The organism is Hydrogenoanaerobacterium saccharovorans, from assembly GCF_003814745.1.
GTDB lineage: Bacteria > Bacillota > Clostridia > Oscillospirales > Ruminococcaceae > Hydrogenoanaerobacterium > Hydrogenoanaerobacterium saccharovorans.
The window spans coordinates 57,672-173,014 of sequence record NZ_RKRD01000004.1 but is presented as its reverse complement, the minus strand read 5'-3'; the positions used below and the strand labels follow the sequence as shown (position 1 = coordinate 173,014).

The 115,343-nt window shown below is 40.9% G+C and carries 83 protein-coding genes (2 of these 83 cut by a window edge); 50 read left to right on the top strand and 33 right to left on the bottom strand.

Annotation, left to right across the window (positions count from 1 at the left end; translation table 11 throughout):
- The 10 genes from EDD70_RS14210 to EDD70_RS14165 all read right to left on the bottom strand — a co-directional run.
- Positions 1 to 830, bottom strand: the 5' portion of a protein-coding gene (locus EDD70_RS14210) for a lipopolysaccharide biosynthesis protein (RefSeq protein WP_092756645.1). The gene continues 415 nt to the left of window position 1, outside the view; 830 of the gene's 1,245 nt are visible here — the first part of the coding sequence; the start codon lies at positions 828 to 830; its stop codon lies off the left edge, out of view.
- The gene (locus tag EDD70_RS14205; RefSeq protein ID WP_092756647.1) at positions 830 to 1,177 is read right to left on the bottom strand and encodes a DUF2304 domain-containing protein; all 348 of its coding nucleotides are present in this window, start codon (positions 1,175 to 1,177) and stop codon (positions 830 to 832) included. Before EDD70_RS14205 ends, EDD70_RS14210 begins: the two co-directional genes overlap by 1 nt.
- A complete protein-coding gene (locus EDD70_RS14200) occupies positions 1,174 to 1,908 on the bottom strand; it encodes a glycosyltransferase family 2 protein (RefSeq protein WP_092756649.1) in 735 nt (244 codons plus the stop codon). The genes EDD70_RS14205 and EDD70_RS14200 overlap by 4 nt, the downstream gene beginning before the upstream one ends.
- A gap of 68 nt (positions 1,909 to 1,976) precedes the next feature.
- On the bottom strand, positions 1,977 to 4,487 hold the full coding sequence (locus tag EDD70_RS14195) for a hypothetical protein (protein WP_092756651.1): 2,511 nt from the start codon (positions 4,485 to 4,487) through the stop codon (positions 1,977 to 1,979).
- A gap of 115 nt (positions 4,488 to 4,602) precedes the next feature.
- Positions 4,603 to 5,580 carry a hypothetical protein gene (locus EDD70_RS14190; RefSeq protein WP_092756653.1) on the bottom strand — a complete coding sequence of 326 codons (978 nt, stop codon included), beginning with the start codon at positions 5,578 to 5,580 and terminating at the stop codon, positions 4,603 to 4,605.
- Positions 5,581 to 5,609: 29 nt separating this feature from the next.
- Positions 5,610 to 8,618: a glycosyltransferase gene (locus EDD70_RS14185; protein ID WP_092756655.1), complete on the bottom strand. Its 3,009-nt coding sequence runs from the start codon at positions 8,616 to 8,618 to the stop codon at positions 5,610 to 5,612.
- A gap of 16 nt (positions 8,619 to 8,634) precedes the next feature.
- A complete protein-coding gene (locus tag EDD70_RS14180) occupies positions 8,635 to 9,783 on the bottom strand; it encodes a glycosyltransferase (protein ID WP_092756657.1) in 1,149 nt (382 codons plus the stop codon).
- 25 nt (positions 9,784 to 9,808) lie between these two features.
- Entirely contained in the window at positions 9,809 to 10,528 is a 720-nt protein-coding gene (locus tag EDD70_RS14175) for an ABC transporter ATP-binding protein (RefSeq protein ID WP_092756659.1), read from the bottom strand.
- A gap of 13 nt (positions 10,529 to 10,541) precedes the next feature.
- Positions 10,542 to 11,330 carry an ABC transporter permease gene (locus tag EDD70_RS14170; protein WP_092756661.1) on the bottom strand — a complete coding sequence of 263 codons (789 nt, stop codon included), beginning with the start codon at positions 11,328 to 11,330 and terminating at the stop codon, positions 10,542 to 10,544.
- 14 nt (positions 11,331 to 11,344) lie between these two features.
- Complete coding sequence (locus tag EDD70_RS14165) at positions 11,345 to 12,481, bottom strand: glycosyltransferase family 4 protein (RefSeq protein ID WP_092756663.1); 1,137 nt, start codon at positions 12,479 to 12,481, stop codon at positions 11,345 to 11,347.
- Between the two features lie 321 nt (positions 12,482 to 12,802).
- Here EDD70_RS14165 and EDD70_RS14160 point away from each other — a divergent pair, with 321 nt between their 5' ends.
- The 4 genes from EDD70_RS14160 to EDD70_RS14145 all read left to right on the top strand — a co-directional run bounded on the left by EDD70_RS14160 (position 12,803) and on the right by EDD70_RS14145 (position 17,273).
- Positions 12,803 to 14,197: a sugar transferase gene (locus EDD70_RS14160; protein WP_092756665.1), complete on the top strand. Its 1,395-nt coding sequence runs from the start codon at positions 12,803 to 12,805 to the stop codon at positions 14,195 to 14,197.
- A gap of 375 nt (positions 14,198 to 14,572) precedes the next feature.
- Positions 14,573 to 15,457, top strand: a complete 885-nt coding sequence (locus EDD70_RS14155) for a hypothetical protein (protein ID WP_092756667.1) — start codon at positions 14,573 to 14,575, stop codon at positions 15,455 to 15,457.
- Positions 15,458 to 15,459: 2 nt separating this feature from the next.
- The gene (locus EDD70_RS14150; RefSeq protein WP_092756669.1) at positions 15,460 to 15,957 is read left to right on the top strand and encodes a hypothetical protein; all 498 of its coding nucleotides are present in this window, start codon (positions 15,460 to 15,462) and stop codon (positions 15,955 to 15,957) included.
- A gap of 212 nt (positions 15,958 to 16,169) precedes the next feature.
- On the top strand, positions 16,170 to 17,273 hold the full coding sequence (locus EDD70_RS14145) for a glycerol dehydrogenase (RefSeq protein WP_092756671.1): 1,104 nt from the start codon (positions 16,170 to 16,172) through the stop codon (positions 17,271 to 17,273).
- Between the two features lie 47 nt (positions 17,274 to 17,320).
- On the opposite strand, the gene EDD70_RS14140 is transcribed toward EDD70_RS14145, so the two are convergent.
- The gene (locus EDD70_RS14140) at positions 17,321 to 18,028 is read right to left on the bottom strand and encodes a hypothetical protein (protein ID WP_092756673.1); all 708 of its coding nucleotides are present in this window, start codon (positions 18,026 to 18,028) and stop codon (positions 17,321 to 17,323) included.
- Between the two features lie 641 nt (positions 18,029 to 18,669).
- Here EDD70_RS14140 and EDD70_RS14135 point away from each other — a divergent pair.
- The 3 genes from EDD70_RS14135 (at position 18,670) to EDD70_RS14125 (ending at position 20,896) form a co-directional block, all read left to right on the top strand.
- The gene (locus tag EDD70_RS14135) at positions 18,670 to 18,921 is read left to right on the top strand and encodes a hypothetical protein (RefSeq protein ID WP_123811067.1); all 252 of its coding nucleotides are present in this window, start codon (positions 18,670 to 18,672) and stop codon (positions 18,919 to 18,921) included.
- A gap of 60 nt (positions 18,922 to 18,981) precedes the next feature.
- Positions 18,982 to 20,232 (top strand): dicarboxylate/amino acid:cation symporter, encoded by a 1,251-nt coding sequence (locus EDD70_RS14130; RefSeq protein WP_092756441.1) that lies wholly within the window; start codon positions 18,982 to 18,984, stop codon positions 20,230 to 20,232.
- Between the two features lie 190 nt (positions 20,233 to 20,422).
- Positions 20,423 to 20,896, top strand: a complete 474-nt coding sequence (locus EDD70_RS14125; protein WP_092756439.1) for a pyridoxamine 5'-phosphate oxidase family protein — start codon at positions 20,423 to 20,425, stop codon at positions 20,894 to 20,896.
- 232 nt (positions 20,897 to 21,128) lie between these two features.
- On the opposite strand, the gene EDD70_RS14120 is transcribed toward EDD70_RS14125, so the two are convergent.
- From EDD70_RS14120 to EDD70_RS14110, 3 genes are all read right to left on the bottom strand, one after another.
- Positions 21,129 to 22,907 (bottom strand): Ig-like domain-containing protein, encoded by a 1,779-nt coding sequence (locus EDD70_RS14120; RefSeq protein ID WP_092756437.1) that lies wholly within the window; start codon positions 22,905 to 22,907, stop codon positions 21,129 to 21,131.
- 146 nt (positions 22,908 to 23,053) lie between these two features.
- Positions 23,054 to 23,833, bottom strand: coding sequence for a hypothetical protein (locus tag EDD70_RS14115; RefSeq protein WP_092756435.1), 780 nt, complete (start codon positions 23,831 to 23,833; stop codon positions 23,054 to 23,056).
- Positions 23,834 to 24,655: 822 nt separating this feature from the next.
- Positions 24,656 to 25,237, bottom strand: coding sequence for a cytochrome P450 family protein (locus EDD70_RS14110; RefSeq protein WP_092756431.1), 582 nt, complete (start codon positions 25,235 to 25,237; stop codon positions 24,656 to 24,658).
- A gap of 305 nt (positions 25,238 to 25,542) precedes the next feature.
- Between EDD70_RS14110 and EDD70_RS14105 the strand changes: the two genes are divergently transcribed.
- A complete protein-coding gene (locus EDD70_RS14105; protein WP_092756429.1) occupies positions 25,543 to 26,508 on the top strand; it encodes a hypothetical protein in 966 nt (321 codons plus the stop codon).
- Positions 26,509 to 26,911: 403 nt separating this feature from the next.
- Here EDD70_RS14105 and EDD70_RS14100 read toward each other — a convergent pair whose 3' ends face one another.
- The 4 genes from EDD70_RS14100 to EDD70_RS14085 all read right to left on the bottom strand — a co-directional run bounded on the left by EDD70_RS14100 (position 26,912) and on the right by EDD70_RS14085 (position 31,383).
- Positions 26,912 to 27,286 (bottom strand): hypothetical protein, encoded by a 375-nt coding sequence (locus EDD70_RS14100; RefSeq protein ID WP_092756427.1) that lies wholly within the window; start codon positions 27,284 to 27,286, stop codon positions 26,912 to 26,914.
- A 291-nt stretch (positions 27,287 to 27,577) separates the two neighbouring features.
- On the bottom strand, positions 27,578 to 29,527 hold the full coding sequence (locus tag EDD70_RS14095; protein ID WP_092756425.1) for a DnaB-like helicase C-terminal domain-containing protein: 1,950 nt from the start codon (positions 29,525 to 29,527) through the stop codon (positions 27,578 to 27,580).
- Positions 29,528 to 30,103: 576 nt separating this feature from the next.
- Positions 30,104 to 30,499, bottom strand: coding sequence for a hypothetical protein (locus tag EDD70_RS14090; protein WP_092756423.1), 396 nt, complete (start codon positions 30,497 to 30,499; stop codon positions 30,104 to 30,106).
- A 74-nt stretch (positions 30,500 to 30,573) separates the two neighbouring features.
- The gene (locus EDD70_RS14085) at positions 30,574 to 31,383 is read right to left on the bottom strand and encodes a ParA family protein (protein WP_092756421.1); all 810 of its coding nucleotides are present in this window, start codon (positions 31,381 to 31,383) and stop codon (positions 30,574 to 30,576) included.
- Between the two features lie 1,125 nt (positions 31,384 to 32,508).
- On the opposite strand from EDD70_RS14085, the gene EDD70_RS14080 reads away from it, so the two are divergent.
- The 3 genes from EDD70_RS14080 to EDD70_RS14070 all read left to right on the top strand — a co-directional run bounded on the left by EDD70_RS14080 (position 32,509) and on the right by EDD70_RS14070 (position 33,934).
- Complete coding sequence (locus EDD70_RS14080) at positions 32,509 to 33,081, top strand: RNA polymerase sigma factor (RefSeq protein WP_092756419.1); 573 nt, start codon at positions 32,509 to 32,511, stop codon at positions 33,079 to 33,081.
- Complete coding sequence (locus tag EDD70_RS14075) at positions 33,074 to 33,523, top strand: phage holin family protein (RefSeq protein ID WP_092756417.1); 450 nt, start codon at positions 33,074 to 33,076, stop codon at positions 33,521 to 33,523. Before EDD70_RS14080 ends, EDD70_RS14075 begins: the two co-directional genes overlap by 8 nt.
- A gap of 99 nt (positions 33,524 to 33,622) precedes the next feature.
- Positions 33,623 to 33,934 (top strand): CHAP domain-containing protein, encoded by a 312-nt coding sequence (locus EDD70_RS14070; RefSeq protein WP_162840944.1) that lies wholly within the window; start codon positions 33,623 to 33,625, stop codon positions 33,932 to 33,934.
- 59 nt (positions 33,935 to 33,993) lie between these two features.
- Here EDD70_RS14070 and EDD70_RS14065 read toward each other — a convergent pair whose 3' ends face one another.
- Entirely contained in the window at positions 33,994 to 34,569 is a 576-nt protein-coding gene (locus EDD70_RS14065; protein ID WP_092756413.1) for a DUF6070 family protein, read from the bottom strand.
- Between the two features lie 559 nt (positions 34,570 to 35,128).
- On the opposite strand from EDD70_RS14065, the gene EDD70_RS15075 reads away from it, so the two are divergent.
- Complete coding sequence (locus EDD70_RS15075) at positions 35,129 to 36,055, top strand: peptidoglycan DD-metalloendopeptidase family protein (RefSeq protein ID WP_092756411.1); 927 nt, start codon at positions 35,129 to 35,131, stop codon at positions 36,053 to 36,055.
- A 50-nt stretch (positions 36,056 to 36,105) separates the two neighbouring features.
- Here the strand turns inward: EDD70_RS15075 and EDD70_RS14055 are convergent, their stop codons facing one another.
- The 3 genes from EDD70_RS14055 to EDD70_RS14045 all read right to left on the bottom strand — a co-directional run bounded on the left by EDD70_RS14055 (position 36,106) and on the right by EDD70_RS14045 (position 38,490).
- Entirely contained in the window at positions 36,106 to 36,834 is a 729-nt protein-coding gene (locus EDD70_RS14055) for a hypothetical protein (RefSeq protein WP_092756409.1), read from the bottom strand.
- Positions 36,835 to 36,934: 100 nt separating this feature from the next.
- Positions 36,935 to 37,729, bottom strand: a complete 795-nt coding sequence (locus tag EDD70_RS14050) for a hypothetical protein (protein WP_092756407.1) — start codon at positions 37,727 to 37,729, stop codon at positions 36,935 to 36,937.
- Between the two features lie 56 nt (positions 37,730 to 37,785).
- Entirely contained in the window at positions 37,786 to 38,490 is a 705-nt protein-coding gene (locus EDD70_RS14045; protein WP_092756405.1) for a hypothetical protein, read from the bottom strand.
- Positions 38,491 to 38,534: 44 nt separating this feature from the next.
- Here EDD70_RS14045 and EDD70_RS14040 point away from each other — a divergent pair, with 44 nt between their 5' ends.
- Positions 38,535 to 39,011, top strand: coding sequence for a cysteine peptidase family C39 domain-containing protein (locus EDD70_RS14040; RefSeq protein ID WP_092756403.1), 477 nt, complete (start codon positions 38,535 to 38,537; stop codon positions 39,009 to 39,011).
- A 38-nt stretch (positions 39,012 to 39,049) separates the two neighbouring features.
- On the opposite strand, the gene EDD70_RS14035 is transcribed toward EDD70_RS14040, so the two are convergent.
- Together EDD70_RS14035 and EDD70_RS14030 are read right to left on the bottom strand one after the other, a co-directional pair.
- Complete coding sequence (locus tag EDD70_RS14035) at positions 39,050 to 39,658, bottom strand: hypothetical protein (RefSeq protein ID WP_092756401.1); 609 nt, start codon at positions 39,656 to 39,658, stop codon at positions 39,050 to 39,052.
- Positions 39,659 to 39,764: 106 nt separating this feature from the next.
- Positions 39,765 to 40,367: a hypothetical protein gene (locus tag EDD70_RS14030; RefSeq protein WP_092756399.1), complete on the bottom strand. Its 603-nt coding sequence runs from the start codon at positions 40,365 to 40,367 to the stop codon at positions 39,765 to 39,767.
- A gap of 261 nt (positions 40,368 to 40,628) precedes the next feature.
- Here EDD70_RS14030 and EDD70_RS14025 point away from each other — a divergent pair, with 261 nt between their 5' ends.
- Positions 40,629 to 41,246: a M23 family metallopeptidase gene (locus EDD70_RS14025; RefSeq protein WP_162840943.1), complete on the top strand. Its 618-nt coding sequence runs from the start codon at positions 40,629 to 40,631 to the stop codon at positions 41,244 to 41,246.
- An 86-nt stretch (positions 41,247 to 41,332) separates the two neighbouring features.
- Here EDD70_RS14025 and EDD70_RS14020 read toward each other — a convergent pair whose 3' ends face one another.
- From EDD70_RS14020 to EDD70_RS14010, 3 genes are read right to left on the bottom strand one after another with little or no spacing between them, the layout of a single operon-like run.
- Positions 41,333 to 42,088: a hypothetical protein gene (locus tag EDD70_RS14020; RefSeq protein ID WP_092756395.1), complete on the bottom strand. Its 756-nt coding sequence runs from the start codon at positions 42,086 to 42,088 to the stop codon at positions 41,333 to 41,335.
- 27 nt (positions 42,089 to 42,115) lie between these two features.
- Positions 42,116 to 42,784 (bottom strand): hypothetical protein, encoded by a 669-nt coding sequence (locus EDD70_RS14015; RefSeq protein ID WP_092756393.1) that lies wholly within the window; start codon positions 42,782 to 42,784, stop codon positions 42,116 to 42,118.
- A 37-nt stretch (positions 42,785 to 42,821) separates the two neighbouring features.
- Positions 42,822 to 43,757 (bottom strand): M28 family peptidase, encoded by a 936-nt coding sequence (locus EDD70_RS14010; protein ID WP_162840942.1) that lies wholly within the window; start codon positions 43,755 to 43,757, stop codon positions 42,822 to 42,824.
- A gap of 382 nt (positions 43,758 to 44,139) precedes the next feature.
- Between EDD70_RS14010 and EDD70_RS14005 the strand changes: the two genes are divergently transcribed.
- Complete coding sequence (locus EDD70_RS14005) at positions 44,140 to 44,601, top strand: hypothetical protein (RefSeq protein WP_123811065.1); 462 nt, start codon at positions 44,140 to 44,142, stop codon at positions 44,599 to 44,601.
- Between the two features lie 42 nt (positions 44,602 to 44,643).
- Here EDD70_RS14005 and EDD70_RS14000 read toward each other — a convergent pair whose 3' ends face one another.
- The gene (locus EDD70_RS14000; protein WP_092756387.1) at positions 44,644 to 45,585 is read right to left on the bottom strand and encodes an AEC family transporter; all 942 of its coding nucleotides are present in this window, start codon (positions 45,583 to 45,585) and stop codon (positions 44,644 to 44,646) included.
- Positions 45,586 to 46,020: 435 nt separating this feature from the next.
- Here EDD70_RS14000 and EDD70_RS13995 point away from each other — a divergent pair, with 435 nt between their 5' ends.
- From EDD70_RS13995 to EDD70_RS13950, 10 genes are all read left to right on the top strand, one after another.
- Complete coding sequence (locus EDD70_RS13995; RefSeq protein WP_092756385.1) at positions 46,021 to 46,287, top strand: hypothetical protein; 267 nt, start codon at positions 46,021 to 46,023, stop codon at positions 46,285 to 46,287.
- Positions 46,288 to 46,337: 50 nt separating this feature from the next.
- On the top strand, positions 46,338 to 46,940 hold the full coding sequence (locus EDD70_RS13990) for a hypothetical protein (protein WP_092756383.1): 603 nt from the start codon (positions 46,338 to 46,340) through the stop codon (positions 46,938 to 46,940).
- 106 nt (positions 46,941 to 47,046) lie between these two features.
- Positions 47,047 to 47,985, top strand: coding sequence for a hypothetical protein (locus tag EDD70_RS13985; protein WP_092756381.1), 939 nt, complete (start codon positions 47,047 to 47,049; stop codon positions 47,983 to 47,985).
- Between the two features lie 73 nt (positions 47,986 to 48,058).
- Entirely contained in the window at positions 48,059 to 48,580 is a 522-nt protein-coding gene (locus tag EDD70_RS13980) for a hypothetical protein (protein ID WP_092756379.1), read from the top strand.
- A 75-nt stretch (positions 48,581 to 48,655) separates the two neighbouring features.
- Positions 48,656 to 49,276 (top strand): YhfM domain-containing protein, encoded by a 621-nt coding sequence (locus tag EDD70_RS13975; protein ID WP_092756377.1) that lies wholly within the window; start codon positions 48,656 to 48,658, stop codon positions 49,274 to 49,276.
- Positions 49,277 to 49,710: 434 nt separating this feature from the next.
- A complete protein-coding gene (locus tag EDD70_RS13970; RefSeq protein WP_092756375.1) occupies positions 49,711 to 50,238 on the top strand; it encodes a hypothetical protein in 528 nt (175 codons plus the stop codon).
- Positions 50,239 to 50,310: 72 nt separating this feature from the next.
- Positions 50,311 to 50,751, top strand: coding sequence for a hypothetical protein (locus EDD70_RS13965; RefSeq protein WP_092756373.1), 441 nt, complete (start codon positions 50,311 to 50,313; stop codon positions 50,749 to 50,751).
- 784 nt (positions 50,752 to 51,535) lie between these two features.
- Positions 51,536 to 52,039: a hypothetical protein gene (locus EDD70_RS13960; protein WP_092756371.1), complete on the top strand. Its 504-nt coding sequence runs from the start codon at positions 51,536 to 51,538 to the stop codon at positions 52,037 to 52,039.
- Positions 52,040 to 52,139: 100 nt separating this feature from the next.
- The gene (locus EDD70_RS15370) at positions 52,140 to 52,670 is read left to right on the top strand and encodes a VanZ family protein (protein ID WP_092756369.1); all 531 of its coding nucleotides are present in this window, start codon (positions 52,140 to 52,142) and stop codon (positions 52,668 to 52,670) included.
- A gap of 59 nt (positions 52,671 to 52,729) precedes the next feature.
- Positions 52,730 to 53,578 (top strand): hypothetical protein, encoded by an 849-nt coding sequence (locus EDD70_RS13950; protein WP_092756367.1) that lies wholly within the window; start codon positions 52,730 to 52,732, stop codon positions 53,576 to 53,578.
- Between the two features lie 76 nt (positions 53,579 to 53,654).
- On the opposite strand, the gene EDD70_RS13945 is transcribed toward EDD70_RS13950, so the two are convergent.
- Positions 53,655 to 54,938 carry a hypothetical protein gene (locus tag EDD70_RS13945; protein ID WP_092756365.1) on the bottom strand — a complete coding sequence of 428 codons (1,284 nt, stop codon included), beginning with the start codon at positions 54,936 to 54,938 and terminating at the stop codon, positions 53,655 to 53,657.
- A gap of 287 nt (positions 54,939 to 55,225) precedes the next feature.
- Here EDD70_RS13945 and EDD70_RS13940 point away from each other — a divergent pair, with 287 nt between their 5' ends.
- The 15 genes from EDD70_RS13940 to EDD70_RS13870 all read left to right on the top strand — a co-directional run bounded on the left by EDD70_RS13940 (position 55,226) and on the right by EDD70_RS13870 (position 78,953).
- The gene (locus EDD70_RS13940) at positions 55,226 to 56,422 is read left to right on the top strand and encodes a DegT/DnrJ/EryC1/StrS family aminotransferase (protein ID WP_092756363.1); all 1,197 of its coding nucleotides are present in this window, start codon (positions 55,226 to 55,228) and stop codon (positions 56,420 to 56,422) included.
- Positions 56,423 to 56,427: 5 nt separating this feature from the next.
- Positions 56,428 to 57,114: a sugar transferase gene (locus EDD70_RS13935; RefSeq protein WP_092756361.1), complete on the top strand. Its 687-nt coding sequence runs from the start codon at positions 56,428 to 56,430 to the stop codon at positions 57,112 to 57,114.
- A 13-nt stretch (positions 57,115 to 57,127) separates the two neighbouring features.
- Positions 57,128 to 58,366, top strand: a complete 1,239-nt coding sequence (locus EDD70_RS13930; RefSeq protein ID WP_092756359.1) for a glycosyltransferase family 4 protein — start codon at positions 57,128 to 57,130, stop codon at positions 58,364 to 58,366.
- 43 nt (positions 58,367 to 58,409) lie between these two features.
- On the top strand, positions 58,410 to 59,537 hold the full coding sequence (locus tag EDD70_RS13925) for a DegT/DnrJ/EryC1/StrS family aminotransferase (RefSeq protein ID WP_092756357.1): 1,128 nt from the start codon (positions 58,410 to 58,412) through the stop codon (positions 59,535 to 59,537).
- The gene (locus EDD70_RS13920; RefSeq protein WP_092756355.1) at positions 59,537 to 60,118 is read left to right on the top strand and encodes an acyltransferase; all 582 of its coding nucleotides are present in this window, start codon (positions 59,537 to 59,539) and stop codon (positions 60,116 to 60,118) included. Before EDD70_RS13925 ends, EDD70_RS13920 begins: the two co-directional genes overlap by 1 nt.
- The gene (locus EDD70_RS13915; protein ID WP_341465135.1) at positions 60,115 to 61,434 is read left to right on the top strand and encodes a nucleotide sugar dehydrogenase; all 1,320 of its coding nucleotides are present in this window, start codon (positions 60,115 to 60,117) and stop codon (positions 61,432 to 61,434) included. The genes EDD70_RS13920 and EDD70_RS13915 overlap by 4 nt, the downstream gene beginning before the upstream one ends.
- 33 nt (positions 61,435 to 61,467) lie before the next feature.
- Entirely contained in the window at positions 61,468 to 62,559 is a 1,092-nt protein-coding gene (locus EDD70_RS13910; RefSeq protein ID WP_092756353.1) for a glycosyltransferase family 4 protein, read from the top strand.
- An 18-nt stretch (positions 62,560 to 62,577) separates the two neighbouring features.
- Positions 62,578 to 63,657 (top strand): Gfo/Idh/MocA family protein, encoded by a 1,080-nt coding sequence (locus EDD70_RS13905; protein ID WP_092756351.1) that lies wholly within the window; start codon positions 62,578 to 62,580, stop codon positions 63,655 to 63,657.
- A complete protein-coding gene (locus EDD70_RS13900) occupies positions 63,654 to 65,018 on the top strand; it encodes a hypothetical protein (RefSeq protein WP_092756349.1) in 1,365 nt (454 codons plus the stop codon). The genes EDD70_RS13905 and EDD70_RS13900 overlap by 4 nt, the downstream gene beginning before the upstream one ends.
- The gene (locus EDD70_RS13895; RefSeq protein ID WP_092756347.1) at positions 65,008 to 65,961 is read left to right on the top strand and encodes a hypothetical protein; all 954 of its coding nucleotides are present in this window, start codon (positions 65,008 to 65,010) and stop codon (positions 65,959 to 65,961) included. Before EDD70_RS13900 ends, EDD70_RS13895 begins: the two co-directional genes overlap by 11 nt.
- A gap of 1 nt (position 65,962) precedes the next feature.
- A complete protein-coding gene (locus EDD70_RS13890; protein ID WP_092756345.1) occupies positions 65,963 to 67,177 on the top strand; it encodes a lipopolysaccharide biosynthesis protein in 1,215 nt (404 codons plus the stop codon).
- A gap of 78 nt (positions 67,178 to 67,255) precedes the next feature.
- Positions 67,256 to 69,172 carry a polysaccharide biosynthesis protein gene (locus EDD70_RS13885; protein ID WP_242943188.1) on the top strand — a complete coding sequence of 639 codons (1,917 nt, stop codon included), beginning with the start codon at positions 67,256 to 67,258 and terminating at the stop codon, positions 69,170 to 69,172.
- Positions 69,173 to 69,458: 286 nt separating this feature from the next.
- The gene (locus tag EDD70_RS13880) at positions 69,459 to 73,379 is read left to right on the top strand and encodes a glycoside hydrolase domain-containing protein (RefSeq protein WP_092756343.1); all 3,921 of its coding nucleotides are present in this window, start codon (positions 69,459 to 69,461) and stop codon (positions 73,377 to 73,379) included.
- A 96-nt stretch (positions 73,380 to 73,475) separates the two neighbouring features.
- Positions 73,476 to 73,874, top strand: coding sequence for a hypothetical protein (locus tag EDD70_RS13875; protein ID WP_092756341.1), 399 nt, complete (start codon positions 73,476 to 73,478; stop codon positions 73,872 to 73,874).
- A gap of 843 nt (positions 73,875 to 74,717) precedes the next feature.
- Positions 74,718 to 78,953: an Ig-like domain-containing protein gene (locus EDD70_RS13870; protein ID WP_092756339.1), complete on the top strand. Its 4,236-nt coding sequence runs from the start codon at positions 74,718 to 74,720 to the stop codon at positions 78,951 to 78,953.
- 566 nt (positions 78,954 to 79,519) lie between these two features.
- Here EDD70_RS13870 and EDD70_RS13865 read toward each other — a convergent pair.
- The 3 genes from EDD70_RS13865 to EDD70_RS13855 form a co-directional block, all read right to left on the bottom strand.
- On the bottom strand, positions 79,520 to 80,131 hold the full coding sequence (locus tag EDD70_RS13865; protein WP_242943190.1) for a TMEM198/TM7SF3 family protein: 612 nt from the start codon (positions 80,129 to 80,131) through the stop codon (positions 79,520 to 79,522).
- A gap of 136 nt (positions 80,132 to 80,267) precedes the next feature.
- Entirely contained in the window at positions 80,268 to 81,842 is a 1,575-nt protein-coding gene (locus EDD70_RS13860) for a sensor histidine kinase (protein ID WP_092756335.1), read from the bottom strand.
- Positions 81,826 to 82,530: a response regulator transcription factor gene (locus EDD70_RS13855; RefSeq protein WP_092756333.1), complete on the bottom strand. Its 705-nt coding sequence runs from the start codon at positions 82,528 to 82,530 to the stop codon at positions 81,826 to 81,828. Before EDD70_RS13855 ends, EDD70_RS13860 begins: the two co-directional genes overlap by 17 nt.
- A 242-nt stretch (positions 82,531 to 82,772) precedes the next feature.
- On the opposite strand from EDD70_RS13855, the gene EDD70_RS13850 reads away from it, so the two are divergent.
- The 5 genes from EDD70_RS13850 to EDD70_RS13830 are packed head-to-tail and all read left to right on the top strand — an operon-like array spanning position 82,773 to position 87,087.
- A complete protein-coding gene (locus EDD70_RS13850) occupies positions 82,773 to 83,318 on the top strand; it encodes a C40 family peptidase (RefSeq protein ID WP_092756331.1) in 546 nt (181 codons plus the stop codon).
- Positions 83,319 to 83,328: 10 nt separating this feature from the next.
- On the top strand, positions 83,329 to 84,357 hold the full coding sequence (locus EDD70_RS13845) for an MGDG synthase family glycosyltransferase (protein ID WP_162840941.1): 1,029 nt from the start codon (positions 83,329 to 83,331) through the stop codon (positions 84,355 to 84,357).
- On the top strand, positions 84,335 to 85,042 hold the full coding sequence (locus tag EDD70_RS13840) for a polysaccharide deacetylase family protein (RefSeq protein ID WP_092756328.1): 708 nt from the start codon (positions 84,335 to 84,337) through the stop codon (positions 85,040 to 85,042). Before EDD70_RS13845 ends, EDD70_RS13840 begins: the two co-directional genes overlap by 23 nt.
- Positions 85,017 to 86,090: a lysylphosphatidylglycerol synthase transmembrane domain-containing protein gene (locus tag EDD70_RS13835; RefSeq protein ID WP_092756326.1), complete on the top strand. Its 1,074-nt coding sequence runs from the start codon at positions 85,017 to 85,019 to the stop codon at positions 86,088 to 86,090. The genes EDD70_RS13840 and EDD70_RS13835 overlap by 26 nt, the downstream gene beginning before the upstream one ends.
- Positions 86,074 to 87,087 (top strand): acyltransferase family protein, encoded by a 1,014-nt coding sequence (locus EDD70_RS13830; RefSeq protein WP_341465136.1) that lies wholly within the window; start codon positions 86,074 to 86,076, stop codon positions 87,085 to 87,087. Before EDD70_RS13835 ends, EDD70_RS13830 begins: the two co-directional genes overlap by 17 nt.
- A 343-nt stretch (positions 87,088 to 87,430) precedes the next feature.
- Here EDD70_RS13830 and EDD70_RS13825 read toward each other — a convergent pair whose 3' ends face one another.
- Complete coding sequence (locus EDD70_RS13825; protein WP_092756322.1) at positions 87,431 to 87,775, bottom strand: helix-turn-helix domain-containing protein; 345 nt, start codon at positions 87,773 to 87,775, stop codon at positions 87,431 to 87,433.
- 566 nt (positions 87,776 to 88,341) lie between these two features.
- Here EDD70_RS13825 and EDD70_RS13820 point away from each other — a divergent pair.
- From EDD70_RS13820 to EDD70_RS13805, 5 genes are all read left to right on the top strand, one after another.
- Complete coding sequence (locus EDD70_RS13820; RefSeq protein ID WP_092756318.1) at positions 88,342 to 93,447, top strand: glycosyl hydrolase family 95 catalytic domain-containing protein; 5,106 nt, start codon at positions 88,342 to 88,344, stop codon at positions 93,445 to 93,447.
- A 308-nt stretch (positions 93,448 to 93,755) separates the two neighbouring features.
- Positions 93,756 to 93,920, top strand: coding sequence for a hypothetical protein (locus EDD70_RS15015; protein WP_162840940.1), 165 nt, complete (start codon positions 93,756 to 93,758; stop codon positions 93,918 to 93,920).
- 86 nt (positions 93,921 to 94,006) lie between these two features.
- Positions 94,007 to 101,092, top strand: a complete 7,086-nt coding sequence (locus EDD70_RS15240) for a glycoside hydrolase family 2 TIM barrel-domain containing protein (protein ID WP_123811062.1) — start codon at positions 94,007 to 94,009, stop codon at positions 101,090 to 101,092.
- A gap of 82 nt (positions 101,093 to 101,174) precedes the next feature.
- Complete coding sequence (locus tag EDD70_RS13810; protein ID WP_092756679.1) at positions 101,175 to 107,975, top strand: glycoside hydrolase family 2 TIM barrel-domain containing protein; 6,801 nt, start codon at positions 101,175 to 101,177, stop codon at positions 107,973 to 107,975.
- Between the two features lie 687 nt (positions 107,976 to 108,662).
- Positions 108,663 to 115,343: the 5' portion of an NPCBM/NEW2 domain-containing protein gene (locus tag EDD70_RS13805; RefSeq protein WP_092756677.1), read on the top strand. It continues 756 nt past the right edge of the window; only the first 6,681 of its 7,437 coding nucleotides appear in the window; the start codon lies at positions 108,663 to 108,665; the stop codon falls past the right edge of the window.

Here is a 115,343-nt window from a genome sequence, read left to right as displayed (position 1 = left end):
TTATCCGGTTTCTTAAAAGTATTTGCAAAGATGGGAATCAGAGGTGTAAATATTAGAAGAGAAAGCATTTGCACAAAGTAGGTAGGGTTTGCAACCGAAGAGTAAATTCCTAATTGTTCAGGCCCAAAATTTTTTTCTAAAAAATATCTTGGAATGAAACTGAGAAGTGTAATTAATAATTGGAAACTAAGAAGAGGTAAACACTCTTGTAAAAGTAACCAGGTTTGCTTTAAATAAATTTGAGGATGACTTTCGTCAATTCTTTTGGCCATAGGAATATCATAGCATAGTATAACTGCAAAAGCAGATATAGCCATTCCTAAAACGGCTATGTTTAAAGAATTAGTAAACCATAAACATAAGCAAAACACTAACAATGTAAAAACGCCGCGGGCGATATAGGATTTTCCTGCGATATCCAGTCTCCATTTTTTTTGAACGATTCCGTGATATACATCCACCAATGCTTCAGACAATTTAAATATCATATAAGTAATAATACATAAAAGCTGTGTTCCACGATATCCTACTAAAAAGCAAAATAATATGCAAAATAATTGAGCACAAAAGCAGGTGAAACAGCGGGTCGATATATAGATGCCACTGCAATATCTTTCGTTGATATCAGATATTTGAAAATTTCTAATACCATAAAGAGCGAATATATAGAATATATTGGTTACAGCCATTGCCAAAGACAGCATACCTGCAGCGGAATAACCAGAAATACGTACTACAGCAACCGTAGTTGCCCACTGACAAATATAATAAAAGAGTGACCCAACTGAGTTCCAAAGAATATTCTTTCCCACTTTTGTACTATTTTTCATTACAAACCTTCATTTCGCTTTTCATAGTCTTCTAAAGCAAACTTTTGCGTTAATTGTTTTAGTTTATTATCTAAAACAGATAATTTAATTGTCATTGAAAAAATTTTAAGAAGCAGTATAAAAATCATAAATAGAAAAACGAAATTAACAGTAGATATAATCCCTAGAACATGTGTAAATATATCTGCAATTTGAGGAAATACACTAACTCCAATTAGGGCTAAGCATGCCAAAATCCAAAACACTGTATCCTCTATCTGTACTTTTGACTGCCGAATCCTTCTTAAGAAATAACAAGTGGTGCATGTAGACCCAATTATTAAAGCAACTCTTAACATAATACTCATTTGACAACAGCTTCTTTCTGTAATGGATTATTTGTTCTTACAATAGGGTTACGCTTTCTAACCCATTGTACTAACAAGATCGAGATTCCCATTTTAAGCATATACTTAATAGAGTTAATTGTATTTAAATAACTTTCCCCCTCAATACGCTCATCCATTTTCGCTTGTATTTCTGCAATTTTGGCTCCTTGACGCATTAAATAAGATATGGTATCAGGTTCTGGTCCATAATTCAAATTATTTGCAAATTCTTCTATCATTCCACGATTATATATTCTCATTCCAGAGGTAGGATCTTTAATTTTCTTCCCTGTTGTCAAAAGTATTGCAAATGATATAAGATGGCTTCCCATCATCCGAAAAGAAAGTTTCTTCTTTTCTATTACAAAACGAGAACCAATGACAATATCATATCCATTTTTAATTTCATCCAAAATATCTTCTATGTATTCAGCCCTATGCTGGCCATCAGCATCATATTGAATTGCATAGTCATAATCATGAATATACGCATATTTCATTCCAGTTTGGAATGCACCTGATAATCCTAAATTAATAGGTAAATTAATATAGTTATAATTTTCATTTTGGCATATTTTTAAGGTATTATCTTTAGAACCATCATTGATAACTATATAGTCATATTGTGGGTAATTATGTATTAAACTGTCTACAACACGTTTAATATTTCCCTGCTCATTATAAGCAGGAATAATAATCAATAATTTCATTTTTCTACTCCTCAATCTGAATTGTGGCGAGATTAACACTACTAACCATATCATCCAATTATTGGCCATTATCCTCTAGAAGACGTCATTATTGCGTGAAGCATCAGCATTATAACACTAAAGGGGAAGAACCACAAATACTGATATATTTGCCACCCCATCACCAAAACAAGTGTAATCAGAGTTATAAGTGCCGGCATAGATATAAGTAATGTTTTGTATTGCTTCCTACTGATTGAAAAGAGCAAAGTTAGGAAATACAGAGCAATATATATACCATTACGCCAAATCAATACTTCAAAAATCCCTTTACTACTAAGTGCTAGAACTAAGTTCAAAGGTTTGGTTAAGAAATTGTCATGATAGTACCACTCATAGGTATTTTCACCCTGCCGATCCTCAGCACGCAACAATTCTGGCAACGCATCTGCAGCTCCCGCCGGAGGATGCATTCCTACAGCATAAGTTCCATACCAATTATCACGAGGTCTGCTAACATTCCAAATCAAATCAATATGATCTAATCTGTCCTTAATAATAATTTCCGGATGAGAAAACAACATTTTTATGTAAATAGAAAAAGCCTCTTCTGTGGACACTGTCTGGAAATTTGGTCTAGGCTGAGACCAATGAAATAAATCAAGATTATATTTATCATAAGTATCAACCCACTGCTCCAAGGGTGAGACTTTTTCCATAGTTGATATAATATCATCCGGCAAAGAAATTTTATATTTTAATGCAGCGCCAAGCGGTGAAAGAAACGAACTGCTCGCCACAAAAGTACTCTTTCCCACGGATAATGTCGTTGCCACAGGCCCTTTTACTACTTGCAATACAGCTACCACGCCAATTATTACTATGAACACCAACCCTTTAATTTGCTTCCTATATTTGATACCAACAAAGACCAGCATAATTAAGGTAGAATATACTGCCAAAAATCCATTATGCCTCAATAAGTCGATTAAGGAAATGCTCAAAATCATTTGTATGTAGTTACTAGGCTTATGAAAAAACTGATGGGGATTTTCAAACAAACGAATCATAAGAATCATAAGCCACCAAATAGCAAGCGCAAAGGGTATGTTTTTAGATATTAATGTAACCATCAGTAAATTGTTCGGCAGAAACGACAATAGAGCTGAAATAACAAAAATAACATGCTTGTTTAGTCCATGTTCATACAATATTGTCAAAAAACTTGATAAAATACCTGCAAATGCTGCAATTTGCAAAATCACTACGAGAAATGGATTATCCCATACCGTACTACACACTCGAAGCAAGAATGTATGGACAAAAGGGTGCGCGTTGCTCAACTGCCACAACCCCTTTGCTTGCAACCATTGATCAATTCCATCTGAGGTTATGTTGGCCGGGTAACAGGATAGGGCAGTAAAAACCAATATGGAAAAAGAGATAGCAAAAGATATTAGCCTTACATAGCATCTTTGTTTTTGGGCAAACAAAATATTCTGCGAGCAAAAATATTTATTTGCCTTTTCAAATAAATATAATATGTTGCAAATAAACGGAAAAATAAATAGTGACACCAGCATAAATTTTGCAGCATCCACAAGCGTGAATATCATTAAATCGCCAGCCATAAATAGCTGATGCCCTACAAATGCAAAAGTCGAATATAAGGTTACTAAAATTAGCATAACTTTATAAAGCTTGCTCTGTTTCTTATCTTCCTGCATCATTTTAAGGTAATACGATAAAGTTATCCCGCAAGCTATTGTTAATAAAAGCAATACGATACGCGTTAATGTTGAAATTTCGAACAATGAGCTTATAATGAAGTACAAAATTAGCAAGGTGACCACTATACTCAGTGGACTTTTAGTTTGCACCACCCAGACTATAAGGAAAAAAGTTGTTGTGCATATCAGTAGAAAACATGAAAAAATTATTATTGCACCTTGAATATCTATTTTTTTCGGAACTCCGGGAAGCTTTAAAGTATACTGTTCACCAGCACTCGAAGAATAGAGATCAATTTTTTGCTCTTGTATCCCATTATTAATAACCACTTCGCCACTCCACGGATGGGATATAAAGGATATTTCCGTCCTTTCCCCAGGTGGCAGTTGGAATTTTAGTGTATTGGGTTGGTTTTGATAAGAAAGTAATACTCCTTCCCGATACTCCCAACCTTCGGTCAGTGGTACCTGAGATAAATCATATGTTTTACCTTTTACAAGAATTTGATTGATCCAAACTTCCGTACCCTTCTGTTCTTCATGGGTTTTCCCTGCTTGTCCTAATGCTGTGACCGATATGTTCATTGGCTGATACCTGCCGATAAACATTTCAAATCCACCTGTTAAAGTGACTACAGCTACTATAATTGACAATAGCACTTTAAAGGTTTTATTTCGAAAAGTCATTTTAGGCAGCTTGAAACATCTAAACCAGAATACCGCTAGCAGCCCGAGTATAATCAAAAAATAGATGAATACAAATATTCTTTGAAGTAGTGTTTCTAATGTAGTTTTATCAATATACCAAGTTAAATAATAAGAACCACAAAGACAGAAAAGACCTGTCCAAATGCATTTAAAACGTTCCAATCTTCCATCCCCCAAAAATTAGACCTATGATTTATAGAAAATACTCTCTTTTCTTATTTCCCTAGTCAATAAGTGTCATTAATACAGATAACCACAACATAAGTAATTCTCCTGTTTATAGGATTCTCTCAAAAATATAAAAATCTGAGGCTGAAGTAACTTCTTCCCGCCCAATTACATAAGGATATTTATTAGGTATAAACTGTTTTAATATCCACCCTTTTATATTTTCTTGTATATACCTCATAAATTTCCTATGGCGATATTCTGGCCATTTAGTATATTCTTCATGGTTACTTGAGTAAATAATAACATATCTTTTTGAAACACTAAAAAGATCGTTCATATAATTTGAAAAAACATCCTCTTCTAGTAAATGAAAAATAACATCCATAGAAATGGATAAATCATATTTTTGATTTATATATTTATCTCTTTCTGTAAATGTACAATAAAAAGTTTTTTTCCTATCATTTATGAATTTTATTTTGTTTTTTTCTATTATATTAGAGGATACATCAACACCTACATAATTCGGATAATTAATTAATGATAGCTGACTACCATCCCCACAGCCAAACTCAATTGTGGTCAAAACACCCTGTTCCTTCAAGAAAGTGTTGACGACCTCCGCTTTAAATTTCGCCAAACGATTATAAGAACCAGTTCCCGAATTCCCCCCATTTGCATATATCTCTTCCCAAAATGCCGATGAACTGCCTATTTTATGAAAATTATTATGGACATCAAGCTGTTTTTTTAAAAGTACGTTAACTCTTTGTATTTCTTTTTTTTCAGAGCTTAACGCACGTATTTCGTCCTGGAGGGTTGCATTCTTTTCGGTAAGTAAATAGTTATTCGTATATGATTCTGTAAGCTCTTGCCGCATTAAATCATTGTATGTATTTAAACTGCGATTCTCGAAATTTGATTTCTGCAGTTGTAACAACCGAGCGTTCAGCTCTTCGTTCATACAATCAAGTCGCTCTTGGAGTTGCGTCACTTCGGAATACAAACAATCCAGCCTTGAGATAAAGCAGTTGAATGGCCAAATATGCGCAAGAATTGCCCTTAGGTCTTTTCTATAATTCATTTAGAAATTCCTCTGTTCATTTAGAAATTCTACCTATGGATATATCGAGTGAGAACTTGATATATTCTAGTTGGTAATATTCTTTGGATTACAGCTTTCAAGAGTTGTCGCATCACTATTTTAATACCATAAGTATCGATGGTTTTATCCACCATCTGATAAGGAGGCAGAACCGCAGCATGTACATCTACTATATTAGATTGGTTGGCATGCATTAAGGGATAGGTAAAATAATGCTTCATAACTTCATATTTAAAACTTTTATTATCCCGTTTATTATGCAACCAAGAGGCGTTATATAAATGTTCGGCTATACATTCACCATCGCTAAAATCAACTGTAAGTATATTAGCAGGAAATATAGCAATGTTGTGTTTAATTATTTGAAGTTTACCATTTTGATATAGCCCATAGCTCAGCAATGATTCAGTTATTCTATGGCATACTGTTAAGTGTTTTTCTACATTAAAATATTGCTCCTTCCTGTATCCCTCAAGAATAGATTGAATAATAGGTCGTTTGGGTTTAGCTCCAATAATCCCTCCATGAACATACATATATGTCTCAAAAGCAAAGAAAGCATCATAAAAAAGCATAGAATCTAAAGTTGAATAAACCATCACATCAGTGTCTAAATAAATACCACCATATTCATATAGTGCTTTAAAACGGAAATAATCTGATACATAAGCCCACTTCTTTTGTTGATATGCTTCTGCTACATAGGGAGTTTCTTGAATGTCACAATTGCTCTCGTTCCATTCAACAATTTCATAGTCTGATAATATTTTTTTCCAGCTTTCAATACAATCAAGAACCACCTTTCCTTTTTCACCTTTGCCAAACCAACAATAATGAATTTTTTTAGGAATTTTTTCTTTACTAAAAAGACGTGGATGTATACCATTTTCAATAGCCCATTCTACGTGGGGATTTCCTTCGAAGCAACAAATATTCTGTTCAATAAAGGTTAATATTTGAGCCCTATACACTGGGAAAGAAGCATACATACGAGCGGAATGGTCATAAATAGCATAATTAGCTTCTAAGGCAAATTCCGGATTGCATGTATTCAAAACTCGTTGTTGTGAATTGAGTATTTCTAAAGTTTTGGGAGACGATTTTTGGCTTTGTATAGAGCCAACTCGATTCCAACGATAGTAGTAATGAGGCTCTCTTAAGTAATAAATTCGCTCAATATAAGAAAATATAGTTGTCATAATTGCTAAATCTTCATACCATCCCAAAGGAAACTGAAAGCGCTTAAAGATATCTTGTTTAAATAGTTTAGTACAAGCAGAAACCGCTACAGGGCGAGTAGAAAGTAGTACTGCTTGTTTTCGGTCTAGAATTCCTTCCTTATCAAAAGGTGCACGCTCAACAATAGTGTGGTTTGTTTGATCATCTACCCCATAAATATCACATAGAACAATGGAGGCGTTATTTTCCACCCCTTTTTGGTACATATGTTGCATCATCTCAGGAGTTACCCAATCATCACTATCAATAAAAGAAACGTATCGACCTTTCGCATATTGAAGGCCATAGTTTCTCGCATCTCCCAAGCCACCATTTTTTTTTGAAAATCCTCTAACTTTATTGGGATACAACTTCTGATAATAATCAATAATCTTTTGAGAACTGTCAGTAGAGCCATCATTTACAACAATAATTTCCATTTCATCTATCGTTTGTGCTATTAATGAATCCAGACATTTTTCCAAGTACTTTTCAACATTATAAACAGGAACAATTATAGAAACTTTCATATTTTCCTCCACTACCCCATTATAATAGCCATTCTGATAATGCATTATGATATCTAATTCTTTTTGAATACTTTCATTATCATATTGATAATCTTTTAGCTTTTGCCGGATCTGTGCAATTTTTTGTGGATTGCGCAATAAATCAGAAAGCCCCAAGTAAATGCTCTCAGTATCATTTTCTACTATATAACCCCATCCACCTTCAAGTTGCTCCTTTATCCCGCTGATACCAGTCGCAATAACTGGAGTACCTATAATCAGGGACTCAAAAATGGTGTTTGGAATACCCTCATAATAAGAAAACAATGCAAACAAATCAGCTTGCTTTATATATGCAAATGGATTATCAGTGTGTCCTATCCAAAACACACATGACTCCAACTTTAAATCGGAAGCGTATCTCTTTAACATTTTCTCGTCAGGTCCATCACCAATAATTAACCATTCAAAGGCAAATCCCTCATCTAACAATCGTTTTGCTACATTAAGAGTACGTTTAATACCCTTCTGTATATCTTCCAACCTAGCCACTGTTACTAATCGATTAATCTTTCCTCCTTTTTTACTATCTAATTTAGGAATAGGTTGATTAGCTAGCATTTTAATGCGATTTATATCCATTAAATTATAGCAAACAGCACATTTATTCTGGAGATCTGGAAAAAGGGACAAAAAACCTCTTCTTGCCGCAAAAGATACAAAGACTATTTGATTAAATTGTTGATATCTGATGTAATCATCCTTTGAAATTAATTTTGTGGCAGCATTTGTGTTTTTCCATGTAATGTAATCAATATGAATCCATTGTATTTTTCGATTGCATTTTGATTCTGCAATTAGGTCTCTAAAACAAGAGTTTTCAAAAGGAACACAAACAATATCATACATACCAATCAAGGATAATACTTCTTGCTTGCATTTAGCAGTAGAAATCAAATTGGAAGAAGTTTTGTTATGATCATATAATTTAGAGTAAATTGACGTTATGAATTTTTTTAGTCTCTTTTTGATAGTGAAAGTGGGATTTGAGAATATTTGTTGGAACTTTAAAAATAGTAACTGAATCTCATTTTTGCTTTCAAAATCTTTTACATGAAAAAATTGAATTTCAGGGAATTTTTTTTTTAAGAGTTCGGATGGGGACGATGCCGATGCAATAGAAATTTGATACTTTCTTGTAGATAAAAGATATTCTATTTGATTATAAGTGGCAATATGTGCACCACCCATATAATTCAAATCATCAATAAAATAAAGAAGTTTTTTCATATATACCACCTTAAAATTAATTCCTTTTGAAAACAAAATTTTCAAATTCTAGTAAAACTGCCTGCTTAGTTGTAAACCCCTGAACATTACTATGTATTTTGCTCTTAAATTCTGAGTGCATTAAGAATACCTTTATCTTTTTTGAAATATCCTCGACGGAAAAATTACACAGGACTCCTGTTCGCCCATTCTCCAATTGTTCCACAGCACCAGAGGTTTTTGTTGCTATTACGGGAATGCCTAGTATTTTTGCTTCCGTTATTACAATTGACCAAGATTCGAAATCTGAAAGTACGCAAACGGCATCACTATGCACCATATATTTATATGGATTGGATTGAGCTCCTAAAAACAAAAATCTATTTTCAAGCTTATATGTTTTTATAAGATTATCTATCCTGTGTTTTAGAAAGGGATTGGCAGCGCATCCAATATTTAACCAAATAAAATCTATACCCTGCTCTTTCAGAAGTTTCATCGCTTCAATTTGACGAATATGATTTTTCTCAGGTCTTACATTTGCAACGGTAAGTAAAACAGGAATATTGGGTTCTATTTTAAAATTCAAAGATTCTCTAGACTTTTCTATTATTTTTAAATCATCACACATATTATGAATTACGTGAGATCGATTATATAGAAACGGATATTTATTAATTGCACTCTTTTTTGACAAATTAGATACAAAAATGTATCCTTTAAAATGTTTATCCCATCCAAACAATATTTTATCATCTACAAATTGCGCTTTATCAATATCGGTATGTATCCATACAGCTTTATAATCAGCGTTTACTTTCGTAGCAACAAATTCCGGAGACATCCATTCTCCATATGAAAAAGCATAATCATAATGTTCTTTATTCACAAAGTTATAGGCATTTTTTCTATAAAGCTGTCTTTTGGTTAGTTTACGATATATTTTAGTTATTGCTTTTTTTAGATAAGCAGTATTCCCCTCATTTTGCGCAGCATTGCATACATTTATCCACTTGGGAAGTTGAGGTATTAGAGAAACTGCAGATTTTATTTCAATTTGGTCAAATATTAGAAAATCAACTTCATAGCAATCGGGCGAAAGCGATTTAAATAAATTTAATAGTGCTATCTCTGCTCCACCTTTATAGAATTGAGTAATTACAAACAATAACTTCAATTTTTCCATATTATCTCCTCAATTACCATTATGTTTATATTCTTGAATATGCTTCACACACTGTTTTAGAATCTCCTAACATTTTTATTTGACCTTTTTCTAACCAAAGTGCTTTATTGCATAATTTTTGTACCTGATCTATTGAATGGGAGACAAAAAGAACAGTAGCACCTTTATCTATGATTTCTTTTGTTCTTGCAAAACTTTTTTCTTGAAATTTATAATCTCCTACTGCCAATACTTCATCTAAAATTAGAATATCGGGTTGGTTCATTGTTGCAATGGCAAATCCAAGACGAGCGGTCATCCCTGAAGAATAGTTTTTTATTGGTATATCTATAAAGTTTTCTAATTCTGCAAATTTAATTATGCTATCGAACCTTTTTTCCATATAATCATGTGAATACCCTAGAATTGCACCATTCAAAAAGATATTTTCCCTAGCAGATAGATCAGCATCAAAACCAGCCCCCAGTTCAATAAGAGGAGCAATATTTCCATATATTGCTATAGAGCCTTTAGTTGGCTTTAAAACTCCAGCTATTAATTTTAACAGTGTACTCTTTCCGGAACCATTTAGCCCAACAATTCCCAATGCATCTCCTTTATCTAAATGAAAAGATATATTTTGCAATGCCCAAAATTGCTGAAAATGTAAATTACCTTTGAATAAACGAACAACATATTCTTTTATATTATCCACACGTTCTGTGCTCATATTAAATAGCATAGAAATATTGTCGACCCTAATCATAACATTACGCTCCCTAAATATATAAGACAAAATTATCTTGTTTTTTATAAAATACTATTACACCAACAATAAATGTAATAAGGGAAATAACAATGCAATAAAAATTTGTTCTCATGCCAGGAACTATACCATAAAGAATTAAATCTCTAAAGTATCCTACATAATGGTACATCGGATTTAACTTCATAAGTGTTAATACTGTAGGAGGCAAAATTTCAACAGGATAGAATATTGGAGTGAGATAAGTCCAAGCTAAAATAAATACTCCATAAAAATGGCAAATGTCCCTAAAATAAACTGCAAAAGCACCCAAAAAAAGTCCCAAACCTGTGGAAAAAATAAAAGTATAGACAATAGGAATGGGTAGCAGGAGTAGTGTTGGATAAAAAGGTGCATTAGTAATAATCATTACAAAAACCATAGCTATAAAAGAAAAACCCAAATTAACCAAACCCGATACTGTCTTAGATAACGGGAATAGATATTTGGGAATATAAACTTTTTTTATAAGCGATGCATTACCAATAATAGCATACATTGCATTACTGGTAGATTCTGAGTTAAAAGAAAAAATTAACGAGCCGCTCAAATAATATATGGGGAAATTGGGTATGTTTTGTTTAAAAATAGTAGAAAAAACTATTGTGATAACTACCATCATTAATAAAGGATTTAGAACTGTCCATAACAGCCCCAATACTGATTTTCTGTAACGAACTTTAATGTCTCTAATTACTAATTCTTTTAATAATGTACTGTATTTTAAAAAAACTTTTATATTTTCTTCAATTCTTTTAACCAAGTCTTTTTCCACCTTTAAATTAATAGATCCATAAATTTGCGTAAATTCTTCAAGCTACTATCGTAAGAATATTTTTTATTCACAAATTCTCGTGCAGCCTTAGAAATTTCTATACAATTATCAGTCTTTAGAATTGATTTTAAAGACTGAGCAATGCCTTCTGGTGACGAATCTTCTAATTTCCAACCAGTTTTTTCATCTATTATTACATCTTCAATTCCACCTACTATTGAAGATAATGAAGGAGTTCCACAACACATACTTTCAATTAAAGAATTAGGCAGACCTTCATAGTTTGTTGGATTCAGAAGTAATCTCCATTCGTTAAAATAAATTGGTAAGTTTTGATTTTCAATCCAACCAAGTAAATCTATTCGATCCGACTCACCAAGTACTTTTATTAATTCTTGACATTCATTAAACAATGGACCATTACCAGCTATTTGTAAGCGCATCTCAGGAAAATCATCTTTTAATAAATGAAAAGCACAAATCGATTCAAGTACTTTTTTACTCGGTACTAATCTACAACACATTCCAATTATCATTTTTCTTTCGATATAGGGTTTCATTTCTTTAAAACGTGTTGTATCTACAAACAAATGGATTTCATTCATTTGTTTCTTATCAAAATCAATATTCCAATGTCTGGCCACTCCCCTTGATTCGACACAAATATAGTCTGAATTAAGAGCTATAAATTTCATTAACGCCGCTTTTAAGTAATTAAATAAATTTTTGTGATCTGATTTATAGCGACTGTTTCCATATAAAAATCCTATTATAGGAAGTCTCTTCAGCTTACAATATAGAAACGGAATAATCATAGGTCCTGAAAGCCAAAACATGATATAACTATTATCACTTAAACTTTTTTTTACAATTTTTGGAATTTGAATTTGCATAATAATATAATTCAATATTGTTTTCAAAATATTATTGGAATTGAAATTGAGATTAATATTTTTGAGTTTAATTTTATCTGAATGTAATTCTTTAATTTCTTCTGGCGGATAATTTGAAGTAATAAACGTAACTTTGTCGAATACATAACTACATAGTTGAACCATTTTTTTATTTACAGATACAGGAGAACGATTATGCCCAGGTACGAAACTAGATATTATAATAATTTCCTTCAGTTTTTGCACCTCCTTACACTTTAATCCATTCTAATCTAAAAATATTATGCAATACAATTCGCACTATTATTTCGTTGGAGTTTTGTTTATAATTCAACAATTCTTTTCCATTATATAGAATATATAATGATATTGCAACAAAATGTCTGAAATAAAAGAATCATCACACTCAAAGTTTTTTATATTTGTTACCCTATTGTGAAGCAATGCTAAATCTCGTAAGATATCTTAATAACGGACTCTTTGTTTGACATTCTTTGCAGTATTATATAAAATGATAGAATCATCAATTGTCTAAAATAGGAAGTTAAATATTTAGGAGCAACTGACATGAATAGTAAAAAACAATATAAGCGCCTCATTATGCTCTTCACTTCTTTTACAATACTTGCCATTATTACAGCGCTTTGGGGTTTTATTTGGTATACATACTACGATGACGCTATATGGTTTCCCTTCTTTCGCAAGGGCAACTGGCTTGTTATTGCTGTTTATTCGCTGTTATCTTTTACGTTTACCAATATCTACGGCGGCTATAAAATCGGATTTCTCAAACGCGGGGATGTTATTTACTCATCTATATTATCGGCACTTTTCGTTAACGGTGTAACCTATCTTCAAATTAGTTTGATGGGAAGGCATTTCTTATCGGTATTTCCGATGATTATCCTCACAGTTGCCGATATTGTGTGCATTTTGATTTGGGCCGTCTCAGCGCACAATTTGTATCAAAAACTCTATCCCCCGCATAAAATGCTTGTAATTTTCGGCAAAGGCTCGGCTGAAAGTCTGATAAATAAAATGAACACGCGTACAGATAAGTATGAAATAGCCGAAATGGTTAACATTGAAGATGGTATTGATAATGTGTTTGAACGCATAGTCGATTACGATTCGGTCATTATCTGCGATGTCAAAGCAGAAGCGCGCAACCGCATTTTGAAGTACTGTTTTGATAATTCTATCCGTACGTATTTGACCCCTAAAATTTCGGATACCATTGTACGGGGAGCTACGGAGAATCATTTGTTTGACACTCCCCTCCTGCTCTGCCGTAATTTGGGATTGACTTTTGAGCAGCAACTTATAAAACGGCTCTTTGATTTGCTTTTCGCATCCATCGCCCTTCTTTTGTGTTTCCCGTTTATGGTTTTAACTGCAATTGCAATCAAACTGTATGACCGTGGACCTGTTTTTTATAAACAGCTGCGCTTTACAAAAGACGGTAGAGTTTTTCCGTTATACAAATTTCGTAGCATGATTGTTGATGCTGAAAATCAAAGCGGTGCCTGCCTGGCTAGTAAAAACGATGTAAGAATTACCCCGATTGGGCGCTTTATCCGCAAACTTCGTATTGATGAGCTGCCGCAGTTTATCAACATTTTAAAAGGTGATATGTCTGTGGTAGGGCCACGCCCCGAACGGCCTGAAATCGCGCAGCAATACGAAGAAACAATCCCTGAGTTTCGCTTCCGGTTAAAGGTGCAAGCAGGGCTTACCGGTTATGCCCAAGTATTGGGCAAATATAATACTACACCATACGACAAATTAAAGCTAGACCTGATGTACATTGAGCGTTATTCTATTCTGCTAGATATCAAGTTGATTTTGATGACAATTAAGATTCTGTTTATGCCGAGCAGCACGGAAGGCGTGGATGAAGTTCCAAGTGATGAATGTAAACAAGGTGAGTTGGATGTTCAGGAAAGCCTTATAGAAAAATAAGGCAGAGTCCACTTTATTGATTTTAGACAAAGCTCTTTTTACGTTCAGACTAATATTGATTGTTTGCCATTAATAACACCTGTGTATAGTTGGTTTTACTAAACTATACACAGGTGTTATTAATTATGTCTCACCATATCTTACGAATATATCATCAAGCTAAACTTATACCCACATTTGATGCAATTAATTTGCACAATATAATCAGCTTTTTTTATGCAAAAGAATGAATTTTTATATTTATTTGTAAATATTGTAATAATTCCCATAATTCATTGGTTCCCTATATGAAAGACATTTAAGGGGGAGATTCCAATGGGTTATTAAATTTAAAAGGAACTGATTCAAAGGCCAAAATAAGAAAGGATGAAAAATATGTTGAAAAAAGTTATCAGTTTGGTTTTGGTATTTGCAATGGTGTTTACGTTTTCCGTTCCTGCCAGCGCTGCTGGGTTCACTGGCAGTAGAGATACAGGTACTTTAATAGAAATGAAAGATGATTCGGGCGGTGTTGTACGAGTAGATTATGAAACAAAAGCAAATGGCGATCAAGTATTTACACAGTATTTAAACAATGTAATGACAGACCGCAATGTAATTAAAGCTGTAACCCCTGATATCGTCTATAAAACCGTATATAATGAAACTGCCTCTTCTTCTGCTTTGAATGCGCCCAAAGCAAAAGAGACACAGCTAAACATAAAAGATTATATCTCGGTGCAAAATAATCCTTCACGAGCCTTTTCGGCTTATTCCGGCAGTACCACTTTAGGAACCATCAACTACAGAACTCTTGTTTATGAAGGTACATTAAGATATGGTTTAAGAGTATCTTATACCGAAAACACATCCGGTCCTACTACCTACACGATTAAATCTTTTGCAGGCAAATTGGTTGATCTCATATCAATTGTTGTAGGTGCTATTAATCTTCCCAAAGCTCTTACTGCTACTTTTTTAAAACGCTTACTGGTAAGTGCAGGTATTACAGTAGCAGGCGGCTTTTTATCAAATGCGCTTTCCACTACAGTGGCTTGCGATAAAACCACATACAACATGAAACTTGTTGATACCACATACTCGGGGCACACCAAAACCGTTTACGGGTATAAATATTATGTTACCGACACTGACTACTACACGGGTGAAACATATTATGAAGGATATGTACCCCAAGATTGGGGAACCCAGGCTTTAGGCGTATGGTTACATAATGAGATGTTCGCATATTCTACTTTTGATATTGTAAGCTGGAGCTAATTTTGAACTGGTTAAAAAACGTATTAATCAGAAAGAAATATTTGATTCTTATACTGGTACTTGCTATTCTTGGCTATGCATTGTGGGGGGCTGCAATGTACCCCTACAACAGTTCTCAAAAAGAACAGAGCGTCAAACAATATCTAACCAAAAAGTACGAATTGCAGCCACAACCCTATAAAATCATACACTCAATAGACGAAAGCCACTCATCTATCTATTTAACACAGATGAACCAACAAACTTATATAACTGTTTTAAAAAAACATTTTATCTTCCCACGATACAAAGTATTAAAATCTTATCAGGCTGGTTTAAATGATGAGGTTATTGGAGTAAATGATGGATGGAACAGCTATGCTTTGAAATATAACGTTAATACCATTTCTATTCATGATAAGATACTTTCTGTCTACGATTCTTTATTTCAAGGTATAGCGTTGTTTGCTGCAAGCTGCTTATTGGTGGTTGTATTTAAAGCAAGCAAAGCAGGTACGTAGATATTTGCATCAGCCCATGAACCCCCCGCCTAAAATTAGGCGGGGGGTTTTATGTGCACTTTCCACCAGAATGCGCAACTAGATATATATGAGATACATGCTATGCAAAAACAATATATCAAGCCTCGCCATTTTTCTCTCTGTTAGATTGACAATAATTTATCAAGGCTGTACAATAAAACAGATCTTTCAAACCAAAGGAGAAAAATAAAATGGCAAGAATTAAACTTATGCGTGCACCGCTTAAATATGTACAGGGAGAAAACGCTCTCTACCAGTTTTATGCTGAAACAAAGGATTTGGGCAAACGCTTTTTGTTCATCTGCTCGAACAGCGGACACAAAAGCTGCCATGCAAAAATTGAAAAGAGCTTTGAAAATACAGATTGCAGCCGTATCTACGAGGTGTTCGGCGGCGTCAGCTCAGTAGGCGAAATTGAAAAGATGCGCAGCATCGTAAAACAAAACAACATCGAAGTGGTTGTCGGCGTAGGTGGCGGTTCTGCCATCGATACCGCAAAAGCAACCGCTTTTTACGAGCATGTCCCCGTTGTGATTGTACCCACCGTATGCGCCACCGATGCCCCCTGCACCGGTCTATCGGTTATTTACAACGACGATGGCACATTTAACAGCTACCTGTTCTACCCCAGAAACCCCGAGGCAGTTATTGTAGACAGCAAAGTGATTGCAAATGCCCCTGCTAAATTTTTGGTTGCAGGTATGGGCGACGCATTGGCTACCTATTTTGAGGCGCGCGCTTGTGTAAGAACCGATGCACCGAGCCTCGAAAACGGCGGCGTTTCGCGCTCTGCAACCGCGTTGTGCAAGCTTTGCTACGAAACTCTGCTGGAATACGGTGCTCAGGCAAAAATTGCGTGCGAGCAAAAGCTGCTCACCCCTGCTTTGGAGGCAGTTATTGAGGCAAACACCTATTTGAGCGGTGTTGGTGCAGATAACGGCGGACTGGCTGTGGCACACTCGGTGTACAACGGCTTTACCGCCCTGCAGGAGTGCGATGCCACGATGCATGGAAGCATTGTTGCGTTCGGCACGATTACCCAGTTGATTTTAGAGGCAGCACCGAAGCACGAGATCAACGAAGTGATGGATTTCTGCCATTCGGTTGGTCTGCCCCTCACGCTCAAAGAGCTTGGCGTTACCGACAACTCCAGAGTGATGATAGCCGCAGAAAAAGCCTGCGCCTCAGGCGAAACCATCCACAACATGGTGGGCGATGTAACACCTGAACAGCTTTACAGCGCTTTGCTCACCGCAGATATGCTCGGCAAAGAATACTTAAAACAACACAACTAGTTGATATAAAAGAGGGAGCGACTTAAAAGTCACTCCCCTTTTTGCGTTTATTCGGGCTTTTGCAGTGTGGATTCGAGCGAAAATGTTACGCCTTCTTCCCTTGCGTTTTCGTTTTTTGTGCGGCGGGGTTTTTTATTTGTTTCTACAATGGCTTTGAACCTGTACGGCTTGCCGTCTTGCGTGGTTACTTTTACTTTGCCGCTGGCTACCGCATTTTCTACCGCACGTTTGAGCGCTTTATTATCTCCGCCAAACTTTTCATCCACCAGCATCTTGCGCTTTAAGATGTATTTCGCGCCATCAATACAGTATTGTTCGAATTCGCTTTGTGTCATGCCCGACGCCTTTCGCATCTCATCGAACGGCTCTTGTAACTTTTTGCGGTAAGCAATCTCGCTATCGTTCTGCATGGCAATCGCCTGCTCGTAAGACTCTTCAAATTCGGCAAAGGAGTTATCACAATACGCCTCATCCTGCGCAGAAAGTTGAATGTCGTATTCATCAAATAATTGATAGAGCACCCTTTGCGTTACCAAAGCATTGAGTGTATCTGCTTTATTGGTGTATTTGGTCATACCCATATGGTCTTTGAAATAAACAGTCATATTGTTTATTTCCTCTACCTGCTGGGGGGTTATGGCGTATTCGCCGACAAGAACAGTGGGGATTTCGTCTTTGTTTGCTGATACCAACTGTAAACTCAATGCGGATAAAAACAGAATGCAGATGAGAACAAATGCCGTTTTCTTCTTCATGCCATCGATCTCCTTTATAATGATATCAACTTTATAAAAGCGAGCATCTACCTATTTATATTATACCACAATTAGATTATTATTCCATATTCTGGTTGTATTCCTGTTAGGGGTACGGCGCATTGTTTTTTGTACGGTTGCGCATAAAACAAAAACCCCGCCATACAACACGTACAGCGGGGTTTAATCGTTCCTCGACGGAGTAAGCAAGATGGAGGGGTGACGGAACTACTTGGAGTGTGGTTTGGTTGGGAGTTGTAGCCCCCCCATCGCTTATCCGCGAGGCAACAAAAAAGTGCTGTATGGAGTTTACCCATACAACACCAGTAATCAAGTGCAAATTTGCAAATACGCTTTACAAAACGGGTTTGTTCGACGTATAATAGATATGCAAACGTGCGGCTTTTATGCCGTTGTGTATGGAGCTCTCATCTCCGTATACAGGGTGCAGGGTGTTCGTACCACCCTGTGCCTGCTTTGCACTTTATGTGCCTCTGAAACCATTATATGGCGAATGATGGAAAAAAGCAAGCTTAATTACAATTTTTTGTGGATATTTGTAAAACACAGTAAGCAAACAGCACTTTGAACCACGCCCTGTTAAATAGACAGGGCGCAGTTTACAATGGTGGTTGCTTTTTTTGTTGTGGAATTGCAGTGGTGCAAACGTTTTTTGTACGTGGCACGGCTACCGCAGCGGTTGCATCCCGTGCGTAAAAGCAGATTATCGATATTGTGAAATTTGGCAGGCGTTGTGCAGTACCACACCACCGCTTGCCAAATTATTTTTGCGTGTGCGGTTTTATCAATTATCCGCAGTGCAAGGACGTAAAACCACACTGCGTCCTGCTAGAAAGAACAGTGTGGGTATTGTTTTAAAATATGATTTATGATACATTGTTATAAAGCGACCATTATTTCTAAATTATTACATTTGGCAAAGGAGTAATATTATGAAAAGCAACACTGTGGAACAAAGCGAAAAGAAGAAATTTCGACTGGGATTAGTGTCGAAACTCTTAATCGGTATCCTGTTGGGTATTCTCATCGGCAGCTTTTTACCGGAGGGACTTATCCGCGTAGTTATCACGTTTTCTACGTTGTTCAGCTCGTTTTTGAAATTTGTAATTCCACTAATGATTTTAGCTTTTGTTACAATGGGCATTGCAGACTTAAGCCAAGGTGCAGGCAAGCTGTTGGGCATCACCGCAAGCATCTCGTATGCCTCTACTTTACTATCGGGCAGTATCGCCTTTTTTGTAGCGATTAATCTATTCCCCAAATTCATCAGTGCCGACGTAATCAACTCGATTGGCGACCCCGAGGCGGGAATGCTTGCACCCTATTTTTCGGTGCCGATTGCACCCATTATGGAGGTAACCGCCGCAGTGGTTCTTGCATTCTTGCTGGGGCTTTGCATCAGCTCTATGCGAGGCAAAGAGATTGGCGACACGACATACAACTTCATGAATGAGTTCTCGAAGATTATCAACAGAGTGCTCAACACCGCTATTATCCCGTTGCTGCCGTTTTACATCATGGGCACATTCGCAAATATGACCGTAAGCGGACAAACCTTTACCATTTTGTCTGTTCTTTGGAAGGTATTCTTAGTCGTTATCTCTTTGCATCTGCTCTACTTGCTGTTTTTGTTCGTTGTATCGGGCACTACCTGCAAAAAGAATGTAATCCAAATGCTGAAAAATCAAGTTCCCGGCTACTTGGCAGCCATCGGCACACAATCCTCGGCAGCGTCTATCCCTGTTAACCTTACCTGTGCAGAAAACAATGGCGTTAGCAAAGAGATTCGCAACTTTGTCATTCCTTTGTGCGCCAACATCCATATGGCAGGCAGTATGATTACCATTACCTGCTGTGTCACCAGTGTTTTGTTGATGAGCAATATGCCGATCAATCTTGGCATTATTGTGCCGTTTATTATGACACTTGGCATCGCTATGGTTGCTTCTCCCGGCGCACCCGGCGGTTCGATTATGTCGGCATTGCCGTTCCTGCCGATGGTTGGTATCGGCTCAGACAGCGCACTTGCAAGCCTGCTGATTGCACTTTACATCACACAAGATAGTTTTGGCACAGCATGCAATGTTTCGGGCGATAACGCCATTGCAGTAATCATCGATACCATTTATAACAAGTACATTAAAAAGTCTGAACCTGCTAAAAACGCTGAAGCTGTAAAATAGCCTCTGTCAAACGCATATTTAATATCAGACGTATAGCATTTAATTGATTAGCAAGCTATCTTTTATTGTTAAAGATAGCTTGCTAATGTTATTTTCACCTAAAAAGATTTGCTTTACCTCCGTATTGTAAATGATGTATAATTGTATCCAACTATATACCAACCAGATAGATAATGAACGGAGAAAAAATATGCAGCATAGAATGAAAACCCACCAGTTGACCCAAGAACAGATAGACAATTTGCTATCCCAAACACAAACAGGTTGCCTTGCAACACTAAACGCCAATGGATCACCTTATGTTACACCCATTCATTTTCTGTATCATGATAATGCAATTTATATTCACGGATTGCCAAAAGGGCAAAAGATTGATAACATCAAAGCAAACCCCAACGTGAGTATGACCGTATATGAAATGGATGGTTTGTTGCTTGACCCAGATGGCAAGCCCTGCGATACCAACACGAAATATCAAAGTGTTATTATGATGGGAACGGCGGTTTTGCTTGAAGATTTAGAGCAAAAAAAGAGAGTTCTTCATGGAATTGTTGAAAAATACACGCCGCAACTTGCCGACAAGCCCTTGCCTGAAAATATGGTAAAGGGCACTGCTGTTATCAAAATAGACATCGTTGAAATTACCGGAAAATACTATGATTGAGTATAAATCATACAAGCAATAAAGCTATCAGTCATGGTGCTTCTTCTAATATAGATAATAATCAGTACTTAACCTATTCTTCTTTCTACCATAGATTGTAAAGTAGGCTCCCCTCTGTCTCTTTAACAGCCCAATCTGCGAGATAAAGCATGGTAGGCTAATCAAAGTTTACTTTTTAATATAAACAGCCCCGCCGTACAACAACGTACAGCGGGGCTTTTGATTTGACGTATTATTTTTTTGGTGCAGGTTTGGCTGCTGTTTTTTTGACGGGTTTGGGCACAGGTTTGGGTACAATTACCGCGCCTTTTATGGCTGTTGGACTGATGATATAGTCCGCACCCTCTGTAATGGTAAATGCCATGACACCGCTTGCATTCACATTTACATTGGCTTGCACCAGTTCCAAGCGCGCTTTAGCAGCATTGTATTGGTAAACGAACATTTTTTTGTTGGCGTATTTATCAATATCAACGGTGATTTTTGTTTTACCCGCCAGTTTGCCTTGGTGAGCAAAGTGCAAAACAGTGGTATCGTTTTTGCCTGTCAGCTTGCTGATTTGCGCATGATTGGGCGTCACCGTGCTGATGGTGGTGTCAAACCAAACCACCTCGGGCATGGTGTTTTCGATGCTCGTGCCGTAAAAATCCCAGTTATACCAGTCACATTTCAGCGTCACTGATTTTTGTTTATGTGCCATCAATTCACTTAAAAAAGCCGTATTCAGTTTATCATCGGCGTTGATGGTAACGTTGATGCCGTACTTCGATTTTGTCAGGCTGTTGTTGATATCCCAGACTGTACCGGTTTGAGGCTGCACATAGTTTCCCCCGTCACTTGAGCCTCCGCCCGAACCACCGGAACCGCCGGATGAACCGCGTCTTCTACTGGAACCACCTCCGCCGGATCCACCACCGTTTGAGGGTTTGCTCGCATTTGGGTCTTCTTCTAGCGAATCGATTGTATCTCTTAGCGCCCACTCAGCATCAATAACTTGCTCAGAGTCTGCTTTTTCGTTATCAAATACGACTTGTGCAGTTTTGATTGCTTCGTTTAGTTTCTTAAGGCTTTCTTGCGTATACTTGCCGCAAGCAGTTTTTTCGCGTGCAATTTTTAAAAGATTATTTAATCCATATTTGCCCGGATATCCTGTTGGTCGCACCGGTTCTAATTTTTTAACATCTGCTGTAAGAGATTTATAAGTATCTTGAACTTGTTCCAGCCATTGATTATAAACAAGCATTTTAGATTCATCATCATTTTCATCGTCATATTCGGGTTCTGTTTTTGTTAGTTTTTCTAATTCTAATTGATACTTATTTATTTCCCCTGCTAAACGGTCTCTGCTTTCTTGGGTAAACATCGCTATTTCTATCAGATTGGGTAAATGCTTAACCCAGTGTTCAATGTCATCCAAATCTGCATACTCTGGGCTAGTAAAATACCAAACTTTATCAGGCATATCTTCTGCTATTTTTGATAAAGTACGATTTACAGTAATATAGTCTCGCGAAGTGGGATTTTTAGTATCCAAAACGGCTTCCGCTTTTAAAATCTCTTTTATCAGATGCTCTTTATACTCTGTTCTTAGTGGAATACATTTTAATGAGGTGTAAGCGTTATCTAAGGAATTGATTAAATCGTCCCTAAAGGAATGTCCAAGGTCATCACAAACAGTTATTTTAATTTTGGCTGTAAGATGCTCAGGGTTAATAATACCTTGCTCCATTACCAAATTACCCGTTAGTAAATAATCTTCCGGAATACTATTATCATAATTAGAGGTATCCCACGCAACACCAAGCTGTTTTTGGCTGTTATCACTTAGCGTAACAGCGACTTCTTTTGGCAGGTTCAATCCGTTTGCGTTTATGTAATTTTTCACGCTTTGCGATGGCATATCAGCCACTTTAATAATTTTTCTGTCGGCTTGCTGAGCTTCTTCTATCGTCAGTGATACCACATCACTCTTAATTGTTGCTTTTTGCAAATATTTAAGGTCTGTAACCACACAGCGCAACTGCTCACCATTATGTTCTGAAGTCGTATTTTTTATATCATAAAAATTTTGAGTTGCACCCTCAATATTTTTCCATTCACCGCATTCATCAAGCTTTTGCCATTGATATGAATGTTTGTCTGAAGCTCGATGACCTTTTACTTGATCTTGAAAATGGCATCTTCTCCTCGTGTTACGGTTTGGGAAACAGGCTGCTCCACAATGGTTACTATATTTCGAAATTCCACCTTAACTATAACCGCTCTATCCGGCATTTCAAACTGAAATCTTTTTGTATCGTTAGGTACTCCTTTTGTAATTTCCCCAACTTGGTAGCGCCTAATACTACCGCTTATCGAGTGAACCATAACATACATATACTTATTATTCTCAGTTGTAAAATCCGTGATATTTATTGTCACTTCTTCGCCTTGTTTTTTTATTTTGTCGACATGTACAGTTGCTTCTCCGCCAATCACCTGTGTGGTTATGGGATAAGTGTTTGCGGGAACAGCTGCTAAGCTTTGATTTTCGGCTTCGACGGTTTTCGCCTCGGCTAATTCGGGTACAGGCTGTGCAGGAGCTTTTTCTATGTTCTCCCCGCCTTCTGCTTCGGCAGAGGGTGCAGGGTTTTCTTTGTTTTCCTCTTCTGCGGTTTGGGCAGAAGGTGTTGCAGGTTCTGGTTGGGGCTCTGCATCCGTTAAATCAGCCATTAGCAGTGCAGGCTCGGAGTTTACGTTCTCTGCATCCGCTAAATCTGCCGTTGGCAATGTAGACTCAGGGTTTGTGTTCTCTCCTTCGGTCAATTCGGTGATGGGCAGTATAGGTAGTGTTTCTGCCTTATCCCCATCCGCAATTGCAAAGACAGGCGTAGCTGTTTGTGCAGCAAGCACCAGTGCAAGAAAAACATTGACAAAGCGCAGATAGAATTTTTTCATGTCCTGATTCCCTTCGATGTAAAATGTTTTCAGTTAAAAAATAGCTTGGATACGAATTTTTCGCAAGAAATTTGTATATCATAAACACAAAGTGTTTTGATATCATTGGCGATGTGCGGTTTTGCCGATAGGCAAACTTCGCACCGCATGTCAGAATAATTATAATAACCGCACGTAACGCAGCAGTTATCTATTTTAATAAAAAGCTTTCATCTTTTGTACTCTGCGGTTATTATATCACAAATTGGTAATCTATGCTTATAAATTTTTGTAATAATTACAAATTTATCTATTTTTGTGCAACACTTTACTTTGTATGGAAAACCTGCCGTTACAACCAAAAACCCCACCGTACAACAACGTACAGCGGGGCTTAATCGTTCCTCGACGGAGTAAGCAAGATGGGGGGTGACGGAAATATTCTGCTTGGAGGGGCAGGCTATTAACCCCCATCGCTTATCCGCGAGGCAACAAAAAAGTGCTGCATGGAGTTTACCCATACAACACCAGAATTCAAGTGCAATTTGCATATTACGCTTTACAAAACGGGTTCGTTCGGCGTATAATAGATATGCAAAGTGCGGCTTTTATGCCGTTGTTTATGGAGCTACTACTCCGTATACAGGGTACAGGGTGTTGCCGCACCTTGTACCTGCTTTGCACTAATTGTGCCTCTAAATACTATTATATGGCTAATGTTGGAAAAAAGCAAGCCTCTAGTTCGATTTTAGGCAAGTTCTATAAAACGCACAAAGCAACCCCCGTTCTTTTTGAATTGGGGTTGCTTTTTTGTTATATTGCAATGACTGAGCCTGCCGCACTTTAATGAGTGCAAACGGTATTTATGTACTCGGCTCGGGCGCCGCAGTAGTTGCATTCCCACGCGTAAAAATACACATCATCTTTGTTATCCCGTTCGGCAGGCGTTCTGTTGCACGACCGTTTACCAATGTATTTGCCGGCATACAACTTCATCGGTTTGCCGCAGTGCGTGGTGCTGCCGTCATTGCCGCCGCTGCCCAGCCCAAACAGATTCTCGTTTTGCAAAAGAAGTTCATCGATTGATTTTTGAATGGCGTCTTCTTCCTCCATTTTGATGTTGAAATAGCGCGTAAATTCAATCGAACTGTTGTTTTTGAAAGTCTCGTTGCTGGATGCAATTTGCTTATCAATTTGCGACATCATTTCAGTTATATTTTTATCGATTTCCTCCTGCTCGGCGATGTACCTCTGTTTAAAGCTTGAGAAACCGGGTGCATCCCCTGTTTTAACATTGTCGATGCTGGACTGCAGCTGCTCTAATTCGCGCTGCAAATCGGCAACGGTATTGGCGATGGCAAATGCAGGGACGATTAGAGTTGCCAGAATGACAGAACTTAGTAACAGGCAGAAAAACTTCTTCATACTCTACACTCCTACATCAATACTAATATATAATATGGTAACATAAAATCCTTTATTTGTAAAGATTTCAAATATTATGCTACTTTTAAGTATTGGTTGTCTAAAATGCAGACGCCATATTGTAACTAAAAAGTATCAGATGAACCAAACTTGCATTGTTATATATTTACATATTTTACAATTTTCGATTTATATGATACGCTATATACTTAAATTAAAAAGAAACCCGAGTTCAGCTTTCTTCTTTACTCGGGTTTCTTTTTTAGTATGCCTATGCATATTCCTAATAAGGAGAAGGGGTTAAAATGAAAAAAGTGGCATATCTACTGCTTTTCTTTTTCTCTATCTGCTTTATAAGCGGATGCAATAATGCTTTGAGTGAACAAGATTTAGAACAATTATCGAAAGAAATTACACAAAATTATACTTTGCCATATATGGCATCGGGTGGTGTTGGGTTAAGCTTACACAACAACGATGGTATCATTGAAGAGACTATGTCATTTGAGCTGAAACCAGGAGAAAGATTTGAAAAGATAATTTCACTTGGGAATATGATTGACAATGATAGAAAGTACAAACTAATGCTGTTTATCGACTATAAGCAGACTGCTTTTATTGTGAATGAAAGCACGGTTACAGAATATGATTTTAGTGCAAAGAGTAACGAGAATGTTTTAATTCCATTTAAAATCGAAAATTTACAGCAAGGATTTCATGATGTGTTTTTTGTCATTGCAAAATACCCTGACATTCACTCTTTAGATTGTGAATACAGAAAAAGTACGGACATGAATCACTTGTTATTTCTTAGATTTAATATTTTAGTAGGTAATTCAAAAGTACCCGATGTAACTTATACACAGTTGGAGAATTCAAATGAAGCTGTGTTTGATGGAATTTTAATCAGCAATAAGCAAGATCTTTTGAAAAGGTGGTTAACTGAAAACAAACATGGTGATGATGATTTGAAATTCTTTATCCATGCAGGAAACCAATCGTATGGTAAAAAACAGAATTTTGCAGTGATAACACTTTTAAATTGGAAACAAGTTGAATTTAACAATAACCAAGATGTTATATTTTTCTCTTTAGAAAATGGCACTCAGACATCCATCCCTGCAATCGTATCACTTCCTCATCAAGAGGGTGTTTACGACTTAGTAACCATATTAGTCCATAATCCATATGTACCATTAAACATATATAATAGAATGATTGAAACTGGTATAAGAGTTGGTGTTGATGTTCAGAACTCTACCGAAGTTTGAGGCTCTTCGGTGGCGTTCTTTGACGGATACCAAAAAAGCACTGCGCTTTTCAGTCAGCGGTGTCAATTAATATTTAGTGGGGTTTATAATTATCTCTTGTGTTGAGATTTTTTCTAAACCACAGCAAGTATGATGTAATATCTTTTGTGTGGTACGTTTCACTGTGAGAAATACAACATTTATCTATAAAACAGCGATAATACGTTTGTATTACCTCTTGGTGAATTGTAATATCTCTTAAACGCTTTGCTTTAAGAGGTTTCGCAGCGTATTATAATACGCCTTATCCTGCCATTTTTAAATTTTTTAAGAAACGTGAAAAATCAAGAGAGAATTGTGCATATGATTTTTTAGATAAAGAGAGCCCATTTTTGTAATAGAATATCCGATGAAAGGATACTTTTTACCACAAGATATCGTCCAGCCTCAACGGTCGGTTTTTCTGTTTCAAGAAGCTCTTTGCCTTCTCTTGATACTCATGAAAATCCGCCATAGAGATGTCAAGACTGTTTCCTAAAATCATATTTTGAACCGCGCATTGAATGGCGAGTTCGCTCAGCACCTCATTTGTTTTTTTGTTGATTTTCGTTTCCAACTGTGCCATCATCAACTTGTTTTGGTCATTTAAGAAATTTGCCTTTTCTTTGCTGGTACAGTAGGCGCAGTAAAACTGAATGGCATCTTGAATCACTTGATTCTCACTTTTCTTTTGCTTTTTGGCAAGACTTTTCACCTCATCGGCAAGTTCATCTTCGTAACGCAGCAATTTTTCTGCCATTCCGTTTCCCTCCTGTTTTCATTTCTATCCGCTGCTTTAAAAAACCATGCTACAGGATAAAGGAGTATGGCAAAAATGCCACCTCACAGCACCTCAGCCCGCAGTGCAGGCTGATTTATCGGGTGGCACATGTGCCACCTTCTTCACTTATCTCAAGCAGTGAATGATATCACTTTTTAACAAAACAACGTAATTATCCTAATAATCATGATATCATCGCATGATAAAAATGCCACCGTATTCGCTGTTTTCCGCATAGGTATGCCGTTTTTACGGGTGGCACGAACGCAGTTACTTACGCGCACTGCCTGCCTCGCTGAACAAGCTGAATTTTGCATAATAATCGAATTTTAATTTGGCGTAGGGGATGCCGTTGCGGTTTTTGAGCATTACAAGCTCCACCTGACGCGGTTCTTTCCCCTTCGCGGCGTTCACATCAAAACCACTCTCCCCTGCCCCCGCAAGCTGCATACCAAAGAGGACGTCGCTGCTGTATTCCACCGCACCACTCTCTTTGAATGCTTCCATTGATACCGCACTGCGGTAATTATCCCGATTAAAACTAGAGATAGCGATAACGGGTACGTCAAAATCGCGGCTGATGCGCTTGAGTTCCACCACCGCGCGGTCGGTATTTTGCTTGTCGGTTGCACGGATATCAAACGGTTTTAAAATCTGCAGATAATCCACCACCACTACGGGGGCTGCCCCCCTCATGGCGATGTGTTGGCGCACTGCCTCGCGGATTTCCTGCGCGCCGATGTCCGCGATCCCTTCGCGCAAAAACATCCCTTGCGCCGCTTGCGCGTAGGTGCGTTTGGTCGTTTCCAAAAGAGTCTGTACCATTTCGTTTGCGGGTTGGTCCCCGCGTAGCAGTTCCCGCGCGGTAAAGGCACAGCGTCGTAGTTTCGTATCCAGCAGAGCACTGGTTCGGCTGAGCGATTTTGCAATCAATTCAAAGCGGCTTTGCTCCAACGAGAAAAAGAGCACATCTGCACTGTGCTCGGCTATGTAGTCCGCAACCTGTAAAACAAAACTGGTTTTTCCAAGGCTCGAAATTGCTCCGATTACATACAATCCACTGTAAATTCCTCCATCAAGAATGTCGTCCAGCGAATCAAATCCGGTGGAAATCCCCTTCCTTTTTGCTCGGCGCTCCCCTTCTGCAAAAAAAGCATCCAGGCTTGCCCCTGCCGCATCGGCAAGGTAATTTGCTATGTCGCGGCTGTGTTCGCCCTCTACCGCCTGCACATAGGAACGCAAACGTTCACGGTCGCGCAGGTAAAGGTCGTTGATGTCTCCATCACCGTCCCCCAATGCAAGCACCGTACAGCTGAGCCCGCGCTCTTTCATGCCATCTAGTAAAGCACGGTTCATGCTCTCCCCTGCCCTGTCGTTGTCGCCGCATGCCACAAAACGCAAACGGTTCACCGCAGCGGCATTTTGCTCGCACAGTGTCAGCAGCTTTTGTACATTCTGGCTGCCGCACAGGGCAACCGCTTTACAGCCCATCTGCTCTAGGGTAAGGGCGTTGATGATACCCTCTGTGATGTAAATATTTTCCCCGTTTGTCGATGAAGATAACACACTCTCACCGCTTTGGGTGTTAAAACTAGTTGTAAAAAGATCGCTGTTCCAGACGCCCATTCCGCCGGTGGAGTTTTTGTAGCGTGGCTTAACCCCATCACTCTTTGCTCTTGCGCACCATCCCGTGCATACCCCGCCCTCAAACAGCGGCATATAAGCGCGCTCATCATCTTCAAATAAGCCGTACTTTTTGCAAAGCTCATCGCCAATACCACGAGACTGAAAGTACTCGTTGTTTTGTTTTGCACGGTGCATCAGGGCCCGTAGCTCCGTCTCTTTGTCGCGTACCAGGCTGTTTCCGTGTTTTTCCGCCGTTTCAGCTGAATATCGTCTGCTCCGGAGTTCTTTTTTCTCTTTTTTCTTCTGACCACTGTCATCCTGACTTAATGGTATTTCACCGTAAAACATTTCATAAACTTTTCGATATTGTTCTGGAAAATAGGTAAGACCGTAATCAATGCCGATTAAATCGAATATATCGTAGGTAACTCCGCAGGAAAAACAGTGAACCGTGTGGTTTTTGCGGTTACACCGCATCGAAGGGTGCTTGTCGTCATGTGCGGGATTGAGACAGCAAAAGGCTTTGAGTATATTGACGCCCTTTTGCCGAAGGTAATCCTCCAAGTACGGTTTGAGTTCATTACGCTTGTCCATCTGCTGCCCCTCCTTCAACCGTTAAATACAGTGTATCATAGTTTCTAAGGGGGCGCACTCACCGAAATTGTATACCGTACTAGCCGAAACTGTATACTGAACTAGCCATATTTGTATACTGTACTAGCCGAAACTGTATACTATGAATAAATAGCGATAGACCGGAATAACCTAGTAAGTAAAGGCTTTTCCAGTCTATTTTGGGGCTTTTTTTCACACCTGTAAGTACTGTATGTAACGGAAGTACTGTTACACCAATTTCCCTTTAAAGATAATTTAAGCATCTATACCCATCCAAAGAAGGTATACAGTTTTGGATAGTCCTTGCTTTTCATCATTTTTGCCGTTTTTTTCATTTGATGGTATACACTTTCGGCTAGTGAGTATAATGTCTTTTAAAGTGTATACCTAAAAAGCTTTACATTGGACAGGTTTCATAGAATTATTTACTATAATTTGGATAATCTACTGATTTTTACAGCTATTTTTTAAGTATATGCAACCTTTCTGAATGGTATACAGTTTCGGGTAGTGCTTTCACTGTTACCGTTTTTTGCAGATGGTATACACTTTCGGCTAGTCGTTTTTTACTCCTAAAACTTTGCGTAAAATATCATTGACAAGCTTACTGTCGGTAATTCTCTGTTTTTTTGCGGCAAAACGGATTGCTTCAATCACCGCTTGGTCGAGATAGAACGTTTTATTTTTAGCAACACGTTCTGTTTCTTTGATAATATAGGCATCTAAGTTTACCTCCGGTGCCATAACAATGGCCGGGTGGCTCGCTTTTGTTTTTTCGGTTTCTTTAGGTGTTTGATGCAATACGACCGGTTCAGGTTGTACTTTTGGTTCGGCTACTGCGGCGGTTTCGGTCGGCTCCGGTGCGGCTGCCTTTTTCTTTTTAGTTCGTTTTTCTTCCTGCGCTTCTTTATATTGACGTTCTAATATGCTTTGCGTAAACTTATTTGCCATGAGAGAGCCTCCTATTCGTAAATGTATTAACTAATATATTCACTCAACTATTCGTTAATCTATTCAATAAGATATTAGAGAATCTTTTTGGCTGCCAGTTCGTCCACCAACGATGCAATGGCTTCGCAGCCTTTGGAGCGGATATCGTATTGACTGATGGGCACTGCTGCCAGCTCACTTTCGGTAATGCGCACGTTGCGCGGGATAATGGTATCGAACATCAAAGCGCGAATGTCGGCGGTATCGGGTGATGTTTTGATAAACTCCAAAAAATCGGCAGATAAACGATTTCGGCTGTCGAAATCGTTTATGATAAACCCGCGAATGTTATCGGGAGCACGCAGGCGTTTGCGTGCTTCTTCCCACAGCGCAATAAACAGTTGGGCTCCCTCTAGCGCATTCATTGAAACGTCGGATACCAACAGCACCGCGTCACTTGCAAGAAATGCGTTTTGATTTACAATGCTCATGCTCGGGTTGGTATCCAATAAAATATAATCGTAACGACTAAAAAATTCGCTGTGATCTTCAAAATAATTCTTTAAAATCTGTTCTCTGCCTGCTACGGTTGCCATCTTCAGTTCTGCTTTATGCAAAAAAATAGAACCGGCAATCATATCAAGGTTGGGGATTTTTTTATTTGGAGTATGCAGAACCAACTGCTCAGGTGTAGGCTGCGGTTCATCAATGTTGAATATATCGTAGGTTGTTTTTAAGTCGGGGTCGGTACGGTCAATGCCCATATTGTTCGTAAGGTTGCCCTGCAGGTCAGAATCCACAATCAAAACTTTATTGTCAAGCTGAGCAAGGATGCCCCCGATATTAAAACAGAGCATGGTTTTGCCCACCCCGCCTTTGAGCGTGCCAAAAGTAAGTACCTTCATAGACAATCCCTCCGATAAATTAGTATAGCATTCACAGAACGATTAATTTGACGAATCAATGCACGAATATAACTGCGATTAAAATCGCTTATATATGTGTGATTCTATCTTGCACTGTATGAGCTAATATAGTGGTTTATATAATACTAACTGTATTATAACATATATTGTTAGATACATTCAAGTACATATAAACCAATATGTACTTGAATGTATTGGTTAGTTTATTAATTTATATAATATTTATTTTATTCGTAAATGCATTGGTTAATATATATAATAATGTATTAGCTAATATATTCACTGAACTTTTCGTTAATGTATTCAATAAGATATTAGAGAATCTTTTTTGCTGCCAGTTCGTCAACCGCTCATGCTATGATATAATTGCCTGTTCAATTTTTCTGCATAAAGCAGAACTGAAAATAACAACCGTAGCGAAATCCGCTCCAAAGGTTGCGAAGATGCCATTAATTAGATGAACGAGGTTAAACACTAACAGATTTCAAATTGGCAAGAAGATATTATAATGTGTTATCTTTCCTATGAATCGTGCTCATTTAAGGTGATGAAACTGGGATTATAGAAAAGGCTAGTATTTTAAGATGTATTAACGAATATATTAGCTAATATATTCGTTAATGTAAGAGTTTACAGCAATTTGATTGATTGGAACTGTCAAAAATTATATTTTTTATCATTTTTCTAGATTTTTAATTTTACTGTTGAGTGCGTGCTTGCGGTATTAATTTTCGGATACAGCTGCTTAATCTTTAAGTATCTTTTTGTTCAATACAAAAGAAATTATTAGTACATGTAAAATAGTGTAATATTTCACATGTAATTCTAGTTACCTTTGTGGAGCCATTCGATCAGAAGGGGAGGGGGCTTTCAAAAAGAGTGGTTTGCATGTTGTTCATCTTTACAGTATCAGTTCTATGCTTGGGACTGGGGATTAAAATTTCATAAAAAACAGGAAAAGCAGGAACTGTACAGAAGCTCTGTATTGATTCCTGCTTTTTTATATTTATTTATACCGCAGAAGAACTTTTATTGATTTTCACAGGTGCACCTTAATCATTTTACTTTTTTTCTCTCTTTAACAGGAAAAGGTAGGTGATAGCAATGCAATCCCTGTATCAAGAAATATTAGAAGCTCAACGCGGAAATGACGAAAAGATGCTCCAACTGCTCAGACAGTTTCAGCCTTTGCTTGCGAAAAATGCGCGAAGGCTGGGGTACGAAGATGCCTTTGATGACCTCCAAGTTAAATTAATTGAAGTCATCAAATACATCAAGCTTGGGCAGTTAAAAAATACGGAAAATCCGTATTTACTCAATTATTTGAAAAGGTGCATCGAAAATCACGGTATAAAACTGTCGCAAAAGCAGCAAGCCGACAAATCCGTACCGATATCTTCGCTGCTGGAGAATCTCGGTGAGGATGGGTACGCCTATTTCTGGGACAAGCTTTTGTCTTGCACGGATGAATATCCCCAAATTCAAAACGACGCTTTTGCCAAAACTTTAACGCCGTACGAAAGTAACGTAATCCGATATTTTTATGTTCAATCTTACACGGTGAAAGAGATTGCACAGTACTACCATGTATCTGCCCCTGCTATCAGCCAGGTGAAGACAAATGCGCTGAAAAAGCTGAGAAAACAAGTAGATAAGGAGATGAAGCGTTGTGGATAACCATCATTTTGTATTATCGTTGTGTTCTGTTATGACAGGATTTGCAGTATCGTTTTTCAACCGGTTTGGGGTGCTTTCTTTGTTGGTATGCGGGGTTGTTGTTTTAGACATTTTTACAGGTATTTTAAAAGCTAAAATATCGCGCCACGTTAACAGTAACGCGGGGTACAAAGGGTTTTGGAAAAAGCTTTCTCTCTTTGCAGGGTTGTTCTTTGGGTACTTTCTCGATTTTTTTGAATTGTATCTACTTTCTGTTGGCAATTTGTTATCTTTTTCTTTTCAAATCCCGTTTGGAACCATCATTGGAGTGTATATCATCCTCAATGAAAGTATCTCTGTTTTTGAAAACCTCTATGCATGTGGGGTAAAGCTGCCAACATGCATTTGTAAGGCATTAAAAATCGCCAACGAACAATTTGAAAAAGACCGCATAAAAAAATAATTTAAAAACCGACCTTAATTATTTCAGCTTTTTTGCTCTTTAACTATTAGACTGGCCGGTCAGAGAGAATAAAATAAATTTATGAAAAGGAGAATTTTTATGCAGTGTGTAAGGTATGTAAATAAGTATTTTGGCTCGAACGTTATAGGAAACGGGTGTGATTGGTACAACAGTTCAGCTACTACACAAGTTTCACTTCAGAGTGGTTGTGTGGCTTGTTGGAGTGGTGGAGTGCAAGGCTATGGACATGTAGGTGTCGTTGAAAGTTGGGATGGCTCTAAAATGACTTATTCTGACGCAAATTACAGAGGTGATGGGGAAGTTATTACACGGAAGAATATTACTGAAGATGAGATGCTAGACTTGTTTGGTTCTAGTTACGAATTTCAGGGCTATGTTATTCCAGATTAATCTTTTGCAACAAAACAATCTGCTCCTGTTTTTACAGGAGCAGATTGTTTTACTCATTTTTAATTTATTTCATTAGATGTATTTGATAGATATTTGTAATTTTCTCCATCGAATTTGATTACCAAGGTTCCTTTGCGAATAACGGTGGTATCATCGGCAGGGCTATAATACTCATACTGCAAAGTTAGTGTGTCATTTTTAATTTTGGCATCGGTTACGGCAAAAGAGGCACTGCTGCCTAAATAACCAATGGTATAGCTATTAGTGGAAGGGCTAAAAGTATCAGATGTTTTGAGATGTTCTGACGTTACATCAAAGTAATTCTGAATATAAGATTCATAGTCTTTTTGAGCAATAACATCCGATTTATCTTGACTTCTTTCTTTAGGCAGTACCTTGAACGCATAAAAACTATCAAAATATTCAGCCGGTATGTCATTTGCATTTGTCCAGTTTTCTGCTCCAATTGTAGAAAGTACGATTGGAGCGATAAATTCTGTTTTTAGTTGTTCGAAATCAGTTAAATCAATATTGGGCTGATTTTGGGATTCTTCCAGTTTATTAGCGTTATTGGTACAGGCAACGGCGAATAATGCAATAAAGCAAATTACAAAAAATAGTACATTTTTCTTCATGGTTTCCTCTCCTTATTATTGTTTTGGTTTGTTATGTCAGGGCACCTCATCAAAAGATGAATTGTTTCCACCTATCATCTTCTTTTGCCATATTAAAGTCGAAAACAGTATCCTTTTTTGTCCGCGATTATAAACAGTAACCGTAATTGTCTCTTAGTTTTCTGTTTTTGATTTGACCGTTGGATTTCTAATTTTTTCAAATGGAGGAGCGCCCACCCAATGAGCCATATATTTAATGCGCAGACAACGCATTAAATATGTTTAAGGGCAATATCTCTACATTTGAATTGGAATAATTACCTTATATGGAAATTAATGCATCGCCATGAGTATATGATTTTCCCGTATATCTGTCAAGCAGATGTATTTGCTAACTTGTACTTATGAGGGAAACCCAGCCTGTATGGATTCGAAAGGCGTCGAAAGTGGAGAATGGCAGAATGAAAAACGAAAGTTTAAAAAATAATTTAAAACGACCTTAATTATTTCAAGTTTTTTGCTCTTTAACTATTAGACTGGCCGGTCAGAAAGAATAAAATTAATAAAGGAGATTTTTATTATGGCAAAACCTATTTTAGGTAATACTTATCGATTTAACAATGTTGGTGCTCCATCACGAAGACTAAATCTATATTCGTCTGGATCGGCTTCAAACGGAATGAACGTTGTACTGTATACAGAAGACAATACTAATGAACAGCAATGGGTTTACAGAAATAATCGCTTGCTTATTAATACCAATACCTCATTTTGTTTGGACAGATACAACCTTTCTGGTAATGCAAATCATAATAATGCAGATATTTGGGCAGTATCATCCTCAGAAGATGACAACCAAAAAATTGTGTTTGAAGACAACGGCAACTATGTAAAAATTAAACTTGCAAGCACCTCTCTGTATCTGACAGCTTACAGCAATGCAAATGGGACAAGTAGTGGCAAAACAAAAACCTCCGCTGGTAATGTTTATTGGGCAGCTTCCAGTTCAAGTAACTATCAGCGTTGGACTTTTACTGGAATTACTCCACCTAGCGGAAATTATAGATGGCCGACTGAGTCCAAAAAAATAAATCAAAAATATGGCAATACACATGATGGTGTAGATATTGCGCCTAAAGCTCTAGGTGTAGAAGGAGACAAAATATTTGCTTATATGGATGGTGTTGTCTCAATGAAGAATACAAGCATATCTACAAATCCAAATGAAGGGTATACCGTACGTATTCATCATAATAATCCTGTAAGAAATGGCTATTCACAATTGCGTACACAATATATGCATTTAAAGCAACCTGCGTTGGTAAATGTCGGTGATTCAGTGTATGCTGGCCAACTAATTGGATACATGGGCAACACTGGAAACTCTACAGGAGTTCATTTGCATTTTGAGACTAGAGTATCAAATTCCGAATTTCCACTGGGGGGAACCAGCGTATATAAAGCTGGTAACCTTGTTGACCCAAGTGCTTATTTAAATTTAACCTAAATTGTTTGATGTTTTTAAGTGCAGTTGAAATTTATCAACTGCACTTAGCTCTAATCTGTGCCTTTGTTTAACAGCATACCTTCTTTTACCTGAAGGTAGTAATCGTCTTTTTTATCATCATATTTTATATAAAAGGTATACTCAAATTGAGCAATAGGATTTGTTTGATAAATATCCTCAACTTCATAAAAATCTACTACGTAGGAAAGAACATCATTTTCGATCTTTTTAGGGGGATTCACTTTGAAATTTAAAATCATAAACCCGTGTGCAGGATAATAGCGGTAATACTGTTTATCCGCATCAATGTAATCCTCCGTATAGATAAAATCTTTTAGGCCAAAAAGTTTTTCTACTGTTTTTGTTACATTTTTGACAGGTACAAGATAATAACCGTCATTATCTGTTTGAATCTCACTTTGGTTTTCTTTGGTTTGCTCATAAATTCTATCAAGGCAAAAATACAGAATGGCTAGGTTGTCTAATTGGTCGGCGCTGGTAAATTCTGCATCAGAGTATTCTCTGTTTGGCCCAAAAGAATAAATAAATTTCTCAACATAGTCTGTAAGAGCTTCAATTTGCTCATTACTTATATTTTCAATACTTGAAATGTTAGAAGTTGATGAAGAGTTTTTGCTAATTATATCATTTGATTCTTGCGTTTGTGGTGGCATTAAAGAGTTTGTTTTAGCATCGGGTGTATTTTCAGCCGATTTGCAAGCGGTAAGCGAGCCAAGCACGAAAAGAACTGTTAAACATCCAATAATTAGTTTTCTCATAGTATCTCCTTTAAAAATTATATCGATAAACACACAATATGGAAAGTATAGTGTATTTTTCTCTTGTAGTCAATAAAACGAGGTGTGGGTGATATTTTGTTTATTTTTCATTATTAGCTGGCATTTCATCTACCTCTGCTGTCTGTTTGTTATGATTAACTTTATAACTTTGAAATAAAGGTTTACCATTATTAATTCTAAGAAACAAAGAGGCTTGAGCATATGTTTTATTATCAAATTCATAGGTTGCGTTAATGGTCGCTGTTTCATCTTTATTATCGATTTTATCGTTAATATCGACATTAATAGGACCCGCCATAGGGCTGAAAACGCTTAAATGGAACTCTTGTTTGTTTGCATCATACTTGTCTTTAAACCGCTCTATTTTTTCAGGAACAAATGTAAACTCCTCAAAATAAGTATTAAAAAAACGATTGATTTTTTCAATAGATATAATATACTGGTTTGATGTTTTGTCGTAATAATCTTTTTCATTCGCGGCAAGAAGAAAAAAAATCAAAAGACCATTTGAATCTATTTCAGTAGGGGAGTTGAAGCCTTGATATTCATCAAATGGAACGCCCAATCCCATTGCAGCAGCATAACGAAATAAATTGCATAATTCTTCATTATTTGTTTGTTCGAAAAACTCCAGTACGTTACTTAATCCAGATCTTTCTTTTGATGTTGCAGATATATCGCTTCTATCTGATTTAGGCTCAGTATATGTTTGCTCTTTTTCGATTGTATTTGGCACTTCATCTTGCGCTACTTCAAAGGATTCAGTTGCAATATTGGGTGTCGATTTAGATGTTGTGCAGGCGGTGAGGATTCCAACAGCCAAAAAAATAGATATGCACACAAGGAAAATCATAACTAATTTTTTACCAAACAAGGTAGTACCTCCTAATGAATCAACAACCTCACTTAAAAGTAGCATCATCACTATGCTTATGGGTTCTGTTCTTTGAAGTTATTCCTTTCATAGGAAATGAACTTGTAATTATTGTACTCTGTCAACTGTACAACAATTGTTCCATCCCAACTTGCGTTATAGTCTGTACTTTCAATTCTAGCTTCAAATTCAATCGTTCGCAAATCTCCATTTTGTTCCGTGTCTACAACATAAATGTCCACTGTAGTGCCAATTCCGCCCGTCCAGTAAGTGTTGTTTTCAGCATCGTAATACTGTGATTTTCGTATATGCTCGGCGGATACATCAAAGTGTTTCTGTACCCCTTTTTCTAGCACATCGGCGGGAATTAAGGGGTTGTTAAATTCCTTATCTTTTGGATAAGCGGATGAAAAAGTAACTTCATCGGTTGATCCGAGGTAAATATAATATTCAGCCAAGGCATCAGGCTCAATTTCTTCTGCATCATCCCAAGATTTCTGACCTATGGAGTAGGAAAATGGTTCCACGTGTTTTTCAAAGTCTTTATAATTTTTTGCTAAATTTTCACTTTCCATCTGATTTGTGTTTGTATCTTGAATACCTGAACTTTCTTCTATTGATGAATCATCCTGCGACAGCGCTGATGATCTTTCTATAGTATCGGACGTAAATTTTGATGTAGCGCATGCGGTAAGTAATCTAAGCACCAAAAGAATAGATATACACACAAGGGGAACGATAAGTAATTTTTTACGAAACACGATAATACCTCCTAAAATTATAAATATGAAAAGGAGAAATTATTATGAAATGTCCACTTTATTTGCAAAGAGACTTATCCGAAGACTATGGAGAAAAATACGGTAAGAATGTCTGCGCTTTATGTTCATTAGCAGCAGCATCTTGCATTGAACTTAATGATTTTAGTATTACACCCGAACAAGCTATTGAGGACGGCGCAGCAACAAAAACTTCACCTTTTATTAATAATTGGAGTGTTTATTGTAATATTTCGCAAACTAAAAAAGTTAGTGAGAAAACAGGATTTAAAAAATTATACGAAGAAATTGAAGAAAATAAACATCCAGTCATTGTTCAACTTAAGACAAGTTTTGGTTATCATTATGTGGTTGCGTACCATGTATTGAATAACTTTGATACAGCAGAAGATGTCTATGTAATGGACCCATGGCAGGGCTATGTAACACTTCAAGAAGCTTATGATAATAATGATTTTAGCTGTACATGGAGCGGTTATAGAACCGTACGCGAACGCGAATAGTTTGTTGCACCGTGACTTTTTAGTCACGGTGCAGTTTTTTAAAAAGGGTAAGATTCAACGACCCACTTTCCATTTTCTAAAATTAACGTTGCTTTCACCAATCTCCTCATATTTTTACCGCGAAACGGTGGCATATCATCAATTAGTTCGATTTCTATTTTCTGATCAGTCGAACTAATTATTTGCATAGAATTTGTAAGTAATCGAGAAAAACCACCCATCCCGCCAACAGCTGTATTTTCATAAAGAGTACCATTTATCTCTTTAAATTTGGGGTTATCAGTGTTGATGGTAATATCAAACATTTCTTTACAAAAACGTTTACAAAAAACATCTGAAGCTAACCCTTTAAGTTCTTTCATAGTCGCACAATCTTTTGATGTCTCCCATATTGTAACCCCATTATCAAATGTTATTTGGGTTGTGTTTTCAAAGGTAAGCTCTAGTCCGTTCGCTTCATAAAATAAATAAAAAATACGGTCCGCTTTAAAAATCAAGTCGTTTGCAAGACATCGTATCTCATAATTAGACATTTGCTGCGGTGATTCGCTGTTTCTAGACGCAAGCCCTTGCAGATTGTTTGCCGTGCAGGCTGAAAAGATGAGCATACACACAAAGGGAATCATAACTAATTTTTTACGAAACACGATAGTACCTCCTAAAGACTTTATTGTTTTTTATAGTTAACTAATAACTGATTAAGTGATTGTTTTTAATAATTAGCAGCCATTTAAAGCAATTTCCATCAACGAACTAGCCTACAACCTCTTTCGATTTATTGCTTAAATATTGAAAATCTGCGTTGTCTGTTTGTACCGTCAACGTACCGGTTCTAATTACGGTGACTTCATCTGCCGGGGAGTAGTATTCGTATGTAATTGTAACGATGTTATCTTTTTTATCTACGTCAACAGCCTTTACGCTGGCAGCCCCACTGGAATGCATAGGAATGGAATAGTCATTCGATTGCGCATTGTAGTACTCTGATTGTTTTAAATAATCGCTTTCCACGTCAAAGTGCTGCTGTATGTAACGTTCTACAATTGATGCGGGAATAGTTATCATGGTTGCATCGGTAGAAAGTATGGCGAGATTGGTTTTAACTGAAAAAAAGTGTATCAATCTATCCTGTGGAATTTCCGAAGGGTTATTCCAGTTGAGCGCTGTTATACTGGTCTCACTTGCAAATCGTAAATACTTATAATAAGCGCTGATATTGTTGGTAATCTGTTCTTCTGAGATAGCAACCTCAGGTTGTTGCTCGCTTGAGACGGGGGTTTGCGGATTGTCTGCTGTGCAGGCTGAAAAAATGAGCATGCATATAAGCGGAATAATAACTAATCCTTTACGAAACACGATAGTACCTCCTAATAAATATTTAATATAAATTTTGGTGTGCAAATTTGAGTTAGGTCTGCAATGTTCCCAAATGGACAAACATCAGAGAATTTCTTTTACCAGTACAGCAATTAGAATGGTTTGGTTTACTCATAAGGGGCTTTTTTTTCTCTTTTAATTTGCATTGTCAGTGCTGATACAGAAACAAATACAATCGGTTTTGAATAGTATTAATCATGACAGGGATTCGCAAAAAATATGTATAAGGGAGATTACGTGATGGCGCAATATTTAGCATTGCCCCTTAACAACTGTACTGTTACTTGCTGTTATAAAAAAGAAGCGCCGAATTATTACCTGCTTAGGGCAGGTTCGGTTCACTATGGAGTAGATCTTATTGGATATTCCAGTACAAAAAACGAACGAGAGTTTTTTGCCAGTGGTAATGGCGTTGTTCTTGGCATTGGCACCAATTCCAAAGAAACGGTAGGCAAATGGGTTGCTGTAAAATATACTAACGTATGTGGTTACGGCGATTTAATTGTACGGTATTTTCACTTGGAAAAAATAAATGTTGCAAAAGGGCAGGCGGTTAACATTCATACTAAAATCGGTCGGTACGGTGATACCGGGCCGTATGTGAAACCGGGGAGTTATCATCTGCATGTAGAAGTTGACACGGATGTTCAATACTGGAATTATACCCCTACCATTGCATCTGCTTCCGGCGGTTTGAGGGCAGGGACAAGAGATACCACTAAATCTTCGGATCGAACAACACGAAACCCCTTGGATGTTTTGAGACGTAAGATTTCAGACCCTGAAAAACAATCTTGTACAATTCAATACAATGCAAATTACTGTAAACGGATTGCCTTGCCTCTAACTTTTCAGTAATGATAAAGGGTATCCTACTATTACTTATGGTGGGGTACCCTTTTGTGTGATTCCTCTTGCGAAATGCACTGTATTCAGCAATCGTTCTAATACGCCAGTGTCATTTTTGCTATTCTCCAACCGCTTGGTGTGTTTTCTAAAATGATGAGGCAGCGTTTAATGCTTTCGGGCTCGGCACCATCTGTCCCAACATCGTCAGGCGAGAGATAGTATGTAACTAAATTGAGCTCGATTCTTTGGTCGTTTGCTTGTACCAGCTCATAGCGGTCCAGATTGGATTGGTAGGTGGGATTTGCGCCTCGATCTCCACTTCTATAGTATAAGTCCCCATTAAAACTGATATAGGTATCTGCTTTGCCAAATTGCCCATAGTCTTTTGAATTCAGCTGTTTAAAATATTCTTCGGTGAATACAGTGAGCATATCGTTGTAAAAATCGTCCCACCCTTTGTATCGTTTCCCAGTATACTTATGGTAGATTAAACCATTGATTTCCTTTTGCGGAGGGTTTGCTCCTTCCTGAAAGTCATCATCACAAAAATATCCGGAACTGAGTTCGAATGGCTGGATATACTCCGTCCCTTTCTCTAACAGTGCCCAATGTTCGGGGGATAGAAAATCCACCTCTGTTTTGGTAACGCCAATCATTTGCGGGGGAGAATACTCTGACAGTATCTCATTACTTGTGCAGCTTTCTTCTGCAGAATTAGAGATAATGGGGATATCATCTTTAAATAAATATAGCGAAACAGATGTACCAAGGTTTTGTGCATAATCAGTTTGACAGATGTTCAACAATAACAGCGCAAATAACATGATTGTTAGAACTTTATTCTTTTTCAATAATATTACCTCTTTCGATAATACGTATTAATCGGTACACTCATCATGATTTGTTGTTTTGAGTGATAAATACTGAACCGGATTACCTGGTTTCACTGTTAGTGCTTTCGTTTCTGGATGAGGTGCACCCTCAATTGTGAGATTGAAATGAATTGTTATAAGGTGGCTTTCTTCCACTTCGGTAATCTCTATCTGTTTTTCTGGTAAATTGCCTATTGCAGTAGGCGTAATGTATACTTGCCCCTGCAGATTGTAAATTGTTTTATCTGTTTGCAGTTGTTCCGGTTTTATGCCGAAATACTGCTCTGTCGTGTATTCGAGCTCCTCCTGCGGAAAGCGAAAGCCCTCTTTGCCATCTACAGCATATCGCGACAGATATAATTCTTCCTCGGGATGCTGTTCTTTTAGATGTTCTGCATACCACATTACGATATCTGTGGAAGTTAATATTTTAGGTGTATCCCAATTTTGAGCCAGAAGTGAGCCGAGCGATTGCACAATTGCTTTAGAATTGGAAATCTCCTCATTCGTTTGGGGTTGACCTTTAGATGCAGACGTATCATTATTTTTATTCGAATCGGGACGTTCAATTTGCAGTGATTCACCAAATTCAGCAACAATGTCTGGTGTGCTGCATGCGGTAAAAAGGGTAAGTGCCAAAAGGATGGATAAAAAAGAAAAGCATGCGTTTTTCATAACATCACCTTAATTATAGATATTGTGGTTAATTTGCTTACGATTCTTCCTCTAAATGATAAATAGCCTCGACAATCATATTGGTTACATTACAAAGGCTTTCGTAATTAATCTTTGATATGGAATCATCTTTACCATGTATAACATCCGTACTTTTCAAAAAGTTTTGAGTAAGACTGATGGAATCAATATCCTTCATAAAAAACGAGTAATGGTCACTAAAACGATTGGGTACGATACGCATATGCTCGGGAAACAAGTTTGACATTTTGTTTTTCACACCGGATTTACGGTCATCTGCCATTTTTCCTGTAAGAATGCATAAATCGTCTAAAGTGTCGTAGGAAACCAAGTTTACAGATATATTGCCAATTATATTCTGAACCTCTTTTTCATTTAAGAACCCGACATAATATCTCGAACCAAGCATCTGTTCTGATTCACCGGTGAAAAACACAAATTTTAATTGAAATGGTAAATCAATCTCTTGAAATAATTGCGCCAATTGCAGAGCCACCGCAGTACCTGAACCGTTATAATTAGCACCGCAAGAACCATCCACACTATCGTAATTGACACTTATGATTAATGTTTTCTTCCGCTTTGTTTCTGCCTTAGCACCAATAATATTTTGGCTTTTTCCATCGGCTTTGCCTTTAAAATGGATAGCAGATGTAAAGTAATCTTCATCTTCGATAAGAAATAGATTGTTTTCTTTGGACGGCAGTTGAAATTTAAATTGCTGATATGTAATATCGTAGCCCATATCTTGCAATTCATCGGCGATAAATGCAGCGACCTGCTTTTCGTTTTCACTGCCGATAAATCTTGGATTTTTCGCGATTGTTTCTATCACTGTACGCAGATAGCTATCATCGGTTAATTCTACATGTTTTTCGAGTTTTACCGCATGGTTGGAGCAACCAACGAATATGAAAACGACTGATAACAGTAAGATTGTTTTGTACTTCATTAAAATTTCCTCCATTAAATTGTTATTCTAATAAGGTAACTTTTTTTAATGTCTATTCTTACAGAAAAATGTATGTTTCTACTTTAATCACATAAAACATTGTTTTTTATATTGAAATTCCACAGAAAAGACTGTGCAAGAATGTATTGTTCTTATTCACAGAATAACAAAACGACACCCTCTACAGCACGATTGCGGTAGAGGGTGTCGTTTTCATTATTATTTCTTTGTTCAATAGTAACAAGTTTAAAATGCAAATATGTGCTAAGTACCAAAGTTAAAAAATAGATGTAATATTATGAATATCGTTTCGGTTACTTTTATGGATGCACCAGTATCTTTTGAAGGAATTTTAAATCTTACTAGGGAGGACACAAGGACTATGACAAAAACAGATGTGTATAAGGATAAGCAGAGATGCCGGATTGCCGTAAAAACCTTGATTTTTACTTTATTTATCATTGCTTTAAATGGTATATTAAAGATACAATATGCGATTTGGGAGACTCCTGTGGTAGAAGCAACCGTACTGATTTGTCTTCCGCTTATATTTTTCTTTACGTATGCAATCCTTAAGGGGGCATACTTTGTTACGAAAGACAATCATCTGTCTCATTTTTTAAGCTACATGATCATCAGTTTTTTGTTTGCGATACTCAACACGGTTCGAGTTCTGCGCGCTGCTTCAGAAAAAACATTTCAAGTGATTAACGGCGGACAAATGACACACGATGCGAGCTATTTTATTTGGGCAGCTTTCTTTGTTTATCTTATCGTTCTAATCTTGGTAAAAAAGCTGCGGGAACATAAAGTACAACAAGTTCAAATTGATAGTATCCGATAAAACAGAAAAGGGGAGTGTCATTTTCTCCATTCATTCCCCGAACTAAACCGCATTATAGGTGGTGAGCGCAACAAACACCGCCAGTGTGACTAAAACCTGTACCGAAAGGGTTGTGGAGATGTAATCGCCCTCCCGCAGTTCATCTGCTAAAATGGGGGTTGCAAATGAAGCAGGCAGCGCAAAGAACAGACACAAAGCCAAGAACAAGTTTTTATTAAACGGTATCAGCCAAAACACCAGTGCCGAAAATGCTGCCAGAAGCGTGCCCATGATCACAATGCGCAATGCCACCGTGGTTAGTACGGGCTTTACCAGTTTTCTATCCATCGAAAACTCATAGCCAACCGTTAGCATAATCAGCATTCCGGTAGGTGCTGTTACAAATTCTAGGGTATCTGTTAGAATACTGCCTGCTGCACTGTCGGCAATGATGCTGCCCAAGCCGGTGATACCGACTATAATCCCCAACAGCATGCCGATAATGACTTTATTTTTGAAAAAGTTGAGTGCCATTTGCTTGGGTGTGGTTTTTCCGCCGCCAGCTACAATTTGTATCAGTGCGGTGTAGGCAGTAAAAATAAATAAGCCATGTCCAATATCAACGGTAACCAGATGGTGCAGCTGGTCTTTGCCTGCCAGCAAAATAAAAAGCGGATATCCAATGGAGCCTGCCTCGGCACATGAAAGCAAAAAAGGCATGGCTTTGTATTCGCATCGCAGCAGCTTATGTACTAAAACGCCCGCACCCAAAGCAAGCGCCATGCTGAAAAAACCTACTGCCACTAAAAGAATCATCGTGAGATTGTACTCGATTTTATAAAGTGAGTTGAAGAGTACGGTTGGCAGCATGATGTTAAATATGATGGATTTGATGCCTGATAGCCCCTCAAAACTGAGCAGCTTTGCTTTACGGCAAACCAAACCGAGCCCGATTGCAGCAAACACAGGCAGGGCGGTTTGTGCAAGGTGAAGTAATGCTTCCATGTTTTATCCTCCAAAAAAGGGGCGCATTACGCGTCCCTTTTGCTGTTATAAATTCATATTCAATTCAGCATCTATCATATCGTTTTAAAGTGCTGCTGTCAAGATACAATTGGTTAGGATAAACAATTCTCGGAGTTGGAACTGTTATAAAGCACAAATCATCGAAAAACATGTCATATTTCACAGGTGGTATAAGTTGCATAAATAAGTAATAAAGGATGTCACTGCAGCGCTTGCAAACCCTAAATACATATGTAGAATACAAGGAGGATAATAGAGAAATCTATTTTAATGTGCTATGAAGAATAAGCTTTTGGGTGTTTTCATTAGTTTATTGGTTGTAGTGTGTACTGTGCAAGCATCGGCATATAGTGCGCCCATAAAATTCTATGATGACGTAAATGCTCTAACGATGTAAACGGTGGAGATTATCGTTTGTATCTGGCTTTGAAGCTGGAAAACAGAGAGGTGTATTGCATTAAAGCAAACAACTGCGAACCACCCGCATTTATGTTGATAACCGTAGTAAACGATAAAGGGAACGATAAATATTATTTGGATAACCATTCTGTCAAATTCGGAATTGGCAGTTCAAAACAACGAGAAGTTTCGGTTACCTATAACGTGGGGGTAGAAAAGGTCGATTTTCTTATCGAGCAAATCCACTCCGACTATGCGGTTTCATGTAATGTAAAAGAATAACCGAGTGTGTTGCTTTATTGCCTGTAATATTTTAGATGGGAAAGATTCTTATGACAAACCTAAAAAAGAGAACAACCTACACATTCACTTTTATTTTGCTGTTTGCAATTGTTGTTGGCTACATATTTTACAATATTTCTTGTAATCCAACAGAGTTGATTGAAAACCGATACGGACAAACAAAGCAGCTCGGATTAAAGTATCTAAAACCGTTGAAAGAAGTAACGGTAAGCCCGAATGATACGCTTTATTTTTATTACAATGGCAACGGGGATATCAATTGCGCTGTGTTAAAAAGATGGCGGTCGGTTTACAGGCTTGTAGGTCTTTGCCATTCGTTACCGACTCACAGAAATAATAAAAGCAAAGTGACGTTTAGCAGAAATGAAAGCGACAGAATAAAAAAAGGCGAACTAATTGAGCAAATCGGTCAAAGGTCTTTTTACATTGATGATAAATGGTACAATTTTGCATTTGCATACAATCCGCAACTTGCTTCTGTTTATTGGAACGAGACGAAAGCTTCAAGCCTTTACACCCCGGAGGGTACGGTATTTTACTCTGTTTCAGCCGAAAATTTTTCAACCGATGACTTTGTATGTTATTCGCACAACAATAAAGAAATACCCGTTACAATTAAAAGATATCTTTAAAGCGCTAAAACGCAGAAAATAGTAAGCCGCTAAAGAAAAAGGTTTTCTAACTTGAGACACTTTCTGTTGCAGTATGCTCTATTTTTTCTATGGGAGGTGAAACACTATGCAGATTCCAAAAATGTTATCAATTTCGCTAATTTGTTTAGTGGCGCTATCCGCCGCTTCATGTATCAATGTATCATCAAACAATCATCAAGCATCTTCGCCAGCCGCTACGGAAAAGGACAAAAGCACACACAACCAAATTATTTCTGGAGCGCCCAAGTTTGCTATTGATACACTAAACTTTACGCAAGCGAACGGTTATCTGTTCCCTGATAGCGGAGGGAACATCAGCTGGTGGTCCGATTTAAGCTTTTATGGTGAGGTCAGCGGCCGCTTTTCGGCTATCAGCAACGATGAAATTACAGATAAACTCAATAAGTTTTACAAAGTTCCCTCCATTAAAACAGAACAAGGGGATGATATCAGTATTTCTTCTGCAAATTGGCTTGTTTCAGGCAGTGAAGATGGCAAACGCGAATTTTGGTTGAGCTTAAGTTGTACCCTGCCTATTGCTGAACCAACCGTCATTAAAAGTATTGCAATTAATCAAGACGGCGCTCAAGAAAATTATGATACTGGCGAATATACCGTTCATCCGACCAACTATGCGCAAAGTAAATATGGCTTTGTTTCAGAGAATATTATAGATCTTCTCGATACCGCTTCCGATGATATGATAGTAGACTTTAGAATTTCGGTGCCGCAAGAACATGATGAACGCACTTTGTCGTTCGGCGTAACCATATCCGATAATCCCAATGTCCTTTCTGCGGAAGTAGTGGGTTGGAGTTATGACGAAACAGCCACTACTGATGCAAAAGAGTTTTATTCAACGACCAAAACAGAAAAAGAACTGCAATTTTTTAAAATATATGCAGTGAATATCCGCATAGTTACAAAAGTGAAAGATGTTGTTGTTCAGCCGTGTTTCACTGCGTCGTACAATAATAATTCGTATCATGTCATGACAGACCCTTTCCACTACACCCTAGACTAAAAGCAACATTTATGGGACGAACGTCTCTTTAAGTTGAAAGTCTGTTCGCTGTGTAACGTATGGAGGTAGCAAAATGGATTTGGCTCTGCTGAAGATGAAAGGAATGAAAGGGTTAAAAGCGGGTACCATTATCTGTGCTATCCTATTAATTTTCGCAATGATTGTTAAGATAGACAGCCATTTCAGTACCTATACCCCTGTATATAAACAATACCGTGCAATCGTTTTTGATAAAGGCAGCGTTGTTGAAGATGTAACCATTGACGGTAAATTTCTTCCCTACTGGGGTGGGGGAGTCGACCGCTTTGTTGGTAAAATTCAGATAGGTAAATCTGTTTTTGATTTTGATGAAGAAACTTTTTTAGAACTAGACGGTCAAAAATCGAACATGATTAAAACCAAAGACGGCAAAGTTTTTGGAGATTTTTATGTCTATAGAGAATTTGATGCTATAGTTTTTGCCTATTTTGAGCATCAATCAAGCTTGTACGCGGCATCCTCTACCGGTAAAGTGGTTTGTGTGCCTGCACAATCTCAAGAAAATACCGCTACTCTTTATAGTAACGTTACAGGGCATAAAGAAATGTTGAAATAGTAGAACTGGATTGCTTTTTAACAGATGACTTTGACACCGCTCTATAGAATCAAACAGTTTATAAGGAGATTATAAATGAAGAAATTAGAACTAATTCTTATTGCAACAGCGTTCTTATTGACTGCTTGCGGAGCAACGCAAAAAGTTCCTTCTAGTGCTCTTAATTTAACAAATCAAAATTCATCATCTGATATAAATAGCTTTGTTGAACCTGTTCAAACTTCATCTTCTGATTCATCTCAACCTACTAATTTAGACGAGTTAGCTAAACTTTCTTCTGCTATGGAGGGGCAGTTATCCACTATAGACGATTTTGCAACATCCCCCAAAAATAAAAATGATGAAGTAAAGGAGTATTTAGTTCAAATTACAACCACAAAAGATAAACTTTGTTGGGAGACCGCAGACCCTAGCGTCGCGCAAGAGGTAATTAATATCCTCAACAAAAAAGATAGAGAATATCATACATTGCATATAGCCGAAAGTAATTATTCGGTAAACATAAGACAGGGAGCTGAAACAAAATCTTATTTCCTTTGGCTTTATTTCGGTGAGGAAAGTACCGCAATTTTGCAAAATAAAGAAAGAACTAGTATAACAGATGATAATGGTGATACCATCGTGCAAGATGAGATTTGGAGTATTCCTATTAAAGAAAGTAACCAGCTGCGCCAGTTGCTTAAAGAGATTGCATAATTAACAAACCGCCCATAACGTATAAGAAAGGCTGCAAAAAAAATTATCAAATGGACGAAGCTTTTATTAAATTTGCTTATTTTTTATATTGTGTTTTTATCTTTCCAAAGTTTAATATATAAGCAATCGATTGATAATTTATCCTGGACTATGATGGTTGTTTTCACGGTAGTTACGGTTTTAACTTATTTCTGTATTCTATTATGGAGGACGAAAAAGTAAGTACATCAATATATTTTGTACTATTTGCTCAAGTCGTAAAAATAAATGTGTGCATTCATACAAAAGCAGAAAAATGTGTAATGTTTGCTATGTAATAAAGGTTACCTATATGTACACGTATAAAAGAAAGGACAAGAGGGTGATACCAATGGTTACTTTAATTCGTGCATTGAGCAAAAGATGTACTTATTAAATCTAAGGAGGATAAATTTATGAAAAACATTTATTTTAAAAGAATTACTGCGATTGTAGCATTACTGGCCTTGGTAATCTCTTTAGGTACAATGAATGTATTTGCTGTTGATAACAGTACTAAGTCTAGCCCAGTTGTAATAGGTGAGTTCGACGGTCTTTTAAGCGATTGTTTAAATTCTAATGAGTCTATGCCACATACATTGGCAGCGGTAGCTAATGTTCGTATAAATTCATATGCTACATATGATAAAGATAATGGCATTCAAGTAAAAGTAAAGTTGTATGTTCCTTTTTTTGATTTTCCTAAACCTAAATTTACTTCAATGAGCGGAACTGTGACGGTTGACCTGAACAATGATGCAGACACAACTTCATTTTTTGAAACAGCTAATGAAGAATCTACGATAGAATCTGATGTGGATACTGGTGTTAAAGGAAATAAGGGCGATAAAGGTACTGTATCTGTATCAGGTGTCGCTACAGCTAGCAATGCATTAGCCGGAGGTGGAGCATTTGCAATTTCATATCCAGTAACAATACCTTAATAATCTAATTTAGAGAGAAAGTATATTTTAGGAGAGTATTTTAATACTCTCCTAAAATCAAGGGTAAAACGAATGCTCAAAAAAATAATCTTATTAATATTTCTGCTTACATTTAACATTATTTGTACTGGGTGCAATTCAGCAGAACACAATGACATCTTAATCGAAAACCAATGGAAAATGGAATTCATCAGTGATTTAGATGGTAATATTTTGGTAACAAATTTAGAACAAACTAATCTCGCCGAGGATGTGCGAGATATGCGACTTTCTTTTAGTAAAGATGGTACGGTTACATTGAAAGACTTGACGAATGGTGAAGATTTGTCCGGAACATATACCTCTGAAAAACTTGATAATTCTATTAAATTAGAAGTTGATTTTGAGGACAAAGATAACATTTTAGGCACGTGCGGTCTGAGAGAATATGGAAATGGCGAAAAACTCTATTCTATTGTTTTGAATTCAGAAGATAAGATTTTATCTTTTATACAAACAAAACAAAGTGAATAAAAAGATTCGAAATCCTGTTTCTTGCTGCCTAACGTTTTACTATACGTTTATACTGTATTTTACTTATCCATAAGGAAAAAATAATAATTGAGAATTTTTTTTGATTGCAGCATATTGGGTCATAAGTTATATATATTCTCCGATTGCTTTCATATCTCCCGCATTTTTTGATTTTACACCCAAACAGTCCTTGCTTTATATCCTAATCGCCTATCTGCCGTATGGGTTGATGACTGCAATTTGGAAGCAGTATAATAAGCGACACCCTGAGCAGCCTTTGATAGAAACTCGGTTTGAACAATTCTTATAACATCATCATTTCGCGGTATATTCGTTCTTATTCATTTTTGTTCTACTTGTAAGAATGATTGTTAAATTCAAATTTTAACATGTAATTAAACACCCCCGCAGTGCAAAATGCAGTGCGGGGGCTCCTTTATCTCTACAGTTCAATTTTAACGCCGGCAATGCTTCTTTCTGATTTATACTCGGAATAACCGCTTATGTATTCCAGCTCTTTAAAATATTCCAATATCGTTGTGGTGTAGGTGTGGAGTTTTTTCTACACTTTGTTTGCTTCATTGCTTGTACCATTTGCCTAAAGTGCAGCAAATAATATGAGCATCCACACAAAAATAAAACATTTCTGGAAAAAGTGTAATATTTGTCCTGTAATAAAGGTTACCTATATGTACGCTCGTAAAAATATGAATAAGGGGTGATACCAATGTGGGTAAAATCTATAAGTAACTAACGAAAATGAAGAGAATAGGAGACAAATCAAATGAAAAAGTTTTTAAGTGTTTTGCTAGCAACGGTAACTTTGTTTACTTTTAGCTCTATTACATTTGCAACTGAAATTAAAATGCATATTACTGAAGGAGATACATTAAGTTTATCAGAACAGGAAGAAGGGGAAGCTTCACTCAATAAAATTTCGCCAAGAATGAATAGTGATGGAACATTCGAGTTTGAATATTCTTCACCCTCTTCTGATTACCCTAATTGTTATATACAATCAGACAAGTTTACGCTGAATACATCTTCTCCGCGTATTAATATGACTATTAATAATACATCTGATTTACCTGACAAAAAAGCTTATCTAAGACTATATGGAAAAGGCTGTGGCCTTTTTGGTAAAAAAATCAGTTGGAAAACAGATGGAAAAGAATATGGATATACGTTTTCTAATCTAAAAATAGGGGAAGAATACTACTTCGTATTGGACCTCCCGTATTATTGCGAAGGTTATGGAGAAGTTGTCGGTATCGATAAGGTTCTATAAACTACACCTCACTTAATATATAAACGTTATTAAGCCATGGGGAAACTTCGATAAGTTGGTTTTCCCATGGCTAAAGTGTTTATCTTAAAGGATGTGAAGTATGAATACAATTACAAATGAAAAACACCAAAAATATACCAAAATATTGTGGGCGCTCTTTCTAATCTATATTATTGTAGTGCTTATTGCACTATTTATTATAAAAAATTTAGAGCACCGTATTTTATACGATTATTTCGACAATTCAATTTTGGACGGTCAACCTAATCGCAGCTATCTACAGCTATTCAACTTATTTCCAATGAAAAGTATTAGTAAGTTGTTAAATAGCGTTTATGATCATACGTATCCTATACGGATATTGCGTAATACTCTAATACGTCCAATTATCGGTTTCTTACCTTGTGGTTTTTTTAACTACCTTTTGTTTCCTAAAAAAAGATTTGTAACAACTTATGGTATTTTTCTGCTTGCTTTATGTACGATCTTCATTATAAGAGTGTTTCTTTTAATTGGATTTTTCAATATTGATAAAATTTTACTTTGCTCATTAGGTTATGTTATAGGATATAAAATTGCACATTGGATAAAACTGTTGGGCAACTTACTTTTGACAAAGATTATAAAATAATCATTAGCGGACTATAAAATTGTTTTTAGATTCAAAGAAGTACTCTTAGGATGGTGAATATGAAAGTATTTTTATGCGGGATGATGGCATTCATATTGTTAACCGGTTGTGCCCCCAAAACGGAAACCTCCACTCTGGAGTCTGTAAATAATGATTCTTCCGTTTCATCGAGAATAGAATCATTTTCTGTATGTTCCTCCGATTCATCGCTTGAAAAAGTAGAAGAAATCCCTATCATTAGCAACCCTGAAGAAGTGCAGCAAAACCCCAATGTAGATAAGTCCGTTATTGGTAAGGATATTGGGGAAATCTGTGTACAGGTGGTTGATAAAAACAACATCCCAGTTATCAATGCAAAGATTACCATACCATCAACAGACAAAATGTTTATGGATACTGTTCTTTATACGAACGCGTTGGGGCAGACGAAACTAAATTGGCCTGATGCAGAGTATTGGCCATTTACATATGGCCAATACTCTGCGCACATTAAAATGAAACGACCAAGCGGACTTACTCCTGTGGAAGAAGATGTAATTTTGCATATTACCCACGATAATGCTAAAAAAGCTGTAATTTTAATGCTCCAAAATGTAACAACTGCGGCTGAATTAAAAAAGGCAGAACCTCACGTAGAAATTACTGTTTTGGATGCACAGGGTAATGTACCACCTTTTTCAACATGGCTTCGTGCAGATGTGATAGGTGCAAAACATTTTTTACAAGATGAAGAGTTTGATTATGAGGGGTATATTGATAAGGATGGAAAAGTTTATTTTTCCGATATGCCTGAGGGCGAATATAATCTCTATGTTTTAGAGAATGGTGGCGGTTGTATTGAAAGCTTTACATTCACTGTCCCCGAATATGAAACTGTAACCGAGTTGAATTTTAAGCTGAGTGCATAAAAGTTTTAATTTTGTATTACATACATCATAAAGGAGCCCCCGCACTGCATTTTGCACTGCGGGGGCTCCTTTATCTCTACAGTTCAATTTTAACGCCGGCAATGCTTCGTCCGGATTTATACTCAGAATAACCGCTGATGTATTCCAGTTCTTTAAAGTATTCCAAAATCGTTGTGGTGTAGGTGCGGATGCGCATTTTGCGCGTTTTGTTCGCCTTCGCATCCCCCAGTTCGGAATAGATGGACGAATACAAAATGGTGTTGGATTTGATACTGTTGTTCTTATTTTTCATCAGCTCGATGCGCTGTAACAGATAAGTTTTCAGCGGTATGGTGGTGGCGTTGTTGTTGATGGGCGCGCTGAGCAGCGAGATAGGCACACTGGCAAGCTGCCGCTTCAGCTTAGAATAGGTGTATAGTGGGGGATTGCTGAGCAGCTGAAATACCTCGGTTTTTTTGCCGTTAACCACCGCCGTTACTTTATTGAGGGGCAGAAGATACCCCTCAATTTTCATGTCCGAAATTTCAATCATTTCGCCGTCTGCACCGGGGATGAACTGTGCCTTGTTTTCTTCGGTGAGGTCGATGTTAATCATGAGTCGGCGCATTTTTTCTAATTTGCCGTTAATTTCTTCAAATAACTGCTCGTCCACGGTGGGGTTTTGTTTGCCCGTCATCGCGTGGTAAAGCATGGGGATGGAAAACACTGAGTTGCCGCTTTCGAGCAGGGAAGTAACGCCGTTGATGATGCTTTTATCGTAGGTAGAAAGCACCGTACCGCCCTCGATGCGCATATGGTCGGGGATATCGAGTGTGACGGTGGTTTTGATGGGCTGATTTCCGCGCGTGCCCACTTTGAGCTGATTGTTGTCGGTAAGCGCAGGCAGCTGCCCTGTAATAGCATCGATCTGCATAATGTACTTTTTCGGGCGGATTGCCTGAATCGACGGCAGCATCTGTCGTATGGGAGGCACTGCAACATCCAGCAGACGGCTCAAATCGTCCAGTGGTTCGGAATCGGGGTTGGTAGAATCAAACAGCGACAGAAAAAAACGGCGTACATCTTCAGGCAGATGCCCCACAAACTGGTAGTAGCTCTTGGTGGCATCCATAATCTTGCCAACCAAGCGGTTGTATTCTTCTTCACTGGCATTGCCCTCGTCTATAGCAAGGTCTTTGTTGCTTTCCGAAAGGCGCGTCAGATGCTCGCTGAAATCCAGTGTATACTGGGTCATTTCTTCTCTGCCGTATTTAATAATCAGCGCCTGAATACGAATACTGTTATCATCTGCAAATAAGTCCGCAATGCGGGCACCTTCATTCATCAGTTCCTGTTCGCTCATCAGCTTTCCATTATCCAAATAAACACTCCCATTTCCATTCCCTTATAAGTTCTAGTCTAATGAAAAACAGGTGACATGTCAACCGCGGTAAATAGGTTGTCAGTGCCGTGTTTTGCCACTTTATCCGATAAATTTTGGTATTTGTTTAATATGCTGTAAGTTTTGGTTTTATTATAGATAGAATGGAGAAAATAAAGGATAGTTTTTATTGAAAAATGAGGGTTGCTGTGGTAAAGTTATTAGACGAAGAATGCAAAATAGTTTATAATGATAAAGTGAGAAAATGGAGAAAACGAGGTCAGCACATGAACATTAAATTTTCACCTCCGGATATTGGAGAACAGGAAATACAAGAGGTTATTGATACGCTTCGTTCCGGTTGGATAACGACCGGCCCAAAGACAAAAAAATTCGAAAAAGAAATTGCCGCTTACTGCCATACCGACAAAGCGGTGTGCTTAAATTCGCAAACTGCGGCAGCCGAACTGGTGCTGCATGTCCTCGGCGTTGGGGCGGGGGATGAAGTCATCACCTCGGCTTACACCTATACTGCAACGGCGAGTATTATCTGCCATGTGGGCGCTACCCCTATTTTTGTAGACACTGCGCCCAATTCTTACGAAATAGATTACGATAAACTGGAAGCTGCCATCACCGAAAAAACAAAAGTGATTATCCCTGTGGATATCGGCGGTGTACCCTGCGACTATGCCCGCATTTATGAAATCATCGAGCGCAAAAAGCATCTGTTCCGCCCCGCCAATAAAATGCAAGAGGCATTCGGGCGCATTATCATCTCCACCGATGCGGCGCATTCGTTCGGTTCGTCGCGCGGCAGCAAAATGAGCGGTGAGCTCGCCGATTTTTCAAGCTTTTCGTTTCATGCAGTCAAAAACCTCACCACGGCAGAGGGCGGCGCCGTCACATGGCTGCCCATCCCCGGCATTGATAACGAAGAGCTGTACCACGAATTCATGCTGCTTTCTCTGCACGGCCAATCGAAAGATGCGTTGGCAAAAACACAGCTTGGCGCATGGGAGTACGACATCGTCGCGCCTTACTATAAATGTAATATGACGGATATCATGGCGGCAATCGGCTTGGCACAGCTCGAACGCTACGATTCCATCCTCAAACGCCGCCGCACAATTGTTGAGAGTTACGACGCGGCGCTGAAAAAGCTGCCTGTTGAAGTATTGCAGCACTACTCCAATGATGCCTGCGGTAACGGCCACCTCTATTTAATGAGGCTGATTGGCAAAGATGAGGCATACCGCAACGAATTCATTATAAAAATGGCACAGGCTGGCGTTGCCTGCAATGTGCATTACAAACCCCTGCCCATGCATACCGCTTACAAAAAAATGGGCTTTGACATCAAAGATTACCCCAACGCCTTTGCGATGTACCAAAACGAAGTCACTCTGCCTTTGCATACCCTGCTTACGGATGAGGAGGTTGCCTACGTGACCGACACCGTAGAGAAGATCCTGCGGGGGTAAACAGAATGATGCTTTTGGATTGGGAGCGGCTGCCGCAGAGCATGCAAAACGATGCGGTACAGCCGTACTACGATGCGCTTAGCAAAAAAAAGGTTAGCTTATTCTGTAAGCGCGTTTTCGATTTTATAGTGGCACTGGTTCTTTTGATTGTACTTTTGCCGATATTCCTGCTCCTTGCACTGCTGATTAAACTGGATTCACCCGGGGCGGTGATGTTCCGTCAGGTGCGGGTTACCCGTTACGGCAAGGAGTTTCGCATCTATAAATTTCGCACCATGGTGCAGAACGCCGAAAAATTGGGCACGCAGGTTACCAGCAAAAACGATGCCCGCGTAACACGCATCGGCGGTTTTCTGCGCAAGTTCCGCCTGGATGAACTGCCCCAACTGATCAATATCCTGCTGGGGGATATGAGCTTTGTGGGCACACGCCCCGAAGTACCGCGCTATGTAAAGCAGTATACCGACGAAATGCTTGCAACACTGCTTTTGCCCGCGGGGGTTACATCGGAGGCAAGCATTCGCTATAAAGATGAGGACAAGCTGCTGACCGACGCCGAGGACGCGGACAAAACCTATGTGGAGCAAATACTGCCCCAAAAGATGCAGTACAACCTGCACAGCTTGTTGGAGTTTGGATTTGCGAATGATTTAAAAACAATGATCAACACAGTAACGGCGATTTTTTCTTAAAAGGAGCAACACTTTGAATATTTGGATTTTAAATCATTATGCTATTCCGCCGTCTTTGGGCGGGCTTACCCGTCACTACTACTTTTCGAAATTCCTCGGCAAAAAGGGGCACAAGGTACGAATCTTTACCTCGAGTATGATTCACAATACGAAAATCAACATGGTTGAGGGCAAAGAACTGTACCGCGAAAAAATCACCGACGGCATCGAGTACACTTTTGTGCGCGCGGGTGATTACCATGCAAACGGGTTTTCGCGCATCAAAAATATGCTCGATTTCCCACTCAACCTTTGGCGGCTGCGCAATACATTTGAACGCCCCGATGTGATATACACCTCGTCGCCCGATTTGTTTGCCGCCTTTGCTGCAATTCATATCGCAAAACAAAAAAAAGTGCCTTGTGTGGTAGAGGTACGCGACCTGTGGCCCGAATCCATTATCGAATACAAGGGCATCTCGCGTAAAAACCCTGTTATTATAGTTTTGCAGCAGTTGGAAAAATGGATTTACAAAAAAGCCGATCGCATCATTTTTACGATGGAGGGCGGCAAAGATTACATTATACAGCGTGGATGGCAGAATGAAATTGACCTTGAAAAAGTGTACCACGTCAACAACGGTGTGGATATCGAGGAATTTGACCATAACCGCGACAACTGCCGTTTGGAACACCCCCAACTGCTGAACCCCGGTACCTTTAAAGTGGTATACACCGGCTCGGTGCGTATGGTAAACAACCTAAAGCCGCTTGTGGATGCAGCAAAACTGCTGAAAGAACGGGCAGGGGAGAACATACAGTTTTTGGTTTACGGCGACGGCAACGAACGCGAAGAATTACAGCGCTATGCAAACGAGATTTCTGCCGACAACATCGTCTTTTTGGGGCACGTCGATAAAAAGTACATCCCGTTTATTTTAAGCCAAAGCAACCTCAACTTAATCCATGTAAAACAAACCGATATTATGCGGTTTGGGTGCAGTTTAAATAAGCTGTTCGATTATCTCGCATCGGGCAAACCGATTCTTTCGGATTTGGTATGCCGCTACGATTTGATTGAGCGCTGCGACTGTGGTGTGGTGATAAAGCAACAAACAGCCGCCGCCATTGCCGATGCGGTGATGGATTTTTACAGTGCAGACAAAGAAAAACAAAATCGGTGGAGTGCTAACGCAAGGCAGACAGCGCTCGAATACGATTACCCTGCTTTAACAGCAAAACTCGAGCAGGTTTTGTGTATAATAAAAGAATAGAGCCTATTATTAACGGTAAAACGAGAAAAGCGAGGAACCGACTATGCAGTTTATTGATTTAAAGGCACAGTACCACGCGTTAAAAGGTGAAATCGACGCAAACATTCAAAAAGTTCTTGATCATGGACAGTTTATCATGGGTTCTGAGGTTGCGCAGCTGGAGGCTGAGCTTGCCGAGTTTACGGGCGTGCGGCATTGCATTGCCTGTGCAAACGGCACCGATGCACTGCAAATGCTGTTTATGGCATACAACATCGGGCAAGGTGATGCGGTATTCTGCCCCGACATCACCTTTATTGCCAGTGTAGAACCCGCCTGTATGCTGGGTGCAACACCGGTTTTTTGTGATATTACAGCCGATACTTACAACCTTTGCCCCGTCAGCTTAGAGCGGCAAATTCAGGCGGTGTTGACAGAGGGCAAGCTGAAGCCAAAAGCAGTGGTTGCGGTAGATTTTCTCGGCAACCCTGCCGATTACGATGCCATTGAGGCAATCTGCAAAAAATACAACCTTACCTTGATTGTGGACGCGGCACAAAGCTTTGGTGCACTGTATCACGGGCGTTCCACCTGTGCCATCGGCGATTGCGCAACCACGTCGTTTTTTCCTGCAAAACCGCTCGGCTGTTACGGCGACGGCGGCGCCGTGTTTACCAATGACGATAAACTTGCGGAGCTTTGCAAGTCCATCCGCGTACACGGCAAAGGGGACAAAGGCAAATACAGCAACGTCCGCATCGGGCTGAACTCTCGTTTGGATACGATACAGGCGGCAATTCTGCTGTCCAAACTGAAAGCGCTCAAAACCTACGAGCGTGACGCCCGCCAAAAAGTGGCACAGCGTTACAATGCGGCGTTTGAAAGCAGCTTTACCACTCCTTATATCGCGCCCGATTGCCTTTCGGTTTACGCGCAATATGCATTGCTCGCGCAAGACAGTACCACACGCGATGCCGTATTGGCACACCTAAACGAAAAGAAAATCCCCAATATGGTATATTACCCCATACCGCAGCATGCGCTGCCGGTGTTCGCCAATGTGCCAAGCCATCAAGAAACCTTTCTCAATGCGATGGACTATTGTGACCGCACGTTCTCGCTTCCGATGCATCCGTACCTCGAAGAAGCAGAGCAGGATACCATTATTCAGGCTGTGCTGGAGGCTCTGTGATGGAAAAGGCTTATTTTGTGCATGAATCCAGCTATGTGGACGATGGCTGCGAAATCGGCAAAGGCACAAAGATTTGGCACTTTTCGCACATCATGGGCGGGTGCAAAATCGGCGAGCACTGCAACATCGGGCAAAACGTGGTGATTTCGCCCGGTGTTGAGTTGGGCAACGGTGTAAAGATACAAAACAATGTTTCGGTTTACACCGGTGTTGTGTGCGAAGACGGCGTATTTCTCGGCCCGTCGTGCGTTTTTACTAATGTCATCAATCCGCGTGCGTTTATCGAGCGCAAAAATGAGTACCGCCAAACCCGCGTAAAGCAGGGGGCGAGTATCGGTGCAAATGCCACCATCGTATGCGGGCACGACATCGGCACGTATGCGTTTGTGGGTGCGGGCAGTGTGGTAACCAAAACCGTGCCCGACTATGCTCTTGTTTACGGTTCCCCTGCACGGGTGCACGGCTATGTGTGCGCGTGCGGAGAAAAACTTGATTTTTCTGACGGCAGAGCGATTTGCTCTGGCTGTTTGAAACAATATAGATTCAATGAAAAATCCAACGTTGAGGAGATAAAAGAATGAGCATAAAAGACACATTAATCAAAAAGATAGACGAAAAAAGCATCGTCGTAGCCGTTGTAGGGTTGGGCTATGTCGGTTTGCCGCTGGCGGTAGAAAAGGCAAAAGCAGGCTTTAAAACCATCGGTTTTGACGTGCAGGCAGAAAAAGTAAGACTGGTAAACCAGGGGCACAACTACATCGGTGACGTGGTGGACAGCGACCTTAAAGAAATTGTGGAGGCAGGAACGCTCTCGGCTACCACCGATTTTTCGTTTGTAAAGGATGCCGATTTTATCGCCATCTGCGTACCCACACCGCTGGATGACCATCAGCAGCCCGACATAAGCTACGTGCGCGACAGCACGATTGCAATCTCGAAATACCTCAGCAAAAACACCATGGTGGTGCTCGAATCCACCACGTACCCCGGCACCACCGAAGAACTTATCAAGCCACTGCTCGAAGATGGTTCGGGGCTGAAATGCGGCGAGGATTTTTACCTCGGCTTTTCGCCCGAGCGTGTCGACCCGGGTAACCTGATTTATAAAACAAAAAACACTCCCAAAGTGGTTGGCGCTATTGGCGAAGATGCTGTCGAAGTCATTTCGCGCATGTACCGTGCGGTGCTGGAGGGCGACGTAAAAGAGGTTTCTTCCCCGGCCGTTGCAGAAATGGAAAAAATCCTCGAAAACACCTACCGCAACATCAACATCGGGCTCGTCAACGAAATTGCCATCCTCTGCAACCGTATGGGCATCAATGTGTGGGAGGTTATCGACGCGGCAAAAACCAAACCCTATGGCTTTCAGGCGTTTTACCCCGGCCCCGGCTTGGGTGGTCACTGCATCCCGCTTGACCCGTACTACCTCTCTTGGAAAGCACGCGAATACGGCTTTCACACCTCGATGATTGAAAGCTCGATGATGATTAACGACCGTATGCCCGAATACTGTGTCGACCGTGCGGGCAAAATCCTCAACCGCTTTAAAAAGGCGCTCAACGGCTCGAAAATCTTAATTTTGGGTGTTGCTTACAAGCAGGATATCGATGATTACCGCGAGAGCCCTGCACTGCGTGTAATTGAAGAGTTTGACAAAACAGGCGCGCAGATCGATTATTTCGACCCGTTTATCCCCGAGTACAAATACAAGGGCGCAAAACACAAGGGGATTGCGGCAATTGATGCAAAAACAATTGCAAGCTACGATTTGGTGGTGGTTACTGCCGCACACACCAATGTGGATTACGATATGGTGGCAGAACATGCCGTTGCGGTATTCGACACCAAAAACGCGATGAAGAATGTGAAAAACCGCGCGAAAATCGAACTGCTGTAACTGCAAGGAGTGGTAACCATTAAAGTTTGTCATATGACTAGTGCGCACCAAAGCCTGGATACCAGAATTTTTTACAAAGAATGCTGCAGCCTAGCCGCGGCTGGGCATGATGTTACCTTGGTTGCACCCGGCGAGAGTATGGAGCATTCGGGCGTGCACATCGTGGGCGTGGGTGAGATACCCAGTTCCCGCTTACAGCGGATGCGTACGGCGGCGAAAGCCGTGTACGAAAAGGCATGCGCACTGGATGCAGACCTGTACCATTTTCACGACCCTGAGCTGCTGCCTTATGGCTTAAAGCTGAAAAAACAGGGCAAAAAAGTGATTTACGACAGCCACGAGTTTTACAGCTACCAAATACGTGAAAAAACTTGGATACCCGCGGTGCTGCGCAACGCCATTGCCGCATGGTTTTATGGATACGAAACCAGAATTTGCAAACAACTGGATGCAGTGATTTGCGTTTGCACCATCGAGGGGAAAAACTACTTTGAAAATAGGGCAAAACGGGTGGAGTTTATCACTAATGCACCGCGCCTTTCAGAATTTGCGCAAATGCCCCAGCCTGCACCGCAAAAAGAAAAAGCCGTCTGCCACATTGGCGGGCTTACCCACAACCGCGGCATCACCCATTTGGTGCAGGCGATGCAACACACCAACAATGCTACCTTATACTTGGCGGGTAAGTTCCAGTCGGAGGAATACGAAAGTGAACTGAGAAAACAACCGTCGTGGAGCAAAGTAAAATACCTCGGTTTTCTTGACCGCACACAGGTGGTGGACGTGCTGAGCCGCAGTGCTGCGGGGATTGCCACCCTGCTGAATGTGGGTCAGTACAACCGTTTTGATGCATTCCCCATCAAGGTGTACGAGTACATGGCAGCAGGCATTCCGGTTATCTTTTCCGAGTCGGACTACGCGAAAAAGGCATTGCAAGAGGATAAATTCGGCATCTGCGTACAGCCCGACCAGCCAAAAGAAATCGCCCGTGCCATCGACTACCTGTTGAGCCACCCCGATGAAGCCCGCGAAATGGGCAAAAACGGGCGGCGCGCGGTGCTGCAAAAATACAATTGGGGCATCGAAGAAAAAAAACTGCTGGCGCTTTATGCATTCCTGCAGTAGATAGGAAGGGGTTCTGTCATGAAATATGCACTGATCGGCTGCGGCCGAATTTCAACCAACCATATCAAAGCCGCCGTAAGCAACCATTTGGAGATTGCTGCGGTGTGCGATATTGTACCTGAACACATGGAAGCACTGCTTGCAAAACACGGTTTGGAAAAAGACACCTCCATCCGCCGTTATACCGATTACAAGCAAATGCTGGCGGAGGTTGCCCCCGCACTGGTGGGGATTTCCACCGAAAGCGGCAAGCATGCGCAAATTGCGCTCGACTGCATCCACGCAGGGTGCAACGTGATTATTGAAAAGCCCATCGCCTTGTCACTGCAAGATGCCGACGCAATCATTGCGGCGGGCAAAGAAAAAGGTGTAAAGGTTTGTGCTTGCCACCAAAACCGCTTTAATATCTCCATTCAGCATATCCGCAAAGCGGTGGAGCAGGGGCGGTTCGGCAAAATGTCGCACGGTTGTGTGCATGTGCGCTGGAACCGCAACCAAGATTACTACACCCAAGCACCCTGGCGCGGAACTTGGGCGCAGGACGGCGGCTCTTTGATGAACCAATCCATCCACGGCATTGACCTTTTGCGTTGGATGATGGGCGACGAAATTGAAGAGGTGTTTGCCTACACCGCACAGCAGTTCCACAATTACCTCGAGTGCGAAGATGTGGGGCTTGGCGTAGTAAAATTCAAAAACGGTGCCATCGGTACCATTGAAGGCACCACCAATGTGTTCCCCAAAAACTTGGAGGAAACTTTATACTTGTTCGGCGAAAAAGGCACCATCAAGGCAGGCGGAAAAAGCATCAACACCCTTGAGGTTTGGCAATTTGCCGACCATAAGCCAGAAGATGACGACCTGAGCAAAGGGTTTGAAGAAGAAACCTCAAACGTATACGGCAACGGGCACACCTCGGTTTATGCTGACGTGATTGATGCCATCGAGCACGACCGCGAGCCCTATATCTGTGCCGAAGCAGGGCGCAGAGCACTGGAACTGGTGCTGGCTATCTATAAATCAGCAGCGGAAGGACGCCCCGTAAAACTGCCTATGAAGGAATGCTCTACCACAGAGTTTACGGGAAGGTTCGGATGATGCAGCTGTTAACCAAAAGTAAATCCCGCATCGAACGTATCTATGACAAAATCAAGGGGCAGATACTTTCGGTGGAGGAACGTTTTGAAAAATACAATACACTGATCTATTGGGCAGGCATTTTGCTTTACCGTGTACTACTGGATATTGTTTATGCAACTGTAATTTCGCCAGTGTACGCGTATGCCGATTTTACTTTGGCACCCAACTTGGTGCGGTACATGTTATCGTGGCTGTTTACCGTGGTAATCGCGTTGTTTTCGCAGTTTTTACTACGGCAAAAGTATGTTTCGTCTTATCTTGTATTTTTATTCGATTTAATTTACTTTTTGCCATTGCAAACAATGTATGGTTTGCGCGGGTTAGATATTGTGTTTTACTTGGGCGCCATGGTGTACTGGGTATTGCTTACCGTATTGCAGGGCAAAATTCCCGTCATCAAACTGGCACCGCCCAAATTCGGCACCAAAATCATGTTTACCGCAATGGCGGGCATCTGCGCAGTCTTTGTGCTGTATATCTCGTGGCGGTACACAGGCTTTCGCCTCATCTTCCGTTTAAACGATGTATACCGTTGGCGCAGCGAGGCAGCAGGGTACAGTATGCCCAGTGTGTTCCGCTACTTCTTTTCTATGACGTCTACAGCCATTCCACTGTTTATGGTATACGCCTTTCAAAAACGCAAATATATTTGGACGGCTGTGCTGTTCGCGGTAGAATACCTGCACTTTTCGGTGGACGGCTCGAAAAGTACCGTGTTTTACCTTGCTATGGTGATTGTAGGCTACCTGTTTTTTCACAGCAGACGCAGTAAGTGGCTGCCATGGGCACTTTTTGCGGTCGGCGGAGCCGGTTGTGCTGAAAGCTTGCTCAACGGTACGCAATACATCATCAGCTATTTTTACCGGCGCGTGATGATGATACCCGTACTGCTTTCGTCGTATTATTTCGATTACTTTACACAGCATCCCATCGATTTTCTGCGCGGAGGCATTCTGCGCCGTGTCGGTCTGCAATCCCCGTATAGCGGGAACATCCCCAAAATGATTGGCTGGCTGTACGAAAATGTAGATACCGCGGCAAACAATGGGTTGCTTGGCGATGCATTTTTTTGTTTTGGGCTTGCAGGCGTGGTACTGATGCCGATTATTTTGATATTGTGCTTCCGCTTACTGGATGCTTGCACCGAAGGGCTACATAGCAATATCACGTTCGGCATCTGCATTTATTTCGCCATCTCGTTCACCAACTCCAACTGGAGTACCATTTTACTTACCCACGGTTTGCTGTTTATTTGTTTGATACTGTACTTATGGCCAAGGGATGTACTGCAACGAAAGGAAGTCTGTTATGGAGAATAAAAGCAATACAATCGAGGTTGGTTTTGCAGACATCTTTGCTGCCGTCAAAAGCAAATGGGCGCTCATTTTGGGTGTTGTGTTCATCACAACGGTAATTTCGGCTGTGGCAGGGTATTTTTACACCAAAAACACCGATTATACCGCACACGCAGGCGCTGACGAGTTTTTACCCATCGTGATATTAGAAAATCAAACTTATCAAGAACAATTTGATACCCTGCTGCAATCGTTTACCGAGCGCAAACGCTATGCATCGGTTCTGCTCAAGTTTGCACCCGACGATGCCAATACCGCTTTGATGCAGGCAAAGCAGGATTTGCTGTATTTGCAAAGCACTTTGCTGCGCAAGCTGGATTTAAAGCTGAAGCTGAACAAAGCGGTACCGCCCAAGCAAAAAGAAGAACGGGTACAGACACTGACTTTGCAAGTGGAAGATTTAAAGCAAAAGCTTCATCAATCAAAAGCCGATATGCAGGTATTACGCGGCCTCGTACCGCCCATGCCCGCGGATAGGACAAGCATGGAGCAATACAGCAGCTTACTTTTGAGTGCTGCACAATCGGGCAAATATCAGCGCGAGCTTTCGGCAGCGATGCAGCAGTTGGAGTACTTAACCACCACCCCTGCATCGGAACTGGAAAACCAATACCGCACCATACAAAGCGAACTGAACACCGTAAAAGAAGAACTGCTGCGTATTTCCGACATTATCTACGCTGAGGCACAAAAAACAGCCGAAGCAAAAGCATGGAACATCATAGCAGGGTACGGCGTGAACAACCGCGAGCGCGAAGAATATTCGGTAGAGGTTTTCACCGGTCATTATAAAGATACAGCCAAAAGCCAATGGCTTGCTGTAACGGTAACGGGTGCTATGATAGGCTTTGTACTAAGCTGCTTCGGCGCTATCGTACTCAGCCGGAAGGAGAATATCAATCAGTAAAATGGAGAATCAGCAAAAGAAAAAGATTGTTTTTGATATGGCACTCAACATCACCGCCAGTATGGTGCCGGTTGCTGTTTTACAGTTGGTGATTTTCCCCTTGTTTGCAACGCGTTTGGGCGATGACCGCTACGGGCTTTTGCTCACCATCGTCAGCCTGATGACGCTTTGCGCGGGGACATTCGGCAATTCACTCAACAATGTGCGCCTGTTGATGCAGCTGAAATACAGCGAACAAAAGCTTTCGGGCGATTTCAACGTCATCCTGCTGTGCCTGGCAATTTTAAACTGCATCGTTATGGGTATTGGTACCTACCTTTACGAAGGTGCTTTTTATCCGCTTTCGGTTGCCTTGATTTTACTAAGCTCGGTGCTGCAGCTCGTGCGCGAATATTACAATGTCGAGTTCCGCCTAAACTTAAATTATATCGCCGTTTTGGTAAACAATATCTTGTTGGTTGCAGGGTATATTATAGGGTGTGGGCTGTTTTTGCTCACAGACCAATGGCAGTTTATCTATATTACAGGTACGGCGTTCAGCCTGCTGCACATCTTAAAAAAAACCACCCTGCACCGCGAGCCGTTTAAAACCACTGCCTTGTTCCGCGAAACGGGCATAAAGTCGCTTGTTTTGATGGTTTCTTCCTTTTTAGCAAATGCCATCAATTATATGGACCGATTGCTGTTGTTCCCATTGGTGGGCGGTGCATCGGTGGCAATTTACTATTCGGCTACGCTGTTCGGCAAAATCATCTCGATGGGCATTACCCCCATCAACAGCGTGATGCTAAGCTATTTTTCTAAAATGAAAACCTTTCGGCAAAAAAACTTTTGGCTGGTGCTGGGTGCATCGTTTGCATTGGGTGCGGTGGGTTACGGGGCGTGCATTCTCATCAGCCGCCCTGTGCTGATGCTGCTTTACCCGCAGCTTGCAGAGCAGGCGATGCAGTACATCTTTGTTACAACGGCTACGGCAATGCTTTCTATGGTTGTTTCTGTTCTCAACCCCATCATCCTGCGCTTTTGCAATACCAACTGGCAAATCGGCATCAACGGTGCCAATGTTTTGCTTTATACCGTGCTTTCGTTGCTGCTGCTCAAGCAGTATGGCTTGATGGGCTTTTGTGTGGGCGCACTGTTAGCGGTTTGTGCCAAACTGATTTTGATGATTGGCATTTATTGTTTCAGCTTAAAAAGCAGTGACGGACTTATATGAATACCGACCTCAATTTAACAATTCTCATCGGCAATCCTTTGCAGATGGGCAAATTGAAATAATATCAGGTGTAAAAATATGCAAAAATTATGGAAAGACCTAAAGAGGTTCAAAGACAGGTACCGCAAGTTTATTTTGATGGCAACGGATGTAGTTATTGTTTCGCTATGTTACCTTTTAACTTGGGCAATGCTCATGGGGCGTATTTCTTTAACCAAATTTTTACCCACGATGCTGCTGAGTTGGGGTGTATTTGTGGTTGTGTTTTTTGTGGTGTTCCTGCTGTTTGGCATGTACGAAAGCCTATGGCGGTATGCCGAAGCATACGAGTTTTTTAAATGCAGTATGGCAACCTTGGTTACCGCCACTTGTTTTGTACTGATTACGCAGACCGTACTCCGTCCGCCCATGATCTGGGAGAGCGTACCGTTGGCAGTAAACTTTCTGTCTGCTATGCTTGCGGGCATGGCAACCCTGTACCTGCGTATGATGTACCGTGCTTACCGCAACACGAGCCTGGGCAGACGCGTGGGTTCGGGCACCAAAAAAGTATTGCTCGTAGGCGCGGGGCAAACAGGTAACGCCGTATTGCAAGATTTACAGCGCGCAAAAGAGAGCAAATACGAAGTGGTTTGTGTGGTAGATGACGACCCGAATAAAATTGGGCGAACCATCCAGCGCGTTAAGGTGATGGGCTCGATTCGCGATATCCCGCGCTTGGTCGATAACTACGGCATTGATGTCATCATCCTTGCCATACCCGCCGCAACCAATGCACAGAAAAAGCGCATTATGAACCTTTGTGCAAGAACCAAATGTCAACTGAAAAAAGTACCCGACCTTTACGCTTTTGTTACCGACACCACCGCCATTGCATCGCAGATTCACGATGTGAGCGTCGAAGATTTGCTTGGCAGAGAGGTCATCGACATCCGCGAAGGCGCCGCTTACCTCACCGGTAAAAAGGTACTCATAACGGGTGGCGGCGGTTCTATCGGTTCAGAGTTATGCCGCCAGATTGCTTTGCAAAACCCCAAAAGCCTTATCATTATTGATATTTACGAGAACAATGCCTACGAAATCCAGCAGGAACTTATCCGCCAATACGGCAGTAAATTGGATTTGCACGTAGAGATTGCGTCGGTGCGTGATACCCACAAGATGGAGCTGATTTTTGAGAAATACAGCCCCGACATTGTGTACCATGCCGCCGCACACAAACATGTTCCGCTGATGGAAACTGCACCCGAAGAGGCGGTAAAAAACAATATCTTCGGTACTTGGAACATCGCCCGTTGTGCAGACAAATTCAAAGTTAAGCGCTTTGTCATGATTTCGACCGACAAGGCAGTAAACCCCACCAATGTGATGGGTGCCACCAAACGTGTGTGTGAAATGATTATTCAGAGTATGGACCAAATCAGCAAAACGGAGTTTGTTGCTGTTCGGTTCGGCAATGTGCTCGGCTCCAACGGCTCGGTTATTCCACTGTTTAAAGAGCAAATTGCGGCAGGCGGTCCCGTTACCGTCACCCATCCCGACATCATCCGCTATTTTATGACCATTCCCGAAGCGGTAAGCCTTGTGCTCAAGGCAGGCGAGATGGCGCGCGGCGGCGAGATTTTTGTGCTCAACATGGGTGAGCCTGTAAAAATCCTCAGCCTTGCAGAGAATCTCATTCGTCTTTCGGGTTACGAACCTTACAAAGATATTGAAATTGTTTTCAGCGGGCTGCGCCCGGGCGAAAAGCTTTACGAAGAACTGCTGATGGGCGAAGAGGGATTGCGCAAAACCAATAACGAAAAAATCTTTATTGGTGAACCCATCGATGTAAACCCCGCTTATCTGTTCGATTATCTTACCAAACTAAAGCCCATCGCATACGGCAACCAAACGCAAACGGTGGTTGCCAAACTGCACGAGTTGGTGCCCACGTTTGTAACGCCCGAGGCAAAAAACGGTGAGGTTGAATTGGTACTGAAAAACAGAAAGTAGCTCATTGTTATAAATAAGTACAGCTCTTTCAAGCAATGCTTGAAAGAGCTGTTTTGTTTTATTGTAGGAACTCACCAAAAACAATACGTTTCTCTTGTTACTAAAATTACGCTTGCATTAATTTGTGCAAAAACTATATGATTTTGGATAAATATTACATATACAAAAAATGTTAACATAATTATTGAAATTTGTTATATTTTTTAATATAAATATAACAAGCAGCACATTAAGGGTTTATTTTTTGGGGGGGCACAAGTTTTAATTGAGAAGGGATGTTAAGTTGATGAGAGAGAAGCTAAAATCAGGTGCGGTATTGTTTTTGTCTTTGGTTATTCTATTGAGTACATTCGCAAATTCTCAAATTTTTGCATTTGCTGTGGATGATAAAGAAACTGCAAGTGCAGATGATGTATTTGAGACGATTATCAATGATGCTTCCATTGGTGATGATGTTTTTAACTTCAAGTTTTCTGCAGGGTGGGGCACTTCTACAGGATATCCAGATTCTTTTTACAATGGAGACGAGCACTGGGTACATATAAAGCAGGATTCTGATTTGTTTTACGAATTAAAATTTTACGGAACGAAAATAGAATTGTACGGTGTGAAAGAAAGCTCCGGTGCTATTTGTGAAGTCAGCATTGACGGCGAAGCGCCTGAGGATATGGATACCTACAACTCATCCAGAAAAGCACAGTCTCTTCTTTATGCAAAAGAAAATCTGGCAGAAGGTGTGCATACCATTCGTGTAAAACCTGTTTATAGAAGAAATGAGCAAAACACAAGCGGTTACACCACCGAAATTGATTTTGCAAAAGCTACCCATCCGCTTATTCCTGTAACGGATGTGGAGTTTGAGTTTGAAAACATCACGATAGAAAAAGGCACTTCCACCAGCATAAAAGCAAATGTTATACCCACTTATGCAACCGAAAAAGAGGTTGTTTATCGTTCTGAAAATGAAGCAATTGCAAAAGTAAACGAACTTGGAGAAATTATGGGATTAGGGGTTGGCACTACCAAAATTATTGCTACTGTAAAAGATTCTGCATTATTTGCAGAAGTAACGGTAGAGGTCACCCCCGAAACAGCACCGATTCGGGCATTTATGGGTTCGACCGATTTTAACTATTTGCAGGAAAATTATAACGACTATTTTAATGGATTGCATTCTACAAACATTGAAACAGGCTGGATTGGCGACGTGATAAACGCCAAAGTTGTGGCTCTTACAAAAAAGATTAAAATTAACAACGCCGTTATTGCATCCACCGATTTCTTAAATAAAAACGGGGATACAATTGATAGCGAAAACATCGAGATTACATGGATTAAGGAGACAATGGCGAACATTGGCAGAGGCAACAAGTATGCACCGGTTAAGCCTTTTCCCGACATCCTTTATACAAAAGAGCCAATTAATATAGCTGCACAAAAAGTACAGTCGGCATGGATTAACGTTAACATACCAAGGAGTGCAAAGCCCGGCAATTACAGCGGAACAATAACGGTGAATGCTGATGAACTGGAAGCACCTATCGAACTTCCCTATTCGTTTGAGGTTTTGGACGTAGTGCAACCTCACCCAGATGACACCGAAACACAAATTGAATTGTGGCAGCACCCTTATACTTGTGCCCGATATTATGGATTAAAGCAGGATGAACTTTTTACAGAAGAACATTTTAAATACCTACGTCCTCAACAAGAGGCATATAGAGATATGGGTGGTAGAGCTATCGTTGCCAATATAGTTGAAGAAGCATGGAATCATCAATCCTATGACAGCGACCCAACAATGATTAAGTGGACTAAGAAATCGGATGGCAGTTTCTCTTTTGATTATGACCATTTTGACAAATGGATTCAGTTTAATATTGATTTAGGTATTTTGGATCCCGCAGAAGGCAGAGGCCAGATAAAGTGCTACAGCATTCTACCTTGGGGTAACCAGATTACTTACTTCGATGAAGCTTCAAATCAAACGTTAAAAATAAGACCCACACCCGGAGACTCCTCATGGACAGCGTACTGGACAGCATTTTTGCAAGACTTTATAAAACACCTTGAAGAAAAAGGTTGGTTCGATATTACATACATTTCCATGGATGAAAGAAGCATGCAAGAACTTAGCGCAAGCCTTGACCTAATAGAATCTATAAAAAATTCAAGTGAAAAACATTTAAAAACTTCATGTGCAATGAACTATAAAAGCGGAGAGGACTATTCTTTTTTAGACCGTCTTAGTGATATTTCCATTGGCATATCCTATATTTCTCCCGAACATAATATGGTTAATTTCTCACAGCATCGTAGAGAAAAGAATCTGCTTACAACTATTTACAACTGTACCGGAGATTATCCAAACAGCTTTATACTCAGTGATCCGGCAGAAAGTGCTTGGATTATGTGGTACTCTTTATTACATAATTCTGATGGCTTTTTAAGATGGTCATGGGATGGATGGGTAGAAAATCCTTTGGAGAACGTATCTTATAAGTTTTGGGAGCCAGGAGATCCATTCTTCATATATCCGGGTGATAAAGACGCGGCAACACCGTTTGTGCGTTCATCTCCCAGGTTGGAAAGATTTAAGCAGGGAGTTCGTGACATTAACAAAGCAAAATATTTAATGGAAAAAAGCCCTGAACTAAAAAGTCAAATTAAAGAGTTAGTAGCATCGTTAAAATTGCCTAACGGAGGCGGTAATGGATATGGTTCACGCGTAGCTGCTTCTCAAGCAGATCGTGATTTGCTAATTAGTGAAGTAAACCGCATGCGCAAAGGCATCCATGATGTAGCGAAAAAATATATTGATGCCAACACCCCAACTCTATCCGCAACCCCCGTTATTGAAAAACAACCTGATGCGCAAACCGCAACACAGGGCAACCTTGCTGTATTCAGCGTTACTGCATCTGCACCCGACGGCGGTGTGCTCACCTACCAGTGGCAGATGCTTGCAAAAGAGCAGGGCGCAGTTTGGGCAGACATCAGCGGCGCAACAGATGCAACCTACCAAATTACCAAAACTCTGCTGGCAGACAGCGGCAAGCAGTTCCGCTGCATCGTCACCAACACCAAAGACAGCATGGCACCTGCAACAGCCACCAGTAATGCGGCTGAACTCACCGTAAGAGAAGCAAGTGCCGCAGATAAGAAAATCAAAAACGTAACAGACCCACAAGCCAAAACCGTTGCATTGGGTACCCAGGCTAGCATGCTCGGTTTACCCAGTACCGTCACCGTTACACTGGAGGACGACACCACAGCAGAAGTACAGGTTCTTTGGAGCACCGACGGCTACGACGGCAGTAAAACAGGTGAGTATACGTTCAACGGCACACTCGCACCGCAGGCGGGTATTGTCAACAGCGATAACATAACTGTAAACATCAAAGTGACTGTAAAAGAACAACTCGAGCCAAGCAAAGAGACGTTAGTCGCGCTGATTGCAACTGCAAAAGAAATGGCGAAAGACAGCAAGTACACTCAAGCGAGCAGAGATGCTTTGACCAAAGCCATTGCAACCGCTCAAGCCGTTGCAGACAATGCAACAGCCACCAAGCAAGAAATTGCAGATGCACAAAAAGCACTGCAAAATGCCATCAAAGCTTTGGTAAAACAGGACGGTGAAAGTTCACCTGCACCCAAACCAAGAAAGCACATCGAACCGAACATGGTTTCCTCCTCTGATCTTAGCGAGAAGGTTGCTTCATCCAGCAAAGGCACCGACATCAGCGTACGCAGCGACTACAAAGTTGCAACAGGGTTCCTGAACGATTTGGTGAAGAACAAAGAAAAATCGGTTACCCTCAACGGCGACTGGTACAGCTGGACCTTGGACGGTAAAAACATCGAAAACACGATGCCGGGTGTTATCTGGTTCGATACCAGAATCACCAACGATTCACCAAATGCAAATGCAATTGCCAAGCTGACCGAAAAAGCAGATACAACCAATCTCCACTTTAACTACGAGGGCAAACTCCCCGGTGAAACCGCTATCCGCGCACAGTTGGAGAAATACGCAGGTAAATCCGTTTATATCTACTACCACAACCCCGAAAAGGGCAGGCTGGAGCTCATCCAGGCAGACGTAAAAGCAGATGAACTCGGTTGGATGGAGTTTACTGTCACCACTGGTGCAGATTACGTAATCAGCCCCACTGCTATTAAAGGAGCGGTAACAGCAACAAAATAAATACAACTCTTAACACAAAAAAGCAACCGTACTCTGTAAGATACGGTTGCTTTTTTCTATTTGTTCTCGTATCATAATCAAAAGGGGAGCTGCTGTATGACAAGTAAAAAAACCGGAATATTTCTAGTCTTGCTCTTGGTATCGATATGCATAAACATTATAATATATAGTTATGCTCTACATAAAAGCTCAGCAAGTAGCATTATCGGTACCTACTGTACAGGTACGGGAATTTCAGAAAATGATAAATACATTGTTTTTTCACGAGATGGTTCGTATACATGTTACAAACAATATAAAGTTCTTGAAGTAGGCAAGTACGAAACTACTGATTCTACTATTTATACGCTTTTTTCTCAAGAAAATGCTTTGGAACGTGCGGTTGTCTATAACGGTTCTAATACCGTTTATGTTTTTGATACAGAAAAGCACGTCGCTTCGTATGATAGAATTAGTTCGTTACCTACATTTATTAACGTAACGATGAGATCTTAGCAACAGCGCCTATGTTTATGCTCTACCATCGGCACATCAGGCATTTTAATACACAAAAAAGCAACCGTACTTTTAACAAGTGCGGTTGCTTGCTATTTCTTATAAAATTAAACAAAAAATCTCAATTAAGCTTGCTTTTTTCCATCATTCGCCATATAATGGTTTCAGAGGCACATAAAGTGCAAAGCAGGCACAGGGCGCTACCAACACCCTGTACCCTGTATACGGAGTTCAGGGCTCCATACACAACGGCATAAAAGCCGCACGTTTGCATATCTATTATACGTCGAACGAACCCGTTTTGTAAAGCGTATTTGCAAATTTGCACTTGATTACTGGTGTTGTATGGGTAAACTCCATACAGCACTTTTTTGTTGCCTCGCGGATAAGCGATGGGGGGGGAAGGAAACTCCCAACCAAATCCTCACTACAAGTAGTTCCGTCACCCCTCCATCCTGCTTACTCCGTCGAGGAACGATTAAGCCCTGCTGTACGTTACTGTACAGCAGGGCTTTTTATTTTAAGGGGGTGCGCATTTTGTTCCATATTATAACATAAAAATACAAAATTGTAAAACAAGGGTTTTATTGCTTTAATGCCACGCTGATACTTAAAAACTAAATTTTTATGCTATTATTGGATAGTATTTACAATTAAAATTAAAAGATATTACCAAAAACAATATAAATTCCAAATAAATACAGTTGACAAACAGAACAAAATCAAAAAATATTACTAAATTATCCAAAAAATAGACTAACACATTTTTGTCTATATTGTATATAATTTCTTTGGTTAGTTTATATGTTTCGTTGATAACTAATAATAAGGGGGATTATTTTTATGAAAAGGATGTTCCGAAGAACGGTACAGGTTTATCTGGCAATACTGTTGTCAGTGCAAATTTCTTTGCCTGCATATGCCAGCAATAAACCTATACAAACAACTCCAACCGCAAGCATAACTCCAACCTCATTGGCAACGCTGCAAAACGAACCAACAGCCAACGAAGAGGTTTACTATCTTGTCAACTGCGGTACACCGGATGCATCAGTTGTGCCCGACGGCTATACAATGGGGCAGTATCAGTCCAACGTTGACCAGCAATACGGTGCAGATGCCCAAACCGCAAAAAAGTGGGGCTATGCAGCACCCGACGCAAATTCGCACATGAAGGCAACTGGAAGTAACGCCAAAAGCATTACAGATACATGTAGGTACTTAAGTGACGCAGTAACATTTGATAAGCAAAAAAGCGGTTTGCGCTACGCATTTGAACTTCCTAATCAAAGCTACAAGGTTGTAGTGGGCTTCAAAAATCCTTGGAGCGGACGAACCGTCAATATACAGTTGGAGGGCGAAACTTTACAGGATTCATTGATGCTCAAAGAAGCAGAACTTGTAGAGCGTGAGTATATCGCCGCTGTAACGGATGGGGAGCTAAACGTTATGGTACATAACCCCTACCGCACCAGCCAATATGCCGACCCAATTGTAAGCTATATTATTGTAAAATCTCTGCCTGCACCAAATATACAACTTTTGCGCGATACACTGGTGCAAATAGATGCTGAAACAGCAGATAAATACTATACCGACAACAGCTTTACGCCTTTTACTGCTGCAAGGCAAACTGCCCAGCAGCTGGTTAATGAAAACAGCACCGATAATCATGCAATTTCTGAGGCATATCGGGCGCTGAAAAACGCGTATACCGCATTGGTGACACGTATCAATTATACCTCGTTTACCGGTGTAAATGGGGCAACTTTTTATGACACGAATAATAAACCAATTCAGGCACACGGTGGTCAAATTCAAAAGCTGACCGTAGACGGAGAGACGAAATATTACTGGATTGGCGAAGACAAAACCTACGATTACCGCCCTGTGGGTGGCATCCATCTTTACTCATCCACCGACCTTTACAACTGGAAAGACGAAGGCGTTGTATTGCGCCCAATGGAAAGTATGGATGAATTTGAAACAGACCCGTACTTTAAAGCGCTGTACGGCGATTACAGCCAAGAGAAAAAGGAAGAAATCTTTATTGATTTGGACAAAAACAGATGTGTCATCGAACGGCCAAAGATGATTTATAGCGAAAAGACAAACAAGTATGTCATCTGGTTCCATGCCGACGGCAGAACACCTCAATACCCCGACACAGACTATGCCAAAGCAAACGCAGGCGTGGCGATTGCCGACAAACCGTGGGGGCCCTTTAAGTTGCTTGGTTCTTACGACCTAAACTATGTCGCAAGCGATGACCAGGGCTTTGACGGCAATCATTTAGGTGCGGTTCGCGATATGAACCTGTTCGTAGATGATGACAAAACGGCTTATATCATCTATTCTTCGCAAGGCAACCGCACAACATTTATCTCCAAACTAAACGATACTTACACCGACCTTGCAGTGGACAGAGATGAAGCAGTGTACGGCGAACACTTTGTTACCGCATTCAAAGGGGCTTCGCGCGAGGCGCCTGCAATGTTTAAATACAATAATAAATACTATATCATCAACTCCGGCTGTTCGGGCTGGAACCCAAACCGTGCAGAGTATGCAGTGGCAGACCACCCATTCGGCCCGTGGAATGTGATGGGCGACCCATGCGAGGGCTCTGAAGCGGATACCACCTTCCGCACACAAAGCACTTGCGTATTCCCTGTGGATGCTGAAGCGGGAAAATATATTTACATGGGCGACCGATGGAACGCGGGCGATTTGAGTGAATCGCGCTATGTATGGCTGCCTGTGGAATTTTACCCGACCGACCGCCTTGTACTAAAGCGCTACAGCGACTGGACTTTGGACGTTTTGTATGGCAAAGGCCTTGCAAATATTTTAGATATGCCCGAAGTGTTCGATTCTTTGGGTGATTTGAAGCAAAGCCTGCCTCAAAATGTAAATGTAAAATTTAACGGTAACATTCATCAGAACCAACCGGTAAGGTGGGATAATATTGATGAAAATAAAGTACATATCGGTAATTATACTGTATATGGCAGGTTAACCGATTTTGATAAGAAATTAGAGTATAAAGCAACCATTGCAGATAAAAGAATGGTTTATTTCTTTGACTGCGGTACACAAAGTTCATCGTTCCATCAATATTTATTAAATCGTGCCCCAAAAATGAAACGAACTGAATCAGATCAGGCATACAGTGAACAAAACGGTGCAGGTTATGTCGGTTCTCTTGGTACGAATTTTGGCAAGCATGACGGTGGTAATATGTACGAAATCGGCTGGTGGGCAGAATCCAACCAACCCATCGAATACAAATTCTACCTCGACTCGGGCGATTATAATGTAATTACGGGTTATCAAGAATGGTGGGACACCACCCGTAATATGCGCATTTCAGTAACAAACAACGATGGAAATCAGCTCGCCCAAAAGGATTTTACTCTGGAAAAGTGGGATAAGGGATTGGTGCAGGATTTGCGCTTTACGCTAAACGAACCCGATACTATTTCAGTAAAAATATCCAAAAGAGGAGGCGCCGACCCAGTATTAAGCTTTATCGGGATTGTAAAAGAAAACATGGACTTCAATAAAAACATTATAAGCGTCCTCAATATCGAAGATAAAAAAGTAAAACTCGGTACAGAGGTTAGCAACCTTGATTTGCCCAAAACAATAACCGCTAAATTGCATGATGACACCACAGCCGAAGTACCCGTTACTTGGAACACCGACGGATACGACGGGAACAAAGCGGGCGAGTACACGCTCAACGGCACACTCAAACCACAGGCGGGTATCGTCAATAGCAATAACCTGACTGTAAAAATCAAGGTAACTGTCGAGGATGGAAACATCCCCACTCCAAACAAAGACACTTTGCTCGCACTCATTCAATCTGCAAAAGAAAAAGCGAAAGACAGCAAGTACACCCAAGCCAGCAGAGACGCTTTGACAAAAGAGATTGAGGCAGCACAAGCCATTGCAGACAACGACAAGGCAACCGATCAGGAGATTGCAGACGCACAAAAAGCACTGCAAAATGCCATCGACGCTTTAGTGAACGAGCAAGAGCCAGAAAAACCAAGCAAAGATACTTTACTCGCACTGATTGCAAACGCAAAGGAAATGGCAAAAGACAGCAAGTACACCCAAGCGAGCAGAGATGCTCTGAATAAAGCCATTGAAACAGCGCAAACAGTTGCAGACAACGACAAAGCAACCCAGCAAGAGATTGCAGACGCACAAAAAGCACTGCAAGATGCCATCGATGCTTTGGTGCAAGAACATCCAGAACAGCCAAGCAAAGAAGGATTGCTTAAACTGCTTCAATCCGCAAAAGAGATGGCAAAAGACAGCAAGTACACTCAAAAGAGCAGAGATGCTTTGACCAAAGCCATTGCGACAGCACAAGCAGTTATAGATAATGCCAACGCAACCAAACAGCAAATTGCAGATGCACAGAAAGCACTGCAAGATGCCCTCAAAGCTTTGGTGAAACAGGGTGGCGAAAGTTCATCTGCCCCAAAACCAAGAAAACATGTTGAGCCGAACATGGTCACTTCTTCGGGTATCAGCGAAAAGGTTGCTTCTTCGAGTAAAGGTGCCGACATCAGCGTACGCAGCGACTACAAGGTTGCAACCGGATTCTTGAACGATTTAATGAAGAACAAAGATAAATCGGTTACTCTTAACGGCGACTGGTACAGCTGGACTTTTGACGGCAAAAACCTCGAAAACACCATGCCGGGTGTCATCTGGTTCGATACCAGAATCACCACCGATTCACCGAACTCAGATGCCATCGGCAAACTGACCGAAAAAGCAGATACAACCAATCTCCACTTTAACTACGAGGGCAAACTCCCCGGTGAAACCGTTATCCGCGTACAGTTGGAGAAATACGCAGGCAAACCCGTTTATATCTACTACCACAACCCCGAAAAGGGCAGACTGGAGCTCATCCAGGCAAACGTAAAAGCAGACCAACTCGGTTGGATGGAGTTTTCTACCACCAATGGTGCAGATTACGTTATCAGCCCCACTGCTATTAAAGGTGCGGTAACGCTGGCAAAACCCGCACCCGTTGCCGACAAACCCCAATAGCCCTAAAGCAGGCAAGACAGATTCAATAATAAAAAGCTTTTCATCCCTTTTCTTTATATAAAGCGAACAGGCGGTACAACATAGTACCGCCTGTTCGCTTATTTAGTATGTTTTATAAAATTCCACAAAAATCTTAATTAAGCTTGCTTTTTTACAATATTCGCCATATAATAGGCTTAGAGGCACATAAAGTGCAAAGCAGGTACAAGGTGCTCGCAACACCCTGTACCCTGTATACGGAGTTCAGGGCTCCATACACAACGGCATAAAAGCCGCACGTTTGCATATCTATTATACGTCGAACGAACCAGTTTTGTAAAGCGTATTTGCAAATTTGCACTTGATTACTGGTGTTGTATGGGTAAACTCCATACAACACTTTTTTGTTGCCTCGCGGATAAGCGATGGGGGGAGAGGAAACTCCCAACCAAACCCTCACTATAAGTAGTTCCGTCACCCCTCCATCCCGCTTACTCCGTCGAGGAACGATTAAGCCCCGCTGTATAGTTTGTACGGCGGGGTTTTCAGCTATAAAGTACACGCACTAAATTTGTATATTGCAAATCTCAATCTTCTTTTTGCGCCTGCGATAGTTGAAATAAAAAGCCTAGAACGGTTAAAATAAACAGCGCAGAAATCAACAATGCGGGGTTCTGAGCCATCAAATCGTGTTCTAAATAGTCCTGCAAATGTGCAAGGGTAGAAAACATGCCGTCTGCATAAACGAACTGCTTCAGTTGCCCGATGTTGAGAAGCAGAAAACAACCGCTGCTGGCAACTGAAGCCGCCCCCTGAAAAGAAGTACCCAGCATGATAAACACATCGCACCATTTTACAGCACAAATTCCCAAAACAAGCGCACAGATTGCAGTAACGACCCATTTTATATCGCCCATCGATTTTGGCAAAAGATTGATAATAAACATACCGAGCATTACTCCGCCAAAGGCACCAAGGATAAATAAGCCTGCTTTATACACGAAACGTGCCAGCAATGCTAGAATAACACCACTGGCAACTCCAAGTATTGCGCCTTTCCAGTTAAAGCCGAACTGCCCAAGGCAAAACATCACGCTCAAAACAAATGCACCTAACATCATGATGGGGAAATAAAATTTTCTTCCCCAAAAACATGCGACTGCACCAAACACAATACTAAAAATCAAATAAACAATCATTTCTAACACGATTTTGTTCCTCCTGTCTGCTATCTTATTTGCAGTTTACAATGCCATTCTTAAGCAAGAATGTTTATAATCTTAAGATCTCTTAAGATAGTAAAACCCGCCGAACAATCGGCGGGTTTTACTTATTTTATTTAATTGGCAGCAAAATTTTATAAACCGTACTGTAATGCGAATAAGGTTTTAACAGTTGGATGGTACCATGGTGCGCCTCTACAATCTTTTTCGCTATCGAAAGCCCCAAGCCCGAGCCGTGACTGCATCGAGACTCTTCTCCCACCACAAAAGGCTCAAAAATCATCTGTTGTATTTCGTCAGGGATGCCGATACCATTATCCGCCAACAAAATTCGAACGCAGTTTCTACGAGGTTGAAGCGAAAAATACAGTGTTGTGCCCTTAGGGTTATGTTTAACCGAATTGTTTACAATATTATCAAAGGCACGCCCCAGCTGAACGGTATCAATGTTGCAAATGATGTGCTGTTCCGGAATATCCACCTCAAGCAAAAACCCTGTCAGTTCCAACCCGGCATACCGGTCTGCCACAAAGTCGCGCAGGTAATTGCAAATGTCATAAGGCGCAAGGGTTAGGGAATAATCGGGGTGTTCCATCTTACTGTATTGGTAAAAGGTGTTGATTAGTTCATTGAGTCCCGTTGCTTTTTGTTCAATTATTTGCAAATATTGTGTTTGCTCATCGGGCGGAATAACGCCGTCGCACAGAGCTTTGGCATACCCTTGTATAACCGTGATAGGCGTTTTTAGATCGTGAGAGATATCTGCAAGCATTTTCTGTTTGGCCCTTTCGAGATGCTGTCGTTCTTCCTCACTGCGCTGCAACCTTTGCGACATGTCGTTAAAACTATCAAATATTTCTACAAATTCTCGGGGGCCTTGATAGGTTGCCTGATGCGATTTACCGCTTTCAAAGCTGTTGAGTTCTTGGCAAAGCAAGTGCAGAGGTTTTTTGATTCTGCGGTTGAGCCAGAGGATGAAAAAAAATACCATCGTGCCGTAGGCAAGCGCCAACAGGATGAAAAAGGAACTCCATGCACGCCCTACCGCTGTCAGCATAACATTTCTGTCGCCGAACAGCAGCATGGTGTAAGAAGCACCGTCATCTGCTTGAAACTGGTGTTTCAGCAAGCTGTATTCCGGTGAAAAATCATTGGTTAGCAGCTTATACTGCACTTCAGTCAGTGTATCCATAGGCAAATTATCCGATTTGTAAATCAACCGTTTGTTTTCATCCAAAATGTACTCACGAAATGCCACGGTGTCGCTTTGGTTTTCCTGTACAGTAACAGCTATCTGGCGCTGCCCTTGCGCATTGGTTAAGTTGCGCACCGTAATTTCGGGTGTAGTGCTGTATTGAGGAATGCATGCTATATCGTCCGCACTGAAAGTGGGTAATTCATATTCATGGGTACTTTGATACACAATATTCTGCTGTTGATCCAGCACCAGAATAAAGCCCTTAGCACCCAACAGCCGTTCTGACGGGAACTCCTGAAACCGTTTTTCCTCCAGCGTACGACCATAATTCATAATTTGGGTGGTATCAATATTTTCTATAATCCCCACCGTGCGCAAAACATAAAAAATGAGCAGGGTAGTTAAAATTGCTGCCAAGATAAATGTAAAGAGGATGTAATTGCCCAAAAGCAGTGTAAATATACTGCCCCGTTTATTTGATTTCTTCAATTTTATAGCCTAACCCCCTCACATTTTTGATATAGCAAGAATTTCGTGGGTCGTCCTCGATTTTATCGCGCAAATGCGAAATATGCACCATGATTGCATTTTCGTAATTATCGTAATATTCACCGTTTACCGCCTCGCAAAGCTGCGATTTGGTATAAACGCGCCCGGGCGATTTCATCATAAAGGCAAGCAGCTTATATTCATTTGGTGTAATAACAATTTCTGTACCGTTTTTTCGCAAAATCAATTTTTCGGTATCGAGTTCCAGTTCACCCAAGGTTAAAAGTACAGGCTCTTTTTCTACACATTGGGTACTGTTCAGCTTATAAAATCGGCGCAGGTTTGCACCTACCCTCGCCACAACTTCAAGGGGGTTAAAAGGCTTGGTCATATAATCGTCGGCACCTAAGTTAAGGCCTAAAATCTTGTCGGTATCTTCAATTTTTGCCGTTAACAGTAAAATGGGCATATTATATGTTTCGCGTATTTTCTGCGTTAAGGCAAACCCATCCATTTTCGGCATCATAACATCCAAAACGGCAAGGTCAATTTTTTCGGCTTGCACCAGTTCCCATGCTTGCTCGCCATCTTGCGCTGCAAGCACCCTATAGCCGCTGCTTTCCAAATACAGTTTTACCAAGCTCAAAATATCTTTATCATCTTCAGCTACCAAGATCGTGTAATCCATTCTGCATTCCCCCTCATTTTTTTATTTTATCATGCAATTTTTTAATTGACTATCCTTATATTAGTTTTGAGGTAATTTTTTAGATTCGCTCGTTATATTAAGTGATAGATCTTTTATTAGTCTTTGTATTACCTTAAGAAATCTTAAGTTTCAAAAAACATTGCCTTAAGACTATTGTTATAATCTAAAAACATAAAATCCGTGTGATGTATTTTTCAAAGTGTAAACAAGGAGAATTAAAAATGTCAAATTATGACAAAAAATTTATTTATATTGTTATTTCCAAAACAGACACTGCGTTAGGAAAGCTGATTCAAAAAAAGCTGGGAGTAAGCTATAATCATTGCTCTATTTCATTGGATGAAAGCCTTGAAAATATCTTTTCTTTTGGACGCAAAGAGCTTCATAATGTATTCCGTGCCGGTTTTGTAAGAGAAAGCAAAAGCGATGGATTTTTTGCCAAACACAAAGGTTCTTACGTTGCAGTACTGCAAATACCGGTGACAGAAGCACAGTGGCAGCAAACAAGCGAATGCCTTGCACAGTTTAAGCAGCAAGGCGGCCAATATAAATACAGCTTGCTTGGTTTAGCGTATTGCTATTTGGGTATTCCCGTCAAGCGGAAAAACAAATATTTTTGCTCTCAATTTGTTGCTGAACTTCTGCAACAAGCAGGCGTTCATTTGTTTGATAAGGATGAAAGCTTGGTTCGCCCGCACGACTTTTTATCTTTGGGTGCCGGACAAGTTGTTTACAAGGGAGAAATCGGAAATTACTGCGCAGCATAGGAGATTGAAAATGAAAGTATGGATTGTAACGGCGCGGTTTGGGCAGGGCCATTTTTCAGCCGCAAAAGCAATAGAAGAAGAATATAAAGCACGAGGGTACGAAGTGATTGTCAGCGATATTATGGAGCTGTTATACCCCTTTTTTTCAAGTTGGATTTACGGTGTATTTAACCATATTATTTGCAGACATTCGGTCATTTACAATTTCTTAAACGAGTTTGGCCGAAATCCTAAAAAAGAACGCAATCAATCGCAGCAGGTTCAAAAAGCATTTAAAGAAATACAGCCTGATGTAATCCTTACCACATGGTCGGCTTGTGCACGAATGCTTGGCCCTTTGCCTGTGCCTATTTATGTATGTATCACCGATTTGGGTGTTCACACAGGCTGGATTGCCCCCCACGTGCAGGGGTATTTTGCAGCAACACAGGATGTAGCGCAAAAGCTGATTCAGATGGGAGTTGCAAAAGAAAAAATTCATATCCACGGCATCCCTGTAAAAAAAGTTTTTCGCGAGATTAACCACAAACCAAAGTCATCGAATAAAATACTCATCATGGGCGGCGGACTTGGTATTCTGCCATGGGTGGATAAGCTTCTGGATGAACTGTGTGAATACCCTGAAATAAACATTACGGTAATCGCGGGCAATAACCGCAGCTTGTACCGAAAACTGGAGCGTAAATATCCGTTTGTTACCGTGCTTGGTTTTACCAATGAAGTTTCTCGTTACCTTGCAGAGTCGGATTTACTGGTTTCGAAACCGGGCGGTGTGTCACTGTTTGAAAGCATCTATGCAGAAACCCCGTGTGTTGCAGTTTTTCCGTCCTATAAGCACGAACTCGATAACGCAGAGTTCATCCAAAAGCAGGGGATTGGTGCCGTTGTTCGGTCGGGAGAGTCGGCAGGAGCCTGTGTTGTGAATTTATTAAAAGATGGCGATGAACGCCATAGCTATCAATTGAACATGAAAAAAATAAAGCAAGAACTTCAGGCTCAGCAAGGGGAGGAGCAATATGTTATTGAACATGCTATTTAGAATTTGTATTGTATTGCCTTTCTGCGCAGTATTTCTCTATCTTTTGCTTGGCATACTCACTACGGGATGGCTCAGAGCATCCAATCCATTCAAAAGGCTGCCTCGTTCTTCGCAAACACTGTACCTTACCTTTGACGACGGTGTAAACCCTGTTTACACGCCGATGCTGTTGGATTTGCTGAAAAAAAACAATATCAAAGCCTCTTTTTTTATACTTGCCTCATCCGCAAAAGAATATCCACAGCTGCTGCAGCGCATGAAAAAGGACGGGCACCTGGTGGGGTTTCATTCCTATAACCACCGCAATCAGATTTTACAGCTGCCGCACCAGTTAATACAAGATTTTGAAAAGAGTATGAAAATCTTTGACGATATGGGAATAGAGGTTGCCTATTACAGGCCGCCTTGGGGACATGCCAGACCTTTGGGGTTGTATCTATGCAAAGCTTATCAACTAAAAACCGTGCTTTGGAATGTAATCGTACAAGATTGGCAGGCAAATACAACAGCGGAAATTTTGTGCGATAAGCTTACCAAAAAGGTGCATGGAAATGCCGTGATATGTTTACACGACGGCAGAGGAAAAAACGAAGCTCCACTCAAAACCATTCAAGCGCTGGCAGACATGATTCCGAAATGGAAAGAGGAGGGCTATACTTTTGAAACAGTGGATTGCCTATACTAAGAAAATACTGTTTAACGGAGGCATTTTTGCCCTTGTTATATACTTTACCTACCGCATGGTTTTTTCAAAGGTTTCGTTGAGGCAATTAGGTGCAGTCCTTTCTAAAATACAAATTCAATACTTGGTTTTTGGGCTATTAACCGCAGCATTTATGGTTTGCGCAGAAGCCTTTAATATCAAGCGCAATCTGCGCCTTCTAGGGGAAGATAAGGGCTATTTTAAGTGCCTAACCTATGCTTTTGCAGGCAATTTTTTCAGCGGAATTACACCGGCTGCAACAGGCGGCCAGCCTATGCAGCTTTACTTGATGTGCAAAGACCGTATTCCGGCATCCAAAGGAACCTTGACTCTTCTTATGGATTTGGGCGCTTACCAAGCTGTTATCACGGGGTTGGGCATCTTGGGTTATAGTATGTGCTTTTCTGTTATTCATCGTTCACTGGGCAACTTTATTCCTGTTCTTTGGCTCGGTCTGATACTGAATATTGTTTTGCTTGCATTAACTTTTACGGCTATGTTTTCAAAAAGATTCAGCTATACATTGGTATCTTTTGCAACAAGAATTGTAGGTATTTTTCGAAAAGACAAAGGCGCAAACTTTCAAAGCAAAGCACTGCAAGGTGTACAGCAGTATCAAGCCGGTGCAAAAATTTTAAAACAAAATAAGTGGACATACCTGCTGAATTCGCTGATTATGCTGCTTCGTATCATTGCCATGCACTCCGCGCCGTTTTGGATTTATAAGGCTTTTGGGCTGTCACAGGCATCATTTTTTGAAATGCTTGCTTTACAGTCGATGCTTTATGTTTCTTGTGCGGCACTTCCGTTCCCCGGTGGCGCCGGAATTGGAGAAAGTGCTTTCTTACTTTACTTCAAAGAGATTTTTCCGTCGGGAATTATTGGCTCCGCTATGGTGCTGAGCAGAGTTATTGGGTTTTACGCAGTGATCGCATTCTGTGGCATTTTTCTGATTTTGATATGGATTGTAAGACAGGTGCAAAACAAGGATTCTGTAAAGGATGTGAAGCACTATCGGCAGCAACCTTAAGAGCATTGATTTTGCAAAATATATCGCTTCGGTTTGTGTCATTGCAATCCATGTATTAAGCAGCGCAAAGATTGACAATTTGTATGTGTTTTTCTTTGTGCAGGGCATCGCAAGGCTGGCAGTACCCTTTTTCTTTTGCTGTACCGGATATTTTATTGCGCAGAAAGGCATTGAAAACCGGACGGTAGTGATTGATTATATCAAAAAGCTATGTAAAAGCTATCTCATTGGGTCGCTTGTTTATATTCCTGTTGAGCTTATCAAGATGATTGCCACAAATACATTCAGCAAAGCAGCAGTATTAAAATACCTGCAATATATACTGGTTCAAGGCAGCTTTCTCCACTTGTGGTATTTTCCTGCTGTGATAGTTGCAATTGTTTGTCTGCATTTTTTATTAAAGCGCTTGTCTATTCGAATGACATGCCTGGTGGCAGCTTGCCTGTATTTTATCGGGCTGCTTGGCGATGGCTATTACGGCGTTTTTCGTTTTTTGCCCCAATGGGCTTCTGACACGATGAAAATTTATCAGGAACTTTTTTATACAACGCGAAACGGATTGTTCTTTGGTGTTCCTTTCGTTTTAATTGGAGTGGCAATTGCAAAGAGAACACGCCTGCAAACGATGAAAAAGGCTTATGTCTGGCTTGTTGCAACTCTTGTGGCGGGCTGCGGGGAAATTTATTTTCTGCGCCGTTTTCAAATAGCCGTTGATTACAATATGACCGTTTTTCTTGTGCCGGCAACTGTTTTTCTGTTTTTGACCCTGTTGAAAATGCCCTATAAAATAAAGTTTAACAGCAACCTTTTAAGGTTGTACAGCACCAAGTTGTATGAGGCTCATCTGCTTTTTTACGGGTTGCTGCTTGCTGCGTTAACGGTGTTTCAAATACCCATATTAAAAAACGGGGCGGTTCAGTTTTTTGTTGTATGGGCAGCTTCTCAGATGTTTGCATATTTTACAGCGCGGGCTGTTGCCAATAGGGTAATAAAATAGGGAATGAAAGCCGAAAGCATGTCTGCGGTTTGCAAACCAGGAGATAATTTGAAGGTTATTTAGAGATTTAACACAATATAACGTTACGGTGAATTGATACCAAAAAACAGAAAATAAACAATGTAATAAGAACAACCCTTTCAGGCACATGCTTGAAAGGGTTGTTTTATAGGTGAAAATTCTAAAGGCTGATATCGGTTATCCCGATAAACAGTCTTTTTTATTTTAAATTTTTGCAGCATAGTTTGAGACTGAATTGCTTATATTTCTGAAATGTATAAAACAACAAAAGAAAAAAGTAGATTATAAGGATTCTGTGACGTAAAGTATTCAGTTCTAACTGTTATTCTTCCCGATGATCGCCTTGCATTTCCAACAGCTGGTTTATCTGAGTTTCTACAAACTTTTTGTATTTATCATCAAGCTGTTCGTATTTTTCCATAATCAGCGAAAGCATGTTAGTCGACCCGTTTAAAGCACTTAAATCATTGTTGTTATCGTCTAATAGCCAGTTTTTATCAATGTTAAACATCAGCGAAACGCAGTTGATAAAAACTTGCGTTGGCTGAACGTTACCAAGTTCAATATTTGCCAAATTGCCTCTGGATATTCCGATGTAATTTGCAAAGTCGGCTTGCGTTAAATTGTTTGCTTTTCTTATGAGTTTCAACTTTTCAGAAAACGTCATGATCTTTTCACCTCCTTAAATTAATATAGTAACAAACACCAATGTTTGTGTCAATGCATTACGACATCTAACAAGCAAAATGTATTACATGTTAGTATTGACATAAACATTATACGATGCTATATTGTAATAAAATAAACAAAAAATTCGTATTTTGTGTAATTAAACAAGCAAAGGAGGACAAATTGTGAACAAAAATTGAACAGACGTTCTAATCAAATCTTTGAAAAAGGCATCAAAAATTTCAACCTTATAAATGCAATCTTTCCTATGCTGATTAACAGCGGACAGAAAATTTTCACAGTGTCCCCTAAAAACAGAGAACAAGAATGCACATACCAAACAAAAAAACTTGCAATTTCCTTTTTACAGAAAGATAAAAAAGAAAATTGCAAATGATTGTATTGAGCTGACAGGCAAAATTTTCATCTCCTTTCAAAGATAATTTTGATCTGCCATACATTAAATAATATTCTCTTATAATTATGTAATCATTCAGCTTTTGTTTTCACTGTCAGGCTTTTTAAATCATATGAATTATCAAATATTTATTGGAGGAATTTAAAATGGTTCTGACGAGTAAAATTGGTACTGCCAACATGAAAAGCAAGTTATTAAAAAAGCTGTATTCATTAGTATTGGTTTTTGCACTTATCTTTCCCGTGTTTTCTTTTCCTACTTTGGCATCTGCTGTCTCTTCGTTTGCAAATTTTCAGGCGGAGCGCGCCGCGAGTGACCTCAGATTGTGGTATGACACACCGACTGAAGTCACCCCAAACAAAACATGGCAAACAACCTGTTTACCCATCGGCAATGGTTATATGGGTGCCATGTTAGCGGGGCAGATAAAAGACGAAACCATACAATTTAACGAAAAAACCCTTTGGACCGGCGGCCCAAGCACAAGCCGACCTGACTATAAAGGTGGAAATAAAGACGGAGACCTATCCAAAGCACTTAAAAAAATACAATCTTATTTGCTTAAGGGCGACCAAAGCGCCGCTGCCGCTATGCGCAACCAGTTAACCGGCATCAGTTCGGGCTACGGAGCATACCAAAATTTTGGTTGGATAAATATCACACATAAATTTGATGGGGAAGCATTCGATGCATCTCAGGTGCAAAGCTATGCTCGTGATTTGGAGCTGAACACTGGTACAGCCTCTACCTCATTTGAATACAAAAACGTAGGTTATATCCGCGAGTATTTTATGAGTTATCCTGACCATGTCATGGTTATACGGCAAAGAGCCAGCCAAGAAGGCGCACTCAATATGGATATTGGAGTCTCCTCTGCGCAGAACGGCGCAAACGTCTCTGCAATAGGTGATACCGTAACTGTAAAAGGGCGACTATCGGACAATCAGCTGCGTTATGAAGCACAAATGAAGGTTATTCCCATCGGGGGAATGATGAAAGTAAGCGGGAGCAAGCTGACGGTGACAGGTGCAAACGAGGTTGTGATATTAATGTCCGCTGCAACGGATTACGAAAATAACTATCCGACTTACCGCAGCGGTATCGACCCGCACACACCGGTAGAAAAACATATAACGGAAGCTGCTGCAAAAGAATACGAAGAACTTTATGAAAACCATTTATCGGATTATCAAGGGCTGTTCGGGCGGGTATCGTTGAATCTTGGCAATGAGCATTCGGGCAAGACAACAAAAAAACTATTGGATGAATACAAAGCGGGGAAAACATCGCGTGAACTGGAAGTTCTTCTGTTTCAGTACGGACGGTACATGACAATCGGTTCTTCAAGAGACGGTTCGCTTCCATCCAACCTGCAGGGCGTTTGGAATGACAGCAATAACCCGCAGTGGTCCAGTGATTATCATATTAATGTCAACCTGCAAATGAATTATTGGCCTGTCTACAGCACCAACTTGGCAGAATGCGCCACTCCGCTCATCAATTATGTGGAATCGCTGCGTGTACCGGGGCGCATAACCGCCAAAACCTATATGGGAATAACGAGTACCGATGAAAACCCCGCAAACGGGTTTACCGCAAATACGCAAAATACCCCGTTCGGCTGGACTTGCCCAGGCTGGGATTTTGACTGGGGATGGTCTCCCGCGGCTGTTCCCTGGATCCTTCAAAACGTATGGGAGCATTACGAATATGTACAAGACCAAGCCTATCTGCGTTCAACAATATACCCTATTATGAGAGAACAAGCAAGGTTTTATCAACAGTATCTCATTTTAAACCCCCAAGACGGTAAATATTATTCTGCTCCTGCATATTCACCAGAACACGGCCCGCTTACGCTGGGTAATGTGTACGAGCATGTTCTTGTAAAACAATTACTCGAAGATACCATCACTGCTTCGGAAATACTTGATGTTGATGAAAAATTGCGGGCGCAGTGGCGCAATATTGCGGATAACCTACGCACAGAAGAAATCGGCACAGACGGGCAGCTCAAAGAATGGTTTGACGAAACAGCTGTTGGCAGCATGGGCGGTGAAAGAACCCACAGGCATATTTCTCATCTTTTGGGGCTGTACCCGGGCGATAGTGTGAGCGTGGAAACCCCCGAACTGTTGAAAGCAGCAGAAGTATCTCTTAACTTACGCAAAGATGTATCCACAGGCTGGGCAATGGCACAGAGAATTTCGGCATGGGCACGTATGCAAGACGGTAACAGGACACACAAGTTAATCCGTAATCTTTTTAACAACAGTATCTACGAAAACCTATTTGATACACATCCCCCTTTCCAAATCGACGGAAACTTTGGCTATACGGCAGGCGTAGCAGAGATGCTTGTACAATCCAACTTGGGGTATATTCAGCCGTTGCCCGCCATCCCGGATGTTTGGGCAAATGGAAGTGTAAAAGGGCTTGTAGTGCGCGGCAACTTCGAAGTTGCTATCAACTGGTCCGATAAAATAATAGATAACATGAGTTTATTATCCAAAAAAGGTGGAAAGTGCACTCTAAAATACAATCAGTTTAGCAAAGGTGTGGCAGTGACATGCGACGGTGAGCCTGTAAAAGTAACCGCTATAGACGAAACCAAAATATCATTTGATACACAGGCGGGCAAAACATACAGCATATCAATGACAGCCCCAAAACCCGATGATGCACCTAAAAACTTACAGGCGAGCCGCATTGGGCAAAACACAGCTAAAATTTCTTGGAGCCCTGTAGCCGGTGCAACATATGAGGTATACCGTAAGGATGAGGATATGGAGGATTATATCCTGCTGACACAGGCCCCAATTGCAGATTCGGTATATGAGGATACAGACGTACACGATGATATTATGTCAGTTTACAGGGTACGGGCTTTAAAAAGCGGGGCTGCTTCGGCTTTTACTGAGGATGTAGAGTTGAAAAAACCTGAAACAGGTCTTGTAGATGACCGCGACGAAAGACTTCAGTATACCGGTAATTGGGGAGACTGGAGCGATAATGCGCACCACTTTGGGACAGTTAAATTTATCGAAAAAAGCAACCGCGGAGATTCCGTATCCCTTACCTTTATCGGAACAGGTGTTGCTGTATTTACCCCAACCAACAATAACTATAGCAGAATGGAAGTATGGATTGACGGGGTACAGCTGGGCACCTTTTCAATGCAGGGTGCAGATGAAAAGAGAGTAAAGCAATTTGAAAAACTGGATTTACCGCTGGGAATGCACGAAATCAAATTAATATCCACGGGTGACGGCGACAACGGCTCCAACGCTAAAAAAGTTGAATTTGATGCATTTGAGGTGTTTAACAGCGGCGATATCAAAGTGGATTCTGTTAGCGTTTCGTCAGTGACAGGCGCTACACTTTTAACCAATCCCGATGCAACCATGCAGATGAAGGCAGTGATTGCACCGGAAGATGCAGAAAACAAAAGTGTAAACTGGTCGCTTGAGGGTGACAGAGAGGTAGCCTCTATCAGTGAAAGCGGGTTGCTCAAAGCGGGCACCAAAAACGGAACCGTAACTGTAACAGCAACGTCACGTGACGGTAGCGGCAACCACGGCAGTATTGACATTACCGTTATGCTGGATATCGACACTCAAACAACGGAAACAATTGTAGATAATAAAGACCTTGAACAGGGTGTCCATTTTATCAATTCGCCCAATGGACAGCAGTGGCAGGAATGGTCTGACGGCAAGCATTATAACGGCAGCATTCACTTCATAGAAGGCGAAAACGCGGTCGATGCAAAAATCGTCTATACTTTTATGGGCACCGGCATTGATATTGTTACACCGTTGAATGATACCTTCGGCTCCACGATTATTAATATTGACGGCACCGATGTTGCAACGGTTGAGTTAACAAAGCCCAATATTCCCAAAGAAGGCTATGCACAGCAAACGATTTACAGCAAACGCGAGCTGGAACGAGGCGAGCATACCATAACGCTGACGCTGATTGAGCGCAACGGCAAAATTAAAATGGAAATGGATTGCTTTAAGATTTACGACACTGTACCGGGAATAGATAAAACTGCATTGGGCACTACACTGCAAAAGGCAGAAAACGAACTGCTAAAGAGCGGATATTATTCGCCGGAGAGCTTCGAGAGCTTCAGACAAGCTGTTTCAGATGCAGTAACAATAATGAACGACCTTAATGTAACCGAGCAGGATGTATTATCAAAAACCGAAGCTTTACAAGCTGCCATGGATGAGCTGGTTGAGGTACCTGACACATTGCCTCCCACAAAACCCGTCATCAGTATTTCGGGTTTAAGCAAAACTACGGTACGGCTGCATTGGAAGCAGTGCAGCGACGCACGAGGCATAGCAGGCTACGAAGTTTATAAAGACGGCAAAAAAATAAGTGGAGATACACCGATTGCCGACAGTGAAAAACTCAGTCATTATGTCCGCGGTTTACTACCGGGAAGAAGTTACCGTTTTAAAGTGCGTGCTTTAGATGTAACCAACCTGTATACCGACTCGGAGGAGATCGAGATTACCACCGTTGCTATTGCACAGCCCAACACAGTATTTATAAATAATATCACAAGTGATGCAGCGCGAGTCAATTGGGAAAAATCGGCAGGGCATGTTACCGAATACGCAATTTATCTCAACGGTTTACAAGTTGGAGTTGTAAATTCCGAGACAATGAGTTACGACCTGACAGGGCTTACACCGCAAACAACGTATAAAGCAGGTGTAACCGCATTAGAGGGTACCTTGGAGTCGCTTGCCAAAGAAACGGAATTTACCACAATCAAGAAGATAGTACCTGACCCAGAACCCGACCCGAAACCTGATAACGGTTCCGGCGGTTCAAGCAACAGGTCAAAACGCTCAAACCGTACGCCCTATACAAGCAGCGTTGCAGAAATTGAACCGGAAACCAAAGAAAATGACACAACTGCAAACACAACCTCAAAAGCAGTTGCACAAAAAGCAAACCATAATGTACAAGCAGATAAAGAGGTTGATATACTTCCTGATGAAAAACCGGTATACAATCCCAAAACAGAGTTGACTGAGGATAAGCAGCCAATTCAAGAAAGCGAAGAAAATGTACAACAGGCGGAAAAACCTCTGCAAAGCAATGCAGAAAAAGAAAACAGCGGTTGGTCCGTTTTAACTAAGGTTATCTTGGTTCTCTGTCTCGGCGGTGGGTTGGCTGCTGGTGCATTTCTTTTATACCGCTTGATAAAAGCAAAACGCCCCTATTAAAACAAACTACAGCCTATATAAAATATCGTCATTTAAATCGAGCCGAACAGCCCAAGTTGGCTGTTCGGCTCAATAATTTATAAAGTTTTAAGCTAATTTTTATTAACTCTACCAATTCTACCAACATGCATAAATAATATATTAAACATTGTTGGGGCGTAAATGTTTGTATTAGCACATTACGACATTTAACAAACATAATACAATGTATATAAGTATTGACATAAACATTATACGATGCTATATTGTAATAAAATAAACAAAAATGGCAAAGTTTGTGTAATTAAACAAGCAAAGGAGGACAAATTGTGAACAAAAATAAAACAGCCACAATTAAATCTGCACCCGAAATCGGCTCTTTGGCAAGCCGATTAAATCTAAAAAATCAATCTTATGTACTCAACACTATTAACGCTCTTTTATTCAGTCAGCAATTAAAACAAGAAGAGTATTACCACAAAGAGCAGCTATAGTGTAAGTACATTTTATATAAAAGGGGGTATAAACTGTTTGGGCAACAATTTTTGACATCGATTAAGACAAGAAAGAGGAGTAGAGCATGACAAAAGCATATCAACGATTGACGAATGGCTTTCTTGCGGTGCTGCTGGCAGCGCAGACAGCATTACCTGTTTTTGCAGCTGACATGAATGATGACGAAACACAGCATGTGTTTTCTGATTCAGGCAGGCAGTATATCGCACAAAGTTTGGGAGAAAACATTCAACCGTTTGCAAACCCTGTATATGCGGGGGAAGAATGGTACGACCAAATTGCGGTTGTTCAGCAGAACAGAGAACCCGCGCATGCAAGTTTTATCCCTTATCAAAATAGGGACATTGCACTGGAGAATGAGACATCGGCTTTGACCAAAGACCCTACAAAATCAAGCTATTACCAAACACTCAATAGTGATAGCGCTTGGAAGTTTAAAATATCCAAGGCGATGAGCGATCGGCTTCAGCCGTCGACGGGCGATGCAGCCACCCGCCACAACACAGAAAATTGGGATACCGCCGGTTGGGATACCATCCCCGTACCCAGTTCGTGGCAGACCATCAAAGATGAAAAAGGCATTCCAAAATACGATATGCCCATCTATGTCAATCAAAAATACCCATGGAGAAACTACGAAAGCGTTAGTTTGGGCGAAAAGGTTACGGCGCCCACCGTTTATAATCCGGTAGGGCATTACAAAAGAACCTTTACTTTGCCTGACACTTGGAAGAACCGCAACATTTTTGTGTCCTTTCAAGGCGTGGAATCTGCCTTTTACCTTTACATCGACGGCAAAAAGGTAGGCTATGCTGAAGACAGCTATACGGCGGATGATTTTAATATCACTCCGTATCTGGATAAAGAAAAAACAGAACACACCATCGCGGTTGAGGTATACCGCTGGTCTACAGGCAGTTTTCTTGAAAATCAGGATTTTATCCGTCTCAGCGGTATTTTCAGAGATGTGTTCCTGTATTCCAAAGCAGATGTGGAAATCAGAGACTTTTTTACATCAACAGATTTGGACGATAACTACAGAGATGCTACACTGAACCTATCTGTAGATGTTCGCTCGCTTAACAAAGAGGTATCGGCAGACGGTTACACAGTGGATGCCTCGCTTTACACCATAGAGGGCGAACCGGTAGGCAGCAAATTTACGCTGGCAAACGGAGCAGCTATTGCAGAAGATGCTTACCAACAGGGCGACCGCGGTGTGCGTATGAGCGGTTCAAAAGAAGTAACCGCACCCAACTTGTGGTTTGCCGACAGCCCCAACCTGTATAAACTGCTGCTTGAGCTGAAAGATGCAAACGGCAATGTAGTTGAAACTGCTTGCCAGAGAATCGGCTTCCGTGAAATCGGCAAAAAAGCCATCAACGATGCAGGACAGGAGCAAATCACAATCAACGGCAAAAAGATTATGTTCCGCGGCACCAACCGCCATGAAACCGACCATGAAAGAGGCAGAGCAATTACACATGATGATATCCTCACGGATATCAAGACGATGAAAAAGTTCAATGTAAACGCGCTGCGAACTTCACACTATCCTGTACATCCTTATACATACGAACTGGCGGATGAACTTGGTATTTACATCTGTGACGAAGCAAATATCGAGTCGCACGAGGGTGCAACCGGCTCCAATATTCCTTCGGGATATCCTGTGTGGAAAAACTCGGTATTAGACCGTACTATTAATATGGTAGAGCGCGATAAAAACCACCCCAGTGTTATAATCTGGTCGCTGGGCAATGAGGCTACTTACCGCACCTATACCATGAATGACAATTACTGTTTCTTTGTATCCACACAGTGGATTCTCGGCAGAGACCCTTCCCGTATCCGCAAATACGAAAGGGACAACCGTTATACGCAGGGTACCGTAGACGAGTCTGCAACCATCATTGGCGACCGTGCCCATTCTATGGTGGACGTGTACAGCTCGCAGTACTGGGGAGTTGACGGTGTAGAAGGTCACGTAAAAAATACATCCAACAAAGCCCCGTACATTCAATCGGAGTATGCGCACTCTATGGGCAACGCATTGGGTAACTTTAAAGAGTATTGGGACGTATTCCGCAGCTATCCCAATGCACAGGGCGGTTTCATCTGGGACTGGATGGATCAGTCTGTGCAGATGCCAATCGTAAATACGGTACAATACACCGTAACCGATAAAAAAACCAATACCACCGGCACCGTAAACGGCAAATTGGTGGAGGGCAGAAACGGCACACTTGCCCTGCAGGGGCAGTACATCTTGCCCGCAAAAGAAGAACACAAGGCAAAATCAAATGCCATTACGCTGGAAGCTTGGGTAAAGCCATCCGGTAAAACAGCGGACAGCACCATTTTATCCAAAGGCGATAGCGGATACACGTTGAAATACAACGGTGTTTCGGACAAGATGGAGTTCTTTGTAGATGGCTACACTCAAACACTGATGACAGACGTGCCTGCCGACTTTACCAACGGAGACTGGCACCATGTGGTGGCAACCTGCGGCGACGGCAAGTATAAGCTGTATTTTGACGGCGTACTGCTTGGCGAAAGCAACCGCAACCAGGGCATCTACGATGCAGAGGTGGATGAGCCCATCGGTATCGGCTATACACCGGGAATGGGCAGAAACTTTGACGGTTTGATTGACAGCGTCAGAGTATACAACCGCGTTCTCACCGCCGAAGAGGCAAAATCGCACAGCATCCCCTCGGATGATGCGAGCATTGTTTATGCAATGGATTTTGCTCATGATGAAGCGGTAGGTGAAAGCACCAACTACCCCGAGGGCAATTATTTTGCCTACGGCGGTGACTGGGGCGAAAAGGTGACCGACAACGACTTCTGTGCAAACGGTTTGATGTTTGCAGACAGAACACCTCAGCCCGAGCTTTACGAAGTAAAAAAAGTGCATCAAGAGATATCGTTCTACGATGACGGTGAGGCAAAAGACGGTAAAATACGCATTGTAAACGAGTTTTTGGCAACCAATCTCAGCAAGTACGATATCACCTGGAAGCTGCTGGAGGATGACAAAGTTTTGCAGCAGGGCAGATTAGACTCGCTGAATGTAGAGCCTTTGAACGAAAAAACAATCGAGCTCGGTCTGGATGCAATTACAGCTAAGGCAGGCTCCGATTATATTCTTGAATTCAGCGCAAGCCTAAAAAAAGATGAAAAGTGGGCAGATGGAGGGTACGAAGTTGCATTTGAGCAAATTCCTCTCCATTTTGAACCGCAAACCCCGCAGCCTGTGCTGGATGTTTCTGCATTGGCGGAGTTTACCGCGGTGAATGATACGGATACTTCCATCACCATCAACGGTAAAACAATCGCAAACAAAGATTTCACCGTTGTGTTTAATAAAAACACCGGTTATATCGACAGTTATACGGTGGACGGTACCGAAGTGCTCAAACAGGGGCCTGTTCCGAATTACTGGAGAGCAAAAATCAGCAACGACCCCGGCTTCCCCGAAAACCTCAAAAATGCCGATAGAGACTTTACGGTAAAAGAAAACGGCATTTTGGTTGAAAAATCAAACAAGATGATTTCCATTTTAGTTTCGGGTATTCTGCCAAGCGCACAGCAATCCGAAAATACAATTGAATATTTAATTTACAGCAGCGGTGACATTGTTGTAAAAAACAACTTTGTTGCGAAATCCATCTCAAACTTAGCAAGAGTGGGTATGAAAATGACCGTTGCCAAGGGCTTTGAAAACGTAGAATACTACGGCAGAGGCCCGCAAGAGAACTACATCGACAGAAATACAGGCGCAAAACTGGGTGATTATAAAAATACCGTTGCAGACATGTTTGAGTCGAAGTACATTAAACCGCAAGAGAACGGCAACAGAACCGACGTAAGATGGACATCCCTGACAAACAACAAGGGCGAAGGCATTCTTGTAATTGCAGACGATGTGATGGAAACCAGTGCTTTGCACTACAAAGCCGAGGATTTGGCAGCTTACAAACATCCGTACGAAGTCCCCGTACTCGATGATACCATTTTAACCGTGGACTACGCACAAAGAGGCTTGGGTAATGCAAGCTGTGGCCCGGGTCCGCTAAGTAAATACATCCTCAACGGCAACAAGAGCTACAGCCACTCATTCCGCATTTCTCCGCTTACCAATACAACGGATAAAATGCAGGAAAGCAAGAAAAACATTGATTCCGTAATGCCTATCAGCGCAATTTTGGTTGATGGCGTTCAAGTTGATAATTTTGTCCCCAATATCACAGAATACAGCCACAATCGGTTGAAAGGCATTTCAACGGAATTGCCTGTAGTCGAGGTTGTCAAAACATTGCCGGATACTCAAGTGTCCATCACACAGGCACAAGCAGTACCCGGAGATGCTACCATCACCGCAACCTCAACTGCAGGTATCACAAGAACCTATACCATCCATATTGGAGAAGCAGATGCAATTTACGCAAGTGATATGGCATGGCAGAAGGATGTGTGCGGTTGGGAAAGCAACCAACGTGACAAGAGTAATGGCGAACAAGCGATAACTATTTATGAAAATGGTGTTCGTAAAACCTACCCTAAAGGTATTGGCTCTCACGCTACATCCGATATCGAAATCAATATTGAGGGCAGAAAGTACAGAACTTTTGAAGCCATAGTCGGTATCGATGCAGAAATGGGATATTCGACGGCAGCCAAAGTAAACTTTATGGTGTATGTTGACGGCGTGAAGAAGTTCGAAAGCGGTCCTCTCAAGGCAGGGAAGAACGGGGATACAACCTCCGAAAGAAATGCGAAACTCTGCAAGATCGACGTAACCAATGCAAAAGTAATCCGTTTGTTCGCTGACGAATTGGAGAGCAACGGTTCAGACCATGCCGATTGGGCAGACGCTAAATTTACCGCAGAGGTAACGCAAACCACTTATCCTGTCACCACTGAAGTAGCCGGCGGTACCGCTACGGTTACTGTTGATAAATCGATTGCCTTGCCAAGCGATATTGTAACCGTGGATATCAGCAGCATCGAGGCAGGAAAACAGCTCAAAGCGATTACGGTAAAAGAGGCAGATGAAACCGCCTCCGATGTACCTGTAACGCAGGTTACCGAAGATGTTCCCGAAGGAACATGGAGATACCGCTTCACAATGCCATCCAAAGCGGTAAAAGTAAAAGTAGAACTGGAAGAGCGCGCAACCACATCGGCAACCCCAAGCATCGACAAGCAACCGACAGCGCAAACCGTAACAGAAGGCAATTCTGCTGTATTCAGCGTTACTGCAAGTGCTGAGGATAACGGAACCCTCACCTATCAGTGGCAGATGCATGCAAAAGAGCAGGATGCAGACTGGGTAGACATCAGCGGAGCAACCGATGCAACCTATCAAATAGCAAAAACAACGTTGGAAGACAGCGGCAAGCAGTTCCGCTGCATTGTCACCAACATCAAGGACAGCCTCACCTCCGCAACGGCTACCAGTAATACAGCAGAGCTCACGGTAAAACGAGCAAGCGAAACAGACAAAAAGATAAAGAATGCTGTTAACCCCGAAGATAAAACGGCAAAATTCGGCACAGAGGTCAGCAAGCTCGGTTTGCCCGATGCCGTCACCGTTACACTGGAAGACGACACCACAACCGAAGTGCCCGTTATGTGGAACACCGAAAGCTACGACGGCAGCAAAGCAGGGGAGTATACCTTTGCAGGTACACTCGTACCGCAGGCGGGAATTATCAACAACGATAACATTACCGCAAAAATCAAGGTGACTGTAGAAGAACAGACAGAACAGCCAAGCAAAGAGGCGTTACTCGCACTCATTGCAACGGCAAAAGAAATGGCGAAAGACAGCAAATACACTCAGGCGAGCAGGGACGCTCTCACCAAAGCAATTGCAACAGCGCAAGCGGTTGCAGACAACGACAAAGCGACCGAAGAGCAGATTGCACACGCAGAGAAAGCACTGCAAGATGCCATTAACGCCTTAGAAGAAGTACAGCCAGAAAAACCAAGCAAAGAGGCGTTACTTGCACTCATTGCATCTGCAAAAGAAATGGCGAAAGACAGCAAGTACACTCAATCGAGCAGAGATGCCTTAACCAAAGCGATTGCAACAGCACAAGCGGTTGCAGACAACGACAACGCGACCCAGCAAGAGATTGCAAGCGCACAGAAAGCACTGCAAGCTGCTGTCAAAGCATTGGTGAAACAGGGCGGTTCCGACAAGCCGAGCGGAGGTTCATCCGAACCCGAGCACAGAAAGCATGTCGAACCGAACATGGTACCATCCTCTGACCTCGGCGAAAAGCTTGCTTCATCCAGTAAGGGCACCGACATCAGCGTGCGCAGCGACTACAAAGTTGCAACCGGATTCTTAAATGAGCTGATGAAGAACAAAGACAAATCGGTCACCCTCAACGGTGACTGGTACAGCTGGACGTTTGACGGCAAGAAAGTAGAAAACAACATACCGGGTGTCATCTGGTTTGATACCAGAATCAGCACCGATTCGCCAAATGCAGATGCAATCGGTAAATTGACAGGCGAAGCAGACACAACCAACCTCTACTTCATCTACGAGGGAAACCTCCCAGGCGAAACGGTTATCCGTGTACAGCTGGAGAAATACGCAGGCAAACCCGTGTATGTTTACTACCACAACCCTGAAAAGGGCAGATTGGAACTCATCCAAGCAGAGGTAAAAGCGGATGAAGACGGTTGGATTGAATTCAGCATTACCCATTGCTCGGATTACGTGGTAAGCGCAAGCGCAATCAAAGGTGCAGTCAAGGTAAGCAAACCCGCGCCTGCACAGAAAGCCGCACCTGTAGATGAACCGCAGAAAGAGCAAACCACGGCGGTAAACCCAGAAACGGGCGGAAAAGATAACACCTTAGCAGCAGTAGCAGTTGAAACCGCAGAAAAAACAGAACAGCCTGCTGTAACGGAACAAGCCAAGGTCGCAGTTGCCGAAAAAGCGGAAACAGCACCGAAAGCTGAAAAAACAATCGCCCAATCGGACGATACCGCTGCAAAAGAGAATGCACCCGTGCAAGAATCCAATTCCCCCAACCCTGTACTTTTGGGATTCATTCTTTTGGCAACATTGGCAGTTGTAACCGGAATGATTTTGTTTAAATGCAGATCCAACTCTAAATAACCCCGTATCCTTTAGCAACAGCAGGCAGTACCACGTGGTGCTGCCTGCTGAACTAAGATAATTACGAACAGGAGAAAAGAGTATGAAAAAAGTAATCCAAAAATCTATTCACCTTTTTCTCGCTGTGCTGCTGGCAGCACAAACTTCGTTACCTACCTTTGCGGCAGAATTCAATTACACGGAATGGAACGGGAACCCTGAAATATTTCAAATCAATCGAGAAACTGCAAGGGCTAGTTTTATCCCATATCAGGATGAACAAAAGGCGTTGGAACAAGACAAGGCCCAATCCGTTTTCTACAAATCATTGAATACCAACGATGGGGCACAATGGAAGTTCCATTTTACAAAGGATACCACCAAAAGGATATCGTTAACCGACCCTACTTTTGCAAATGAAGATTTTAATGACAGCACTTGGGATGAAATCACTGTGCCGAGTACATGGAATGCCATAACAGACAGTGACGGCAATTTTAAATACGACCCGCCGTTTTACACCAATGTAACCTACCCTTGGAACGGCAATGAAAATATAAACAACGGGAATGCCCCCGTCCACTTTAACTCGGTAGGTACTTACAGAACAAAATTTGTTCTTCCCCAAAACTGGAAAGACAGAGAGACGTTTATCAGTTTTGAAGGTGTGGATTCGGCACTGTACCTGTACATCAACGGTCAAAAAGTAGGGTACAGCGAAGACACCTTTACAAGAGATGAATTTAACATTACCCCATATCTGCACGAAGGGGAAAACACCCTCACCGCCGAAGTGTTCCGTTGGTCTGACGGGAGCTGGCTGGAAGACCAGGACTTTCTCAGATGCGCAGGTATTTTCCGTGATGTTTACCTTACGTCAAAAAACAAGGTTGAAATCAGAGATTTTGAAATTGTAACCGATCTGGATGAAACCTATACCGATGCCGAACTGGGTGTATATGTTGACATTCGTGATTTGGGCGCACCCGAAGAATTAAAGAACGGGCTAACCGTAAAAGCAGAGTTTTATGATGAAAACGGGAATAAAGTATTCGATTCTCCCATTGTAAAGGATATTAGCTTGTCAGGCAAAGATGTAACCGTAGAGCTGAAAAAACACATCGACAATCCGAAAAAATGGTCTGCAGAACATCCAAACCTCTATAAACTGCTGCTGACATTATCAGGCAAAAATGGTGTCATCGAATCTACCTCCATTAAGGTCGGCTTTCGCGAAGTAGAAATCATCAACAAAGATACGAACAATGCGCAACTGCTTGTAAACGGCAAAAAAGTGTTTCTCAAGGGCACCAACCGCCATGAAATCGACCCGCGACTGGGCAGAGTTATGACGGATGCAATGATGATAAAAGATATCAAGCTTTTTAAAGAATACAACATCAACGCGGTTAGAACCTCACACTATCCGAACGACCCCAGATGGTACGAGCTTTGTGATGAGTACGGGATTTATGTTTTGGATGAAACCAATATTGAATCGCACGGCGCAAGCGGCTCGATACCTAGGAGCGACCCTCGATGGCTGCCAGCATGTATCGACCGTACAAAGAACATGTTCGAGCGCGACAAAAACCATGCATCGGTTATCATATGGTCTTTGGGTAACGAGGCAGGCTCCGGCAATACATTTACACAAACCGCTAAGTTTATTAAAGAAAACGATAAATCCAGCCGCCCCACCCATTACGAGGGCGATAACGCCAAAGCCGATATCGAGTCTAATATGTATGCGCGTTTAGGTACGGTAGAAAGCAGAGGCAAAAACGGTACAAAACCATATGTTTTATGTGAATATGCCCATGCAATGGGTACTTCGGTAGGTAACTTAAAGGAATACTGGGATATCATCGAAAAATACCCCAACCTCATCGGCGGTTTCATCTGGGATTGGGTGGACCAATCGATTATTACAAAAACTCCTCAAACAGTATTTACTGTAGATGAAAGTGCAAACAACTTAAAAGCACAGGTTATGGGCAAATTGGGGGCAGGAAGTTCTTCAGAAACCGATGATAAATCGTTAAACGGTTTTACCATTTTGCCGGATGAAGATAGTCTGAACATTGACGGAAACTTAACTATTGAAGCTATGGTCAAACCCGAAAACAAAGGGAAAGACCATAACGTTATCGTATCCAAAGGCGATACTCAATTTTCGTTAAAACATACAATAAGCAAAGATATGGAAGGCGGAGAGGCACTTGAATTCTTCATTTACAATGACAAAGGCGGCAGCCAAACCGCAAGCAGATGGGTTTCGATTCAAGCACCTTTGCCGGCTAACTGGTACGATAACTGGCATAAAGTAGCTGCAACTTTTGACGGACAAAACCTCAATTTGTATGTTGACGGTAAAAAAGTTACCAGAACATCGCCTGTCACAAGCATTTCGACAAACAGCTATCCTGTTGCCATCGGCAGAGATACCGAAAACGGCTCTTCTCGAGACTTTGCAGGATTAATAGACAATGTACATATTTACAATCGCGCATTAACCGATACAGAGCTTAGCCAAAATGGCAGACAACCGGATGAAAACACCGTACTGTGGATGAATTTTGATAATAACGAAATCAAAAAATACGACCAAGAAGAGTATTTTGCATACGGCGGTGACTGGGGCGATACCCCCAACGACGGCAACTTCTGCCAAAACGGATTGGTATTCCCTGACAGAACCGTACAGCCCGAGCTCTATGAAGTGAAAAAGATCTATCAGAACATTGATATGCAGCTGTCGGAGCAAAGCAAAAACACCGTTGCCATCAGAAACGAATTTTTATTTACCAACTTGAATAAATATGACCTTTTGTGGGAGTTCAAAGAGGACAATAAAGTTTTACAGCACGGTACCTTGACAGTGGACATTGAGCCAAAAGAAACGGAAGAAGTTGACATTCCGTTTACCAAACCCGAACTGAAAGATAACTGCGAATACTTTTTAAACCTCAAATTCGTCCTAAAAGAAGATGACATGCTCTTAAAACAAGGGCACGAAATTGCAACCGAGCAGTTCAAACTGAATTACGATGTAAAAACAACTTATTCCGGCATGACTGACTTGAAGCAAATTAATTATACAGACGATGACAAGGAACTTCAGGTTACCGGAACTGACTTCAACCTGAAGCTTAACAAACAAAGCGGCGAAATTTCGTCTTTCAATTACAAAGGCACCGAGTTGTTTAAAAAAGGCCCCGCGCCCAACTATTTCAGAGCCCCCATCGACAACGATAAGGGTGCATCAAGCTTAAGAAACCAAATAAATGCATGGAAAACCGCAGGCACAAGCAGAACCGTTGACTCTGTAAATGTTGATAAAATCGGTAACATCGGTTTAAAAGTTACCATAAACGGTACTTTGCCAACTGCAAGCAATTCTTTGTACGAAATGGTTTATAATATTTACTCAAACGGCATGGTTGAAGTAAAGAATAAGCTTGAGCCTAAAATCAATTCTTCCAACATTATCCCGTTAATCGGCAATATCATGACCATGCCCAAAGGCTTTGAAAACGTCACTTGGTATGGCAGAGGCCCATGGGAAAACTATCAGGACAGAAAAACCGGCTACGATGTTGGTGTTTACCAAAGCACGGTGGATGAACAGTTTGTACCATACGAAGAACCCTCTGAAAACGGCAACAAAACCGATGTGCGCTGGGTTGCCCTGACAAACAAAGACGGTACGGGAATCCTGGCAAACTCCGATTCTTTGCTGGAATTCAGCGCACTGCATTACACACAAGAGGATTTGTCCAGTAAGATTCATACGTATATGCTCGAAAAGCAGGACGACATCACCCTGAAACTGAACTACCGTCAGATGGGTGTCGGCGGTGATGACAGCTGGGGTGCATGGCCGCACGAATCGTATCTGCTTAAGGCAAACAAAATATACGAGTACTCATACCAAATTAAACCGATAGCCGATTTCAGTATTGAATCTGCTATGCAGAAAAGCCGTCAGAGATTTACAACCGATTCTATTTCGGATATCAAGGTAAACGGTAAATCGTTACTGGGCTTTTCACAATCAACCTATGAATACAGCTATCCTGTTTTAAAATCTTTAGCAAATGTTCCTGTTGTAACAGCAGATAAGATAAGCGAAGACATTCAGCTTGAGATTACGCAGGCAGATAGCCTTTCCGGTTCTGCAATTGTAAAAATAACCGACCAATTTAACGAAACCAAAACCTACACCATTAAATTTAATCCTGTCGATTCCATCTATGCAAGCGACTTGCCGTGGATAAAGGATGTTTGCGGATGGAACGGCAATGCAAGAGATGACGAAGTCGACCCCGATATCAACGGCCTCAGCCTGTGGGTGGATGGCAACAGCAAAACATTTGCAAAAGGTATCGGCTCACATGCAAATTCGGAAATTGTACTGGATATTGAGGGCAGAGGCTTTAACATCTTCGAAGCAATCGTTGGTTTGGATGCCAGCCGAAACAGAGAAGGCTCCATTAAATTTAAAGTACTCGTCGACGGTAAAGAAAAGTTTGTATCCGACCAATTTACACCTCAAACCAAAAACTCGGCATCTGTAAAAATAGATGTTTCAGGTGCAAAACTGGTAACACTCATCGTCGATGATTGCGGAGACGGCAATGCCAGCGACCACGGCAACTGGTGTGATGCCAAATTTACGGCAGAAAAAGCACCCGGTAAATATAGCATTGTCATCGACAGCAATGTAACGGGCGGCAAAATCACCACAGACAAAGCAACCGCCAATCAGGGCGACACCGTTCAGGTAACGGTTACCCCGGATGAGGGCAAAAAATTGGTTGAGAACTCACTCAAATACATTGTGGGTGAGCAGCAAACCGTAATTACAAACAATCAGTTTGTGATGCCCGACGGCAATGTTACATTAAAGGCACAATTCGCAGACAGTGCAACCGCATCGGTAACCCCCAATATTGAAAATCAACCTGCTGCGCAAACCGTAACCGAAGGCAATTCCGCCCTATTCAGTGTTGCTGCAAGTGCTGCGGATAACGGAACCCTCACCTATCAGTGGCAGATGCTCACAAAAGAGCAGGATGCAGACTGGGCAGACATCAGCGGAGCAACCGATGCAACCTATCAAATAGCTAAAGTAGCGTTGGCAGACAGCGGCAAGCAATTCCGTTGCATCGTCACCAACACAAAAGACAGCCTCACCCCCGCAACAGCTACCAGTAATACGGCAGAGCTCACGGTAAAACAAGCAAGCGAAACAGACAAAAAGATAAAGAATGCTGTTAACCCCGAAGATAAAACCGTAAAATTCGGTACAGAGGTTAGCAAGCTCGATTTGCCCGATACCGTCACCGTTACACTGGAAGACGATACCACCGCCGAAGTACCCGTTATGTGGAACACCGAAAGCTACGACGGCAGCAAAGCAGGGGAGTACACCTTTGTAGGTACACTCGTATCGCAGGCGGGTATCATCAACAGCGATAACATCACCGCAAACATCAAAGTGATTGTAGAAAAACAACCCGAGCAGCCAAGCAAAGAGGCATTGCTCAAACTGCTTCAATCTGCAAAAGAAATGGCGAAAGACAGCAAGTACACTCAAGCAAGCAGAGATGCTCTGAACAAAGCCATTGAAACAGCACAAACGGTTGCAGACAACGACAAAGCGACCGAGCAAGAAATTGCAGACGCAGAGAAAGCACTGCAAGATGCCATCGATGCTTTGGTGAACGAGCAAGAGCCTGAAAAACCAAGAAAAGAGGCATTGCTCAAACTGATTCAATCCTCAAAAGAAATGGCGAAAGACAGCAAATACACTCAAGCGAGCAGAGATGCCTTAACCAAATCCATTGCAACAGCACAAGCGGTTGCAGACAACGACAACGCGATCGAACAAGAGATTGCAAACGCACAGAAAGCACTGCAAGCCGCTATTAAAGCATTGGTGAAACAGGGCAGTTCCGACAAGCCGAGCGGTGGTTCATCCGAACCCGAGCACAGAAAACATGTCGAACCGAACATGGTTTCTTCTTCTGACTTGAGCGAAAAACTTGCATCATCGAGTAAGGGTACAGACATCAGCGTGCGCAGCGACTACAAGGTTGCAACGGGATTCCTGAACGAGCTGATGAAGAGCAAAGACAAATCGGTCACCCTCAACGGCGACTGGTACAGCTGGACGTTTGACGGCAAGAACGTAGAGAACAACATGCCGGGTGTCATCTGGTTTGATACCAGAATCAGCACCGAGTCACCGAACGCAGATGCAATCGGTAAATTGGCAGGCGAGGCAGACACAACCAATCTCTACTTCAGCTACGAGGGCAACCTCCCAGGCGAAACCGTTATTCGCGTACAGCTGGAAAAATACGCAGGCAAACCCGTGTATGTTTACTACCACAACCCCGAAAAGGGCAGACTGGAACTCATCCAAGCAGACGTAAAAGCGGATGAAGACGGTTGGATTGAATTCAGCATCACCCATTGCTCGGATTACGTGGTAAGCGCAAGCGCAGTCAAAGGTGCAGTAGAGGTAACCAAACCCGCACCTGCACCAAAAGCTGAACCCGCAGATGAACCGCAAAAAGAGCAAGCCACAGCGGTAAACCCCGAAACGGGCGGAAAAGATAACACCTTAGCAACAGTTGAAACGGCAGAAAATGCAGAACAACCTGCTGTAGAGGAACAAACCAAGGTCGCAGTTGCCGAAAAAGTTGAAGCAGCAGCGCCGAAAGCAGAAAAAACAATCGCCCAAGCGGAAAATTCTGAGGAGACAAACAATAGTACTCCTGTAGCTAAAAAAGAGTTTTCGTACCCAATCTTTATTGGCGGATGCGTTCTTTTAATAGCAGCAGTATCGCTAACCTGTTTCGAATTTATCAAACAAAAATCGATCCACAAATAGATCCTTATTTCAAAGTGGGCAGCGCTATTCGTGTTGCCCGCTTTTTCAAGATAATTTCAAACAGTTACCAATACTTTTTGAAATAATTATAACCGGCATGCCTGTCATAAACACCTTTTACAGTTTTAATGAGTTAAGTTCGTAAAATTTATATACATTAAACGTCTCCTAAATATGGATAATTGTCTCTAAAAAATTGAAATAGTATAATTTCAAACAATTATAGTATATTTTTCTATTTAATCAACCATTTATTTAATGTAACATAATTAATAATATAAGTAGACACTATATGGTATTTTTTAACATATTAAACAAAATCTTTATAAAATGCATCGTACAAACATGAATAGATTATTAATAAAAAGAAATAAATCTTAAAACAGCATGAAAAGATATCATGGATAAATGTTGAAAAAATTACCATTTAATATATGAATTAGGAAAATATTAAAATGGACAGCAGTCCTGGATAACTACTCTTTTTTTGTGCAATAGGGAATATAAACAAAATACAAAATAATCATTTTTAGCACTACTCAATTTTGTCTATTACCACTATTGAGGTAAAAGCCTTAGCAAGCAAAATTACTTTTAGGTATTTTAGGATTTAAATCTTATAAAAAGTATATATCCAGGTAGATGGACTTGGATTTTATAAAGACGTTTTAGAAAGTAGGGGGAATTATGCTAAAAAAGCAATGGGTAAAGCAAAAACTATCATTATTTCTAGCTGGCATAATCATGGTAACATCTGTTTTGTCTTGTACAATACCAGTACAAGCCGCCGAAACAGCAGATGTTGTCATTGACGTAACAGACTATGGCGCAGACCCCAGCGGAATAAATGAATCTACCACTGCGGTAGAAAAGGCAATTGAATATGCAAAAACACTATCCGAGGGAACACCCAAAATAATTTATTTTCCTAAGGGCGAATATCACTTTTATGCTGATTACGCTCCGGTTAGAAAGCTGTATGTTTCCAATACCGTTGGTGCCGACCAAAGATATACAAACAAACGTATTGGAATTTTAATTGAAGATATGAAAAATGTAACCATTGATGGCGGGGACTCTCTATTTATGTATCATGGGGACATTACAACGTTCGCAACCATTCGTTCAACGAATGTAACATTCAACAACTTCAGCTTTGACCATGCCAGTCCATCTGTGGTGGATGTTACAGTTGAATCAAAAGTAGCGGGAGAAAATGCAATTATTGCATATGTGCCTGAGTGCTACAATTATACAATCAGCGGCAATACAATTAATTGGAAGGGCGAGGTAGGCCCTGTAACAAAAACTCCTTACTGGCAGGGGAGTGGAAAACTTGCCTATACGCAGATTTTTGACACGATATCAGGTAAAACTTGGCGGGGTAGCAATACGCTATTTAGCAATGTTAAAAGTATTACGGATTTAGGCAATAATCGTTTGAAGTTTACTTATAACAGTGGCGAAGGTCCACAAGTTGGGTACTGTTTTCAGATGAGAAATACCACCCGTACTACACCCGGTACATTATTTTGGGAGAGCCAAAACATTACCGTTAAAGATATCAATGCGCACTTCTTGCATGGGTTTGGTATGGTGGGCCAATTATCTAAAGACATAACGATTGATAATGTGGATTTTAAGGCTCGCCCCGGTACAGGCAGAACAACTGCAGGCTTTGCCGATTTCATTCAGATGTCCTCGATTGGCGGCAAAGTAACCATAAAAAACTGTGAATTTTCTAATCCTCACGATGATCCAATTAATGTTCACGGCACGTTTTTAACGGTTAATACCGTCAGCGCAGATAAGAAGACTTTTGAACTGAAATACCGTCACAATGAAACAGCTGGTTTCCCCCAATATTATGTTGGCGATATAGTGGATTTCTCAACTAAGGGAACGATGATTCCTGTACAGGATTCAGAAAGAACCGTTGTTGCCGTAGATGGACCCAAAGAAGGCAGCTTGGATACAATTAGGATTACTTTGGATAGACCTGTAGAGGGTATTACCGGAGGAAATAATAGTTTTGTTGTAGAAAATGTTACATATACTCCGGAAGTAGAAATCAGGAACAATCGGTTTATTGAAACACCAACCAGAGGTGTTCTGGTTTCTACCAGAAAGCCGATTGTTATTGAGGACAATTATTTTGATGCAATGGGAATGTCAAGCATCTTTATTTCTTGTGATGCACAAGGTTGGTATGAATCTGGCCATACCGAGAATGTTATAATTCGAAACAATGTATTTGATAGGCCCAGCGGAAGTACAATTTATGTATTCCCCACAGGCAGTAATGATCCATCTCATCAAATACATAGCAACATGTTAATTGAGGATAATACTTTTAATATTGAAAGCAATCAAACTATTTTCGATACGAAAAGTGTAAATGGCTTAACAATTCAAAACAATATTATCAACCGTTACAATCCCAATATTGAGCTAGCGTTATCAGCAGATTCACAAACAATCGTAGCGGGGAGTTCGAAAGCTACTACATTGGTTAGTAACGGCACTCAATTTAATAATGCAGTCTACTATTTTGAGGCATGTAAGAATGTACAAGTAAAAAACAACACTTATGATGCAGGCTTTAACCAACGCATCAATTTGGGGCAATATACAACAGCAGGAGATATCCAAGTTGAGGATGATGACGTAAAAATCGGGCAAAACAATCAAAAATCTCCTGTTGGTTCTATTCAGTACATGAGCACGAATGAAAATGTTGCTACAGTGGATGCAAATGGACTGGTAACTGGCAAATCAGCAGGCACTGCAGAGATTTATGCCTATACTGTTTCAGGCGCACGTGTATTTGAATCCAATAAAATCACCTTTACGGTAACAGGTACTGCTACTGGGGAGAATGCCCCAACTTCGGTTGAAGTACTATCTGCGGGCAATACCATCGATTCTGTAAACGGTACGATGCAATTCAGCGCCGATGTTAAGCCAGCCGATAAAGAACAGTCGGTTATATGGCGAGTAAGAGATGCTTACACAAAGAACATTACCTCTGTTGCAACAATTAATAACGATGGTTTACTCACAGCATCTTCTTACGGTGTTGTCGAAGTAGTGGCAACCTCCGCTGCGGATGCCAGTGTTTACGGCACAAAACTAATTACCATCACAAAGCCTAAGAGCGGAAAATCGAGTTTGTGGACAGTAGAAAAAGACCAAAATTCATGGTCGGTATCGAATGATGACAAACTTACGATTACCGCAAAGCAGGGTGGCTCTTGGGCAACCGGAAGCGGCGCGACAAACGTATTTCTTACTGATATCCCCGTAGGAAAAGTCGATTTTGAAACCACCGTAAAACTCAACAATAAAACGGCAAGCGATTACGAAGAAGCCGGCATTGTATTCTTTAAGGATCATGACAACTATGTAATGGTAGAGAGAAAACATAACGGCGGCTCGCCCAAATTGGCAGTAACAACAGAAACCAATGGTTCTGCGGCAGAAGACCCTCGGTTAAATGATATCAGTGAGAATGTAATTTACTTAAAACTGGTGAAATCCGGAACCACCTTTACCGGATACTATTCAACAGATGAAATTAATTGGACAAAGATTAGAGAGGTTACAAATAACTCATTGGGCTCCAGCTTTAAAATAGGCTTAATTGCTACTAATTCACCTTCAAATACCCAGTTTACTTTTGAAGATTTTAAAGTTGATGGAAATAAAATATCATTTGTTGATGCAAACAATGCACCTACCGCTACCGATGCAGCTATTGCGAAGGTAGACGATGCTACACTGACAGTAAACTACAAATATCAAGATGTCGACAACGATGCGGAAGGCACATCTTTGTACCGCTGGTATATTGCAGACAGCACGGATGGCGTTTACAAATTAATTGAAAATGCAACGCAAAAAACGCTTTCTATTTTGCCTGCATATGCCTCAAAATATGCAAAAGCAGAAATTGTTCCCGTTGATAAATGGGGAAAAGCCGGTTCTAGCATTCGCTCTAGTGCATATCAAATTCCTGCACGTACAGCGATTGCTAACAATGCAAATCTCGAAAGTCTGGCAATAGCGGGTGCAACGCTATCACCGGAATTTAATGCGGATGTAACTGCTTACAACGTTACCATTCCTTCTTCTGTAGCGCAGTTGGCTGTATCTGCAAAATCGATGGAAACATCTGCAGCAGTTTCTATTCAGCTGGATGGTACTGCAATTCAAAGCGGAACATTGTTTGATGTGCCCAAAGGGAAGAGTACTTTAACAATTACGGTTACTGCACCGGATAAAACTACTACAAAGACATATTCTGTAAAGATAAACCGTATTGCAAACAGTGATGCCTTTTTGGAGTCAATGATACTAAACGGCATTAACGGAACTTTTGAATTTAATAAGAATCAAATGTTCTACAATACGAATGTATCCGCAGAACAAACTGCCCTTACATTGTCTGCAGCTGCAAGTCAAAGCACTACTCTAGTTTCTGTTATTGCAAACGGTAAAACACTTACCGATTTTACATCAGATAGCGTAACAGAACTGAATATTCCCGCTGTAGCAGGGCTCAATTACATCGAAATCAGAACAAGAGCCGAAGATGGAATTACAACAAAATATTATAGAATTTCATTTAGTAGAATCGCATCTCCAAATGCAGATCTATCTGACCTAAAAATGGACGGGACAAGTATTTCTGGCTTTGATTCGGCAATACAAACCTATCGTATTATTTCTGAGTTAAAAAATGTCTCTTTTGAAGCTGTTGCAGCAGATCCTCGTGCAAAAGCAGTAATAACCATTAACGGGGTAACTTCACACACTGCAGATTTGAAAGCGGGATTAAACAAAGTTGTAATTATTGTCAAAGCAGAAAACATTAGCAAAGTAAAAACTTATACAGTAAATATTACTGTTCCGCAAGAAGATAACGCAGACTTGTTATCGTTAGAAACAGAAAATCTTAATTTATCACCTTTATTTACTCCCGAAACTCAAGATTATACCATCACCACATCCGGTTCTTCAGTTTTAATGAGAGCTGAAGCAGTTGAACCGAATGCAAAAATTTCAATCGAAACCGACGCTGAAATTTTTGAAAGCGGGAATTCAATTTCAAAACAAATTAATGTTTACACTGGCAAAAACACAATTAAAGTCATCGTAACTGCTTCGAATGGCAAAACAACCAAAACCTATAACATCGTTGTCAATTCAGAGAGTTCCACGTATTTATCTGATATGGAGTGGGAAAGCGCAAATTCGGGAGACAGCAGTTGGAACAGTGGCAATCCTGCAAAGGATACAGGATGGGAAGGTTATGAAATGAGCCTTACCGGGTCCGACGGACAAAAAGTTACTTATCAAAAAGGTATCGGAACCCATGCCAACTCTACAATTGTCTATAACGTTGCAGGTAAAGGTTTTACACGTTTTAGATCTGATATAGGAGTAAGCTATAAAAAGAATACAAGCAGCGAACCTCATCTCGTATTCGAGGTATTGGTAGACGATGCTAGTAGATATACTAGCAAAACTATGCTTGGTAACACGCCGTATGAAACAATAGATTTAGATATTACAAATGCAAACAAGGTAACACTAAAGGTAACTCAATCACCTAACATTTGGAGTGCCCATGGCAACTGGGCAGATGCTAAATTTATTGGTACCTCTGTAGAACCGCCGGAACGTTATGGCGTTATTATTGAAGAACAGCCTGACGCAATTATAAAAACAGATAAAAAATTGGCAGCTCCAGGCGAAATTGTTACAGTCAATGTATCTGATATTAATATTTTGAAACTGTTTGGTTCTATAAGTGTTAAAGAAGCAGACGATACCGCGACCGATGTACCCGTAACGCAGGTTACCGAAGATGTTCCCGAAGGAACATGGAGATACCGCTTTACAATGCCAGCCGAAGCGGTAAAAGTAAAAGTGGAACTGGAGCAGGCGCCAACTTCTGAAACCCCAAGCATTGACAAACAACCCACAGCGCAAACGGTAACAGAAGGCAATCCTGCCGTATTCAGTATTACTGCAAGTGCTGCAGATAACGGAACCCTCACCTATCAGTGGCAGATGCTCACAAAAGAGCAGGATGCAGTTTGGGCAGACATCAGCGGAGCAACAAATGCGACCTATCAAATAGCTAAAACAACGCTGGAGGACAGCGCCAAGCAGTTCCGTTGCATTGTAACCAACACAAAAGATAGCATGGTTCCCACAACAGCCACCAGTAACGCGGCAGAGCTTACTGTAAATCCATCTGTCAAGAAAATTAAAAGTGTAGCCAATCCGGTGGATATTACAGTAACATTTGGTACCCATGCAGATAAACTCAATTTGCCTGATACCGTCATTGTTACATTAGAAAACGATACCACAGCCGAAGTAGACGTTGATTGGAACACCGAAAGCTACGACGGCAGCAAAGCAGGGGAGTACACCTTTGTAGGTACACTCCTACCGCAGGCGGGTATCATCAACAGCGACAACATTACCGCAAAAATCAAGGTGACTGTAGAAGAGCAGACAGAACAGCCAAGCAAAGACGCTTTGCTGGCACTCATAGCATCTGCAAAAGAAATGGCGAAAGACAGCAAGTACACCCAAGAGAGCAGAGATGCTCTGACTGAAGCCATTAAAACAGCGCAAGCGGTTGCAGACAACAACAAAGCAACCGAACAACAGATTGCAGATGTAGAGAATGCACTGCAAACTGCCATCAATGCTTTGGAAGAAGTTCAGCCTGAAAAACCAAGCAAAGAGGCGTTACTTGCACTCATTGCATCCGCAAAAGAAATGGCGGAAGACAGCAAGTACACCCAAGCGAGCAGAGACACTTTGAACAAAGCCATTGAAACAGCGCAAGTAGTTGCAGACAACGACAACGCGACCGAACAACAGATTGCAGAGGCAGAGAAAGCACTGCAAACTGCCATTGATGCTTTGGTGAAAGAACAAGAACCTGAAAAACCAAGCAAAGAGGCGTTGCTTGCACTCATTGCATCTGCAAAAGAAATGGCAAAAGACAGCAAATACACTCAGGCGAGCAGAGACGCTTTAACCAAAGCCATTGAAACAGCACAAGCGGTTGCGGACAATGAAAACGCAACCAAACAAGAAATTGCAGATGCACAAAAAGCACTACAAGCTGCTGTCAAAGCATTGGTGAAACAGGGTGGTTCCGACAAGCCGAGCGGTGGTTCATCAGAACCTGAGCACAGAAAGCATGTCGAACCGAACATGGTATCATCCTCCGACCTTACCGATAAGGTTGCATCATCGAGTAAAGGTACCGACATCAGCGTGCGCAACGACTACAAAGTTGCAACTGGTTTCTTAAATGAGCTGATGAAAAACAAAGAA

Excerpts from the sequence above, each read along its gene's own strand:
- EDD70_RS14205 (WP_092756647.1), bottom strand. The coding sequence starts at position 1,177 with ATGAGTATTATGTTAAGAGTTGCTTTAATAATTGGGTCTACATGCACC.
- EDD70_RS14200 (WP_092756649.1), bottom strand. The coding sequence starts at position 1,908 with ATGAAATTATTGATTATTATTCCTGCTTATAATGAGCAGGGAAATATT.
- EDD70_RS14190 (WP_092756653.1), bottom strand. The coding sequence starts at position 5,580 with ATGAATTATAGAAAAGACCTAAGGGCAATTCTTGCGCATATTTGGCCA.
- EDD70_RS14185 (WP_092756655.1), bottom strand. The coding sequence starts at position 8,618 with ATGAAAAAACTTCTTTATTTTATTGATGATTTGAATTATATGGGTGGT.
- EDD70_RS14180 (WP_092756657.1), bottom strand. The coding sequence starts at position 9,783 with ATGGAAAAATTGAAGTTATTGTTTGTAATTACTCAATTCTATAAAGGT.
- EDD70_RS14175 (WP_092756659.1), bottom strand. The coding sequence starts at position 10,528 with ATGATTAGGGTCGACAATATTTCTATGCTATTTAATATGAGCACAGAA.
- EDD70_RS14160 (WP_092756665.1), top strand. The coding sequence starts at position 12,803 with ATGAATAGTAAAAAACAATATAAGCGCCTCATTATGCTCTTCACTTCT.
- EDD70_RS14155 (WP_092756667.1), top strand. The coding sequence starts at position 14,573 with ATGTTGAAAAAAGTTATCAGTTTGGTTTTGGTATTTGCAATGGTGTTT.
- EDD70_RS14145 (WP_092756671.1), top strand. The coding sequence starts at position 16,170 with ATGGCAAGAATTAAACTTATGCGTGCACCGCTTAAATATGTACAGGGA.
- EDD70_RS14140 (WP_092756673.1), bottom strand. The coding sequence starts at position 18,028 with ATGAAGAAGAAAACGGCATTTGTTCTCATCTGCATTCTGTTTTTATCC.
- EDD70_RS14130 (WP_092756441.1), top strand. The coding sequence starts at position 18,982 with ATGAAAAGCAACACTGTGGAACAAAGCGAAAAGAAGAAATTTCGACTG.
- EDD70_RS14125 (WP_092756439.1), top strand. The coding sequence starts at position 20,423 with ATGCAGCATAGAATGAAAACCCACCAGTTGACCCAAGAACAGATAGAC.
- EDD70_RS14115 (WP_092756435.1), bottom strand. The coding sequence starts at position 23,833 with ATGAAAAAATTCTATCTGCGCTTTGTCAATGTTTTTCTTGCACTGGTG.
- EDD70_RS14110 (WP_092756431.1), bottom strand. The coding sequence starts at position 25,237 with ATGAAGAAGTTTTTCTGCCTGTTACTAAGTTCTGTCATTCTGGCAACT.
- EDD70_RS14105 (WP_092756429.1), top strand. The coding sequence starts at position 25,543 with ATGAAAAAAGTGGCATATCTACTGCTTTTCTTTTTCTCTATCTGCTTT.
- EDD70_RS14100 (WP_092756427.1), bottom strand. The coding sequence starts at position 27,286 with ATGGCAGAAAAATTGCTGCGTTACGAAGATGAACTTGCCGATGAGGTG.
- EDD70_RS14095 (WP_092756425.1), bottom strand. The coding sequence starts at position 29,527 with ATGGACAAGCGTAATGAACTCAAACCGTACTTGGAGGATTACCTTCGG.
- EDD70_RS14090 (WP_092756423.1), bottom strand. The coding sequence starts at position 30,499 with ATGGCAAATAAGTTTACGCAAAGCATATTAGAACGTCAATATAAAGAA.
- EDD70_RS14085 (WP_092756421.1), bottom strand. The coding sequence starts at position 31,383 with ATGAAGGTACTTACTTTTGGCACGCTCAAAGGCGGGGTGGGCAAAACC.
- EDD70_RS14080 (WP_092756419.1), top strand. The coding sequence starts at position 32,509 with ATGCAATCCCTGTATCAAGAAATATTAGAAGCTCAACGCGGAAATGAC.
- EDD70_RS14070 (WP_162840944.1), top strand. The coding sequence starts at position 33,623 with ATGCAGTGTGTAAGGTATGTAAATAAGTATTTTGGCTCGAACGTTATA.
- EDD70_RS14065 (WP_092756413.1), bottom strand. The coding sequence starts at position 34,569 with ATGAAGAAAAATGTACTATTTTTTGTAATTTGCTTTATTGCATTATTC.
- EDD70_RS15075 (WP_092756411.1), top strand. The coding sequence starts at position 35,129 with ATGGCAAAACCTATTTTAGGTAATACTTATCGATTTAACAATGTTGGT.
- EDD70_RS14055 (WP_092756409.1), bottom strand. The coding sequence starts at position 36,834 with ATGAGAAAACTAATTATTGGATGTTTAACAGTTCTTTTCGTGCTTGGC.
- EDD70_RS14040 (WP_092756403.1), top strand. The coding sequence starts at position 38,535 with ATGAAATGTCCACTTTATTTGCAAAGAGACTTATCCGAAGACTATGGA.
- EDD70_RS14025 (WP_162840943.1), top strand. The coding sequence starts at position 40,629 with ATGGCGCAATATTTAGCATTGCCCCTTAACAACTGTACTGTTACTTGC.
- EDD70_RS14015 (WP_092756393.1), bottom strand. The coding sequence starts at position 42,784 with ATGAAAAACGCATGCTTTTCTTTTTTATCCATCCTTTTGGCACTTACC.
- EDD70_RS14010 (WP_162840942.1), bottom strand. The coding sequence starts at position 43,757 with ATGAAGTACAAAACAATCTTACTGTTATCAGTCGTTTTCATATTCGTT.
- EDD70_RS14005 (WP_123811065.1), top strand. The coding sequence starts at position 44,140 with ATGACAAAAACAGATGTGTATAAGGATAAGCAGAGATGCCGGATTGCC.
- EDD70_RS14000 (WP_092756387.1), bottom strand. The coding sequence starts at position 45,585 with ATGGAAGCATTACTTCACCTTGCACAAACCGCCCTGCCTGTGTTTGCT.
- EDD70_RS13990 (WP_092756383.1), top strand. The coding sequence starts at position 46,338 with ATGACAAACCTAAAAAAGAGAACAACCTACACATTCACTTTTATTTTG.
- EDD70_RS13985 (WP_092756381.1), top strand. The coding sequence starts at position 47,047 with ATGCAGATTCCAAAAATGTTATCAATTTCGCTAATTTGTTTAGTGGCG.
- EDD70_RS13980 (WP_092756379.1), top strand. The coding sequence starts at position 48,059 with ATGGATTTGGCTCTGCTGAAGATGAAAGGAATGAAAGGGTTAAAAGCG.
- EDD70_RS13975 (WP_092756377.1), top strand. The coding sequence starts at position 48,656 with ATGAAGAAATTAGAACTAATTCTTATTGCAACAGCGTTCTTATTGACT.
- EDD70_RS13970 (WP_092756375.1), top strand. The coding sequence starts at position 49,711 with ATGAAAAACATTTATTTTAAAAGAATTACTGCGATTGTAGCATTACTG.
- EDD70_RS13965 (WP_092756373.1), top strand. The coding sequence starts at position 50,311 with ATGCTCAAAAAAATAATCTTATTAATATTTCTGCTTACATTTAACATT.
- EDD70_RS13960 (WP_092756371.1), top strand. The coding sequence starts at position 51,536 with ATGAAAAAGTTTTTAAGTGTTTTGCTAGCAACGGTAACTTTGTTTACT.
- EDD70_RS15370 (WP_092756369.1), top strand. The coding sequence starts at position 52,140 with ATGAATACAATTACAAATGAAAAACACCAAAAATATACCAAAATATTG.
- EDD70_RS13950 (WP_092756367.1), top strand. The coding sequence starts at position 52,730 with ATGAAAGTATTTTTATGCGGGATGATGGCATTCATATTGTTAACCGGT.
- EDD70_RS13940 (WP_092756363.1), top strand. The coding sequence starts at position 55,226 with ATGAACATTAAATTTTCACCTCCGGATATTGGAGAACAGGAAATACAA.
- EDD70_RS13935 (WP_092756361.1), top strand. The coding sequence starts at position 56,428 with ATGATGCTTTTGGATTGGGAGCGGCTGCCGCAGAGCATGCAAAACGAT.
- EDD70_RS13925 (WP_092756357.1), top strand. The coding sequence starts at position 58,410 with ATGCAGTTTATTGATTTAAAGGCACAGTACCACGCGTTAAAAGGTGAA.
- EDD70_RS13920 (WP_092756355.1), top strand. The coding sequence starts at position 59,537 with ATGGAAAAGGCTTATTTTGTGCATGAATCCAGCTATGTGGACGATGGC.
- EDD70_RS13915 (WP_341465135.1), top strand. The coding sequence starts at position 60,115 with ATGAGCATAAAAGACACATTAATCAAAAAGATAGACGAAAAAAGCATC.
- EDD70_RS13910 (WP_092756353.1), top strand. The coding sequence starts at position 61,468 with ATGACTAGTGCGCACCAAAGCCTGGATACCAGAATTTTTTACAAAGAA.
- EDD70_RS13905 (WP_092756351.1), top strand. The coding sequence starts at position 62,578 with ATGAAATATGCACTGATCGGCTGCGGCCGAATTTCAACCAACCATATC.
- EDD70_RS13900 (WP_092756349.1), top strand. The coding sequence starts at position 63,654 with ATGATGCAGCTGTTAACCAAAAGTAAATCCCGCATCGAACGTATCTAT.
- EDD70_RS13895 (WP_092756347.1), top strand. The coding sequence starts at position 65,008 with ATGGAGAATAAAAGCAATACAATCGAGGTTGGTTTTGCAGACATCTTT.
- EDD70_RS13890 (WP_092756345.1), top strand. The coding sequence starts at position 65,963 with ATGGAGAATCAGCAAAAGAAAAAGATTGTTTTTGATATGGCACTCAAC.
- EDD70_RS13885 (WP_242943188.1), top strand. The coding sequence starts at position 67,256 with ATGCAAAAATTATGGAAAGACCTAAAGAGGTTCAAAGACAGGTACCGC.
- EDD70_RS13880 (WP_092756343.1), top strand. The coding sequence starts at position 69,459 with ATGAGAGAGAAGCTAAAATCAGGTGCGGTATTGTTTTTGTCTTTGGTT.
- EDD70_RS13875 (WP_092756341.1), top strand. The coding sequence starts at position 73,476 with ATGACAAGTAAAAAAACCGGAATATTTCTAGTCTTGCTCTTGGTATCG.
- EDD70_RS13870 (WP_092756339.1), top strand. The coding sequence starts at position 74,718 with ATGAAAAGGATGTTCCGAAGAACGGTACAGGTTTATCTGGCAATACTG.
- EDD70_RS13865 (WP_242943190.1), bottom strand. The coding sequence starts at position 80,131 with ATGATTGTTTATTTGATTTTTAGTATTGTGTTTGGTGCAGTCGCATGT.
- EDD70_RS13855 (WP_092756333.1), bottom strand. The coding sequence starts at position 82,530 with ATGGATTACACGATCTTGGTAGCTGAAGATGATAAAGATATTTTGAGC.
- EDD70_RS13850 (WP_092756331.1), top strand. The coding sequence starts at position 82,773 with ATGTCAAATTATGACAAAAAATTTATTTATATTGTTATTTCCAAAACA.
- EDD70_RS13845 (WP_162840941.1), top strand. The coding sequence starts at position 83,329 with ATGAAAGTATGGATTGTAACGGCGCGGTTTGGGCAGGGCCATTTTTCA.
- EDD70_RS13840 (WP_092756328.1), top strand. The coding sequence starts at position 84,335 with ATGTTATTGAACATGCTATTTAGAATTTGTATTGTATTGCCTTTCTGC.
- EDD70_RS13825 (WP_092756322.1), bottom strand. The coding sequence starts at position 87,775 with ATGACGTTTTCTGAAAAGTTGAAACTCATAAGAAAAGCAAACAATTTA.
- EDD70_RS13820 (WP_092756318.1), top strand. The coding sequence starts at position 88,342 with ATGGTTCTGACGAGTAAAATTGGTACTGCCAACATGAAAAGCAAGTTA.
- EDD70_RS15240 (WP_123811062.1), top strand. The coding sequence starts at position 94,007 with ATGACAAAAGCATATCAACGATTGACGAATGGCTTTCTTGCGGTGCTG.
- EDD70_RS13810 (WP_092756679.1), top strand. The coding sequence starts at position 101,175 with ATGAAAAAAGTAATCCAAAAATCTATTCACCTTTTTCTCGCTGTGCTG.